The sequence below is a fragment of the Nocardia sp. NPDC057227 genome (assembly GCF_042669725.1).
Taxonomy (GTDB): domain Bacteria; phylum Actinomycetota; class Actinomycetes; order Mycobacteriales; family Mycobacteriaceae; genus Nocardia; species Nocardia asteroides_A.
Genome location: NZ_JBHUXA010000004.1, coordinates 1 through 112412, shown reverse-complemented (window position 1 = coordinate 112412; position 112412 = coordinate 1). Strand labels below are relative to the sequence as shown.

General features: G+C 70.7%; 110 protein-coding genes, 3 pseudogenes and 2 riboswitches (1 of these 115 running past the window's edge). Of the genes and pseudogenes, 56 read left to right on the top strand and 57 right to left on the bottom strand.

The genetic code is table 11. The features are described from left to right. A protein-coding gene (locus ACFUJ1_RS08385; protein WP_378643954.1) for a permease crosses the window boundary here: on the top strand, positions 1-400 show its 3' portion. The gene continues 578 nt to the left of window position 1, outside the view; the window shows 400 of its 978 coding nt (coding positions 579-978); the start codon falls outside the window, past its left edge; the stop codon is at positions 398-400. Further along, positions 397-1107, top strand: coding sequence for a TIGR03943 family putative permease subunit (locus ACFUJ1_RS08380; RefSeq protein ID WP_378643952.1), 711 nt, complete (start codon positions 397-399; stop codon positions 1105-1107). Before ACFUJ1_RS08385 ends, ACFUJ1_RS08380 begins: the two co-directional genes overlap by 4 nt. A gap of 31 nt (positions 1108-1138) precedes the next feature. Here the strand turns inward: ACFUJ1_RS08380 and ACFUJ1_RS08375 are convergent, their stop codons facing one another. The 9 genes from ACFUJ1_RS08375 to ACFUJ1_RS08335 all read right to left on the bottom strand — a co-directional run bounded on the left by ACFUJ1_RS08375 (position 1139) and on the right by ACFUJ1_RS08335 (position 10766). Further along, positions 1139-3031, bottom strand: coding sequence for an alkyl/aryl-sulfatase (locus ACFUJ1_RS08375; protein WP_378643951.1), 1893 nt, complete (start codon positions 3029-3031; stop codon positions 1139-1141). Between the two features lie 156 nt (positions 3032-3187). Next, a complete protein-coding gene (locus ACFUJ1_RS08370) occupies positions 3188-3493 on the bottom strand; it encodes a hypothetical protein (RefSeq protein WP_378643949.1) in 306 nt (101 codons plus the stop codon). Between the two features lie 163 nt (positions 3494-3656). Beyond that, positions 3657-4304: a TetR/AcrR family transcriptional regulator gene (locus ACFUJ1_RS08365; RefSeq protein WP_378643947.1), complete on the bottom strand. Its 648-nt coding sequence runs from the start codon at positions 4302-4304 to the stop codon at positions 3657-3659. A gap of 82 nt (positions 4305-4386) precedes the next feature. Beyond that, complete coding sequence (locus tag ACFUJ1_RS08360; protein WP_378643946.1) at positions 4387-5109, bottom strand: ABC transporter ATP-binding protein; 723 nt, start codon at positions 5107-5109, stop codon at positions 4387-4389. Continuing rightward, on the bottom strand, positions 5106-5903 hold the full coding sequence (locus ACFUJ1_RS08355; protein WP_378643944.1) for an ABC transporter ATP-binding protein: 798 nt from the start codon (positions 5901-5903) through the stop codon (positions 5106-5108). Before ACFUJ1_RS08355 ends, ACFUJ1_RS08360 begins: the two co-directional genes overlap by 4 nt. Next, positions 5896-7893, bottom strand: coding sequence for an ABC transporter permease (locus tag ACFUJ1_RS08350; RefSeq protein ID WP_378643942.1), 1998 nt, complete (start codon positions 7891-7893; stop codon positions 5896-5898). Before ACFUJ1_RS08350 ends, ACFUJ1_RS08355 begins: the two co-directional genes overlap by 8 nt. Before the next feature lie 88 nt (positions 7894-7981). Beyond that, entirely contained in the window at positions 7982-9238 is a 1257-nt protein-coding gene (locus ACFUJ1_RS08345; protein ID WP_378643941.1) for an ABC transporter substrate-binding protein, read from the bottom strand. A gap of 136 nt (positions 9239-9374) precedes the next feature. Continuing rightward, positions 9375-10067, bottom strand: coding sequence for a class I SAM-dependent methyltransferase (locus tag ACFUJ1_RS08340; RefSeq protein WP_378643940.1), 693 nt, complete (start codon positions 10065-10067; stop codon positions 9375-9377). A gap of 60 nt (positions 10068-10127) precedes the next feature. Then, positions 10128-10766: a maleylpyruvate isomerase family mycothiol-dependent enzyme gene (locus ACFUJ1_RS08335; RefSeq protein ID WP_378643939.1), complete on the bottom strand. Its 639-nt coding sequence runs from the start codon at positions 10764-10766 to the stop codon at positions 10128-10130. A 145-nt stretch (positions 10767-10911) separates the two neighbouring features. On the opposite strand from ACFUJ1_RS08335, the gene rnhA reads away from it, so the two are divergent. The 7 genes from rnhA (at position 10912) to ACFUJ1_RS08300 (ending at position 16093) form a co-directional block, all read left to right on the top strand. Next, positions 10912-11370, top strand: a complete 459-nt coding sequence (gene rnhA / locus ACFUJ1_RS08330; RefSeq protein WP_378643938.1) for a ribonuclease HI — start codon at positions 10912-10914, stop codon at positions 11368-11370. 130 nt (positions 11371-11500) lie between these two features. Next, positions 11501-11920 (top strand): hypothetical protein, encoded by a 420-nt coding sequence (locus ACFUJ1_RS08325; RefSeq protein ID WP_378643937.1) that lies wholly within the window; start codon positions 11501-11503, stop codon positions 11918-11920. A 73-nt stretch (positions 11921-11993) separates the two neighbouring features. Then, a riboswitch (TPP riboswitch) is annotated at positions 11994-12089 on the top strand. Beyond that, positions 12082-12786, top strand: a complete 705-nt coding sequence (locus tag ACFUJ1_RS08320) for a TenA family protein (RefSeq protein WP_378643936.1) — start codon at positions 12082-12084, stop codon at positions 12784-12786. (Overlaps the previous riboswitch by 8 nt.) Then, positions 12783-13802 (top strand): ABC transporter substrate-binding protein, encoded by a 1020-nt coding sequence (locus tag ACFUJ1_RS08315; protein WP_378643935.1) that lies wholly within the window; start codon positions 12783-12785, stop codon positions 13800-13802. Before ACFUJ1_RS08320 ends, ACFUJ1_RS08315 begins: the two co-directional genes overlap by 4 nt. Beyond that, positions 13780-14607, top strand: a complete 828-nt coding sequence (locus ACFUJ1_RS08310; protein ID WP_378643933.1) for an ABC transporter permease — start codon at positions 13780-13782, stop codon at positions 14605-14607. The genes ACFUJ1_RS08315 and ACFUJ1_RS08310 overlap by 23 nt, the downstream gene beginning before the upstream one ends. Then, positions 14600-15373 (top strand): ABC transporter ATP-binding protein, encoded by a 774-nt coding sequence (locus ACFUJ1_RS08305; protein WP_378643932.1) that lies wholly within the window; start codon positions 14600-14602, stop codon positions 15371-15373. Before ACFUJ1_RS08310 ends, ACFUJ1_RS08305 begins: the two co-directional genes overlap by 8 nt. Before the next feature lie 114 nt (positions 15374-15487). Further along, the gene (locus tag ACFUJ1_RS08300) at positions 15488-16093 is read left to right on the top strand and encodes a DUF6069 family protein (RefSeq protein WP_233018649.1); all 606 of its coding nucleotides are present in this window, start codon (positions 15488-15490) and stop codon (positions 16091-16093) included. Between the two features lie 13 nt (positions 16094-16106). Here the strand turns inward: ACFUJ1_RS08300 and ACFUJ1_RS08295 are convergent, their stop codons facing one another. The 9 genes from ACFUJ1_RS08295 to ACFUJ1_RS08255 all read right to left on the bottom strand — a co-directional run bounded on the left by ACFUJ1_RS08295 (position 16107) and on the right by ACFUJ1_RS08255 (position 21951). Next, on the bottom strand, positions 16107-16505 hold the full coding sequence (locus ACFUJ1_RS08295; RefSeq protein WP_378615814.1) for a hypothetical protein: 399 nt from the start codon (positions 16503-16505) through the stop codon (positions 16107-16109). A gap of 14 nt (positions 16506-16519) precedes the next feature. Continuing rightward, a complete protein-coding gene (locus ACFUJ1_RS08290) occupies positions 16520-17227 on the bottom strand; it encodes a hypothetical protein (RefSeq protein WP_378615816.1) in 708 nt (235 codons plus the stop codon). Between the two features lie 118 nt (positions 17228-17345). Continuing rightward, positions 17346-18149, bottom strand: coding sequence for a CbbQ/NirQ/NorQ/GpvN family protein (locus ACFUJ1_RS08285; RefSeq protein ID WP_378643930.1), 804 nt, complete (start codon positions 18147-18149; stop codon positions 17346-17348). Positions 18150-18175: 26 nt separating this feature from the next. Continuing rightward, a complete protein-coding gene (locus ACFUJ1_RS08280; RefSeq protein WP_378643928.1) occupies positions 18176-19684 on the bottom strand; it encodes a nitric oxide reductase activation protein NorD in 1509 nt (502 codons plus the stop codon). A gap of 154 nt (positions 19685-19838) precedes the next feature. Continuing rightward, positions 19839-20441, bottom strand: coding sequence for a TetR family transcriptional regulator (locus ACFUJ1_RS08275; protein ID WP_378643927.1), 603 nt, complete (start codon positions 20439-20441; stop codon positions 19839-19841). A gap of 176 nt (positions 20442-20617) precedes the next feature. Continuing rightward, positions 20618-20998 (bottom strand): hypothetical protein, encoded by a 381-nt coding sequence (locus ACFUJ1_RS08270; protein WP_378643925.1) that lies wholly within the window; start codon positions 20996-20998, stop codon positions 20618-20620. 93 nt (positions 20999-21091) lie between these two features. Beyond that, positions 21092-21496, bottom strand: a complete 405-nt coding sequence (locus ACFUJ1_RS08265; protein ID WP_378643924.1) for an ATP-binding protein — start codon at positions 21494-21496, stop codon at positions 21092-21094. 90 nt (positions 21497-21586) lie between these two features. Beyond that, positions 21587-21772 carry a hypothetical protein gene (locus tag ACFUJ1_RS08260; RefSeq protein ID WP_378643922.1) on the bottom strand — a complete coding sequence of 62 codons (186 nt, stop codon included), beginning with the start codon at positions 21770-21772 and terminating at the stop codon, positions 21587-21589. A 2-nt stretch (positions 21773-21774) separates the two neighbouring features. Beyond that, positions 21775-21951, bottom strand: a complete 177-nt coding sequence (locus tag ACFUJ1_RS08255) for a hypothetical protein (protein ID WP_378643921.1) — start codon at positions 21949-21951, stop codon at positions 21775-21777. A 218-nt stretch (positions 21952-22169) separates the two neighbouring features. On the opposite strand from ACFUJ1_RS08255, the gene ACFUJ1_RS08250 reads away from it, so the two are divergent. The 5 genes and pseudogenes from ACFUJ1_RS08250 (at position 22170) to ACFUJ1_RS08230 (ending at position 26577) form a co-directional block, all read left to right on the top strand. Further along, positions 22170-23051: a helix-turn-helix domain-containing protein gene (locus tag ACFUJ1_RS08250; RefSeq protein WP_378643920.1), complete on the top strand. Its 882-nt coding sequence runs from the start codon at positions 22170-22172 to the stop codon at positions 23049-23051. Continuing rightward, a complete protein-coding gene (locus tag ACFUJ1_RS08245) occupies positions 23048-23254 on the top strand; it encodes a DUF397 domain-containing protein (RefSeq protein ID WP_378643918.1) in 207 nt (68 codons plus the stop codon). The genes ACFUJ1_RS08250 and ACFUJ1_RS08245 overlap by 4 nt, the downstream gene beginning before the upstream one ends. 568 nt (positions 23255-23822) lie before the next feature. Continuing rightward, positions 23823-24035, top strand: a pseudogene (locus ACFUJ1_RS08240) (hypothetical protein); the annotation flags it as partial. A gap of 789 nt (positions 24036-24824) precedes the next feature. Beyond that, positions 24825-25340, top strand: coding sequence for a hypothetical protein (locus ACFUJ1_RS08235; RefSeq protein ID WP_378643916.1), 516 nt, complete (start codon positions 24825-24827; stop codon positions 25338-25340). Positions 25341-25620: 280 nt separating this feature from the next. After that, entirely contained in the window at positions 25621-26577 is a 957-nt protein-coding gene (locus tag ACFUJ1_RS08230; RefSeq protein WP_378643914.1) for a DUF808 domain-containing protein, read from the top strand. A gap of 123 nt (positions 26578-26700) precedes the next feature. On the opposite strand, the gene uca is transcribed toward ACFUJ1_RS08230, so the two are convergent. From uca to ACFUJ1_RS08215, 3 genes are all read right to left on the bottom strand, one after another. Next, positions 26701-30303, bottom strand: a complete 3603-nt coding sequence (uca, locus tag ACFUJ1_RS08225; protein ID WP_378643912.1) for an urea carboxylase — start codon at positions 30301-30303, stop codon at positions 26701-26703. A 3-nt stretch (positions 30304-30306) separates the two neighbouring features. Continuing rightward, positions 30307-31020 (bottom strand): GntR family transcriptional regulator, encoded by a 714-nt coding sequence (locus tag ACFUJ1_RS08220; RefSeq protein WP_378643911.1) that lies wholly within the window; start codon positions 31018-31020, stop codon positions 30307-30309. Between the two features lie 162 nt (positions 31021-31182). Next, positions 31183-31584, bottom strand: a complete 402-nt coding sequence (locus ACFUJ1_RS08215; protein ID WP_378643909.1) for a hypothetical protein — start codon at positions 31582-31584, stop codon at positions 31183-31185. A 185-nt stretch (positions 31585-31769) separates the two neighbouring features. Further along, a riboswitch (cobalamin riboswitch) is annotated at positions 31770-31933 on the top strand. 156 nt (positions 31934-32089) lie between these two features. Between ACFUJ1_RS08215 and metE the strand changes: the two genes are divergently transcribed. Continuing rightward, positions 32090-34348, top strand: a complete 2259-nt coding sequence (gene metE, locus ACFUJ1_RS08210) for a 5-methyltetrahydropteroyltriglutamate--homocysteine S-methyltransferase (protein WP_378643908.1) — start codon at positions 32090-32092, stop codon at positions 34346-34348. A gap of 85 nt (positions 34349-34433) precedes the next feature. After that, the gene (locus ACFUJ1_RS08205; RefSeq protein ID WP_378643906.1) at positions 34434-35378 is read left to right on the top strand and encodes a methylenetetrahydrofolate reductase; all 945 of its coding nucleotides are present in this window, start codon (positions 34434-34436) and stop codon (positions 35376-35378) included. 104 nt (positions 35379-35482) lie between these two features. On the opposite strand, the gene ACFUJ1_RS08200 is transcribed toward ACFUJ1_RS08205, so the two are convergent. Continuing rightward, on the bottom strand, positions 35483-36154 hold the full coding sequence (locus ACFUJ1_RS08200) for a winged helix-turn-helix transcriptional regulator (protein ID WP_378643904.1): 672 nt from the start codon (positions 36152-36154) through the stop codon (positions 35483-35485). 91 nt (positions 36155-36245) lie between these two features. Between ACFUJ1_RS08200 and ACFUJ1_RS08195 the strand changes: the two genes are divergently transcribed. Further along, positions 36246-36614, top strand: coding sequence for a hypothetical protein (locus ACFUJ1_RS08195; protein WP_378643903.1), 369 nt, complete (start codon positions 36246-36248; stop codon positions 36612-36614). On the opposite strand, the gene ACFUJ1_RS08190 is transcribed toward ACFUJ1_RS08195, so the two are convergent. After that, positions 36615-37691, bottom strand: coding sequence for a hypothetical protein (locus ACFUJ1_RS08190; protein WP_378643901.1), 1077 nt, complete (start codon positions 37689-37691; stop codon positions 36615-36617). It lies immediately after the preceding gene. 84 nt (positions 37692-37775) lie between these two features. Further along, positions 37776-38075, bottom strand: a complete 300-nt coding sequence (locus ACFUJ1_RS08185) for a hypothetical protein (RefSeq protein WP_378643900.1) — start codon at positions 38073-38075, stop codon at positions 37776-37778. Positions 38076-38149: 74 nt separating this feature from the next. On the opposite strand from ACFUJ1_RS08185, the gene ACFUJ1_RS08180 reads away from it, so the two are divergent. Then, positions 38150-38362, top strand: a complete 213-nt coding sequence (locus ACFUJ1_RS08180; protein WP_378643898.1) for a hypothetical protein — start codon at positions 38150-38152, stop codon at positions 38360-38362. Here the strand turns inward: ACFUJ1_RS08180 and ACFUJ1_RS08175 are convergent. From ACFUJ1_RS08175 to ACFUJ1_RS08165, 3 genes are read right to left on the bottom strand one after another with little or no spacing between them, the layout of a single operon-like run. Then, positions 38340-39119 carry an ABC transporter ATP-binding protein gene (locus ACFUJ1_RS08175; RefSeq protein ID WP_378643897.1) on the bottom strand — a complete coding sequence of 260 codons (780 nt, stop codon included), beginning with the start codon at positions 39117-39119 and terminating at the stop codon, positions 38340-38342. The two genes, ACFUJ1_RS08180 and ACFUJ1_RS08175, sit on opposite strands and share 23 nt — an antisense overlap. Before the next feature lie 10 nt (positions 39120-39129). After that, positions 39130-40002, bottom strand: coding sequence for an ABC transporter permease (locus ACFUJ1_RS08170; RefSeq protein WP_378643895.1), 873 nt, complete (start codon positions 40000-40002; stop codon positions 39130-39132). Then, entirely contained in the window at positions 39999-41027 is a 1029-nt protein-coding gene (locus ACFUJ1_RS08165) for an ABC transporter substrate-binding protein (RefSeq protein WP_378643893.1), read from the bottom strand. The genes ACFUJ1_RS08170 and ACFUJ1_RS08165 overlap by 4 nt, the downstream gene beginning before the upstream one ends. 59 nt (positions 41028-41086) lie before the next feature. Here ACFUJ1_RS08165 and glsA point away from each other — a divergent pair, with 59 nt between their 5' ends. Continuing rightward, positions 41087-42205: a glutaminase A gene (glsA, locus tag ACFUJ1_RS08160; protein ID WP_378643892.1), complete on the top strand. Its 1119-nt coding sequence runs from the start codon at positions 41087-41089 to the stop codon at positions 42203-42205. Positions 42206-42332: 127 nt separating this feature from the next. Here glsA and ACFUJ1_RS08155 read toward each other — a convergent pair whose 3' ends face one another. The 4 genes from ACFUJ1_RS08155 to ACFUJ1_RS08140 form a co-directional block, all read right to left on the bottom strand. After that, on the bottom strand, positions 42333-43826 hold the full coding sequence (locus ACFUJ1_RS08155) for a PP2C family protein-serine/threonine phosphatase (protein ID WP_378643890.1): 1494 nt from the start codon (positions 43824-43826) through the stop codon (positions 42333-42335). Then, on the bottom strand, positions 43823-44566 hold the full coding sequence (locus ACFUJ1_RS08150; protein ID WP_378643888.1) for a GAF and ANTAR domain-containing protein: 744 nt from the start codon (positions 44564-44566) through the stop codon (positions 43823-43825). Before ACFUJ1_RS08150 ends, ACFUJ1_RS08155 begins: the two co-directional genes overlap by 4 nt. Positions 44567-44772: 206 nt before the next feature. Continuing rightward, positions 44773-45594 carry a siderophore-interacting protein gene (locus tag ACFUJ1_RS08145; protein WP_378643887.1) on the bottom strand — a complete coding sequence of 274 codons (822 nt, stop codon included), beginning with the start codon at positions 45592-45594 and terminating at the stop codon, positions 44773-44775. Positions 45595-45620: 26 nt separating this feature from the next. Then, positions 45621-46256 carry a GNAT family N-acetyltransferase gene (locus tag ACFUJ1_RS08140; RefSeq protein WP_378643885.1) on the bottom strand — a complete coding sequence of 212 codons (636 nt, stop codon included), beginning with the start codon at positions 46254-46256 and terminating at the stop codon, positions 45621-45623. A gap of 84 nt (positions 46257-46340) precedes the next feature. Between ACFUJ1_RS08140 and ACFUJ1_RS08135 the strand changes: the two genes are divergently transcribed. After that, a complete protein-coding gene (locus ACFUJ1_RS08135; protein WP_378643884.1) occupies positions 46341-47096 on the top strand; it encodes a TetR/AcrR family transcriptional regulator C-terminal domain-containing protein in 756 nt (251 codons plus the stop codon). Here the strand turns inward: ACFUJ1_RS08135 and ACFUJ1_RS08130 are convergent. Beyond that, entirely contained in the window at positions 47071-47700 is a 630-nt protein-coding gene (locus tag ACFUJ1_RS08130; RefSeq protein ID WP_378643882.1) for an HAD family hydrolase, read from the bottom strand. The two genes, ACFUJ1_RS08135 and ACFUJ1_RS08130, sit on opposite strands and share 26 nt — an antisense overlap. An 87-nt stretch (positions 47701-47787) precedes the next feature. Between ACFUJ1_RS08130 and ACFUJ1_RS08125 the strand changes: the two genes are divergently transcribed. Next, positions 47788-49290: an amidase gene (locus ACFUJ1_RS08125; RefSeq protein ID WP_378643881.1), complete on the top strand. Its 1503-nt coding sequence runs from the start codon at positions 47788-47790 to the stop codon at positions 49288-49290. 6 nt (positions 49291-49296) lie between these two features. Here the strand turns inward: ACFUJ1_RS08125 and ACFUJ1_RS08120 are convergent, their stop codons facing one another. From ACFUJ1_RS08120 to ACFUJ1_RS08105, 4 genes are all read right to left on the bottom strand, one after another. After that, positions 49297-49608, bottom strand: a complete 312-nt coding sequence (locus tag ACFUJ1_RS08120; RefSeq protein WP_378644314.1) for a barstar family protein — start codon at positions 49606-49608, stop codon at positions 49297-49299. 446 nt (positions 49609-50054) lie between these two features. Next, a complete protein-coding gene (locus ACFUJ1_RS08115) occupies positions 50055-56198 on the bottom strand; it encodes a putative T7SS-secreted protein (RefSeq protein ID WP_378643879.1) in 6144 nt (2047 codons plus the stop codon). Positions 56199-56204: 6 nt separating this feature from the next. Beyond that, on the bottom strand, positions 56205-56834 hold the full coding sequence (locus tag ACFUJ1_RS08110) for a hypothetical protein (RefSeq protein WP_378643878.1): 630 nt from the start codon (positions 56832-56834) through the stop codon (positions 56205-56207). Further along, positions 56831-57220, bottom strand: a complete 390-nt coding sequence (locus ACFUJ1_RS08105) for a hypothetical protein (RefSeq protein ID WP_378643876.1) — start codon at positions 57218-57220, stop codon at positions 56831-56833. The genes ACFUJ1_RS08110 and ACFUJ1_RS08105 overlap by 4 nt, the downstream gene beginning before the upstream one ends. Positions 57221-57768: 548 nt before the next feature. On the opposite strand from ACFUJ1_RS08105, the gene ACFUJ1_RS08100 reads away from it, so the two are divergent. The 5 genes from ACFUJ1_RS08100 (at position 57769) to ACFUJ1_RS08080 (ending at position 62337) form a co-directional block, all read left to right on the top strand. Then, positions 57769-57900, top strand: a complete 132-nt coding sequence (locus tag ACFUJ1_RS08100) for a hypothetical protein (protein WP_378643875.1) — start codon at positions 57769-57771, stop codon at positions 57898-57900. Between the two features lie 406 nt (positions 57901-58306). Next, positions 58307-58978: an IclR family transcriptional regulator gene (locus ACFUJ1_RS08095; protein WP_378643873.1), complete on the top strand. Its 672-nt coding sequence runs from the start codon at positions 58307-58309 to the stop codon at positions 58976-58978. 124 nt (positions 58979-59102) lie between these two features. Next, a complete protein-coding gene (locus ACFUJ1_RS08090) occupies positions 59103-61343 on the top strand; it encodes a nitrate- and nitrite sensing domain-containing protein (RefSeq protein ID WP_378643872.1) in 2241 nt (746 codons plus the stop codon). Next, positions 61340-61753 (top strand): roadblock/LC7 domain-containing protein, encoded by a 414-nt coding sequence (locus ACFUJ1_RS08085; RefSeq protein ID WP_378643870.1) that lies wholly within the window; start codon positions 61340-61342, stop codon positions 61751-61753. Before ACFUJ1_RS08090 ends, ACFUJ1_RS08085 begins: the two co-directional genes overlap by 4 nt. Beyond that, positions 61750-62337, top strand: coding sequence for an ATP/GTP-binding protein (locus tag ACFUJ1_RS08080; protein WP_378643868.1), 588 nt, complete (start codon positions 61750-61752; stop codon positions 62335-62337). Before ACFUJ1_RS08085 ends, ACFUJ1_RS08080 begins: the two co-directional genes overlap by 4 nt. Positions 62338-62470: 133 nt before the next feature. On the opposite strand, the gene ACFUJ1_RS08075 is transcribed toward ACFUJ1_RS08080, so the two are convergent. Next, positions 62471-63049 (bottom strand): exonuclease domain-containing protein, encoded by a 579-nt coding sequence (locus ACFUJ1_RS08075; RefSeq protein ID WP_378643867.1) that lies wholly within the window; start codon positions 63047-63049, stop codon positions 62471-62473. A gap of 68 nt (positions 63050-63117) precedes the next feature. On the opposite strand from ACFUJ1_RS08075, the gene ACFUJ1_RS08070 reads away from it, so the two are divergent. Continuing rightward, a complete protein-coding gene (locus ACFUJ1_RS08070; protein WP_378643865.1) occupies positions 63118-64344 on the top strand; it encodes a hypothetical protein in 1227 nt (408 codons plus the stop codon). 300 nt (positions 64345-64644) lie between these two features. Here the strand turns inward: ACFUJ1_RS08070 and ACFUJ1_RS08065 are convergent, their stop codons facing one another. After that, the gene (locus tag ACFUJ1_RS08065; protein ID WP_378643864.1) at positions 64645-65007 is read right to left on the bottom strand and encodes a hypothetical protein; all 363 of its coding nucleotides are present in this window, start codon (positions 65005-65007) and stop codon (positions 64645-64647) included. A 284-nt stretch (positions 65008-65291) separates the two neighbouring features. Here ACFUJ1_RS08065 and ACFUJ1_RS08060 point away from each other — a divergent pair, with 284 nt between their 5' ends. Beyond that, positions 65292-66146: a hypothetical protein gene (locus tag ACFUJ1_RS08060; protein ID WP_378643862.1), complete on the top strand. Its 855-nt coding sequence runs from the start codon at positions 65292-65294 to the stop codon at positions 66144-66146. A gap of 459 nt (positions 66147-66605) precedes the next feature. On the opposite strand, the gene ACFUJ1_RS08055 is transcribed toward ACFUJ1_RS08060, so the two are convergent. From ACFUJ1_RS08055 to ACFUJ1_RS08045, 3 genes are all read right to left on the bottom strand, one after another. Further along, a complete protein-coding gene (locus tag ACFUJ1_RS08055) occupies positions 66606-66947 on the bottom strand; it encodes an Lsr2 family protein (protein WP_378643860.1) in 342 nt (113 codons plus the stop codon). A 335-nt stretch (positions 66948-67282) separates the two neighbouring features. Then, a complete protein-coding gene (locus ACFUJ1_RS08050) occupies positions 67283-67750 on the bottom strand; it encodes an NUDIX domain-containing protein (protein ID WP_378643859.1) in 468 nt (155 codons plus the stop codon). A gap of 313 nt (positions 67751-68063) precedes the next feature. Continuing rightward, a complete protein-coding gene (locus tag ACFUJ1_RS08045; RefSeq protein ID WP_378643858.1) occupies positions 68064-68522 on the bottom strand; it encodes an NUDIX domain-containing protein in 459 nt (152 codons plus the stop codon). Between the two features lie 67 nt (positions 68523-68589). Between ACFUJ1_RS08045 and ACFUJ1_RS08040 the strand changes: the two genes are divergently transcribed. Continuing rightward, positions 68590-69201 carry a hypothetical protein gene (locus ACFUJ1_RS08040; RefSeq protein ID WP_378643856.1) on the top strand — a complete coding sequence of 204 codons (612 nt, stop codon included), beginning with the start codon at positions 68590-68592 and terminating at the stop codon, positions 69199-69201. A gap of 24 nt (positions 69202-69225) precedes the next feature. Here the strand turns inward: ACFUJ1_RS08040 and ACFUJ1_RS08035 are convergent, their stop codons facing one another. The 3 genes from ACFUJ1_RS08035 to ACFUJ1_RS08025 all read right to left on the bottom strand — a co-directional run bounded on the left by ACFUJ1_RS08035 (position 69226) and on the right by ACFUJ1_RS08025 (position 73139). Continuing rightward, positions 69226-71367 (bottom strand): B12-binding domain-containing radical SAM protein, encoded by a 2142-nt coding sequence (locus ACFUJ1_RS08035; RefSeq protein WP_378643854.1) that lies wholly within the window; start codon positions 71365-71367, stop codon positions 69226-69228. 124 nt (positions 71368-71491) lie between these two features. Continuing rightward, on the bottom strand, positions 71492-72226 hold the full coding sequence (locus ACFUJ1_RS08030) for an endonuclease/exonuclease/phosphatase family protein (RefSeq protein ID WP_378643852.1): 735 nt from the start codon (positions 72224-72226) through the stop codon (positions 71492-71494). 13 nt (positions 72227-72239) lie between these two features. Next, complete coding sequence (locus tag ACFUJ1_RS08025) at positions 72240-73139, bottom strand: phosphotransferase enzyme family protein (RefSeq protein WP_378643850.1); 900 nt, start codon at positions 73137-73139, stop codon at positions 72240-72242. 250 nt (positions 73140-73389) lie between these two features. On the opposite strand from ACFUJ1_RS08025, the gene ACFUJ1_RS08020 reads away from it, so the two are divergent. Next, positions 73390-74169 carry an aminotransferase class IV family protein gene (locus ACFUJ1_RS08020; protein WP_378643848.1) on the top strand — a complete coding sequence of 260 codons (780 nt, stop codon included), beginning with the start codon at positions 73390-73392 and terminating at the stop codon, positions 74167-74169. Positions 74170-74638: 469 nt separating this feature from the next. Here ACFUJ1_RS08020 and ACFUJ1_RS08015 read toward each other — a convergent pair whose 3' ends face one another. Continuing rightward, positions 74639-75376, bottom strand: coding sequence for an ANTAR domain-containing protein (locus ACFUJ1_RS08015; RefSeq protein WP_378643846.1), 738 nt, complete (start codon positions 75374-75376; stop codon positions 74639-74641). Between the two features lie 371 nt (positions 75377-75747). Next, positions 75748-75882: a hypothetical protein gene (locus ACFUJ1_RS08010; RefSeq protein WP_378643844.1), complete on the bottom strand. Its 135-nt coding sequence runs from the start codon at positions 75880-75882 to the stop codon at positions 75748-75750. Positions 75883-75996: 114 nt separating this feature from the next. Here ACFUJ1_RS08010 and ACFUJ1_RS08005 point away from each other — a divergent pair, with 114 nt between their 5' ends. From ACFUJ1_RS08005 to ACFUJ1_RS07960, 10 genes are all read left to right on the top strand, one after another. Continuing rightward, a complete protein-coding gene (locus ACFUJ1_RS08005) occupies positions 75997-76251 on the top strand; it encodes a hypothetical protein (protein ID WP_378643842.1) in 255 nt (84 codons plus the stop codon). Positions 76252-76836: 585 nt separating this feature from the next. Continuing rightward, positions 76837-77484, top strand: coding sequence for a hypothetical protein (locus ACFUJ1_RS08000; protein ID WP_378643840.1), 648 nt, complete (start codon positions 76837-76839; stop codon positions 77482-77484). A 589-nt stretch (positions 77485-78073) separates the two neighbouring features. After that, positions 78074-78244 (top strand): hypothetical protein, encoded by a 171-nt coding sequence (locus ACFUJ1_RS07995; RefSeq protein ID WP_378643838.1) that lies wholly within the window; start codon positions 78074-78076, stop codon positions 78242-78244. A 138-nt stretch (positions 78245-78382) separates the two neighbouring features. Then, complete coding sequence (locus ACFUJ1_RS07990; RefSeq protein WP_378643837.1) at positions 78383-78508, top strand: hypothetical protein; 126 nt, start codon at positions 78383-78385, stop codon at positions 78506-78508. Between the two features lie 61 nt (positions 78509-78569). Next, entirely contained in the window at positions 78570-79790 is a 1221-nt protein-coding gene (locus tag ACFUJ1_RS07985; RefSeq protein ID WP_378643835.1) for an acetyl-CoA C-acetyltransferase, read from the top strand. Positions 79791-80093: 303 nt separating this feature from the next. Next, complete coding sequence (locus ACFUJ1_RS07980; protein ID WP_378643833.1) at positions 80094-81278, top strand: hypothetical protein; 1185 nt, start codon at positions 80094-80096, stop codon at positions 81276-81278. A gap of 39 nt (positions 81279-81317) precedes the next feature. Next, complete coding sequence (locus ACFUJ1_RS07975) at positions 81318-82442, top strand: alpha/beta hydrolase family protein (RefSeq protein ID WP_378643832.1); 1125 nt, start codon at positions 81318-81320, stop codon at positions 82440-82442. A gap of 84 nt (positions 82443-82526) precedes the next feature. Then, on the top strand, positions 82527-82844 hold the full coding sequence (locus ACFUJ1_RS07970) for a hypothetical protein (protein WP_378643830.1): 318 nt from the start codon (positions 82527-82529) through the stop codon (positions 82842-82844). A gap of 41 nt (positions 82845-82885) precedes the next feature. Beyond that, on the top strand, positions 82886-83581 hold the full coding sequence (locus tag ACFUJ1_RS07965; protein ID WP_378643829.1) for a TetR/AcrR family transcriptional regulator: 696 nt from the start codon (positions 82886-82888) through the stop codon (positions 83579-83581). A gap of 88 nt (positions 83582-83669) precedes the next feature. Next, entirely contained in the window at positions 83670-84833 is a 1164-nt protein-coding gene (locus tag ACFUJ1_RS07960) for an acyl-CoA dehydrogenase family protein (protein ID WP_378643827.1), read from the top strand. Here ACFUJ1_RS07960 and ACFUJ1_RS07955 read toward each other — a convergent pair. Together ACFUJ1_RS07955 and ACFUJ1_RS07950 are read right to left on the bottom strand one after the other, a co-directional pair. Beyond that, on the bottom strand, positions 84787-86004 hold the full coding sequence (locus ACFUJ1_RS07955; RefSeq protein ID WP_378643826.1) for a PucR family transcriptional regulator: 1218 nt from the start codon (positions 86002-86004) through the stop codon (positions 84787-84789). The two genes, ACFUJ1_RS07960 and ACFUJ1_RS07955, sit on opposite strands and share 47 nt — an antisense overlap. A 532-nt stretch (positions 86005-86536) precedes the next feature. Then, entirely contained in the window at positions 86537-87133 is a 597-nt protein-coding gene (locus ACFUJ1_RS07950) for a TetR/AcrR family transcriptional regulator (protein ID WP_378643824.1), read from the bottom strand. A 122-nt stretch (positions 87134-87255) separates the two neighbouring features. On the opposite strand from ACFUJ1_RS07950, the gene ACFUJ1_RS07945 reads away from it, so the two are divergent. The 4 genes from ACFUJ1_RS07945 to ACFUJ1_RS07930 are packed head-to-tail and all read left to right on the top strand — an operon-like array spanning position 87256 to position 90740. Next, positions 87256-88179 carry an oxygenase MpaB family protein gene (locus tag ACFUJ1_RS07945; protein ID WP_378643823.1) on the top strand — a complete coding sequence of 308 codons (924 nt, stop codon included), beginning with the start codon at positions 87256-87258 and terminating at the stop codon, positions 88177-88179. Continuing rightward, the gene (locus ACFUJ1_RS07940; RefSeq protein WP_378643821.1) at positions 88176-89615 is read left to right on the top strand and encodes an aldehyde dehydrogenase family protein; all 1440 of its coding nucleotides are present in this window, start codon (positions 88176-88178) and stop codon (positions 89613-89615) included. Before ACFUJ1_RS07945 ends, ACFUJ1_RS07940 begins: the two co-directional genes overlap by 4 nt. A 41-nt stretch (positions 89616-89656) precedes the next feature. Continuing rightward, entirely contained in the window at positions 89657-89800 is a 144-nt protein-coding gene (locus ACFUJ1_RS07935) for a hypothetical protein (protein WP_378643820.1), read from the top strand. A gap of 4 nt (positions 89801-89804) precedes the next feature. Then, positions 89805-90740: an NAD(P)H-dependent flavin oxidoreductase gene (locus tag ACFUJ1_RS07930; protein ID WP_378643818.1), complete on the top strand. Its 936-nt coding sequence runs from the start codon at positions 89805-89807 to the stop codon at positions 90738-90740. Positions 90741-90816: 76 nt separating this feature from the next. Here ACFUJ1_RS07930 and ACFUJ1_RS07925 read toward each other — a convergent pair whose 3' ends face one another. Further along, positions 90817-92502: an acyl-CoA synthetase gene (locus ACFUJ1_RS07925; protein ID WP_378643816.1), complete on the bottom strand. Its 1686-nt coding sequence runs from the start codon at positions 92500-92502 to the stop codon at positions 90817-90819. 137 nt (positions 92503-92639) lie between these two features. Beyond that, complete coding sequence (locus ACFUJ1_RS07920) at positions 92640-93284, bottom strand: acyl-CoA thioesterase domain-containing protein (protein WP_378643815.1); 645 nt, start codon at positions 93282-93284, stop codon at positions 92640-92642. Between the two features lie 351 nt (positions 93285-93635). Between ACFUJ1_RS07920 and ACFUJ1_RS07915 the strand changes: the two genes are divergently transcribed. Both ACFUJ1_RS07915 and ACFUJ1_RS07910 read left to right on the top strand, forming a co-directional pair. Then, positions 93636-94730 (top strand): porin PorA family protein, encoded by a 1095-nt coding sequence (locus ACFUJ1_RS07915; protein ID WP_378643813.1) that lies wholly within the window; start codon positions 93636-93638, stop codon positions 94728-94730. 3 nt (positions 94731-94733) lie between these two features. Then, a complete protein-coding gene (locus ACFUJ1_RS07910) occupies positions 94734-95981 on the top strand; it encodes an AMP-binding protein (RefSeq protein ID WP_378643812.1) in 1248 nt (415 codons plus the stop codon). Between the two features lie 77 nt (positions 95982-96058). Here the strand turns inward: ACFUJ1_RS07910 and ACFUJ1_RS07905 are convergent, their stop codons facing one another. The 4 genes from ACFUJ1_RS07905 to ACFUJ1_RS07890 form a co-directional block, all read right to left on the bottom strand. After that, positions 96059-96817 (bottom strand): alpha/beta hydrolase, encoded by a 759-nt coding sequence (locus ACFUJ1_RS07905; RefSeq protein ID WP_378643810.1) that lies wholly within the window; start codon positions 96815-96817, stop codon positions 96059-96061. 220 nt (positions 96818-97037) lie between these two features. Further along, on the bottom strand, positions 97038-97454 hold the full coding sequence (locus tag ACFUJ1_RS07900; protein ID WP_378643809.1) for a PaaI family thioesterase: 417 nt from the start codon (positions 97452-97454) through the stop codon (positions 97038-97040). Continuing rightward, complete coding sequence (locus ACFUJ1_RS07895; RefSeq protein ID WP_378644313.1) at positions 97451-99028, bottom strand: class I adenylate-forming enzyme family protein; 1578 nt, start codon at positions 99026-99028, stop codon at positions 97451-97453. Before ACFUJ1_RS07895 ends, ACFUJ1_RS07900 begins: the two co-directional genes overlap by 4 nt. Before the next feature lies 1 nt (position 99029). After that, a complete protein-coding gene (locus ACFUJ1_RS07890) occupies positions 99030-100520 on the bottom strand; it encodes a class I adenylate-forming enzyme family protein (RefSeq protein WP_378643807.1) in 1491 nt (496 codons plus the stop codon). Between the two features lie 384 nt (positions 100521-100904). On the opposite strand from ACFUJ1_RS07890, the pseudogene ACFUJ1_RS07885 reads away from it, so the two are divergent. After that, positions 100905-101140: pseudogene (locus tag ACFUJ1_RS07885) on the top strand (hypothetical protein); the annotation flags it as partial. Between the two features lie 109 nt (positions 101141-101249). On the opposite strand, the gene ACFUJ1_RS07880 reads toward ACFUJ1_RS07885, so the two are convergent. The 3 genes and pseudogenes from ACFUJ1_RS07880 to ACFUJ1_RS07870 form a co-directional block, all read right to left on the bottom strand. Next, a complete protein-coding gene (locus tag ACFUJ1_RS07880; protein ID WP_378643806.1) occupies positions 101250-102053 on the bottom strand; it encodes a TetR/AcrR family transcriptional regulator in 804 nt (267 codons plus the stop codon). Positions 102054-102312: 259 nt separating this feature from the next. After that, a pseudogene (locus ACFUJ1_RS07875) lies at positions 102313-102553 on the bottom strand (CoA transferase); the annotation flags it as partial. Between the two features lie 73 nt (positions 102554-102626). Continuing rightward, positions 102627-103793: a cytochrome P450 gene (locus tag ACFUJ1_RS07870; protein ID WP_378644311.1), complete on the bottom strand. Its 1167-nt coding sequence runs from the start codon at positions 103791-103793 to the stop codon at positions 102627-102629. Between the two features lie 588 nt (positions 103794-104381). Between ACFUJ1_RS07870 and ACFUJ1_RS07865 the strand changes: the two genes are divergently transcribed. The 9 genes from ACFUJ1_RS07865 (at position 104382) to ACFUJ1_RS07825 (ending at position 112367) form a co-directional block, all read left to right on the top strand. Beyond that, positions 104382-105878, top strand: coding sequence for an acyl-CoA carboxylase subunit beta (locus ACFUJ1_RS07865; protein WP_378643804.1), 1497 nt, complete (start codon positions 104382-104384; stop codon positions 105876-105878). 205 nt (positions 105879-106083) lie between these two features. Beyond that, a complete protein-coding gene (locus tag ACFUJ1_RS07860; protein WP_378643802.1) occupies positions 106084-106251 on the top strand; it encodes a hypothetical protein in 168 nt (55 codons plus the stop codon). A 17-nt stretch (positions 106252-106268) separates the two neighbouring features. Continuing rightward, positions 106269-107894 (top strand): AMP-binding protein, encoded by a 1626-nt coding sequence (locus tag ACFUJ1_RS07855; RefSeq protein WP_378643801.1) that lies wholly within the window; start codon positions 106269-106271, stop codon positions 107892-107894. Between the two features lie 4 nt (positions 107895-107898). Next, entirely contained in the window at positions 107899-108735 is an 837-nt protein-coding gene (locus tag ACFUJ1_RS07850) for an amidohydrolase family protein (protein WP_378643799.1), read from the top strand. 17 nt (positions 108736-108752) lie between these two features. After that, positions 108753-109829, top strand: coding sequence for an acyl-CoA dehydrogenase family protein (locus tag ACFUJ1_RS07845; RefSeq protein WP_378643798.1), 1077 nt, complete (start codon positions 108753-108755; stop codon positions 109827-109829). 12 nt (positions 109830-109841) lie between these two features. Further along, entirely contained in the window at positions 109842-111041 is a 1200-nt protein-coding gene (locus ACFUJ1_RS07840) for an acyl-CoA dehydrogenase family protein (RefSeq protein ID WP_378643797.1), read from the top strand. Continuing rightward, positions 111041-111280: a hypothetical protein gene (locus ACFUJ1_RS07835; protein ID WP_378643796.1), complete on the top strand. Its 240-nt coding sequence runs from the start codon at positions 111041-111043 to the stop codon at positions 111278-111280. The genes ACFUJ1_RS07840 and ACFUJ1_RS07835 overlap by 1 nt, the downstream gene beginning before the upstream one ends. Beyond that, a complete protein-coding gene (locus ACFUJ1_RS07830; protein WP_378643794.1) occupies positions 111277-112152 on the top strand; it encodes an alpha/beta hydrolase in 876 nt (291 codons plus the stop codon). The genes ACFUJ1_RS07835 and ACFUJ1_RS07830 overlap by 4 nt, the downstream gene beginning before the upstream one ends. After that, the gene (locus ACFUJ1_RS07825) at positions 112149-112367 is read left to right on the top strand and encodes a hypothetical protein (RefSeq protein ID WP_378643793.1); all 219 of its coding nucleotides are present in this window, start codon (positions 112149-112151) and stop codon (positions 112365-112367) included. Before ACFUJ1_RS07830 ends, ACFUJ1_RS07825 begins: the two co-directional genes overlap by 4 nt. The last annotated feature ends 45 nt before the right edge of the window (positions 112368-112412 follow it).

Below are 112412 nucleotides of genomic sequence, written 5' to 3'. Positions count from 1 at the left end.
CCGGTGGGAAACCTTCACCGAGGCGGCTCGGCACGATCTGCTGCAGGCCGCCGCCTTCCTCGTGCTCGGGGCCGCCGCGGCGGCACTGCTGCACGTCGCCGTCCCGCCGGACTGGTACGAGCACCTCGCCGGGCAGGTGGCGCTCGCGGTGCTCGTGCTCGCGGTGCTGGCGGTGCTGCTGGCGCTGTGCTCGGAGGCCGATGCCTTCGTGGCGGCGAGCATGTCCGCGCTGCCGCTGCTGCCCAGGCTGGTCTTCCTGGTGGTGGGCCCCGCCGTCGACGTCAAGCTCTTCGCCATGCAGGCCGGGACCTTCGGTCGAGCCTTCGCGATCCGGTTCGCGCCGCTGACCTTCGCGGTCGCGGTGGCGTGCGGCACCGCGGCCGGGCTGGTGTTCCTGTGAGGCGGGAGACCGAGAACCTGCTGCTCCTGCTCGTCGGCGCCGCCGTCCTGGTGATCACGCTCGACGGCAGCTACCTGCGCTACGTCAAAGCCGGGCTGTACCCGTTCCTGCTGGCCGCCGGTGCCGGTTTCGTCGTGCTCGCGCTGGTCGCCATCGCCCGCGATATCCGGCGGGGCGGGCGCGACCTGCCGCACGGCCACGGCCGCGCGCCCTGGCTGCTGCTCGTCCCGGTGACCGCGCTGCTGCTCGTCGCGCCGCCCGCCCTCGGCGCCGAAGTCCTGGTGACCGGGTCCGCGGTGCGCCCCGCCGAACCCGCCGATGGTGCTGCCCAGCGCGCCCTGCCGTCGCTGCGGGCGGGGGAGGCGCCGCGGTTGCAGATCGTGGATCTCGTGCGGCGGGCGGTGTGGGACACCTCCGGGTCGCTCGACGGGCGGGAGGTGCGGATCAGCGGGTTCGTCGCCCGGCCCGGGGGTGCCGAGGCCGATCTCGTGCGGGTCGTCATCAGCTGCTGCGTCGCCGATGCCCGCTATGTGTACGTGCACCTGGCCGGGTTGCCGGAGGAGATCGAGGACGACGCCTGGATCGAGGTGCGGGGACTGGTCGAGCCAGCGAGTGCCCGGCGCGACCCCGAACTCGCCCCGACCGTGCGGGTGGTCGGGTACCACCGCATCCAGATACCCGAAATGCGCTACGAATACGCCCGCTGACGGCGCTGCCCGGCTCCGAGAACTGCGCGGGTCACGGTGTGACGATGGGGAAGGCCGGATCGAAACTGTCCAGCAGCCCGCCGAGCCGGGTCAGCGCGCCCTCGTCGCCGGTGAGCCGGAGCGCGCCCGCGGGCAGCCCGGCCACCGCGTCCGGCCGGAGCAGCGCCGCGACCAGCGCCTGCTTCGGCCCGGCCAGGGTGAGCTGCGCCTTCGGCGAGTGCCCGCGCCTGGCATTGAGCACCCCGCGCCGGATCCAGGTGTTCCACTGCTCGCCCGCGTCGGTGAAATCCAGATTCAGGTGGATGTCGGCGTCGGCGGCGCGCTCGCCGACGATGTGCACCGCGACGAAGTCGAAGAGCAGGTCGATCGGCATGGCCAGGATGCTGTCGGTGCTGGCCGTGACGTAGGGCGGCGGCTGGGTGCCCGCCCGCAGCTCCTTCGCCGCGGAGAGGAAGATCCCGCGCCACTGCGGCCCCTCGGACTGGTAGCCCATCTGCTCGTAGGCATCGGCCTGCACCTGCTTGGCCTCGGTGTTCTCCGGCTCGGCGAAGACCAGCGCGTGCAGGATCTGCACGGCCCAGCGGTAATCGCCCTCGTCGAAGGCCCGGCGGCCCTCGGCCAGGATGCGGTCCGCGCCCGCGAAGGCCACCAGCCGCCGCGCCGACTCGACCGGCGGGTGCGGGTGCAGCGAGACCGGGTCGCCGTCCCACATGCCGAGTTCCTTGGTGAAGACCGCCCGCACGTCGTGGTGCAGGGTGCCGTGGTAGCCGCGGTTGGGCCAGTCGCGGCCCAGTTCGGCGGGGAGTTCCAGGATCTCGGCGGCCTCCAGCGGGGTGTAGCCGCGGTTGGCCAGCCGCAGCGCCTGGTCGTGGATGAACTTGTAGGTGTCGCGCTGGGATTCGAGGAGGGCGGCGATGTTCTCGGTGCCCCACACCGGCCAGGTGTGCGGGCCGTAGTGCACCTGCGCGGCATCGCCCCAGCGTTCCAGGGTCTCGTCGAGATAGCGGGCGAAGTTGCGGGCGTCGCGGGTGCGGGCGCCGCGCAGGGTCTGGATGTTGTGCAGCGAGTGGTTGGCGTTCTCCGCGCAGGTGAGTGCGGCCAGTTCCGGGATCCAGATGTGCATCTCCTCCGGCGCCTCGGTGTCGGGGGCGTAGAGGAACTCGAACTCGATCCCGGCCAGCTCCCGCTGCTGCCCGGTCGCGGTGATCAGGTCGGTGGGGGAGAGGTAGGAGATGGTGACGCCCTTCGCGGTGTCGGTGCCGATCCCGCAGGTGATGTGGCCGAGCGGGTTCTTGTCCAGCAGCGCGCCGAAGGCGTAGAAGCTGCGCCGGGCCATGGCGTTTCCGGCGACCACGTTCTCGCCGATGGCGTACTTGTCGAAGGCGAGTCCCGGCGCCACGATCGGCACCCGGCCCGACGCCACGTCGTCGGCGTCCACCACGCCCTTCACACCGCCGTAGTGGTCGATGTGGGTGTGCGTGTAGATCACCGCCGCCACCGGCTTGTCGCTCACGTGCTCGCGGATCATGGCCATGGACTGCCTGGCCGCCTCCACCCCGGCCATGCAGTCGATCACGACCAGCCCGCTCTCGCCCTCGACCACGGTCAGATTGGCGATGTCGTTGTTGCGGACCTGGTAGAGCCGATCGGTCACCCGGAACAGCCCGCCGCGCGCCATCAGCCTGCTCTGCCGCCACAGGCTCGGCTCCACCGAGTCCGGCGCCTCGTCCCCGGCCTCGGCGAGGTAGGCGAAGGCGGCGGGGTCGAAGGCGACCGCACCGTCGGCGCTGGTGTAGGCGCCGGGCAGCTCGGCGATCAGGCCGCGGCTGGCGTCGTCGAAGTCGCGGCGGTCGTCCATGGCGTAGCGCTGGACCGCCGCCCGGTTCGCCGCGGCGGTGTACGAGGTCGGTTCCTTCGGGCACATGGCTTCCTCCACGGACGGCGCGGCTGGGTGTGCGTCCCAGTCTCGGCGGCGCGGCCGGTCACCGGCCTCACCCGTTCCGGGTGAACCCCGGGTCGCACCCGATTCGGGCGAGGCGCGCCGGGGCCCGGCTTGCCGGTCGGAGGGTGTGCGGCGGGATCAGCGGGTTTGGTGCTGGTAGTTGAAGTTGGGATTGGCGATCTGCTGACCGATGGCGTTGCAGTAGGCGTAGGCCTGGCCCGGGCGGTTGGCCCACGGACCCCACGGCGACCACTGGCCGTTCTTGCACAGGGCCCTGATCCGGAACTGCGCGTAGGAACCGCCGTTGCACTGGACGCCGAGCGCGTTCTGGTCCCACCAGCTGATCGCGCAACCGGGGACTGCCTGCGCGGTCTGCGGGGTCGCCGCTGCGAAGCCGACAGCGATGGCGGCGACCGCCATCGCGCTGGAGAGTATGCGTTTCATGGTGCTTCCCTTCTCGTCGGCCGTTCGGCCGCGGCGCGTTCGGCGCCCTTCGAAGGTAGCTCGGCACATTCCCGGCCGCGTGCCCGAACTTACTGTGCCCCAGACATTTACGTCCGATAGCTGAATCGTCGCGGCGGCTGACCGGTATCCCGACACGTGCGAATCAGCGTGCGCGGGGCCGGTCGGCGTCCAGGGCGCGCAGCTGAGCGGGCTCGACCGCGCGCAACACCGCCAGCGAGGCGGTGACGGCGAGCTCGCAGGCCACAGTGATGTCCGAGCCGTCGACGATGACCGCGCGGTAGGCGACGTCGAGGCTGATGCCGAGCAACAGGGCGGCGAGGGTCTCGGCGCCCCCGTCGATGGGGGTGCCGCGCTCGGCGTAGTTGGCGCGCAACCGTTCCGCGATCCGCGGTTCGAGCGTGGCGGAGAGCCGCCGCACCGGGTGGGTGTCGGCGTAGCGGTTGTCGAGCAGGACGCGGAACCCACTGGGGTGGCGGCGCGCGTAGTCGAAGAGCGATTCGATCGAGTACGCGGCGCGCGGGCCGTACTGCATCGTCTCGCCGTGGTCGTAGATCTCGAACATCCAGGTGGTGAGCTTCTCGAGTTCGCGTTCGAGCACGGCGTCGACGAGGGCGTCCCTGGAGCCGAAGTGGGCGTAGAGGGTCACCCGCGAGGTGTCGGCGCGCTGGGCGATGGTGTCCATGGTGGCCCGGTCGACGCCGACCTCGGCCATCACCGCGCAGGCCGCGTCGAGCAGTTGGGCGTCGGTGGGACGGTTGCGGGTGCTGCGCCGCCGTCCGGACTCGGCCACGGTCCCCTCCCTCGCTGCGTCGATGACGTACTCCGTTCCTGTCGTTCCGGGCGGGACCCGCCACCCGAAACGACAGGCGGTGTCAGCTCCCCGCGGCGTCCTCGAGGGTACCGAAGTACGCCGCCTCCACCCGGTCGCGGCGCCCGCGCAGTTCGGCGGCCGAGCCGGTGAGCGCGGCCCGGCCGTGATGCAGCACCAGCGCCGAATCGGCGATCGAGAGCGCCAGCTCGATGTGCTGCTCCACCAGGACGACGGCCATGTGCTGGTCGTCGGCGATCTCGCGCAGCCGCGGCAGCAGCTCCTCGACCGCGATGGGGGCGAGCCCGAGGCTGAGTTCGTCGATCAGCAGCACCTTCGGCGCGCAGAGCAGCGCCTTGGCCAGGGCCAGCATCTGCTGTTCCCCGCCGGAGAGGGTGCCGCAGCCGCGTGCGCGCAGCGTGCGCAGCTTGGGGAAGTAGTCCAGCACGTCGTCGATGGCCGGGCTGTTCCTGCGCCGCGCCAGCCGCAGATTGTCCTCGACGGAGAGCCGGTGGAAGACGCCGCGGCTGTCCGGGACGAGGATCACGCCGCGGCGGGCATTGCGCTCGACCCGCCGATCCAGCGGTGCGCCCAGCGCCGTGATGGTTCCCGCGATCAGCGGCAGCGCGCCGACGGCGGCCAGCAGCGTGGTGGTCTTGCCCGCGCCGTTCGGGCCGAGCAGCGCGAGGATCTCGCCGGGCCGCGCGCGCAGGTCCAGGTCGCGGACCGCGGGCACGCCGCCGTAGCCGACGGTGATCGCCGCCAGATCCAGTGCGGGACTGGTCATTCGCTCTCTCCTGCCGGTCGGGCGGTGGTCGCAGCGGGGTCGTCGCCGTGGCTCGTGGTGCCCAGGTAGGCGGCGATCACCTTCGGGTCCTCCCGGATCGCGGCGGGTTCGCCGCCGGCGATGACGACGCCGAAGTCGAGTACGTAGAGCCGCGCGCAGATGTCGAGCACCAGTTGCATGTCGTGGTCGATGAGCAGCACGCCGATGCCGGAGGCCGCCACCCGGCGCAGGTGCTGCCCGAACTCGACGCTCTCGTGGGTGTCGAGGCCCGCGGCGGGCTCGTCGAGCAGCACCACCCGGGAGCCGCCGACGAGGGCACGGGCGACGCCGACCAGTTTCTGCTGGCCGAGGGTCAGCTCGCCGGGGCGGCGGTCGCCGACACCGGGCACCCCGACCAGCTCCAGTGCTGCCCCGATGGTGTCGCGTGGCGGTGCGGAGCGGCCGAGGATATCGGTGAACAGCGACCGCACGCCGGTCCGCTGCAGGGCGACGGCGAGGTTCTGCTCCACGGTGAGGTCGCCGAACAGCTCGCCCGCCTGCCAGGTGCGGGCCAGTCCGGCGCGGCGGCGGCGGTGCGGGCCGAGCCGGTCGAGCCGGGTGCCCTCGAGGGTGACCGCGCCGGTGGCCTCGGTGAACCCGGTGACCGCGTCGACGAAGGTGGTCTTGCCCGCGCCGTTGGGGCCGATGAGGCCGACGATCTCGCCGGAGCCGACGGTGATGTCGATGCCGGAGTTGGCGACGACGCCGCCGTAGTGCACCGAGAGCTTTTCAGTGCGCAACAGAGTGTCAGACATGGGCCGCTGTCCTCTCTTTCGCGTCGGCGCTCGGTGCGGGTGCGGATCGGCGTGCCGTCACCGTCCGCAGGTGATCTCGCGCTTCGGCGATCGCACCGGCCACGCCGACCGGGTTGAGCACCGCCATCAGCAGCAGCACGCCCGCGGCGATGAGTTCGTAGTACTCGCCCAGCTCGAGGGTCTGGTTGAGGAAGACGTAGCCGACCCCGAGCGGCCCCGCAGTGCCCGCGATGAACGCGCCGGAGACCGAGGTGATGCCGCCGACGTAGGTCATCGCCAGCACGGTCAGCCCGATCATGACGGTGAACGAGGCCGCCGAGAGCTGGCCGCGGCTGTACCCGATGAGGCAGCCGCCGATCCCGGCGAGGAAGGCCGAGACGGCGAAGCCGAGGAGTTTCGTGGACGCCACGTCGATGCCGACCGAGGCGGCCGCGCGCTCGTTGGAGCGCACGGCGAGCAGGGCGCGCCCGGTGGCGCCGCCCATGATCCGCATGACCAGCAGCGTGCAGATCGTCACCACGACCAGGACCATCAGCGCGAACCGCAGGGTCACCAGGTCGGTGCCCTCGCGGACGCCGAGGTCGATGCCGAAGAGCGCCGGGTCGGCGATGAGGTTGCCCTGCGCCGGGGTGAGCGACGGATTGTTGAACACGAAGCTCTGGATCGCCAGGGCCGCGGCCAGCGTCACCACCGCCAGCTGCGCACCGCGGATGCGAAGGGCCGGTACGCCGACCAGGACACCGAGCGCGGTGGCGACCAGGGCCGCCGCGATCATGCCGAGCGGGAAGGGCACGCTCCAGCTGTCGGCCAGCTTGGACAGCGCGAATCCGGCCGCCCCGGCGAAAGCCATACTCGCAAGGGAGATCTGACCGAGGTAGCCGGTGAGCAGCACCAGCGACAGCGCGATCAGCGACAGGATGATCGAGGTGACCACGCCGAAACGCCACGTCCCGGTGGTGAAGACGATCGCGGCGACCGCGAGCGCCACGACCAGCACCGTCGGGAGCACCCGGATGCGCGGGATGTGCACGGCGGGCATCTTCACCGCGCCGAGCGAACCGCGGGCCGGGATGCGCCCGCCGAGCAGGAACAGCGCGACGATGACGACGACGAACGGCACCGCGTCGCCGAGCCCGGCCTGCGCCCAGTTCGGGAAGACGTCCTTGGAATCGGCCCACAGGATGACCGCCTGGAAGGAGCCGAGCAGCAGCCCGGCCGCGCAGGCGACGCCGAACGAGGCCAGCCGGCCGACCAGCGCCGCGGCCAGCGCGGGGATCACGTAGAAGGTGTAGCTGGTCTCGTTCAGGCCGATCGTGTAGGCGGCCAGCACGCCGATCAGGCCGCAGGCGGCGCCGGTCAGCACCCAGACGATGGCGGCGAGCCGATCGGGGGAGTAGCCGGTGAGGCGGGCGGCGAGCTCGTCCTCGGAGCCCGCGCGGGTCGCGATACCGGCGGTCGTGCGGCCGAAGTAGGCGTAGAGCAGGGCCGCGACGGCGATCGCGACACCGGCGAGGATCAGGTCCGAGACATTCACCGTCGCACCGGCGACCTGCACCGTGTCGTCGGGCAGGATCGGCTGGGCGAACAGGTTCTCGGTGTCGAACCGCAGCCCGACCAGGGCCTGGATGAACAGCATCAGCCCGACCGAGGCCACCACCTGGGCCAGTACCGGCGCCTGCCGCAGCGGCCGGAACACCGCCAGGTGCGCGAACAGCGCCCAGACGGCGGCCGAGCCGACGCCGAGGACGACGGCCAGCAGCATGCCCGGCGGCTGGTCCTCGCTGCCGAGCGAGACGCTGCCGACGGGCAGCACGAAGGTTCCGTCGGTGCGCAGCGCGGCCACGACGTAGACCGCCCACAGCGCGAAGGCGCCCTGCGCGAAATTGATGATCCCCGTCGCGGCGTGCACCGCGACCAGCGACGATGCCAGGACCGCGTACACCGCGCCGGTCGAAAGGCCGAGAAAGACGAACTGCAGGAACTGGGCCATGTGATGCCGATCTTCTCTGAGCTGACCGAGTCGTGCGGGGCGGGCCGCTCGTTGCCGAACGACCCGCCCCCACAGTCACCCGAAGTCGCTACGCGGCGCCCGGGATCAACGCCATGACCTGGGGATTCGGTGTGATGTAGCCGCCGCCCACCGGCGCCTGCTTCTTGTCCGCGGTCACCTCGAACAGCAGCATCTCGCTGGTGCAGGTCGGGGTGCTCGGCTTGGTGCAGTTCAGCTTCGGGCCGAGGAAGCTCTGGTAGTCGGTGAGGCCGCGGAGCGCGGTCAGGATGGCCGGGCCGGTGAACTCCGCCGGTGCCTTGGCGGTGAGCGCCTGCGCGAAGTCGACCAGGGTGGCGAAGGTGCCGTAGGCGTAGAAGCCCGCGGTGCCACCGGCGTTGTCGATGAACTTCTCCGCGGTCTTCAGGTTGGTCTTCGCGGGTTCGGGGGCGGAGTCGACGGCGGGCGGCAGCCACACCGGCGAGTACGACTGCGAACCGACGGCCTGCGCGCCGAGCAGGTCGACGTACTCCGTGCACGCCGCGAGGAAGACGGTTCCGCTGTAGTTCACCGACTTCAGCGCCTGCGCGAGCTTGTTGCAGGTGTTGTCGTTCGGGGCGGTCATCAGCCCGCCCGCGGCGGGGCTGCCGTCGGCGATGGTGGAGGCCAGCGCGGTGAAGTTCGGCGACGCGGGCGGGTAGTAGGCGCTCTTGACGTCCATGGCGAGCTGCTTGGCCAGCGGCGCGAGCAGACTGTCGAACACCTGATGTGCCTGCGGCAGATCGGCGTTCACCAGGGTCAGCGAGTTCTTGCCCGCCTGCTTCAGCGACTGCAGGAAGCCGACGAGGAAGCCGGCCGGGTGCGGCCCGAAGTACAGGCGGTTCTCGGTGGAGGCGGCGGTCGCGGTGTTGAACGGGATCTGACCGATCAGCGGGATGCCCGCCGAGGTCAGGATCGGGGTGGCGGCCAGCGATTCGGCGTTGTAGCCGTCGATCGTGGCGGCCACACCGGCCTGCACGAACTGGTTCGCGCAGGAGATCGTCGACTCCGGCGAGGTGTTGTCGACACCGCAGTCGATCACCTCGATCGGCCTGCCGTTGATGCCGCCGATCTGGTTGTTGATGTACTCGACCGCGGCGTTCTTACCGGTCGTCACGCCCGGCTGGGTGGCCGGGCCCTTCGACGGATTGAACAGGCCGATCTTGATCGGCTCCCCGCTCGCCTGATTGCCCGGCGCGATGGAGGTGCCCCCCGCGTCGGAACTGCTGTCGTCGCTACACGAGACGACGGAGAACACACACGCCACAGCCAATGCCGCGGCGGCGATTCTGCCGGTCCTGCTACCCATTCTGCGAGCCCTTCCAGGCCGGTCGGGCACGGCGAGAGAACGCCGGGCCATCCCGTCGAGCCACCGATTCGACGCCGCATCGCGCGTTCGGCGAGTCCGGCGACCCGGACCGGATTGTGATCTGGGCCACCTGAAGCTAGCCCGGCCTTACACGAGTGTCAAGCTTGATTTCCTCGGCCGGATTCGCGGTCGAACAGGGGGCTGAACGGCCGCGATCCACGTGATCGCGGCCGCCTGAGGTGTGCCCGTCACGCGGTCCGTCGGGCGACCACGGCGAAGTCGAGGGGGATGCGCGGCGCGCCGGGCGGCAGGGTCCAGCCCTGCGGGCAGGCGACGAGTTCGGGCGTAGGTCCGCGTGCCGCCGCCGGGAAGGTAGTCCCCCCGCACCGAGGATCGGGTGGTCGTCGCGGATCAGGAATACTCCGCCCGGGTTCAGCAGTGCGCGAACGGATTCCGCCCAGTTGATCGGCTCGGGCAGCCAGACGATGGTCCCGGTGCTGGTGACGACGGTGTCGAAGCGCCGCTCGATGTTGGCGGTGTGGTGCAGCGAGTTCGGCCAGAAGTCGAGGCCGTGTATGTCGACGGCGCCCGCGCGGGACCAGGAGATCGTGTCGATTCCGATGTGGCACTGCAGGTGTAGCAGTGACCGGCCACGAATGCCGGAGGGCGGCAGGTGCTCTCGGAGGACCGACAGGTCGTTGCCGACGACCGACGAGACGCGGGCTGGGTCGGCGAGGAACCCCGCCACGTCGTAGAGCGCGGATCGGGCGTGGACGTCGGCTCGGTCGTCCCAGTTCGCCCGGTTGTCGGCGATGGCGTCGTCGTGCACGGTAATTCCCCTTTTGCGCATCACCTTTTCGGAGGCGGGCAGGGCTTCCCGGCACGCCGATTACCGGCGTTCGCGTAGTTCCGCCAGCCCGGGTCCGGTGAGTTCCGCGTGGTAGGCGGTGCGGCCCGCCATCACCATGACGAGGGCGAGTGTCGGCCCGGTCAGGAGTGCGCCTTCACCCGCCGTGAACGGCCCATCCGTGGCCTCGAGCCGCAACCCCGCCACCGCGTCCTTGCTGTTCACCGCGAAATTGCGGGACGCGAAGAAACGTGCCACCTCGGTGCAGGCCTCCAGCCCGGGCCGGGCGGGCAGGCCGAGGGGCTGCCGGATGTCCTGAGCGTGCACCACGATCTCGCCGAGCCAGGCCGGGGTGTGCCCGCTGGCCGCCGTGGTGCTGTCCAATACCGCGCGGAATCGCGCCAGGGTGGCGGCGGGGTCGGCGCCCCGGTGTCGGGCGATCAGCCGGGCGTTGTGCACGGCGGGGTCGAAGCGGGCACCCGCCATGCTGCGGATCCAGCGCAGCCGCCCGGTGCTCGCGGCGGCGGTGAGGTGCGCGACCACCTCCTCGACCGTCCACTCCGCGCACAGCGAGCGCGCCGCCCACTGCTCCGCGCTCAGCTCGGCCAGGTCGTCGGCGAGCGCGCGGCGCTCGGCGTGGATCATGGCCCAGAGGACCGCTCTGTTCGCGGGGGCGGGCATGGCTGTACTCCTGTCGTCGATGTCTCGGAAGGGAGACGGTGCCCGTCGGTGAAACTCATCGGTTCACCGGGGCGCTCGAACCAGTGCTCGGCCGACTGCCGCGTGAGCGGGCCGGGCTCATCAGGTGAGCCAGTAGTCTCACCGCGTGGAAGTCGAGATCTACACCGACGGCGCGTGCGCCCCGAACCCCGGCCCCGGCGGCTGGGGCGCGGTGCTGCGCTACGGCGCGCACGAGCGCGAGCTCTACGGCAGCGATCCCGGCCCCACCACCAACAACCGGATGGAACTCATGGCCCCGATCCGCGCCCTGGAGGCGCTGACCAGGCGCTCGACCGTCCGCGTCTACACCGACAGCACCTACGTCCGCAACGGCATCCTCTCCTGGATCCCGAAGTGGAAGGCGAACGGCTGGCTCACCCAGAAGCGGGAGCCGGTCAAGAACGCCGACCTGTGGCAGCGGCTCTCCGACGCGTGCGCGGGTCACGAGGTCGCCTGGGAGTGGGTGAAGGGCCACGCCGGGCACCCGGAGAACGAGCGCGCCGACAAGCTGGCCGTGCGCGGCGCCCGCGAGGCGGGCGGCGCCGCCCGCCAGCCCGGCGGGTAGCGCGCCCGATCCGGGTCACGGCGGCACCGTAACCGATCCGCACTGTTCCGGGAGGGAACGCCGGCGGCCATCTCGAGGGACAATACGGGCGTGAGTGACATGATCAGCCCTCAGCTCGATCCCTAGCGGCATGTCGGACGACGAAGCGCCGGGCAGCGGCGGCAGACGCAGCATGCGCGACCAGCTGCGCCGCAAGCTCGACGGCATCAAACCGGCCCGCGACGACGACGGCTCATCGAACGTCGTCCGGCTTCCGCGCCGTCCGAGGCGCGTGCCCGACGAACCCGGCGGCCAGCACCCCAAGCCGTGGCGCCCGGAGAACAGCCGCGCAGGTGACCCGCCGCCCACCCGCCCGGTCACCCGCTCGGAGCTGCAGGCCGAGACCGGCGCCTGGCCGCCCGCGCCGCCAGCCCCGGAGCCGGGCGAGGGCGAGCGGGACGCGCAGATCGTCGAGTTCGGCGCCCGCCAGCGCAGGCGCCCGAACGCGCCGCGCATCGCCCGGCCGCGCCGGATCGAGAGGCGGGACGGTGACCTGCCTCCGGCGGAGTGAGCCGGTCGCCGACGAAACCGCTGGTGGCGAAGGAGCCTCCCACCGGGGGATCTTTCGCTGCTAAGGTCGGAAACCGTACGACACGGGGTGCTCCGCGCGAGCGGGGCTGAGATGAGACCCGAGAACCTGTTCAGGTAATGCTGACGAAGGGATGTCCTGGTTTGCGCACGCAACCATCCGAGACCGCACGCTTCACCGACCACCTGTGGGATCGGACGAAAGAACTGCGCGGCGCCATCGATGAGCTCGAATTCCTGCGCCGCCTCGGCGATGGCACGCTGCCGCTCGAGGTCTTCCGCACCTACGTGGAGCAGGATTCGCTGTATCTGGCCGGCTACTCGAAGACGCTGTCCCTGCTCGCGGCGAAATCGCCGGACCCGGAGACCGCGCGGTTCTGGGCGCAGTCCGCGGGGTCCGCGGTAGCGGTCGAGACCGCGCTGCACCAGGATCTGCTCACCGGTGGGCGCATCCCGGAGCGGACCGACGAGCCGGAGCACTCGACGGCCTGCCTGGCCTACGTCTCCTATCTGATCGCCACCGCCGCCACCGAGTCCTACGCGGTCGGCGCGGCGGCGGCGCTGCCGTGCTTCTGGATCTACGCCGAGGTGGGCCGCGACCTGGCCGCGACGGCGTCCGAGGTGCTCGCCGCCGACCCCGAGCACCCCTACGCGCAGTGGGTCTCCACCTACGGCGCGGCGGAGTTCCAGGAGTCCGCCGCCACGGCCAGGTCACTGGTCGACGCGGCCGCCGCGACCGCCGGCGCGAAAGACCTGTCGGCGATGGAGACGGCCTTCGTCATCGCCACCCGCTACGAACTGATGTTCTGGGACACCGCCCTGCACCCGCAGCCCTGGCCCGCCGGATGAGCGGCCGCCTGCGCCGCGCCCTCGCCTGCGCCGTCGCCGCGGTGGCCGCGCTCTCCGCGCTCACCGCCTGCTCGAGCGCCGACCAGGGGCAGACCATCCGCTTCGCCCTCGACTGGACGCCGAACACCAACCACACCGGGCTGTACGTCGCGCTGCAGCGCGGCTACTTCGCCGACGCCGGGCTCGACATCGAGGTGCTGCCGTACACCAACACCGCCGTCGGCACCGTCGTCGACGCCGGGAACGCCGAGTTCGGGATCAGCACCCAGGGGCAGTCGACCTTCGCGCGGGCCTCCGGCGCGCACACCGTCTCGGTCCTCGCGCCGCTGCGGCACTGGGCGACGGGGATCGGGGTGCGGGCCGACCGCGCCGACATCACCGGCCCGCGCGACCTGGACGGCAAGACCTACGCCGGCTTCGGCGAACCCGGCGAGGTCGAGGTCCTGCAGCAGGTGATCCGCAACGACGGCGGCACCGGCGACTTCACCGCGGTCACCCTCGGTACATCGGCCTACGAGGCGGTCTACTCCGGACAGGCCGACTTCACCGTCTCCTACCTGGCCTGGGAGGGGATCGAGGCCGAACACCACGGCACCCCGATGAAGTACCTCCGGTACACCGATTTCGGCTTCCCCGACTCCTACGCCATCCTGATCGACGGCAACGAGGACTGGCTGACGGCGAACCCGGAGCGCGCGGCGAAATTCGTGCAGGCCCTGCAGCGCGGATACCAGGCCGCCGCCGACGACCCGGACGCCGCCGCCCGCGACCTCATCGCCGCCAACCCCGGTGCCTTCAACGACGAGAGCCTGGTCTTCGAGAGCCAGCGGATGCTCGCGAGCCGGTTCATGAAGGGCGCCGACGGCCGGGTCGGCCCGCAGGCACTCGACCAGTGGGCCGCGAACTCCGGTTTCCTGTACCGGAAGGGGCTGCTGGCCGGCCCCGACGGCGCGTCGCTGACCGAGGAGCCGGACTGGTCGCGGTACTTCACCAATGACTACCTCACCCCTGCTTGACATCTCGGGGGGCGGGAAGCCGCCGGAGAGCCCCCGCGGGGTGGGAATCCGGCGGCTGCTGCCCGCGGTTGTCACGGTCGCGGTGCTGGTCGCGCTCTGGCAGACCTACGTCGAGGTCAGCGGTATCCGCCCGCAGCTGCTGCCGTCCCCGCTGCGGGTCGCGCAGCAGGGGTGGGCGCACCGCGGCGAGATCTACGCCAACGCGGCCGCCACCCTGCAGGTGACCCTGGTGGGTTTCGCGGTCTCGCTGACCCTGGCCTGGGCACTGGCCGTGCTGGTGGATTTCTCGCCGTGGCTGCGCCGCGCCTTCGTCCCGCTGTTCGTCGCCTCGCAGACCCTGCCGATCATCGCGATCGCGCCGCTGATGGTGATCTGGTTCGGCTTCGGGCTGCTGCCGAAGGTGCTCGTGGTCGCGCTGGTCACCTTCTTCCCGATGGCGATCGGGTTGATCGAGGGCTTCGCGGCGGCCGATCGGGACGCGGGCGCGCTGCTGCGCAGCATGGGGGCCTCCCGCGGTCAGGTCTTCCGCTATGTCCGGCTGCCGTCGGCGCTGCCCCGGTTCTTCACGGCGCTGCGGATCGGGGTCACCTACGCGGTCGTCGGTGCGGTCTTCGCGGAGTACGTCGGCGCGAAGGAGGGGCTCGGGATCTACATGAGCCTGCAGAAGAACTCCTTCCGCACCGATCTGGTGCTGGCCGCGGTGCTGGTCACCGCCGTGCTCAGCATCACGCTCTACCTGCTGACCTTCGCGATCGAACGGGTCGTCGCCCCGTGGGCGCGCGGCGGACAGGAGCGACATGGCTGACTCCGGCGGCGTGATCGTCGTCGATGCGCTCACCAAGTCCTTCCCGCTGCCCGGCGGCCAGCCGCCCCGGAACGTGCTGGCCGGGGTGTCGTTCACCGCGCGGCACGGCGAGTTCGTCTCCGTCATCGGGCCGAGCGGCTGCGGCAAGAGCACGGTCTTCTCGATGCTCGCCGGGCTGGACACCCCGGACTCCGGCGGTGTCCACTTCGGCAGGCACGACGGCGAACCCGCCGGTTCGCACTGCGCCTACATGCCGCAGAAGGACCTGCTCTTCCCGTGGCGCACCGTGCTCGACAACACCACGCTCGGGCTGCTGGTCCGCGGCGTGCCGCGGGCGGAGGCCAGGCGCCGGGCCCGCGAGCTGTTCCCCGTCTTCGGGCTCTCCGGCTTCGAGGACGCCCGCCCCGCCCAGCTCTCCGGCGGAATGCGGCAGCGGGCGGCGCTGCTGCGCACGGTGGTCCAGGAACGCGACCTGCTGCTGCTCGACGAACCCTTCGGCGCCCTCGATTCGCTGACCCGCACCGAGATGCAGTCCTGGCTGCAGGGGGTCTGGCAGCGATACCGGTGGACGGTGCTGATGATCACCCACGACATCCGCGAGGCGGTCTACCTCTCGGACCGCGTCGTCGTGCTCTCGCCGCGCCCGGCCACCGTGCGCCGCGAGGTCCGCGTCGACCTGCCGCGCCCGCGCGACCTGTCGATGCTGGCGGCGCCCGAGTTCGTCGCGCTCGAACAGGAACTGCTCGACGTACTGCACGATGGCTGAGCCGATGCCGTTCCCGCCCCGAGCACCGGGCGCGGGCGGACCGGATGTGCCACCCGGGTGGACATGCCCTCGATTCGGGTGGGTGGTTCCGCCCGGAGCGGGTACTTTCTGCCTATGACGGATCCGTCGTACAACTACGGTCGCCAGGACCCGCAGGGCCGCGAGTACCCGCGCACCCAGGCCTACCCCCAGCAGCAGCAGGGGTATGCCGGGCAGCCCGGGTACGAGTACCAGGCGGACGACTACCGCGAAGCCGAGCGGCCCCGGCAGCAACAGCAGCGGCGCGAGCCGAAGATCAACCTCGGCAGATTGTGGGCAGGTGCCGTCGGCACGGCCGCGGTGGTCGCGCTGGTGATCGTGGTGCTGATCATGCTGATCCGCGGCATCCTGAAGATCGCCGTGCTCTCGCCGGAGGGCGCGGGCGCCTACGGCACGGTGTCGACCACCTCGTACGCCGTGGCAGGCGCCGCCGCCGCGATCGCCGCCGCCGGTCTGCTGAACCTGCTGCTCGCGCTCATGCCGAGCCCGATGCAGTTCTTCTACTGGATCACCGGGCTGCTCACCGCACTCGCGACGCTGGTGCCGTTCACCCTGGTCGCCGGGGTGGACGCGAAGATCGCGACGGCCGCGATCAACCTGATCGCCGGGCTCTGCATCATCTCGCTGCTCGGCGGCGTCGGCGCGAGCGCGATCATCCGGCGGCCCCAGCAGCAGTACTGAGGCCGCCGGGCGATCAGCGTCCGGCTGCCTCCTCCCGCGCGATCCGGTCCTCGTGGATGCGGATCAGCTCGCGGAAGCCGATCCGCCCGTAATCCGGTTTGGGCTGCACGCCCCACTGGTCGCGGGCGGTCTGCTGCCCCGCGCCCTCGGCCTGCCCGCCCAGCGGCGGCGCGTTGAAGGGCGCGGGGTGCTCGCACTCCAGGGTGTCGTCGCTGTAGCGGACCTTCATGAGCTCGCTGCAGATCTCGGTGAGCGAGAGCGTCGGCCAGCCGTACCACACGGCCAGCGCTGGCACGGTGAAGGCGCCCTCGATGACCAGGGCGAAGAGGCAGACGAAGATGCCGCGGCGCAGCCACTTGTGCATGCCGGCGAAGGCGGGGGTGGTTCCGGGGGGAAGTTCGGTGGTCGTCATACGATGCTCCAGGCTCAGTCGGAGAAGATCTCGCGGTTCACCGTGTGCAGGTACGGGATCGCGAGGAACGGCGTGATGTAGAAGATGTCGTAGAGCCACCAGCCGATGACCGGGAGCACGGTGCCGTCGAAGCGGATGTCGGCGTAGACCGTCATGTTCACGACGTAGCCGACCCAGATCACGACCCCGAACCAGCAGGTGACGATGAGCCACTGGTGTCCCCAGCGCTTCATCTGCAGGAAGGCGATGGCGGCGGCGACCCGCATGGGGAAGACGACCAGGATGAGCGCGACCTCCCAGCCCTTCTCGCCGGGTGCGCCCGCGCCGCCGATGAAGAGCTCGTTGTAGTGCCAGAAGTAGCCGTTGTCGACGAAGTTGCCCCACGCGGTGAAGAACACCCGGGTCACCAGGGTGTGGCTGGCGAGCATGTCGAGCACCCAGCCGATGCTGTTGAGGAAGGCGTCCAGGATGACGAGGTAGCCGATCAGGGTGACGATGATCGGCCGCACCGAGAGCCCGTCGCGCTGGGCCTTCCGCTGCAGCCAGACCCCGCGCAGGAAGATCGGCAGCCCGGCGAAGCCGAAGATGAAGGTGCCCATGAGCGCGGTGCCCGCGGTGAGCCAGACGTCGGCGCGGCGCTGGGCCTGCCTGCTCTGCTCGTGGTGCTCGTCGTAGGCCGAGCCCGCCGGGGCGGCGGCGCGGCGGAAGGTGGGAAGGTTCACGGCTACCAGTCCCTGGTCGCGCACATGCTGAGCTGGATGAGGAACATGGCGAGCAGAAAGCCGTAGATGGTGAGCTGGAAGACGATGAGCGCGCGCTTTCGTCTGCGGTCCTGGTCGTTCACGGAGCCGTCCTCTCGGTAGCGGGATGGGGAAGCAGGGCGGCGGCCGCGATCTCGCGCAAGCCGTCGGAGAGGGCGCCGTCACCGGAGAGCGGCGCGAGCACCGCGGCCTGCACGGCGGCGAGCTCGCCGGCGCCCGCGGCGATCATGCGGGCCGCGGTGACCAGTACCCGGGTGGAGGGCGGCTCGAAGTGGAAGGCCTCGTCGGCCTGGCGGATCATGCCCGCGCAGCCGACCAGCCGCCCGGCGACCGCCGCGTCGACGCCGGATTCGGTGGCGATCACGGCGATCTCGTGCTCGGGCGGCAGGTAGTCCAGCCCGAGGGTGACGAAGCGCTGCCGGAACGAGGGCTTGAGCTCCTTGAGCGAGCTGCGGTAGGCGGGGTTGTAGGAGCACACCAGCTGGAATTCCGATGGCGCGGTGAGCTCTTCGCCGGAGCGGTCCAGGTAGAGGGTGCGGCGGTGGTCGGTGAGCGAGTGCAGCACGGCCAGCGAGTCGTGGCGGGCCTCGACCACCTCGTCCAGGTAGCAGATGGCACCCGTGCGCACGGCGCGGGTGAGCGGGCCGTCCTGCCAGACCACGTCGCCGCCCGCGACCAGGAACCGGCCGACCAGGTCGGCGCTGGTCAGGTCGTCGTGGCAGCTGATGGTGAGCACCGGGCGGCCGAGCAGCGCGCCCATGTGCTCGACCAGCCTGGTCTTGCCGCAGCCCGTCGGGCCGGTCAGCATGACCGGAAGTCGTTGCCGGTGCGCCTGTTCGAACAGCCGCACCTCGTCGCCGGTGGCGTGGTAGAGATCTCGCACCGGGGTGCTCCTCGCTGTGGGTGGGGTCAGGCGGCGACCAGGGTTCGGTGCACGGCACCGAGGACCCGGGGGAGCTGCTCGACCCGGTGGATCCGGCAGGACCGGCGCGGCCCGAACACCTCGGGCAGCGGATCGACGCGGACCGGGCCGACGCCGATGTAGTAGACGGTGATCCCGGCCTCGTCCGCCTCGGTGAGCGCGTGCGCCACGTCGGCCCAGGCGTAGCGGCCCTCGTAGCCCTCGTCGGACATCAGGCCGTCGCCGATCACCAGCAGCAGCCTGCGCTCGGCGGGGCGTTCGGCGAGCCGGTGCGTCAGGTGCCGCAGCGGCGCGCCGAGCCGGGTGTAGCCGCCTGCCATGAGCCCGAGTCCGCCCGGGTCGACGAAGCGCCGATCGTCGAAGTCCTTGAGGCAGCGCACCTCCACCCGGTGCCGGGTGTTGCCGGTGAAGACGAAGAGGCCGTGCCGCTCCCTTGCCAGCGCCATGGCGCGGGAGAGCGCGTCGGCGCAGGCGAGTTCGAGGCGGAAGGCGCGGCCGCCGTTGCTGCCCAGTGAGGAGCTGCCGTCGAGCAGGACCGCGGTGGTGACGTCGCGGGTCGTCGGCAGCAGGTCGCGGAAGACGCGCGGCTCCGGCACCGGGCCGCCGAGTGCGTCCAGGCGGTGCGCGACGTAGCGGTCCACGTCCAGGTCGGCGCCGTCGGGGAGCCCGCCGCGCAGGGCGCGGTGGGTGCGCTGCTCGAACCAGCGCCGCAGGTCGGCACCGACCGGTCGGGCCGGTCTGCCGCGGACGGGGTCGGTGCGTTCGAGGACCGCGACGTGGTCCGGGAGGAAACTCTCGGTCCACATGTTCCACTCCGGGTACGGGATCCCCGCGCGCCGGTCGGCGCGGATGTCGAGGTCCTCGTTGTCCGGGTGGCTCGGGGGCGGCAGGTTGCTGGTGCGGGCGCCGCCGCCACCGCCGACCGGGACCGAGAGCACGCGCTTCGCGTCGCTGCGCCTGCTGGTCCACGGCATGCGGCCGTAGGTGCGGTGCACCGCCGCGGCGAGGGCGCTGCGGCCGGGGGCGCTCAGCGGGAGGGTGCCGAGCAGCGGATGGGCGGGGAGCTGGGTGCCGGAGCGGGCGAGGCGGTCGGCGCGCTCCAGCATGGCGGGGACGTCGAGGTCGGGTTCGAAGGGGAGGTCGGGCAGGCGCAGGCGCAGCTCCGGGATCAGGCCGGGGAGCCGCTCGGCGATCCAGCCCGCCGCCACGCCGCCCTCGATCAGGGTGAGCGCGCCGCGTTCGCGGGGGGAGAGTTCGTGCAGGGCGTAGCGGGCGAGTGCGTCCTTGGACGGCGCGCACTGCAGGGCGACGCCGCAGGTCAGGGTGGTGCGGGTCCAACCGGGGGCGGGCGGGTAGGGCACCTGGACGACGGTGCCCGCCGCATTCAGCCCGAACCCGCGGTGCGCGCCGGTGAGCAGGCGGGCATTCGCGCGGCGGCGCGCGGAGAAGGCGACCGCGGTGAGCGCGCAGCCGCGCTCCAGCGCGCGGGGGTTCACGGGACGGCTCCGTCGGGCGGGCGGCCGATCAGAAAGTGCCGATGTTCTTCATGACCCAGTACCAGAAGCCGATGATGCCGCAGACCAGCACCCACGCCCCGATGATGCGCACGAGATCCAGCCACATGAGGTTCGCTCCGTTCGAGAAGGGTCATCAGCGCTCCATGCTGTGCAGCGCGGTGGTGAGGTAGCTGTCGAGCATCGCGGCCCGCATGGCCCGGTTGTCCGGGGTGGTCGCGAGCAGCGCGTACAGCCCGAGCAGGAAGAACAGCGCGGCGTGGTAGGGGTCGATGCCGTCCCTGGTCTCGCCGCGGTCGCGGGCGTTCTCGATCTCGGTGGCGACGGTGGCGATCATCGGGAAGTCCCTGGGATCGCCGTCGCCGCGGTTGGGGGAGAAGTGCACCGCGAGCAGCTCGCGGAACAGGGTGTTGCCGAGCCTGCGCTCCAGGGCGAGCACCAGCCGGACGGTCTCGGCGAGCGCGGCGCGCAGGTCGTGCTCGCCGCGCAGGAAGCGGGTGAGTTTCTGCGCGAGCAGGGTCTCCTCGCGGCGCTCCAGCTCCAGCAGGACGTGCTCCTTGGTGGGGAAGTGGAAGTAGAAGGTGCCGCGCGCGACGCCGGCGACCTCGGCGATGGCCGCGATATCGGCCTCCGCCGAGCCGGTGCGCGCGAACTCGGTGATCGCGGCGTCGAGCACGCGGTCCCGCGTGCGCAGCCGCTGGGCTTCGCGCCCCTGGGGTTTTCCGGATGCATCGGTCATGACCTCGATCCCAGCAGTACCGCTGACGTGCGTCGACGGCGGGTGGGGGTGGCGAGTGGAAGATGTTGGGCGGCAGCTTCTCCGCGCTGCCGACTGCGGATTCAGACTGACATATGTCATCGACATTCGTCAATGGGTTGTTTACCGAAAGGGTAACGGGATGTGTATCGGCCGGTTTACTGTTCGTCGAACAGGTGGTCGTACCCGATGGCGAAGCTCAGGTCCGCGGGGTCGACCAGCACCCGGCGGCGGTCGCCGATGCGCGGGTGCGGCACGCCGGTCGGTATCTCGCACGCCGCCTCGAAGGCGTCGAAGCCGGGGCCGCTGATGCGGACCCGCAGTTCGGCCACATCGGGGTTCTCGCCGCCCGCGCGGATCCGCACCGCGAGGATCTCGGCCTCGGCCGGGACGGCGGCGGTGTCGAAGCGCCGGGCGGTGCGGCGCCAGCGGTAGGTCTGGACCGCGAGGGCGAGGCCGATCGGGAAGGTGACAAGGGCCGGGCACAGCGCGTCCCACAGCGAATCGCCGATCAGTGCGATGACCGGCCCGGTGGTCATCAGCCCGGCCGCGAGTACGGCGGTGCAGGCACCCGCGACGGGGCCGATGAAGTCGACCTGACCCCCGGAACGCTGAATGACTCGGCCCCCGGCTCAGGTGGCGAGCAGGGGCGCGGCGAGTTCGACGACGGTGCCGGTGTCGCCCGAGGTGATGCGGGACTCGGGAACGAGGGCGCCGATCAGCGCCAGCCCCCGGCCCCGATGCGTGGCGCCCGTGGCCGGTGTCTTCCACGTCCCGTGATCGGTGATGGTCACCCGGACCATGTCCCGCTGCACCCGCGCCTCGAGCAGGATGGGCCGCCGATCCTCATGGTGCCCGTGCTCGACCGCATTGGTGCACGCTTCGATGGCGGCCAGCAGCAGGTCGTAGGCGTGTGCGGGGTCGGTGAGCACACCGGCCAGCCACTCGCGCAGCCTGCTGCGGACCCTGGCCAGCTCTTCGGCCGCGGCGGGGAACTCCTGCCGTAGGGCGCTGGGGGTATCGCCGGTAGCGTTCATCGCCTGACCTTCCGGACCTCACCGCGGGTGTGCGGGGGTGGTACCCGACCGTAGTCGGTCCACACCCGGCCGGGTACTGCTCCCACCACGTCAAGGCTCCCAGAGGGATGCGCAGGGGATCGCGGGCAGTGTGTGGGTCACGTGGTCGTCCACGGTGATCTCGGCATCCGGGGCCCAGTCCCGCAGCGTGCTCTCGAGGTCTTCCGCCGCGGTGTCGCTGACCCGGTAGTCGAAGGTCGGCCCGGATGCGAACGCGATCCGTATGTGCCTGTCCACGGCTACTCCCAGTCGTACCCGGCGGAGGGTTCGGACAGGAAGGCGAGTGCCGCGATTTCCGGTAGGCAGTGGTGGCCGGGGGCGTGCTGGTGCCAGCGGAGGATGAGCTCGGCGGCTCGCGGGGTCAGGTGGTCGGGGTCGAAGCCGCAATCCAGCCATCGCTCGTCCACTGTCACCATGCCGCGCCCCTGCCCATGCGTTGTCCGTGTGTCGGTTTGACGTCGAGTACACAGCGGAGAAAGCCTGCGGGACAGCTAAAGTGGGTCAACCATGAAAGTTGTTCCGAAGGCCCATATGGGTTTTCAGCTGCGGTCGGCCGGTGTCCCAGCAACCGACCAGAAACCAACCAGGCTCACTGCGTGAGCGACCCACGAATCCAGGGAAGCGTGATCCACGAATGCCCCAGAAAAAGAAGGCGCTCGGCACCATCCCCCGCCGCCAGCTCGGCCGCTACCTCCGGGACCTGCGGGCGGAGGCGGGATACTCGCTGCGCAACGCGGCCCGCCTGATCGAGCGCGGCGCGAGCACACTCCAGCGGTTGGAGAAGGGAGAGGCCGGCCGCATAAGGACATTGGACATCCGGGCGCTGTGCGAGCTGTACAACGCGATGGACAGGTTGCCGATGCTCCTGGAGCTGACGCGGGCAGCGGAGGCGAACGAGGGCGAAGGGCTGTGGTGGCACGAACACGCCGACGCCATCCGTGCCGATTTCGAGCTGTACATCAGCCTCGAGGCCAGCGCGGCCAAACTCACCGTTTTTCAGCCGGAGACCCTGGTGCGGCTGTTCCAGACGGCGGAGTACGCCACGGCGCTGGATCAGCTGTTCGATCCCGACGCCACGGCGGAACAGGTCGAGCACCGCGCGAGCGTTCGCATCAACCGGCAGCGGATCATCAGCCGTCGGCGGAGCCCGGTCCAGGTCGACCTGCTGCTCGACGAGGCGGTGACCAAGCGTGTTGTCGGTGGCCCCCGAGTGATGGCCGGCCAGCTTCGTCACCTGGCCGATTTGCCCGCGAACGTCAACGTGATGCTCTTGCCGTTTACTTCTGGCTATCCGCTCGGATTCGGTCCAGGACCCTTCACCATCGTGGAGTTCGACGAATCGGTCGGGGAGGACTCGATCGTCTTCGTGGAGGGCTTTCGTGGGAACATGTACTACAGCAACGTCGAAGCGGTGGAGCAGTACCACGAGACGTTCGCCCGTCTCCGGGCCACCGCGATGACCTCAGCAGACAGCAGGCAAGCGTTGCGGCGCGCGGCAAGGGAGTACGAGCAGTGAGCATGGATCTGTCGGGCGCCGAGTGGTTCAAGTCGAGCTACAGCGGCGGTGACAACAACTGTGTCGAGGTCGCTCATCTGGACGATGGTCAGGTCGGTGTTCGGGACTCCAAGAACATGTCAGGTCCGGCGCTGGTCCTCACCCCCGGCGAATGGGGTGCCTTCACCGCTGGCGTCCGCAGCGGGGAGTTCGACCGGTCCTGAACCGCCCGCCCGCCTGATCGGTTTGTCACGTTGTGGCGACGCACCGCATCCAGCACGAGGTCGATCGCCTGGCCGAGTTCGGCAGGGAGCGCGATCTCGAAAGCCTGCGCGGTCGGCGGCTTCGGCGACGCGGCCGAGGTGGAGGTCGGCGGGTATGCCAGTGGTTGGGGAGGGGGGTGGGGCCGTCGTAGCCCGCGTGTTCGCCCCCGGAGGTGGTGTCGAGTTGGGGGCGTTCCAACAACGTGGTGGTGCGCAGGTCGGGAACGTGCTCGCCCGCGTATGGCGACCAGGTGATGCCGGGGCCGCGAGGAAGAGCAGCAGCACCGCGATCGAGACGCCGGTGGCACCGTGCCAGTTCAGGGGTGCGGGCCCGCCCGCGTACTGAGTGGTCGACGCCGAGCCGTCGGGCGCGGCGTCCCCGCGCGCGGTCGATGCGGAATTAACCCACCACAGGAAGAGCCCGCCGAGGACGACGATCCACAGCCAGGAGGCGGCCAGTTCGCGTAGAGGTCCACAATCGTTTCATGCGCTCGATGAAAGTTTTGGACAAATGCCCGCTGGAGGGATCAGATTGCACGCAAGGGGCGTGGAGTCCAGCGAGCGCCTCGGCCGGCACCGCTGGGTGATCGAGCGAATGATCTCCTGGCTGGCGGGTTATCACCGCCTCAATCTGCGCTACGACCGCAGAGCCGCGCACCTAGGATTAGTTGGTCGCCATACTGTGTCACACTGGGTTCCATGCTTGAAGGTATGGCGTCGCATTGGGGGCACCCTTCACTAGCGCGGTACGCCACGGAATTCGATTCTCGCGCTGCAGCCTGCCGACAACCACAATGGGGTGAACCCCGCGCTCTTCGGCAACGGATCTAATCCACTGAGCGCTCACCCGTTGCGGCATCTTGGGGAGGGGTTGCTCAAAAATCCATTGAGAAGCAAGCTCATCCGCTTTGTCTTCATCGCCGAGTGTGTGATCGTCTTCATCGATCAGAGGCAGTCCATCTGGAGATACGTCGCCTCTGACTACGTGTGCGCATTCGTGTAGCAGGGTGAAGAGCACTTTGTCGAGACGTTGCCCTCGCCCCGAGAGTGCGACGACTGGGCCATGTTGATCGTGGTAGGAAGCGCCAGAGATTTTGCTGGAGGGGAAAGATTCGACGTAGACGAGGCGAACGCCTACGTCGCTAAATTGCCTCGGGAGCTCCTTGAAACCGGCTGGGTCACAGACCGATCGGCTTATCTGCTTCGCGAGCGCTTGCAGTTTCTCCCGGGAGTATGGCCGGGACGGTGAGGTGGGAGCCGCTTTACGAACGCAGGCAAACCAACCGATCTGGGGAGCAATATTCATCCAGTTGGCCGGGCACGACTCGCTGATCCCCAAATCGGCCGCGTTCTGCTTCAGTAGCTGGCCGGGCTCTCGATCGCGAGCGACCCGCACGACATCGTCGCAGAACTCCCGGAGATAGGGGGGTGCCCATCCTTCCAGCAGTGCCCCACGACACCACAGATCAGATGTCATCAACTCACACAGCGACCCATCACCGAACGGTCCCCCGCAGTAGGCTGAACCATCGTGAACTACCTCGGATCGATCCGAAATCCCCTGCATGACGGGCTTTTCCTGGTGCTGTGTGATGCGGGGGCGCGGTTCGGTGGCTGGGATGTCCACGGCGACGAACTCGCCGCCGAGGGCAGCGCGCAACTGGTGCTCGACGGGTTGCGTGTCTACGTCGAGGAAGCTCACGGTGACGGCCGGCACGAGGTGCGTCGCAGCGATGACGGAACCCTCTGGATCTCACCACCGGTCGAGCCGGGTGTCTGCCCGATTCCGGAGGACGGCCTCGAACACGAGCCACGGACCGAAACCCTTCCGATGGGGCTCGTCGATGTGCCGAGCGGAACGCTGGTCCTCGCCCTCGCCTACCCCCCGCTCAACATGACGACCGACGGCGACCACGCGGGCGTTACGCATGGAGAAGGCGAACGCCTCGACGTCGTGGTCGGGCCCGGCGTCGTGGTGATCACACGCGAACGCACCGCCGCGGGCCAGACGGTAGCCTTGCGTTTCCTGCCGCCGCACGGTGCGTGAACGCTGTCCCGTGAGTCCTGCGAGGCTGTGAAGGACCGCAGTGGATTGAAGTGTCCTGGCTGATGTCGACGTACTTGAGCTCCGGGTTCCCGTGCGGCAGGTAGGTCGGGAAGAACGGGTCCCGGTTGATCCGCGCGATGATCGCGCCCGCGGCGTCGGCCCGCTTCAGCTCGCCGCGATCAACGTGGACCCAGAACGGCGAACCGACCCACAACGGGGCCGGCACCGCTCGATACGCGTACTGTTCGATCTGCTCGGTCCGTTCGAAGTGGAGGTTTCCGTGGCCGGTGGTCTCGTCGCCCTGCTGGACGACGTCGCGGCGATCGCGAAGGTAGCCGCGGCGTCGATCGACGACATCGGCGCCGCGGCGGGCAGGGCCGGTATCAAGGCCGCGGGCGTGGTAGTCGACGACACCGCGGTCACCCCCCGCTACGTGCACGGGTTCTCCCCCAAACGCGAACTCCCGATCATCCGCAAGATCGCGATCGGGTCGATCCGCAACAAGCTCCTCGTCATCCTGCCGGTGGCGATGGTGTTGAGCGAGTTCCTGCCGCAGGCGCTGCCCTACCTGCTCATCGCAGGCGGCCTGTTCCTGTGCTACGAGGGCGCGGAGAAGGTGTACGAGGCGCTCACCGGCGGTCACCACGCCGCCGGCGACGCACCCGCGGCGTCGAGCGGACCCGAACACGAGAAGGCCATGGTGAGCGGTGCGATCCGCACCGACCTCATCCTCTCCGCCGAGATCATGGTGATCGCCCTCTCCTCGGTCGAGACCGAACCTTTCGTCACCCGGCTGCTGGTGCTGATCGCCGTCGCGTTCCTCATCACCGCCCTGGTCTACGGCGTCGTCGCGGCGATCGTGAAGATGGACGACGTCGGACTCGCCCTCGCCGAGCGCAAGTCGTCGTTCAGTCAGCGGTTGGGTCGCGGACTCGTCACCGCGATGCCGAAGGTGATGTCCGTTCTCACCGTCGTCGGGATCGCCGCGATGCTGTGGGTCGGCGGCCACATCCTCCTCGTCAACGTCGGCGAAGCCGGATTCCACTGGCCCGCCGACCGCCTCCACGACCTCGAACACTGGGCCGGAGAACTCATTCACGGCGGGTTCGGAGGTGTCCTGTCCTGGACCGCGGGGACGGTCGCCTCCGCACTCGCCGGGCTCGTCGTCGGAGCTCTGGTCGTGCTCATCATGCACGTCGTTCCGAAGCGAAAAGCGAAGGAAGATACTGCGCACTGACCCGCGCAAGGTGCCGCCGCCGCGGCCGTTGCCGGCGTAGCACGGAGCCCCGGATCGGGGCGCTGGGCCGTATGTGTGGTCTGACCGGTTCGACGTGATCACGAGGCCCGGTGGCCGGGTAGCTCATCGTGCCCCGAGCACTGCGATCGGGGTTCCGGCGCGCACGGCGCTCCCGGGTGCGGCCAACACCCGAAGCACCGTGCCGTCGGCCGGACTGGGCACGGGAAGCTCGAGCTTCATCGCCTCGAGCACGGCCACCGTCTCGCCCTCGCGCAGGACAGTGCCGGGACTGATATCGATCCGCCACACATTGCCCGCCATCGGCGCGGTGACGACGGTGGCATCCGACGGCAGACCCGTAAGCAGATCGTCGGACTCCTCGACCGGCGGCGCGGCGGCGACGGTACGGTCGAACTCGCCCGCGGCGTGCCAAGCGCGCTTCTCCGCCTCGAAGGCCGCGTTCTGCCTGGTCTCGAAGTCGGCAATCGCGCCCGCATTGTCGCGCAGCATCTTCCGATGCTCGGCCAGCGCGAACGTCCCATCGGCTATCTCGGCGTCGAACCGCCCGGCCCTGGCCGCCGCCCGGTGCTCGAGCAACTGCTCGGGGCTGACCGGCTCCCAGACGATCCGGTCGAAGAACCGGAACAACCACGGCGTGCCCGACTCGAAGGGCGGGTGCTGGCGGTACCCGGACCAGATCGGGACGGTGCGCCCGATCAGTTGGTACCCGCCGGGGGAGGCCATGCCGTAGACACACAGGTACTTGCCGCCGATCCCGACGGCGTCGGCGGGGGTCCAGGTGCGGGCCGGGTTGTACTTCGTCGTGACCAGCCGGTGCCGCGGGTCCAGCGGAACAGCCAGTGGCGCACCGAGGTAGACGTCGCCGAGCCCGAGTACCAGGTACTCGGCGTCGAAGACCGCGCCGCGCACCTGCTCGACACTGTCCAGGCCGTTGATCCGGCGGATGAACTCGACATTCGACGGCAGCCACGGCGCGGTGTCGCGGACCCCGCTGCGGTAGCGGTCGATCGCCTCGGCGATGGACGGGTCGTCGAAGGAGAGCGGCAGCCGGATGGTGCGGCTCGGCACGACCAGGTCGCCGGTGGCGGGGAGTTGCTGTTCGAGGTCGGTGAGCAGGCCGAGCAGCCGGTGCTGGGCGAGTACGTCGGGGTCGAAGTGCAGGTGCAGGGAGCGGACGCCGGGGGTCACGTCGACGAGCCCGGCCGGGGCCGCTTCGGCGAGCGCCTGCGCCAGGGCGTGCACGCGCATGCGCAGCCCCAGGTCGAGCACCATGTCGCCGTACTCGACGAGGATATTGTCGTCGCCGCCACGTAGATACACCACCGCGGGCCGATCGCCCTCCGCCTCCAGCGCGGCGAGAACCCCTCGATCGCTCGGTGCCGCAATGACATCGACGCTGCCCGCCCGTGCCGCGGGCGAGGTGCGCAGCGCGGCTGCGGTGCCGTCGGCTACCGGGACGAACCGGAGCGTATCGCCGGGCCGCAGCTGCCCCAGCTTCCACCGCTGGGCCGAGATCACGGTGAGCGGGCAGGCGAAGCCGCCGAGGCTGGGGCCGTCGGGGCCGAGCAGGATCGGGGTGTCGCCGGAGACATTGAGCGCGCCGACGCTGTAGGGGGTGTCGTGCAGGTTGGACGGGTGCAGCCCGGCGTCGCCGCCGTCGGCGCGCGACCACTCGGGCTTCGGCCCCTCGAGGCGGATACCGGTGCGGTTGGCGTGCGCGCCGACCCGCCAGGGGTGCCGGTAGAACTGCGCCATGTCGGCGTCGGTGAAGTAGGCGGGCGCGGTGTGCGGGCCCTCGCCGACCGCCAGCCGCCACTCGTGGGTGAACGCCGGCCGGTCACCGATCGGTACCGCCGTGGGCGGCCCGGCCGGTGACGCACCCGCGAGGGTGAGAACGTCGCCGTCGGCGACCGCCCGGCCGGTGACGCCGCCGAACCCGCCCAGGGTGAAGGTCGCGGCGCTGCCGTGATACTCCGGGGCGTCGATGCCGCCGCGGATCGCCAGGTAGGTGCGCAGCCCGGCGTCGGCGGGCGCGCCGATATCGAGCACCGCGCCCGCGGCCAGGGTGACCGGCTCCCACAACGGCGCGGGCTCGCCGTCGACGGTCACCGGGGCCGGAGCACCGGTGACGCAGACGACCGCCGGGGCGGAGAAGCGGAGGCGCGGACCCTGCAGGGTGCACTCCAGCCCCGGCGCCCCCGGCGCGTTGCCGACCGCGGTGTTGGCCAGGGTGAACGACAGGTCGTCCATCGGCCCGGACGGCGGAATACCCACCTCCCACAGCCCGATTCGGCCCGGGTGGTCCTGCACGGTGGTCATCGTCCCAGCCCGCAGGACATCCAGGCGCGGCTCGGCGGCGGCGAGCGTGGCCATGGTCGCGGTGACATGCGCACCGTCCCGTACCACCGGTGCCGCCGCGGCGGCCCGCAGCTGCGCCAGATTGGTCCGCACGCCGTGGATGCGCGTGCTCGTCAGTGCGGTCTCCAGTGCGTCGAACGCCTCGGCGCGGGTCGGGGCGTGGGTGATCAGCTTGGCCAGCATGGGGTCGTAGTGCGGGCTGACCTCGGTGCCGGTCTCGACCCAGGTGTCGACCCGGATATCGGCGGGAAAGCGCGCCTCGGTAATCAGCCCGGCGCTCGGCCGGTAGTCGTGCGCCGGATCCTCGGCGTAGACGCGCGCCTCGACCGCCCAGCCGCGCAGCGGCGGGCCCGCGTCCGGCACGGCGTCGAGCACGGTCGCGTCGCCACCGGCCAGCCGCAGCATCCAGGCGACCAGGTCGACACCGGTGACGGCCTCGGTGACCGGATGCTCCACCTGCAGCCTGGTATTCATCTCCAGGAACGACGCCGCGCCGCGCTCGGTGTCGTAGACGAATTCGACGGTGCCGGCCGAGCGGTAGCCGACCGAGCCCGCCAGGGCGCGTGAGGTCGCAAGCAGCTCCTCGGTGAGCGTCGCGGGCAGGCCGGGGGCGGGTGCCTCCTCGATCACCTTCTGGTTGCGCCGCTGCAGCGAGCAGTCGCGGGTGCCGAGGCTGACCACCCGGCCCTGCCCGTCCCCGAAGACCTGCACCTCGATATGGCGCGCCCGGGCGACGAACCGCTCCAGGAACACCCCCGCCGAGGAAAAGTTCGCCACCGCCAGCCGCTGCACCCGGTCGAACGCGGCGTGCACCGCGTCGGCGTCGAAGCACGCCTGCATGCCGATGCCGCCACCGCCACCGACCGCCTTGACCATCACCGGGTAGCCGATCCGGTCGGCCTCGGCGACCGCGTGCGCGGCCGACTCCAGGATGCCGCTGCCCGCCACCAGCGGGACGCCGACGGCGCGCGCGGCCTCGCGGGCGGTGTGCTTGTCGCCGAAGACCCGCAGCTGCTCCGGCGACGGCCCGACGAAGACCAGCCCCGCCGCGGCTACGGCGGTCGCGAAATCCGCGCTCTCGGAGAGGAATCCGTACCCGGGGTGGATCGCGCCCGCGCCGGTGGCGAGCGCGGCCTCGATCACCGCGTCGGCGCGCAGATACGACTCCGCGGCAGGGCCGGGGCCGAGCCGGACCGCGGCATCGGCCATCCGCACGTGCGCGGCCCCGAGGTCGGCGTCGGAATGGACCGCCACCGACTTCAGTCCGAGGTCGCGGGCGCTGCGGATGATCCGCACCGCGATCTCGCCGCGATTGGCGATCAGTACGGTGTCGAAACTCGAGGTCACCGGTTACTCCTGTTCGCTTGCCATGGACATGGCGACGACGGCGCGGGTGACGCGGTCGAGGACGACATCGAGCGACTCGCCGATGTGCCGGTGCAGCAGCCCGTGCGCCTGCGCGAGCTCACCGGCGAGCACGGCGTCGAGGATCGCCAGGTGCTCGGCGATGGTCACCTCGATCCGGTTGTTGACCATGAAGTCGAACATCCGGACGTGCCGGATCCGCGCGTTCACCGCGGTCAGCGCGCGCACCAGCTCACCGTTGCCCGCCGCGGCGAGCAAGGCGACGTGGAACTCCTCGTCGACCACGACGAAACCGGGCTGCTGCTCGGGCGGCTCGGCCCGCAGCACCCGCCAGTGCTCCCGCTCCGCCAGCAGGGCGTCGCGGTCGTGCACCACGGCGGGGTTGGTGATGGCGCGCTGGATGCCGGACAGCTCCAGCGTGAGCCGCAGCTCGTAGAGGTCGCGGACCACCGGGATGCTCGGCCGCACCGGCGCGAAGCCGACCTCCTCGCGGCGCAGCAGCCCGTCGGCGCAGAGCATGGCCAGCGCCTCCCTGGCCGGGGTGCGCGAGATGCCGAAGCGCGCGGAGACCTTCGGCTCGGTCAGTCGCTGCTCGAAGCCGATGCGGCCGTTCATGAGGTCGTCGCGCAGCGCCGCGTAGACGGTGTCGCGCAGGGAGCCGGGCGGGGTGGTCGTGCGGATCCGCACCGGTGTCGCCATGGCTGTATACGCTAGGAATCCGCGGTTTCCGCGAGATCACCGCGCGTAACCGCCGGGTAAGCGAATTCCGGACCCCGGCGACCCGGGTGCGGGGCGCAGAGTCCGACCTGTGCAGCTGGTTCGTCTCGCGCCGCTGCACCCGGCCGGGTGCGGTCCGGTCGGTCAGCTGATCTGGGTCCCGGACCAGCCGAAGCTGAAGCTGTGGCCCTTGGCGGTGCAGAACAGCGCGCCCCTGCCGCCGCCGGTGCAGCTGGCGCCGCCGTTGCTCAGGGTGCCGTCGATGGGTGTGCTGCCCGCGCGTCCGTGCGGGCCGACGAGCCCGAAGGTCGGGTGTGCGGGCAGGAAGGGAAGGTCGATGGCGAGGTCGTAGACGGTGAAGCCGAAGAGGTTCGTGCCGCCGGGGATATCGCAGCCGACATCCCCGTTGGCTCGGATCGCGCAGTTGGAGCCGCCGTAGCTGAAATACACGGTGCTGTCGCCAGGTTGCGCGGCGGCACCCTGCATTCCCGGCACGGCGAGGGCGGCGGCGAGGACGGGTGCGGCGAGAAGCGTTCGAATTCTCATGGAACGACCATAACTGCTGCGAACACCGATGTTCGCTGATCTGTGGACCGCGAGTGTCGTGCGCGGGCACCCGCCCCCCGGTGATCCGCTATATTCGTCGGTGCAGCTGGTTCGCCGGCGGCGGAGTCGAAGGAGCCCCTGACCCGCCCGCCTGCGTCGAAGCCCGGAGAGCAATTCGCCGGGTGAGAGGGAACCCGGTGGAAATCCGGGACTGTCCCGCAGCGGTGAGTGGGAACGACAGCCGTCACCCGCACTGGGCACCCGCCTGGGAAGCGACGGTCGGTAGGACCAGCCCCGGGCCCCCGGGGCCGACCCGATCTCGGGTCGATGCCCACGAGTCCGAAGGCCTGCCCGTTGTACCGGGGACGCCGTCCCCGGTGGTCGTCGCCTCGTGGATCGGGCGCTACGCCGAGTGGACCCGGGCACGGGAACGATGCTTCACGGGCTCCATCCGCGTGCGCTCCGAATGGGCGGCGGTCTTGGCTGCTGCTGATGGAGCTCATCGATGTCGAACACCACCTTTACCGCGACCGTGCTGGGGTTCCCGCGCGTCGGCCCCAACCGGGAGCTCAAGCGCGCCACGGAGTCCTACTGGGCGGGCCGCACGAACGCCGAGGCCCTGCACGCCGTCGCGAAGGAGCTGCGCACCGCGCAGCTGACGGCGGCCATGGACGCCGGGCTCGATTCGGTGCCGGTGGGCACCTTCTCCTACTACGACCAGGTGCTCGATACCGCCGTGCTGCTCGGCGCGCTGCCGCAGCGGGTCTCCGGGATCGCCGACGAACTGGACCGGTACTTCGCCGCCGCCCGCGGCAATGCCGAGGTCGCCCCGCTCGAGATGACCAAGTGGTTCGACACGAACTACCACTACCTGGTGCCCGAGCTCGCCGCGGACACCGCCTTCGCGCTGCACCCGGAGAAGCCGCTGGCCGAGTTGACGGAGGCGCTGGCGCTCGGCGTGCCCGCGCGGCCGGTGGTCGTCGGGCCGATCACCTTCCTGAAGCTGGCCAAGTCGGTGGACGGAAGCGACCTGCTCGACCGGCTGCCCGACCTGATCCCGCTGTACGAGCGGCTGCTCGGGCTGCTCGCCGAGGCCGGGGCGGAATGGGTTCAGCTGGACGAGCCGTCGCTGGTCACCGATCTCACCGAGGCCGAGCTGGCGGCGGTGCGCAGCACCTACCGGCGGCTCTCGGAGGTCACGGCGCGTCCGGCGATCCTGGTGGCCGCCTACTTCGGCCGTCTCGGCGTGGCGCTGCCCGCGCTGGCCGAGACCGGGATCGATGGCATCGCCGTCGACCTGGTCGCGGGCGGGGACGCGGATGTCGCCGCGGCCCGGTCGATCTCCGGCAAGCTGATCGTCGCCGGCGTGGTCGACGGCCACAACATCTGGCGGGCCGACCCCGACCATGTGCTGCCGCGGCTGACCGAGCTGCGCGACGCCGGGGTGGCCGTTGCCGTCTCCAGCTCGTGCTCGCTGCTGCACGTCCCCTACAGCCTGGCGCCGGAGACCGACCTGGACCAGCGGCTGCGCGGCTGGCTCGCCTTCGGCGACGAGAAGATCGCCGAGATCCGGGTGCTCGCCACCGCGCTCACCGAGGGCGAGAGCGCGGTCGCCGACCAGCTCGAGGTCGCGCGCACCGCGGTCGCCGACCGCAGGGCCGACCCGCGCCTGCGCGTGGAGTCGGTGCGCGAGCGCCTCGACGACCTGGACGCGGCCGCGACCCGTCGCGCCCCCGCCGACGAGCGCCGCGTCCTGCAGCAGGAGCGGCTGAACCTGCCGCTGCTGCCGACCACCACCATCGGCTCCTACCCGCAGACCGGCCGGATCCGGGTGGCCCGCGCCGAATTCCGCCGCGGCGAGATCGACCGGGCCGAGTACGACACCCGCATGCGCGCCGAGATCGCCGAGGTCATCGCGCTGCAGGAGGAGATCGGGCTGGACGTGCTCGTGCACGGCGAGCCGGAGCGCAACGACATGGTGCAGTACTTCGCCGAGCAGCTCGACGGCTTCGCCGCCACGGTCAACGGCTGGGTGCAGTCCTACGGCACCCGCTGCGTGCGCCCGCCGATCGTCTACGGCGACGTGGCACGCCCGGCGGTGATGACCGTCGAGTGGATCACCTACGCCCAGTCGCTGACGAGCAAGCCGGTCAAGGGCATGCTGACCGGCCCGGTCACCATCCTGGCCTGGTCGTTCATCCGCGACGACCAGCCGCTCGCCGACACCGCGCGACAGATCGCGCTGGCCATCCGGGACGAGACGGTGGACCTGGAGGCGGCGGGCATCGGCGTCGTCCAGGTGGACGAGCCCGCGCTGCGCGAACTGCTGCCGCTGCGCCGGGCCGACCAGGCCGCCTACCTGGACTGGGCGGTCGAGGCGTTCCGGCTCGCCACCGCAGGCGTCGCCGACGCCACCCAGATCCACACCCACCTCTGCTACTCGGAGTTCGGCGAGGTCATCGGGGCGATCCACGGCCTGGACGCCGACGTCACCTCGATCGAGGCGGCGCGCTCGCACATGGAGGTGCTCGACGACCTCAATGCGATCGGCTTCGACCTCGGCGTCGGCCCTGGTGTCTACGACATCCACTCGCCGCGCGTTCCCGGCGCGGAGGAAGTACGGAAGTCGCTGGCGCTGGCACTCAAAGCCGTTCCGGCCGAACGGCTGTGGGTCAACCCGGACTGCGGGCTCAAGACCCGCAGCACCGCCGAGGTGACCGCCTCGCTGCGCAACCTCGTCGCGGCGGCGCAGGCGCTGCGCTGACCCGGCCCCGGGGCGGTCCCTTGCCGCCCCGGGGTGTCCCTTCCAGCCCCGAGGCCCCTATGCGTAACCTCCCGCGGGCGGCACGATGACCGTCCGAACCACGCCCGCCCCCCGCTCGGTCGTGGCGAACCTGCGTACCGACGCCACCGCCCCCGTCCCGTTCTCCGTGGAGTTCAACCCGCCGCGCGATGCCGACGGTGAGGCCCGGCTGTGGCGCGCCGTCCGGCAATTCGAGCGCCTGCACCCGGCTTTCGTCTCGATGACCTACGGCGCGGGCGGCTCCACCAAGGACCGCACCGCCCGCATCACCGGGCAGCTGGCCCAGCAGACCACGCTGCTCCCGGTGGCGCACCTGACCGCCGTCGGGCACAGCCGCGCCGAGCTGCGCGCGCTGGTCGGCACCTACGCCGACAGCGGCATCCGCGACATCCTCGTCCTGCGCGGCGACCCGCCGGGCGACCCGCTCGGCGACTGGCACCGGCACCCCGCCGGCGTCACCTACGCCGAGGAGCTGGTCCGCATGGTCCGCGACCTCGGCGATTTCGACGTCGGGGTGGCCTCCTTCCCGCAGGGCCACCACCGCTCACCGGACCTGGAGACCGACACGGCGTATCTGGCCGCGAAACTCAGGGCCGGAGCGGAGTACTCGATCACCCAGATGTTCTTCGGCGTCGAGCACTACCTGCGGCTGCGCGACCGGCTCGCCGCGCACGACCCGGTCGAGGGCGCGAAACCGATCATCCCCGAGCTCATGCCGATCACCTCGCTGCGCACCGTGCGCCGCGCGGTGGAGCTGTGCGGGCGTGACCTGCCCGCGCCGGTCCTGGACCGGCTGCACCGGGCCGCGGGCGACGGCCCGGAGGAGAACCGCGCCGCCGTGCGCGCGGCAGGCATCGAGATCGCCACCGAGCTGGCCCAGCGGCTCATCGACGAGGGCGCGCCGTGCCTGCACTTCGTCACCCTCAACTTCGCCAAGGCGACGACCGAGGTGCTCACCAACCTCGGCTACCGGGCGACCGCCGTGCCGTAGCCGGGGCGTGGTCTGCCCGCACCCGATCGGTCCAGCCAACCGACCCGGAGATCACCGGCACTCCGCGGAGTGCGCCGTACCGCCGATCTGCGCAGCCGGTTCGACTACGAGCTCTGAGCTCGGGGGATTCGGTCTGCGACGAGGCCGAAGGCGGCGGCGAGCGGGACCGCGGCGGCGAGGTCGCCGGTGATGCTGAGCGCGCCCGTCTCGATGGCGGTACCGAGTGCGAGCGTGCCGTTGGCGAGCTCGGTGAGGACGGCGATGTCGGCGGCGAGCACCGCGCGCGGCGATTCGGCGGGCAGTGCGCGGAACTCGATCCGCTCCGGGGTGATCGTGAAGCGGAAAGCCGCTCCGCCCGTGCGGAGTTCGTAGACGCCGTCGGCCCCCGGCGCCGATCGGAACCTGGCCTCCATGGCAAGGGCGACCAGCTCGGGATCGAGGTGCTGCGTCGGCTCGGGGGCGCCCAGCCTGGGCAGGCCCCAGCGGGAGAGCGAGTGGAAGACCGGGCGCAGCGCCTCGCCGTCGGGGGTCAGCTGGTACACGGTCGACGCAGCCGGGGGCGGCAGGGTGGTCCTGGTGATGACGCCCGCGGCGTCGAGTTCCTTCAGCCGCTGGCTGAGCAGGCCGGTTCCGATGCCGGGGAGGCCGTCGATCAGGTCGGTGTAGCGCTTGGGGCCGAGCAGCAGGTTGCGCAGGATGAGCAGCGACCAGCGCTCGCCGAGCAGGTCGAGAGCGTGGGCGATGCCGCAGTACTGGTTGTAGGAGCGCTTGGCCATGATCCCGGAAGCTTAACCTTCCGAACCCTGTACTTCAGAAATCGTAAGTGCTAACTTCTCATTTCAGAACAATCGAGAGGGAGTTTCGCTCATGGTGTCGAATGAGGGCGGGACCGTTCCGGTCGCGCTGGCGGTGGGCCGGGTACTGCTCGGGGCCGCCTCGCTGGGTGCGCCGCACGCACTGAACCGCGCCTTCGGGGCGCGCAGTACGCCGGAGTCGCTGTATCTGATGCGCGTGTACGGGATCCGGGCGCTGGCCATGGGTTTCGGCTATCTCACCGCCGGTCCGCAGGAGCGGGCGCGGTGGCTGCGGCTCGGGTTGCTGATCGACGTCAGCGACACCGTGGCCGGTCTCGGGAACGTTCGGCGGGGGGATGTCTCGTCGCGGACGGCGTGGCCCCTGGTCGCCTTGACCGGCACCTACGCCGTAGCCGAGGCGATTCGGCTGAGCGTGCGATAGCTATCCGGCGTCGCTGTGCCTGGCGTACGCCGCTTCGCGGACGGTGTCGTCGTCCTCCAGCCCCGCCCCGAGCGCGCCGCCCACCGTGGCCAGCGAACACGTCAGCCAGGCCAGCTCCAGGTAGTCCCCGATCCCGACCGGATGCCCCAGCGCCTCGGCGAACCCGGCGGGCACCACCAGGAACGCCGCCGCAAGCAGCGCCAACCCGAACAGTGCCAGGTAGAAGGCGCCGACCCCGATCAGCACGGTGGCGATGGTCGCGATATTGAACATCGCCACCTGCTCCCGCATCCGCCGCCCCGGCGCCCGCTCCCACAGTTCGGCCCCGATCACCAGGGTGGCCGCGATGGCCGCGATCGACCCGACCGTCGCCAGGGACGACCGCACCGCGCCGAAGGTGTCGGCCATCCGCCAGATATCCGACGTGATCAGCGCGAACACCCCCGCCGCCGCGGCCGCCGCCAGCGCCCGCGAGAGCCGCAGGGTGAGCCGCCACGGCTGGTTGGCCCGCACCATGCCGGTGATCAGCCGCAGATTGCCGGTCAGGACGCGGGCGGTGAAGGCCGAGGCGCCCGGCTCGGTGTCGGTGCCGAGTTCGCGCACCCGGTGGGTCAGTTCGGTGGGATCGTCCGGATCGCCGCCGAGCAGGCGCGCCACGAGTTCGGCCGCGATCTCGTTCAGGCGCCTGCCCCGGCCGCGTGGGCCGAGCGCGGGGATCGAGATCACCGCGACGCCGTGCAGCGGGCTGGCGTGGGCCAGCACCGGGCGGCGGCGTTCGTGCAGCGGGAGGTCGGTGACGCCGAGGACCACGTCCCAGCCGCGGGACAGCATCATTTCTCGCGCGGCCGCCACGATCTCGCCGTCGCCGGCCGGGGGCGTGACCAGGCGATCCTCGACCAGGTCGACCTCCCACTCGGCCCCGGACAGGCGGGTGCCGAGTCCGGCGGCGAAGGTGGGGTCGCCCAGGTGCCTGCGGGCCAGTTCGAATGCCGGGCCCGGTGCCGCCACCACACCGAGAACGACCCGCGGCTCGCCGTGCTCCTCTTCGACGCCGCGCGGCGCTTCGTCTGTGGTCACGTCGGGACATTCAAGACGTGCTGTCGGGTCCGAACCAAACCGGGACGTCGTAGGGACGGCTTCCGGACCTCGAGGAGAACACACTCAGCGGTAGAAGTCGACGATCATCACGTCGCGGGAACCGCGGACCTGGTTGGTGATGACCTCGTCGTCCCGGTACAACGAGGTGCGGCCGCCGCGGTAGCGGTCGGTGTTCCAGGCGCTGGGCTCTGCCAGTGCCGTGATCGGCTGGTAGTGCCGATCGATCCCGCCTGCGTAGGAGTTGGTCTCCGGTGTCTGGAAATAGGCCGCGCTGTGCCGTGCGGTACCGGAGAACACCGACATCGTCGCCCCACCCTCTGCCAGCGAATCCCCGAGCGGGTCGTCCGCGGTCGACGGCAGCACGGCGCGGTAGCCCTCGATGAGGAGCTTCGTCCGGCGAACAGATCTCCGCGTGTGATGGTACCGGGCCGGGAACCATGATCGCCGCGCAACCGATCCAGGCGGGTCTGCAGCCGATCGGTGAACTCGTGGTCGGTGAACCGGGAGATCTCGGCTTCCTGCTGCCGCTCGCCGCGGAAGTCGTCGGCATCCTCGGACTCCGCGGTGAAGTCGGCGTGCCGGACCCGGAACTCCGGCACGGGGAGCGCTGCGCCCCTGCGGAATCGATCAGTGCTCGATCAGCGCGCTGATCCGCCGCCGATGATCGGTGAACGCCGCATCGTTCACATCCCGCGGCCGATCCAGCTCCACCGGAACGACCGCCTTCACGTGCCCCGGCGTCCCGTGCGAGATCCCACCGCTCATCACCACCACCCGATCCGCCAGGTACACCGCCTCCTCCACGCTGTGCGTGACGAACAACGTGGTGGTCCCGGTCTCGCGATGGATCCGCTCGAGCTCGCGCTGCAGCGAACCGCGGGTGAGGGCGTCGAGCGCGCCGAACGGCTCGTCCATGAGCAGCACCGCCGGTTCGTTGCAGAGCACGCGGGCGATGGCGACGCGCTGCTGCATTCCGCCGGAGAGCTGCTGCGGGAAGCGTTTCGCGACCCTGGTGAGGCCGACGAGCTCGATGTAGCGGGCGGCCCGCGCGGCGGCGTCGCGGCGGGAGGCGCCGGTCTGCCTCGGCCCGTAGGCGACGTTCTCCTGGACGGTCAGCCAGGGGAACAGGCCGTAGTCCTGGAACACGACGCCGCGGTCCGGGCCGGGACCGCGCACGGGCGCGCCCGCGACCTCGAGCCGCCCCGAGGTCGGGGTCTCGAAGCCGGCGAGCATGCGCAGCACGGTCGACTTGCCGCAGCCGCTGGCGCCGACCACGGCGATGAACTCGCCCGCCGCGATGTCGAGGTCCAGGTCGGCGACGGCGGTCACCGGGCCCTGTTCGGAGGGGAACTGCTTGCCGAGCGCGGCGATGGTGATCGGGGCGCCGAGGCGGACGGTGCTGGTCACGGGTACTCCTTCAGACGAGCCCGGGGCGGTTGCGGGTTGCCGCGCGCAGGGTGAGGGTGAGCAGGCGGTCCGAGGCGAGCCCGGCCAGGCCGATGACGATCATTCCGGCTACGATGGTGTCGGTCCGGCTCATGTCCCTGGCCTGGGTGATGAGCGCGCCCAGCCCGGTGCGGATGCCGACGGTCTCGCCGACCACGAGCACCACCCACGCCAGCCCGAGCCCGACCCGCAGCCCCGCGGTGATCGAGCGCATGGAGCTGGGCAGCACCACGGTGAAGAAGGTCTTCCAGGCGGGGGTGCCGAGCATGGCGGCGGCCTCCAGCAGCCGCGGCGAGACCGCGGAGGCGCCCGCGATGGTGTTGACCAGGATCGGGAAGAACGCGGCGAGCACGATCAGGAAGATGGTGGAGCGGTCGCCGAAGCCGATCAGCAGCAGCGCCAGCGGCGCCCACGCGGTCACCGGGATGGGGCGCAGCAGCCCGACGGTGGAGTCGAGCAACCGCTCCACCACCCGGATGCGGCCGATGAGCAGCCCGAGCGGGATCGCCAGCGCGGCCGCGACGAGGAACCCGTTGAGCACCCGCAGCGCGCTCGCCGCGGTGTGCCGCCACAGCATTCCGCTGGTCGCCTCGCCGGAGCCGACCGCGAGGTCGGCGATCCGGGCCACGACCTCGGCCGGGGAGGGGACGAAGCGCATGTCGATGCCGAGCGGCAGCTGCCACTGCTGCCGCACCGCCAGCGCCCACAGCGCGGTCAGCACCAGCGGAAGCCCGACCGCGTAGAGCGCACTGACCAGGCGTTTACCCAGCCGAAGCCGGCGCGGCGGCGGGGGAGCGGCCGGTGTGGGCGGTGCGGTGGGCGGGGCTTCGGTGACGGTGGTCATTTCGCGCCCTCCTCGGCGACGGTGTCGGCGGTGTCGACGAAGGAAGGGTCGACGAAGACGGCCATGTCCGGGATGCGGGGCAGCTGGCCGAGCGCCGCCATCTCGCGGGCGAGCGCCGTCACCTGGGCGACGTACTGCTCGGAGAGGTCCGCGCGCGGCCAGGTGTTGGCGATGGCGGTGGTGGCGACGGCCGGGTCGAGGCCGAACTGTTCGACCACCCGTTGCCGCCACTCCTCGCGGTGGGTGTCCATGTGCCGCACGGCTTCCCGATGTGCGGCGACCACCGTGCTCACCAGTGCGGGGTCGGCGTCGATGACCCGCTGCGTGGTCGCCAGCCCGATATTGACCTTCCCCACCGGGGTGTCGTACGGGCTGACGATGTCGTGCGCGCCGCGCTGCTTGGCGACCGAGGGGCCGAGCTCGGCCGAGGAGAAGGCGTCGATCTGCCCGCCCGCGTAGGCATTCGCCATGTCGGCGAAGGTCAGGTTGACCAGGGTGAGGTCGCGGTCCGGGTCGATGCCGGCCGCGCTCAGCGTCGAGCGCAGCAGCACCTCCTGCGAGGAGCCGACCGGATACCCGACCTTCCGGCCGCGCAGCCCCCGCACATCCGTGATCGATGGCTGCCCGACGATCGCGGAGCCGCCGTCGGCCGAGGAGGCGATCAAGCGGATGTCCTGCCCGTCGGCGGCACCGGCCAGCATGGCGGGCACGCCCATGACGGCCACATCGATCCGCCCGGAGACCAGCGCGTTCTTGACGTCCGGCGAGGAGTCGAAGACCGCGACATCCACCCGCGTGTCATCGGCGAGGAAGCGGTCGTAGAAGTAGGGGGCGAACAGGTGCGGCTGGCCGCGCAGCGTGCCGACCCGGAGCACCGTGTCGCCGGCACCGCCCCCGGCGCTCGGGGTGAAGGTGGTGTCGATGCTGGAGCAGCCGGTGACCAGCAGTGCGGCGGCGAGCAGGGCGAGCAGAGCTCTCCTCGGTCGGCGGGGAACGGTCGGCGTGCCTCGCGGCGACGGCGTCATGCGGGTACCTATCGGTCGTATACGGGGCGGTCCACAACGCTGTATACGTTGCTGTACTCGTGTTCCCGCGCCGTTGTGCCGAGGTTGAGAGCGCGTTTCCTTCGTTTCGCGCACGTTTCGCTCCGTTAGGGTTGGACGGCGCGCACGAGGGAGGCCCTGTGGAACTCGAGGTCGATGGTGTCGATCAGGCGGTGTCCACCGGATCGCTGCCCGACTGGGAGCGGGTCGGTGAGCTGGTCGCCACCGCCTATCAGCGCTATGTTCCGCGAACCGCCGGTGTCGTCGCCGACTACATTCCCGCGCTCGCCGCCGCCGATCCCGATCTCTTCGGCATCGCGGTCGCCGATCTCGGCGGCGGCGCGCACACCGTCGGCGCCGCCGCCCACGAGTTCTCCATCCAGTCGATTTCGAAGGCGTTCGTCTACGCGCTGGTCTGTGACGCACTCGGGCACGGCATCGTGCGCGATCGGGTCGGTGTCGACAACACCGGGCTGCCGTTCAATTCGGTGATGGCCATCGAGCTCAACGACGGGCATCCGATGAACCCCATGGTCAACGCGGGGGCGATGGCGACGACCGCGCTGGTTCCCGGTGTCACGCCCGCCGCGCAGTGGGAGTACATCCGTACGGGGCTGTCCCGCTTCGCGGGCAGGCCGCTGCAGCTGGACGGCGAGGTCTACCGCTCGGAGACGCTGACCAACCAGCGCAACAGGGCGATCGCGGGCCTGCTGGAGAGCTATGGGCGGATCACGGCCGACCCGCTCGAGGTGGTGGATGTCTACACCAGGCAGTGCTCGCTGCGCGTGCACGCACGCGATCTCGCGATCATGGGCTCCACCCTGGCCGGTGGTGGCGTGAACCCGGTGACCGGCGAGCGGGTCGTGCAGGCCCATGTCTGCCGGGACACGCTGTCGGTGCTGGCGACCTGCGGGATGTACGAACGGTCCGGGGAATGGCTCTACGAGATCGGGTTACCTGCCAAGTCGGGGGTGTCCGGCGGGATCGTCGCGATCTCGCCGGGCAAGGGCGCCATCGGGACGTTCTCGCCGAAGCTGGATCCGGCGGGCAACAGTGTGCGCGGGCAGCGTGCCATCGCGCACCTGTCGCGGACGCTGGGGTTGAACCTCTTCGCCTCCGCGGCTGTCGTTCGTGATCAGCCGCAGCCGATCGAAGGCTGACTCGGGCCGTACCCGTACGAGTATCGAGCTCCGGCAGCGAGGCGGGGCCCGGCTCGATCATCGCGCGCTGCAGGGCAGAGGTCATCGTGGACACGGTAGTTCCCGGGGGCTCGGTCGGTTCAGCTCGTCACCGGCCGAGCGGGTCTCGCTTTTCGTCCTCCGGACGGCGCGGCGCGATCGCCGGACCCAGCTTGCGCACCAGCATGACGGTGGCGTCCTCCCGCAGCGGTGTCCGGTGGTGCTCCCGCACCGCGGTGATCACCTGCCGCACCGTCTCCGGCGGCGGATGGCCCGTCCCGGCCTCCCGGCGCAGCACCTCCGCCAGCCGCCGCAGGCCGAACTCATCGCCGCTGGGGCCACCGGTGATGCCGTCGGTGTAGAGGACCAGCCAGTCCTCGGGGTGCACCTTCTCCTCGGCGACGGGCTCGGTCGCCGCGCCGAGGCCGAGCGGTACACCCTGCCGGCCGCCGAGCGGGTCGGCGATGGTGCCGCCGCGCATGACCAGCGGCTCGGCGTGACCGGCGTTGAGATAGCACAGCCGTCCGCTGTCCAGGTCCAGCTCGGCGAGTACGGCGGTGGCCAGCGGGCCTGCCCCGAACCGGGCGACGAGCGTCTCCTCGATCGAGCGGGCCTGCCCGAGCAGCCCGGCACCGGCGTGCCTGGCGCTGCGGTAGGCGGCCAGCGCCGTCGCGGCGATCAGCTCGGCGCGGTCACCGGAGGCGTCGAGGATCAGCAGCTGCGCGGTGCTCTCGGAGAAGGCGTAGTCGAAGACGTCGCCGCGCAGGTCGTAGCGCGGCTCGACGGCGGCGCTGACCACGACGTCGCCGACTCCGGCGGTGCGCGGGGGCAGCAGTGACCAGAGGAGTTCGGCGTTCGGGGTGCGGTTCCGGGTGAGGCGGGTGCGGTCGAGTCCGTCGCCGTAGTGGGTGGTGATGGTGACGAGGTGGCCGAGCAGCCGCGCCACCCAGCGGCAGTGCGCGCGCAGGCCGGGGTCGCGCAGGTCCTCGGGCTCGGGGACGCCGATCTCGAGGACGCCGAGCCGTTCGATGCCGTCGAGCAGCGGCATCCACAGGGTCTGTGCGCGGTCGGTCGACGAGGTCTGGACCGCCAGCTCGCGGAAGGCCCGGCCCGCGGTGGTGGTGTCGAGGTCGAGCGGGGGCGCGCCGGTGCCGGTGGCGGGGTGCAGCGCGCGCTGTTCGTAGTCGACGAGGTGCACGGTGAGCTCGACGCCGAGCGCGGTGCCCGCGGCCCGCGCGATCACCGGGAGCCGGTCCGGTGCGGCGAGGTGGACGCCGTCGACCAGCTCGACCAGCGCGGAGAGCGGCGGGGTGGTCGGGCGCGGATTGCGGAAGGGGCGGCTGAAGGTGGCGCGCCTGGTCTCGGTGCGCTGGTCGAGGTATTCGTTGACGACGTGCGCGAGCATGTCGCGGTCCCTGGCGCAGAGCGTCGTCATGCCGTGCACGTAGGCGTCGACCTCGAGGAACCCGGCGTCGCCGCCGACACCGAAGTACTCGGTCCACAGCTCCTCGACGTCGAGCCCGGCCCCCTCGAACACCGCGGCGAAGCTGCGCTGCTGCTCCCCGGCGCGATCCCGGCCGGAGAATTCGCGGGAACCGGTCACCACCGCTCGTCCTCCCGCGCGGCGGTGAGCTGCTCGGCGACCCGGCGCATCGAGGTGCCCTGCTCGCGCGCGGTGTGCGCGAGGGCCAGGAATGCCGCGTGCTCGCCGACCCCGTCCCGGCCCATGAGGAAGCCGGTGGCCCGCGCGATCACCTCGCGGCCGCGCAGCTTGTCGGTGATCCGGCCGCTGACCGTCTCCGCCTCGGCGGCGCCGACCACCTGCGCCACCAGCAGCGATGCCTGCGCGGCGAACAGGGTGAGCACGTGCTCCTCGCGGGGGCCGTAGGCGCCGGTGCCGTAGACCTTCATCGCGCCGAGCCCGCGCTCACCGGCGACGAGGGGAGCGCTCAGCGTCGAGACCAACCCGAGCGCAGCGGCGCGCGGACCCCAGCGCGGCCAGCGCGGATCGGTGCCGACATCGTCGACGCGGACCACGATCCGCTCCGCCGACGCGGTGAGGCACGGGCCGTCGCCCAGCTCGTACTGCAGCGCGTCGGCGCGCTCGACCAGGTCGCTGGTCGCCGCCGCGGTTCCGCGCCCGCCCGCGCTGTCGAAGAGCGTGAGCCCCGCGCCCGCGGTGCCGGGCACGGTCTGCACCGCGAGTTCGGTGATGGTCGCCAGTGCCTCGTCCACCGTCCGGTGGGTGAGGAACATTCCCGCCATCCGCGCGAACGCGGCCACGATCTGCTCGGCCGCGGTGGTGTCACCCAGCCCGCCGCTCTTCGAATCCTCCGCCGACACCTGCCCTGCCTCCCGTCACCGCCGCTACGAGTGGTCGTTACCCCGCTCGTCACCGGATATGTACTGATGTGCCCGAGGTAAAAATCTGCAGTCCGGAGGGTAGACATTGTGCTGCGGACCCACTACTGTCTCTCCCGCCGAACCACTACATACCCGTCCCGCCGTGCTGCGGGGCCTGGTTCTCTCCCTCGGGGCCCTTCGGCTACTCAGAGCCCCAGATCGATGCGCTCGGCGAGCGCCGGATCGTGGATGTCGCCGCCCGCCCGCAGCGCTTCCCGATAGCCGAGCAGGCTGGCCGCGTCGGTGTCGGTATTGGTCAGGCCGCGCTTCCAGTAGGCGCGCGCGAGCAGGTCGGCGCGGGCGACGCCCCACGAGCCGAGCACGTGGGCGCGGACGCGCCGGACGGCGGCGGCCTCGGCGGCCACCCACACCTGGGTGCGGTGTTCGGAGCGTGCCTCGGGCGGGTGGGTTTCGAGGTCGGTGACGGAGTCGAGGAGTCGCAGCGCGAGGTTCGGGTGCGCGGGGAGCAGGGCGTGGTCGGCCGGATCGGTGAGCGCCGCGTACACCCGGATCCGATGCTCGGGTCCGAGGCTGTCGACGATTGCCGCGATCGCCGGGACGGCGGTGTCGTCGCCGACCAGGATGTGGTCGCGAAACCCTTCCGCGACAACCCATTCCGGACGCATCCCGGCGAGCGTCACCGCATCGCCCGCGCTCACAGTGGCGAGCCAGTTCACGGCGACGCCGCGCTCGTGGCGGGCGATGTCCAGCGTCAGGCGCTTGGTGTCCGCGTCGAATCGGCGGACGGTGAAGGCGCGCAGGAGCGGCCGCCCGGTGTCGTCGGTGGATAGCTCGAGTTTGAACGCGTCCGCCGGACGCGGCGCGCGGTACTGCGCGAGCGCGGCCCCTTCGAGCACGACCCGGGTGAACCCGGGCGAGAGCGGGCGCACCTCGGCGACGGTGAGCCGCAGCGACAGCGGCTCGTTGGCGCGCCCCAGCGCCGCGATGCCTGCCTTGATGGAATCCATCACCCCTCCTCGCACGTCTACTTAGGTCAGCCTAACGTGCCGGAGCCGGGATCGGCTGCAGGATGCGGGCGCCACATCGGGATCAGGGTGGGGCCGCAGGGGAGCGGCAGCGGTTGGCCGCGCCGGGCGAAGCCGAGCCGGGCGTAGAGCCGGGCCGAACGTTCCGTGCTGGCCGCGAGGAACGCGCGCTCGCCGGTCGCGGCGAAGCGATGCAGCCGGGTCGCGAGCAGGGCGGTGCCCGCGCCGGTGCCGCGGTGCTCGGGCACGGTGGCGATCGAGTGCAGATAGTGGTGCGGGTAGTCGCGGGGGTGTGCGGCAGCGACGCGGTCGACCGCGAGGGCGAGCCGCTGCCATGGGCCCGTTCGTGGGTCGTTCGCCCGCAGTTCGTCGGCCTCCGCGCGGTAGCGGCTGCCGTCGGTCATGTGCTGCCACAGGGCGACCGCGCAGATGGTGTCATCGGCGCGGGCGATCCACACCTCGTCGTCCCGCACCGCCGCCGCGATCAGGGCGGGCGTGTGCGCCCGCCGCAGCTCCGCCACCGCGGTCTCGTCCGGACCGGCCACCCATACCGCCACCGCCTCGTCGGCACCGGCTCGGAGGTAGGCCTCCGCGACCTCCGCAACCTCGTCCGGTCCGGCCCGTTCCACCACGAAATCCCGCATCCCCGTCCTCCGTTCACAGCATCGCTGCGATCGACGGTAGGAACCAACTGGGACAACAGCCACCTTTTCGTCACACTCGAGATCGTGACGAAAGACGGTTGCGCCCAGTGTGGTGCCGTGCTCGCCCACCCGGAGCGGGGACGCCGCCGCCGGTACTGCTCGCGCTCGTGCCAGGCCCGCGGCTACCGCGCCCGCCGCGATGCCCCGCCGCCGCGCCCGCCCCGGCCCGCCCGCCTGACCACCGTGCGGATCGTCCGCACCGCCGTCGCGCTCGCCGACCGCGCCGGTCCGGCGCCCATCGTCGTGCGCGAGCTGGCCGCCGAGCTCGGCATCACCGCGGCGGCCCTGCGTCGGCGGATCGGGAATCGGGACGCGCTGCTGGCCGCGATGGCGGAGCTGGTGCTGGCCGAGGCCGTCCTGCCCGCGCCCGGTGGCCGGCGGGAGCGGCTGTGGCACATCGCGCACGAGGAGTGGCGGCTCTACCGCGCGCACCCGTGGCTGCTGCCGGTGCTCGCCCAGGTCCGGCCGCCACTCGGACCCGGGCTGTTCGACCTGGTCGATCCGGCCCTCTCCGCGCTCGACGAACTCGGTGCGCAGGCGCTCGCCGCCTACCTCGCGGTGTCGGGCCTGGTGCAGGGCATGGCGCTGCTCACCATGAACCCCGCCGCCGGGGCGGGAGAGCCGCTGCACGACGCCGTCGACCCCGTCGCCCACCCGGCCGCGTACCGCCTCTTCACGGACGCCGCCGCTCCCGATCTCGACGCCGTGCTCGACACCGCCCTGAACCTGCTGCTCGACGGCATAGAGACCCGAGTCAGCCCAGCGTCCGCGCCCAGGTGAGCAGGGCGCGGTCGTCGAGTGTGGCGAGCAGCCAGTCGTGGTCGACCTCCTTGCCGGGCAGTGACGGCACGGTGATCAGGTACATGCCCGCCGCCCGCGCCGCCGCCGCGCCGGTGCCGGAGTCCTCGAACGCCACCGAGCTGCCCGGATCCGCGCCGAGCTTCGCGCACGCGGTCAGATACAGCGCGGGGTCGGGTTTGCCCCTGGTCACGTCGTCGGCGGTCACCACGACCGGCAGCAGCTCGGCCAGCCCGGCCCGCGCGAGCGCCGACACGACCAGCACCCGCGGGCTGTTGGAGGCCACCGCCACCGGCACCCGCGCCGCACATTCGGCCACGATCCGCCGTGCCCCCGGCAGCGCCTCGGCCCCGGCGTCGAGCTCGCGGCGCACCAGCGCCATCAGCTCGGCGGTGAGCTGCTCGTGCTCGCCGGGGCGCCCGAAGTAGGTGGTCAGCTCGGCCACCGCGGCGGGGACGGTCCGCCCGATCAGCATCGCCTTCTGCTCGGGGCCGAAATCGAAGCCGTGCCGGGCGAACAGCGCCGCCTCCGCCACCGACCAGCGCGCCTCGGTATCGACCAGCAGGCCGTCACAGTCGAAAACCACACAGCCCACTCGGCTCGGCGCACTCCGCATGGCACCACGGTACGAAAGGGGCCCACCGGGCGCGCCCGGCGTCCTAGGATCCGACGGGTGGAGCTCGAGGAGTACATGCAGTACGACGCGACCGGTCTGGCCGAACTCGTTGCCCGCCGGGACGTGAAACCGGCGGAGCTGCTCGCGCTGGCGCGGCAGCGGGCCGATGCGGTCGACCCCGCGCTCAACGCCATCGTGCGCACGCTCGACGAAGTCGCCGACGAGCGCGCCGGAAGCGAACTCACCGGCCCGTTCGCCGGGGTCCCGTTCCTGATCAAGGATCTACAGCAGGAGTACAGGGGGTTCCCGAGCACCGAGGGGTCCCGTTCCCTGGCCGGCGAGGTCGCGGCCGAGCACAGCCTGCTGGTGCAGCGCCTGCTCGACGCCGGGCTGGTCATCTTCGGCCAGACCAATACGCCGGAGTTCGGCAGCAAGGGGATCACGGAGTCCGAATTCTGGGGTCCGGCGCGCAATCCGTGGAATACCGCGCACACCCCGGGCGGGTCGTCGGGTGGCTCCGGCGCGGCGGTCGCCGCAGGCATCGTGCCCGCCGCGGGCGCCAACGACGGGGGCGGGTCGATCCGGATCCCGGCCGCGTGCAACGGGCTGGTCGGGCTCAAGGCCGGCCGCGGGCTGAGCCCGTACGGGCCGCGGGTCGGCGAGGTCATGTTCGGCATGGTCACCCAGGGCGTGGTGTCGCGCACCGTCCGCGACAGCGCGGCGCTCTACGACGCCGTCATCGGCGCGAACCCGCGCGCCGCCTACCGGGCCGCGCTGCCCGAGCGCCCGTTCGCCGAGCACATCCGGCAGGCGCCGGGCACCCTGCGGATCGGCTACTCCACCGCCTCCGCGATCACCGCGAACCCGCACCCGGAGGCGATCGCGGCGGTCGCAGGCGCGGTCGAACTCCTGACCGAACTCGGCCACGAGGTCGAGGAGGTCCGCCCGCCGTACGACGACCGGCGCCTGGCCGAGGACTTCCTCACGATCTGGTTCGCCAGCCTCTACCGCCAGATCGTCGCGATCAAGGAGCGCACCGGGGCACGGGACCGCGACTTCGAGGCGGACACGCTCGCCGTCGGTGAGATCGGGCGCTCCAACGGCGCAGGCAAGCTGCTGGCGGCGATCGACCACATCAACGACTACACCCGCGACCTCGCGGATTTCCACGACCGCTACGACTACTTCCTCACCCCCACCCTCGCCACCCCGCCCCTGCCCATCGGCGAACTCACCACCCCGAAGTGGCAGCAGACCGGCTCCCGCGTCCTGCACCGCCTGCGCGGCGGGCGGGTCATGAAGGCGACCGGAATCCTGGACGAACTCATCGAGCAGAACCTGGGCTGGGTGCCCTACACCCAGCTCGCCAACCTCACCGGGCGACCGGCCATCAGTGTCCCGCTGCACTGGACCGAGGCGGGGTTGCCGCTCGGCGTTCAGTTCGTCGGGCGGCTGGGGGCCGACGGGGATCTGCTTCAGCTGGCGGCGCAGCTCGAGCAGGCGCGCCCGTGGGCGCAGCGGCACCCGGCACCGGTCGTGCACCGGACCCCCGGGCCCTGACCCGGGTCAGCCGCCGAACCGCGGTCGGACCTCGACGCCACCGCTGGCGAGCACATCGAGCACCTGCGTGTGGAACTCGTGGGGCAAGTGGAGCCCGGAAAGGTCGAAACCGAGCCAGGTGAGCGCGAAGCGCGGTGTGGCGCCGAACCCGCCGCGCAGGCAGTCCGCCAGACCGTCCAGGTCCGAGCCGAAGTATCCGCCCGGCCCGTTGACGGCCTCGCCGATCGCGCAGAAGAATCCGCTCCGGTCGGTGACGAACCGGCCGTCGAGGACGAAAGGCCCGCTAGCGTCCGCACCCCGGTTCCGTTTCGACGCGATCCGGACGACGTGCAGCCATGCTTCGCGATCTGCCTCCGACAGCGGAACCCACTCGTTGGTCGTCGCCGGCCCGCCGTGCCGCCACAGGTCCCAGATCCGCGCCGCACCCGGCCGCGGTGGTGCCCACATCCCGCCCGACAGGGTCAGGGCCCACCGGTCACCGCCGCCGGCCACCTCGAGGGTTCGTGTGTTGGAGAGGAGGTAGGCGCCGATCGGAACATCGTCGACATTCAGGATCCGGATGTCGACATTGTCGGCAGGCTCGCGCGAACCCAGCTGGATCAGCGTCTCCCAGTCGTCGGTCAGGCCCGGCCGGACCCCGCTCGCGCGCAGGGTCATCACCGACTCGGGATCGCTGTCGAACAGCCCGGTCAGCTGCTCCACAGCACAGGCCGCATCGCTGTTCCCGTCCAGGACGATGTCGTAACGCGCCACGGGTTCTCCGATCATCCACCGAGCCGTTTCGGGATCGTGCCGCCCTCCGGATACCACGGTCCAGGGAACAGGAACGGGGCCCCGTAGTCGTGTTCGAAGACGTACCCTAGCCAGCCGTCCGGCCGCTGCAGGACGCGGTGGTCGGTGCCCGGCACATCCCACTCGAGGGAGCCGGCCCACTGGCTGCGCTGCCTGGGTGACAATTCGCGCCCCTGGTACACGGTTTGCCGTCCGGTGTTCGGATCGATCCGCGGGACCCCGTTTCCCGCGCGGACGTTCTCGTAGGCTTCCCGGATCGGCCGGGGAATCGGGTTCGGGTCCGAGAGGTTCCTGCCATTGGTATTGCACTCCCTGCGGGCGAGCCCGGTGGGGTCGATCCAGACCAGCGGGTTGTGCGGGTAGGTGTCGGGGTTCGGCGCGGGGTCGAGTCCGAGGGGGTCGCTGCTCAGGTAGCGGCCGGTCTCGGGGTCGTAGTAGCGGTGGTGGTTGTAGTGCAGCCCGGTCTCCGGGTCGTGCAGCTGGCCGGGAAAGCGCAGGGGGGTACCGGCCGTGCCGGTCCAGCGGGTGCGGCCCCAGAGGTCGGATTCGGCGGTGGCGACGGTTCGGGCGTCGGCGGGGTCGATCAGCTCGACGGGGGTGCCGACGAGGTCGCTGACGACGGCGTGGAAGCGCCGGCCGTTCTCACCGCGATCGGTGGTCTGGGCGAGCAGGGTGTAGGTGCCCGGCTGGTAGTGCCAGCGCGTGATGCTGTCCGCGCCGGCTTGCGCGAGGAGCCGGTCGCCGTCCCAGTGGTAGTCGGTGCGTTCCAGCACGGTGCCGTCGGTGGCGAGGTGCTGTTTGGTGGTGCGGCGGCCGAGGGCGTCGTAGGTGTAGCGCCACCACTGCCTTGTGGGGGTCCAGACGTCGGTGAGCTGGTCGAAGCCGTCGTAGCGGTAGAACCAGACGTCGGGTTTGCGGGAGGGGCGTGCGGTGATCTTGCGGGTCAGCCTGCCCGCTTCGTCGTAGTGGTAGCGGGTGCGGCCCGCGCGCACCAGGCGGGTGCCTCGGTATCGCCTGCGCTGCGTCCGGCGGGTGGTCCGGGCGGCGGTGATGTTGGAGAGTGCGTCGTAGGTGTAGTTCTCGGCGGGAACCGTGCCGTCGCCGACGGTGGTGACGCGGCCCATCGGGTCGAGGGTGAGCTCGTGGCGGATGTTCCGGCCCTGCCCGGCGGTGGCCCGGGCCAGGGGGTAGTCGTCGGGCCGCCAGGTGTAGGTGTCGGTGCGCAGTTCGGCGGGGGTGTGGCGGGGTTCGCCCAGCGCGAGCAGGTTCGGCGGGTGTGCGGTCACCGTCTGCGCGGTGAGCCGCCCGACCCGGTCCAGGTCGCGGGTGACGGCGATCTCGCCGACGGCCCAGGCGGTGAGCTGCCCGGCGGCGTCGTGGTCGAAGCGGAGGAGGTGGCCGTCGGCGCCGAGCGTGGCGGGCCTGCCGGCGGGGTCGTAGCTCCATCGGGTCTGCGTGCCTGCGTGGTCGGTGCGGCGGGTGCGGCGGCCGAGCGGATCGTATTCGTGCCGGAGGGTGTGCTCGCCGTCGCGGGTCTCGGTCTCGACAGCACCGGTGGCGGTGTGGGTGAACTCGAGGGTGTGGCCGGTGTCGTCGCCGTGGCCGGAGATCGCGGAGCGCACGCGGCCCGCGCCGTCGTAGGTGAAGCGGCGCCACGCTCCGGAGGAGGCCGTGACGCTGGTGAGGCGGCCGAGGGTGTCGTAGGTGTGCGTGCGGGTGTCGCCGGTCGCGGGGGTGACGGTGGCGATCAGGCCCGACTCGGTGCGGGTGTACCGGCTCTGCGCGCCGCTGTAGTCGGTCTCGGCGGCGAGTTGTCCGGCCGGGTCGTAGGCGTAGTGCCAGACCTGGCCGAGGGGATTCACGACGGCGGTGAGGCGGCGCTCGGCGTCGTAGCGGTAGCGGGTCACGGCGCCGTCCGGGTCGGTGCGGGCGGTGCGCAGATCCCAGCTGCCATTGGCGAATTCGGTGACCCCGCCTGCCCGATTCACGTGCCGAACCGGTGAACCCTCTTCGTCGTGCGCCCAGGTCTCGCCGTGCCCGTCGGGGTCGGTCCGGGACAGCAGGGTGCCCTCCGGCGACCACCGGTAGCGGGTGACCCGGCCGAGCGGGTCGGTGATCTCGGCTGGTCGGCCGAACCGGTCGCGGTGGATGTGGGTGACGCCGTCGAGTGGATCGACGACGGTGACCGGCAGCCCGGCCGCGTCGGTCTCGATCCGGGTGCCGGTGCCATCGGCGCGGGTGATCGTGGCCTGGGCGCCGCAGGCGTGGTAGGTGAACTCCGTGCGTGCCCCGGCCGGATCGGTGAACGCGCTCAGGGTGCCGTCGCCGTGCCATTCCTGGTGGGTTGTGGCGCCGTCGGGCCCGGTGATGCGCGACGGCCTGCCCGGTTCGGCGTAGCGCAGATCCGTGGAGGTGCCGTCGGGTCGCTCGATCCGGGCCGGGTCGCCGTCGGGGGTGTAGAGGTAGCGGGTGACGGCGCCGTCGGGGCCGGTGACGGTGAGCGGCTTACGGTCGCTGTTGTAGTCGATGCGGGTGTGCGCGCCGGTCGGGGTGCGGAGGTCGCGCAGCCGCAGGTCGCTGTCGAAGCCGTAGACGGTTGTCGCGCCGAGCGAGTCGGCGTGCCTGGTGCTGCTGCCGGTGGGGTGGTCGCGGTACTCGAAGGTCGCGGAGAGGATGCCGTGGGTGCCGTGCTGGGCCACGACCCGGCCGCGGTGGTCGTAGGTGTTCGACATCGAGGTGCCGCGGGAATCGATCCAGGACAGCATGCGACCGTCGGCATCGTAGGTGTATCGCGATGTGGCGCCTGTCGCGTCGGTGACAGCGGCGAGTTCGCCTGTTTCGTAGGCGAAGCGGCGGACGACGAGTTCTTCGGGATCCTCGCCGTGCAGTGCCAGTGCGGTGATGCGGCCCCGTTGCGGGTCGGTGTGGACGCGTATCCGGTAGCCGCCGGAGTGGGTGATCGCGGTGGGTGCGCCGTCGGTGTCGTAGTGGAAGCGGATGCGGTTGTGGTGCCGGTCGGTGATGGCGGAGATCGCGTAGTTGCCGTGGCGGTCGTCGGCGCCGCGCAGGGTGGGTTCGGGGGCGAAGTGCCAGGTGATCTCGCGTTCCGGGTCGTGCACCCGGTAGGAGCCGGTTTCGGTTCGGGTGCAGGTCGAGCGCGAGCCGCCGGACAGTGGGCGTACCGGTGTGTCCGGTTGTGGGTGGGGGTAGGCGAGCAGGATGCCGTCCTCGCTGGCGAAGACGATGCCGTCGCGGTCGATGATCAGCCGGATGTCGAGCGTGGTCGACCAGGAGGGGCCGAACCAGCGGCCCCGGCGGTAGTTCGAGCGGTGCCTGCGATTGAGGGTCAGCGGGAGCACGCCGGGGAGGTCGAGGTCGACGGTGGGGAGGAGGAATTCGCCGGTCGCGACGTCGACCGGGTCGCCGCACTCGGTGGTCTGGGACGGGTCGCGGTCGTTGGCCGGGTCGCCGGAGCGGGCTTCGTCGCCGATGCCGGTATCGGAGTCGGCGCGCTGTTCCAGCGGGCCGCTGTCGCGGGGCGGGGCCGGTTCCGGGCTGCGGGTGGTGGGTGAGTCCGGTGTCGCCGGGCGGGCGTCGACGGGCGGGCGGTTGGTGTCCGCGGTGATCTCGGGGCGCCGCGGGGTGGCGGGGTCGAGGCCCGCGCGGGGTGGGGGCCGGTCCGGGTCCGGGCGGAGAGCGGTCGGGTCGGGGCGGCGGGGTGGGTCCGGGAGGTCGGAGGCGGGTCGGGGAGCCGGGGCGTCGGGGCGGGCCGGGGACGGTGCGGTCGGGCTCTGGCTGTGGCCGGGACTGTGCGGGTGGGTGCCCGGGGAGTGCGGCGCCACGGGACCTTGATCCGGGGAGTCGGTTCGAGAGGTTTCCGGCGGGTCGGTGTCCGTGCGCGGTCCGGCGGCTTCGGGGTCGTGATCGGCTCGCGTGGTGGGGGTTTCGCTGTCGCTCCGATCACCCCGGCCGTCCGCGTCGGGGCGATCGGCCGGGTCGGAGCCGGAGTGCGAGGTATCGGTGCCGGTTCGATCGTGGGGGAGGTCGCCGTCTGTTCGGTCGCGAGGGAGATCGGTGTCGGTTCGGTCGCGGGGGAGGTCCCCGTCGGCTCGGTCATCGGGAAGATCGGTGTCGGATCGGTCCCGGGGGAGGTCCGCGTCGGTTTGGTCGCGCGGATGGACGGCGTCGGGCGTTTCGGCGTCCGCCCGGCCCGGTGGTGGGTCGGCGTCGACGCGGGGTTCCGGACCGGGCCGGGGCGCCGGTCCGTCGCCGTCGCCCCGGGTAGGCGAGGTATCGGGGCTCGGACGGGTCGGCGTATCGGCATCGGCGGGCCGGACGTCGGACGGATCGGGATCCGGACGTGTCGCGGGCGCATCGGGATCCGGGCGGGGGGCCGGGGGATCGGCGGTGTCGGGGCGAGCGTCGGTGTCGGGCCGGTCCGGCGGGGTGTAGGTGTCGGGTCGCGGGTCGGGCGGGTCGTTGCCCGGCCCGCCGGTACCGGGTCCGTCGGTGTCGCCGGTGCCGGGCCGATCGGGCACCGGGTCCGGCACGGACTCCTCCGGCCGGGCACCGGGCCCGTCCCCGCCGGTGTCGGGCGCGCGCTCCACCGGCGGCGCGGTGTCGGCGGCCCCCGCCCCGACGTCACCGGGCTGCTCCTGCGGCTCGGGATCGGACCGAGCCGGAGGCCGATCGGCCGGACCCGCGTCGATCGAGGGCTCCGGCCCTGCCGAATCCGGCGCGCCCGGCCGATCCGCCTGCGGCCCAGCGGAATCAGCGCCCCCGGCGCCCGGTGCGGGATTGTCGGCATCCGGCGCGGGCGCGCGGGTGTCAACGGCAGGATCGGGTCCCCCCGGCCGGTCACCGAGACCGGCGCGAGCCGGTGGACCATCCGGCGGCCCGGCCCCTGGCCTCCCCGCCGGGTTCGGCAGATCGACATCCGGCAGACCACGGCCGGGCGCCCCGCGGCCGGGCAGTGCGTGCCGCACCCGGTTGACCAGTGACAGCGGCGTCCGCGCCGCACCGGCACCGCCGGTCGCCACGGTGAGCAGTACCTCGCTGGTGAGCATCCCGGTGAACTCGAACGGGCTGGTCCGCGCCTGATTCAGCACGGCGTCGACCGCCGCCGCGGGATCCGACGCCAGCACCACGACCCCGGTACCAAGGGTGGAGAGATTGGCCAGGTAGTCGGCGGGGTGGGTGAGGTTGTAGGGATCGGTCGGGTTGACCTGCCGCACGAACTGCACGATCCCGCTCAACCCGGTCAGCAGCCCGTCGGCGAAGCTGAGCCCCGCATACTGCGAGATCTCGATGCCGTCCTCGATGTTCGCGCCCATGCGGGAGGTGAACGGCGGCTCCGTCGGCGCCGTCTCCGTCGCGGCCTCGATGGCGGTCCCGGCCTGTTCGGCGGCGGTATTGCGGTTCGCGCGTGCCCGCTCGAGCAGGTCGAGCGCGGCGCGGTACCGGCTCGACCAGGTGTCGACCAGCGGCGTCTCGGCCCGCGTCTCCGCGGGCAGCGAGTTCCACCAGTTCTTCTGCCGGTTCTCCTCGGCGATCGCGGCGTTCCACTCGGCGATGGCGTCGGCGGCGCCGCGCTGCGCGGACTCCACCGCATAGCCCCACTCGACGAGGGTGTTCGCGGCGTCGGTGAAGGCGTCGGCGGCATCGAACCACAGCTGGGCCTGCGGATCGTAGGCGGCGTCGAAGCCCGCCCTGCCCTCGCCGGTCCAGTCCCCGCCGTCGATCGAGCGCAGCCCCTGGCCGGTGAGCTCGACGGCCGCGGCCATCTCGGCGAGCGTGCCCGCGGACTCGCCGATGGCCTCCGGTTCGCCCCGGACCAGCTCCTTCGGGTCCTGGGTCTCGCCGAGCTGCCGCTCCTCGATCTCGCCGCCGAGTGCGGAGGAGATCTGGTCGCCGAAGTCGTCCAACGCCTCGGCGGCCCCGTCCAGCCCGACCAGCTCGGCGCCATCGGCGAGCAGGTCGAGGCCGTCGTCGGCGAGTTCACCGAGCGTCTCGACCCCGCTCTCCCATGCGGGTTCGACGACCGCGGCGACATCGTCGATGGCATCACCGGCCGCGTCGGCGAGATCCGCCAGCGGGTCGAGCGGATTCCAGCCCATCCGAGTTCACTCCGCCGGGGCCAGGATCTCCGCGGCCCGCTCGGCGCCGTCGGTGTCCCAGCCCGGGGTCTCGCCGGTGGCCTGCGCGACCTGGTCGGCCAGCAGCGGATTCGTCAGCACGGAGACATTGGCGAGCGCCTGCGGGCCGACCTCCTGCACCACCTGCCAATTCTGCTCGATGGTCGCGCTCGCCTCCGCGAAGGACTCCCGGCTGTAGTCGGGGTTGGTGATGTGGTTGAGCGGATTGTCGGCCAGCGTCTCCGACCAGGAGCGCTGCGCGATCTCCTCCCTGGACAGGTGCGGATTGCCCATGGTGTTGGTCCACAGCGTCTGCAGTACCGCTGTCGTCTGGGTGTCCATCATGTGGTAGCGGCCCGCGGCGAGGCTCAGGGCCTCGGCGATCTCGTTGCCCGACTGCACCATCGACCGCACACCCCACGACCAGCGCTCGCAGTAGGTTTCGAACCCCTCCTGCACCCGCGGGTGCCCCGCCTCCAGCGGCGAGAGCGTGAGCAGTGCGAACCCGCGCCCCGACGCCGCGGTCTCCTTGATCCCGAGCTCGGTGAGCACCCCGATCATCCCGGTGATGCCCTGCGCCGTCTGCTGCAGCGCGATCGGATCGACGTTCACGGTCACAGTTCGTCCTCCCCTTCCGCGATCTCCGGCGGGAACGCCATCGGCGCCGCCCCCGCGATATCGACCAGCACCCCGGTGGGTGCACCGGCGCGCCGCTCCGCCCAATCCGCCAGGTCCGCACCGAATACGGTGTGATACCTGTGGTTCCCGTCCACCCCGAGACCGCGCGCGAGGACGTACCGGGCGAAGTCGTGTTCGCCGGTGAACCCGCACACCCACTCCACCCCGCCGTACCGGGTGGTCGACAGCCGGCCGTCGGCGGTGATCGGCACCAGCAGCGCCGCTGATCGGAATGCGGCCAGCAGCGCCCCCGGCTGGCCGAAACCCCGGTAGAACGCGGCGATCTCGTCCCGCAGCGCGGATCTGCCGTCCCCGGATTCGGTCACCGCTCACCACCCCCGCGTCGAGCACGCTGCCGTCAGTTTACCCGGCGATCAGGTCCCGTTGGGATGGGTGATTGCCCCCATTTACCCGGGAAGAATACGCAGTGCGAGAATCACTTTCGATTTCTCCCACCCGGCAACGATCCTCGAGAGGTGAACCGAGCAATCCGGCTGCTCACCCCTTTGTCGACACCGGTCGAGATCTGGGCGCCGATGGGGAGACCGAACGGCAGCCGGCGACGGCCGAGGAGGGGGTCATGGTTCCGGCTGGATGAGCGCGCCCGGCAATGGGTACGCGAGAAATCGGGACGGTTTCAGCCCCGGAGAGCCGATCGGCTCACTGCGGTCGTCGCTGATGGCGGGGAGTCCCTCGGCCGGAGCCGCGGGGTAGCCGAGACGTCTCGGCACTGCACCGTCCCGGCGCGCGAGGATGGTCGCCGGCTCGGGACGCCGTCCGCCGGGGCGACGGCCGCGGTGCGGCGCGCCCGCGGCGCACGGCTGCCGAGCACGGCGCGACCCCGGCTGGAGCTGATCCGCGCACACGGCACCCCGTGTTGGTCGCCTCGGGTGGCCCCGCTCCGGCCCTGGAGCGGGTCTGTGACGCGCAGCGGGTAGCGGGCCATTTCGTCGCGGCGGCACCGGGCTTCGCCGAGCGGCTCGAGCGATTCCTGCTCGCGGTGTGACGATCGCCCGCTACCGCTTGGCGAGCCGCTCGCGGGCGTCCGCCCAGGACAGCGGAGTCTGCCCGGAGCTCGCCGTGGACGCCACGAACCCCCGCGCACCCACCCGTCCTGCCATATCGGCCAGCCTGAGCACGTGAACGCCTCCATAGCCGCCTCGTCCCTTGCTTCCATAGTGGAATATGGCTCTGCCAGCGTATGTGCGCGGACGTAAACATTTGAGTCGACCGGTTCCTGCATCCGTGCAGCAAAGTTCGGCGGGCACCCGCATCGGTTATGCGCGTAAACGGCCTGGGACATGCGCATTCGCTGCTAGCCTCGGCAGGAATTTGCTCTCTGATGTGTTCGTGGAGGCGGAATGTCATCGCCTGGTAGTGACCGCAGGGCATCGGCGACGATGGTCGACAAAGTGGTCGCTGTGCTGGAGGTCTTCGACTCGGAGTACTCGACGCCCTCGCTCGAACAGGTCTGCCGCCGGACCGGGCTACCGCGCTCCACGGCGCACCGAATCCTGGACCAGCTCATTGCCCGCAACTGGGTAACGCGCGCCGCCACCGGCTACCGGCTCGGCGCCGGGCCGCTCTACCTCGCGGGCGCGCGGGCGATCCGGAGCGTCCTCTGCGCCACCGCCGCCCCGATCCTGGAGGGGCTGGCCCGAACCTCGGGGCGCGGGGTGCAGCTCGCGCTGATGGACGGTGCCGACATTCGCTATCTGGACCAATTCGGCGCGGGCTCGGGTGCGCTGGTGGGGCAGCGCGCCCCGGCCCATCGCACCGCGCTCGGGAAGGCCATGCTGGCGCGGATGTGCCCGGACGACGTCGATCAGCTCTACTGCGCCGCACGCGGCGTCCCGCCCCGGCGGGAGCTGCACGCCGAGCTCTTCCAGGTGCGCTCGCGCCGCGGCGTTGCCATCGAGCGCGGGGAGTACGTCGCCGGGCTCGCGTGTGTGAGCGCCGCGCTGCAGGTGCCAGCGGGCCCGGTCGCCGCCATCTCCGCGGTGGGCGATCCGGGCACCCGGATCGAGCGGTTGATCCCGGCCGTGGTGGCCGCCGCGCGCGGGATCGAGAAGGCGCTGCGGTGAGCTGAAGCCGTTCTCCGCCAATCGGTCTCGTCGGTAACCGGGTCCCACCTCGGCAAATGCGACTTCGTTCCCGTTCAGCGGGAGTGAAGAAGACTGCGGGTTTGTTTATGGATATTTTGTGCCGATGCTGAGGGTGCGACCTGGGGTCCGGACGAGGGTGCTGGCGATCGCGCTGGTGCCGAGCCTGTCCCTGCTGGTGGTCGGCGTCGGCGCCACCTCGTACCTGGTCTCGGAGAGCAATCGCACGCGGGAATGGGCGGTCGAGATCCGCGAGGCCACGCCGAGCACCCGGGCCATGGTCGAGTCGGTGCAGGCCGAGCGGCTGGCGACGATCGCCCAGCTCACGGGCGATTCGGCCAATGCGACCGGGCTCCGCGCGGCCAGGGCCGAGCTCGACGTGGCGCTGCGCGGCCTCGACGAGGCCCGGTCGAGCATCGGCGCCGTCGACCCGGCGCTGGCGGACGATGTGGGCGGCATCGATGTCCTGGTCGGCTACCTCACGGCCGTGCGGACCGCGACCGATGCGGGGCAGTTGCCGCTCGCGGATGCCTACAACTTCTTCGGCCAGATCCTCGACGCGGTGGTAGTGGGTTCCCAGCTGTCGCAGCGGCTGGCGCCCGACGCCGAGATCGGCGTGGAGCTGGCCGAGGGCATGCAGCTGCTGAAGACGACCGAGGCCATGGCGCGGAGCAATGCCTTCGCGATCGCGCTGGAGTCCGGGCAGGACACGCTGACCGTGCCGGTGCAGGAGTTCGCCCGCCAGGTCGGCTACTACCGGACCGAGACGGCGGCGCTGGTCCGCGATATCGATCCCGAGCAGAGCGCGGCAGCGAGGGCGATCACCGGCAGCGCGGCCTGGCAGACGCTCGACGCCGTCGAGAAGGTCATCGGCATGCGGGCGCTGGCCCGGATCACCCAGGGCACGGAGTCCGGTGCGCGCGGCACGCTGCCGCCGCTCCCGGTCCCGGTCGCCGAGTGGCAGGCGGCCGCGGCGCAGGTGAACCGGCAGCTGATCGACCTGTGGATCGCGCAGAGCACCGAGTCGCAGCTGCTGGCGGAGTCGAAGGCCGAATCCGATTCGCGCAGCGCGCTGCTCGCCGGTATCGGCGTCGGCGCCATCAGCCTGCTCGCCACCGCGACCTCGGTGGTGCTGGCGGACCGGATAATCCGGCGGCTGCGCCGGCTGCGCTCGGCGACCCTGGAGCTGGCCGACTCCCGGCTGCCCGAGATGATGCGCAAACTGGAGGACGGCAGGCCGGTGGACCCGGCCGCCGAGAGCCCGCGGCTGGATTTCGGCTCCGACGAGATCGGCCAGGTCGCCCAGGCATTCGGCCACGCGGCCGGGGCCGCGGTGCACGCCGCCGTGGCCGAGGCCCGCACCCGCGAGGGCGTGAAGTCGGTCTTCCTGAACATCGCGCACCGCAGTCAGGCCGTCGTGCATCGGCAGCTCGAGATCCTGGACGAAGCCGAGCGCGGCCAGGAGAACCCGGCGCTGCTGGAGACGCTGTTCCGGCTGGATCACCTGGCGACGCGCGAGCGGCGCAATGCCGAGAACCTGATCATTCTCGGCGGCGGGCAGGTCGGGCGGCAGTGGCGGCATCCGGTGGCGATGATCGACGTGGTGCGGTCGGCGGTGGGCGAGACGCTGGATTACTCGCGGGTGCGGGTGGCGCGGATGCCGCGGGTGCACGTGCTCGGTGACTCGGTGGCCGACCTGGTGCACCTGCTGGCCGAGCTGGTGGACAATGCTACGGCGTTCTCCCCGCCGCAGTCCCGGGTCGAGGTGACCGGCGAGGTCGTGGGGCGCGGCGTCGTCGTCGAGATCGAGGATCAGGGTATGGGGATGCCGACCGGCGAGATCGTGCGGACCAACACGATGCTCGCCGACCCGCCGGATTTCGGCGTCGCCGCGCTCTCCGGGGACTCCCGGCTCGGGCTCTTCGTGGTGGCGCGGCTGGCGGTGCGGCACGATATCGCGGTGAAGCTGGCCGAGTCGGTGTACGGCGGGATCCGCGCCGTCGTCCTCATTCCGGCGGGGCTGCTGGCCGCAGCCGTGGCCGAGCAGCTGCCCACCGCCTACGTGCGGGAATCGATGGCCGAGCGGAACGCGGTGGAGGAGACGACGACCTTCCGGCTCCTGCCCGACCCGGAACCGAGGGAATACGAGCGCGTGCCGCCGGACGACCGCCCGCGGCTGCCCGAGCGGCACCCGCGGGAACACAGGAACCCCGACCTCGAGGTGCCGGCGGGCGGGGCCGAACACCCGCACCTCACCCCCGCACAGGCACGGGGCATGATCTCGGCCATCGAGAACGGCACCCGGCGGGGGCGCACATCCGACACCTACACAGAAGGGCCCAGGTGAACTCCACCGATCCCAGCAATCTCAATTGGCTGCTCGACGACCTCGTCGAGCGGCTCGCCGGTGTGCAGCACGTGGTCGTGCTCTCGACCGACGGGCTGCTGCTCGGCCACTCGAACTCCCTGCGCAGGGAGGACGCCGAGCACTTCGCGGCCATGTCGTCGACGCTCTACGGCCTGGCCCGCAGCGCGGGCGCCCGGTTCGAGGGCGGCGGCGTCCGGCAGGCCATGATCGAGTTCGATCACGCGGTCCAGTTCGTCACCGCGGCGGGCAGCAATGCCTGCCTTGCGCTGCAGGCCGGGGAGTCCGCGAACCTGGGCATGGTCGCCTACGAGATGAACCTGGTCGTGCAGCGGATCGGTGCCTCCCTGTCCACCGCGCCGCGACACGGCCTGCCCGTACCGCCGCGGTGACCGGGGCGGGACGCGCGCCCGAGCTGGCGGCCTCGGTCAAGATCCTGATCGCCGGTGGCTTCGGTGTCGGGAAGACGACCATGGTCGCGGCGGTCAGCGAGGTCGCGCCGCTGCGCACCGAGGAGCTCATCACCGAGGTCAGCAGCGGCGTCGACGACCTGTCGGGGGTGGAGGGGAAGCGCACGACGACGGTCGCGCTCGACTTCGGCCGCATCTCCATCGACCCCGGCCTGGTCCTCTACCTCTTCGGTACGCCGGGGCAGGACCGGTTCTGGTTTCTCTGGGACGAGCTGGCCCGCGGCGCGCTCGGCGCCGTCGTCCTGGCCGATACCCGCCGCCTCGGTGACTCCTTCGCCGCCGTCGACTACTTCGAGCGCCGCGGGCTGAGCTTCGTGGTCGGGGTGAACTGTTTCGACGGCGCGCCCACCTACAGCGGTGCCGAGATCCGCGAGGCGCTGGACCTCGATGCGGGCACCCCGGTGCTGCTCTGCGACGCCCGCAGCCGGCAGTCCTGCAAGACGGTGCTGATCGACCTGGTCGAGCACCTCATCGCCCGCGCCGATCCGGCGCGGGCGACGAGATGACAAGCGCCGCCGGCGGGTCGCGCCTTCGTTGTGGCCGTGCGGCGCCCGAATTGCCGGGCGCCAGCCGCGCCGCGAGCTGGAAGCCGATGGGGGTGAGCCGGGGCAGCCACCAGGGCTGGGAACGGGCTCGGCGTCAGACGGACTCGCGCGGCGGGCCGGGCGAGGTCATTCGCCACGGGTGCCTGCCCGCGATATCCAGCACCAGCGCCGCTATGTTCCAGGCATCGTCGGCGCCGCTGTGGTGCCGCCCCTCGAGGGGGAGGCCCGCGATCCGGAGCGCCTGCGCCATCCCGTGCCTGCGCCGAGATCCGTTCGCCTCGGAGAAGAGCAGCTTCGCATTGGTGTGCCGGTCACCGAAGGGGTAGCGCACCCCTGCGTCCGCACACTGGCGCTCGAACTGTCGGCGATCGTAGTCACCCCAGCTCGCCCACGGCCGGTTCGCCGAGTCGTGCTCCGCGGTCAGTGTCAGGCACGCCTCAGCGAAGCTCACGCCGGTGTCGACCTCGGACTGGGTGAGGCCGGTGAGTTCGGTGCAGAACTCGCTGACGGTGGAGTGCTCCGGACGAACCAGGATCCGGTGCTTGGCGACTCGCGTCCTCGCGGTGAGATCGACGACGGTCAGCCCGATCTCGATGATCTCGCTCAGCGCACCGACCGGCGGCTCGCCCGGCCAGCAGGTCGCCTCGACGTCGACCACATTCAACAGCTCCACTCGAACTCCGGCTCCACCACAAAGGTACTATTGGTATTCAATCAGTACCTACTATATCGTGCCGGGGCATGTGGAAGAAGGTCCTGACGGCGGCGACGGCGCTGCTGCTGTCCAACGCCGCCCCCCTGTCGCACGCCGAACCCGCGCCACCGCATTCCCGCCTGGTCTTCGCCGCGGCCGAGGAGGTCTCGACCCTGCACGGCTTCACCACCGGCCGGGCACCCGACCCGGAGAGCTACTGGACCGTGCCGCGCGACCTGAGCGCCTACACCCCGGAGCTGTGGCAGCTCCTCGGCGCGCGGCACGCCCGGATCTCGATCAATATGCGGTGGCAGCGCGATTTCGGGCCGGTCCCGGCGGGCAAGCCGCACTTCGACGAGCTACCCGCCCTGCTGGCGACGGCGGCGCGCAACAACGTCGGCGTCAACGCGTGGCTGACCATCCCCTACGGCGACGGCTACTGGGCGACCGAGGACAACCTCGCCCAGCACGAACAGATGGTCCGCGACTTCGACGCCTGGGCCCGCGATATCGGCTTCCGGCCGCAGCAGGTGCTGCTCGACCTCGAGGCACCCCTCGCCGATACCGCCACGACCGGCAACCTCGTCCGGCAACCGGTTCCGGTCGTCCGGATGCTCGCGGGCAATATCGATCCCGCGGGCCAGTGCGCGGCCATGTACGGCTACGAACGGGTCGTCGCGTGGCTCGAGGATCACGGATACCCCACGACGGCGGCCGCCTACGCGTTCCTGTTCGACGACATCGCCGACGGCGACACCGCACTCTCCGACGGGCTGGACATGCCCCTGCCCCGGCCCGGAACCTTCCGCGAGGTGGCGTTCATGGCCATGCGGTCGGTCTACGCCGGGCTGCTCGGCATCGACCCCGGCTCCTCGATCCATGCCGCCTACATCCAGGACATGCGCCGCTGGTACGGCGATGCCGCCACCTTCAGCCTCGGCGAGGCGGGGGAGGGCCCGTACCGGGACAACCTGGGCGAGCTGGTCACCGACACCCGGCTTGCCGCCGCCCTCACCACCGGCGACGTCGGGATCTACTCGCTCGACAAAGCCATCGCCGACTACGGGATCGACGGGCTCACCGAGCTCTTCGACGCCGTCGACGAGCCGCTGACCGGCGCCGAACTCGAGCGGGCGAGCCTCCCCTCGCCCGGGACGATCGCGGCGCGTGCGCTGATCGGACTGGAGAACACCCTGGCCGGGGCGGCGGTTCCGGTGGTCACCGCCGGGCGCGGGAATCCGCAGCAGCCTAATGGATGGCCGCCGATCTGCTGAGCACCGGAGCGCCCCAGCGCCTGATCCGCGCGCACATGCTCGGGTGACCCGCGGGCGCGGGTTCTCGGTGACCAGCGGCTGCCCGAAAGCCGCGGCCGGGCGCCGCGAGATGGCGGTTGCCGGGCCGCCAGGACAGTACGCGAAAGAGGGTCCGTGCGCCGATGTGGCCTTCGCCGTCGACCGAGCTGATAGAGAGCTGACGTGATCGATCGGGGTGCCGAATGGGGCCGAGGGCAGTGCGGGGACGAAAGGGCGAGCACGACCCCGCTCGCGGAGGCTCGATCGGAACAACCCGGTCAGCTACGAGGTCGCCGTCCGATTGGTCGGGTCCGATACGGGTTGTGAGCGTGTATCGCGCCCAGTGAGCGGGAGATGTGGGCGGGTTCGGGCGTGGGGAAGGGCGGCACGCAGGTAGTCCTCGGTGTCGGCGTGTACGTCGGCGGGGCTGGTGTAGCCGCGGATCTCGCGTGCGGTGTAGTTGGCGTGAATGATGGTGACGATTGCCCAGAAGGCGTCACGTTCGGCGCGGTGACGGGCGATCCGTCGCCTTCGTCGCTCGTCCGATTCGGTGGTGACGTAGGCGATTCGGCGTGGAGTGCGGCCGGTGCGGGCTATCCAGCCGTGGCCGTGATCGATGAGCCCACTTCCGGTGAGTCGGCGCATCGACCGGTGCACGGTACTGAGGCTGACGCGCGCGGCCGCGGCGAGGTGGGTGGGAGCGATGCGCTGTCCGGGCGCGGGTTCGATGGCGTGGAGGGTTTCGTAGCACCACCAAGCGCCGAGCCCAAGGGTGCTCCATACGGGGTCGATGGGTTCGGGCCGGCGGCGTAGGCCTCCCATTCGGTGGCGATGACGTCGCGGCCTTCGAGCTGTGGCGTGGTGAGCCGGTAGCGGTCACCGCAGCGGTCGCGGGTATTCCAGGCAGCGACGAACCGGACCGGACTGCCGTGCGTTTCGAGTTCGCGGAAGCGGTGCAACACAACACGGACGGCTTCTTCACCGACCAGCCCCGCGGCCACCGACAGCCACCGCGCCCCGTGCGCGACGGTCCCGGTGCCGGACTGCGCGATCCCGTAGGCAACTGCTGTGACCACAGCGAGGGCGGTCCACTGCTGTGTGCCGGTGAAGTGTCCGCTGTCGAGGATCCAACGGCGCGCGGCGGCGAGTTTCCAGCGGATGCCCCGCATCCCACTTCCCGATCAGATCCGGAATCCGCGGGCGAGGACGTGCGGGTATTCCGCGACCTCGACACCGAGCTCGCCCACACCGATCCCGGCTACAGATTCGATGCCGGCGCGGGGCTGGCCCGGCTGGAACATGCGCTCACCGAGCAGGTTTCAGCCCGGTTCAGGTGCCTGCGGTCGCCCTCGCGACCGGCGGGACACGAGCCGTCGAGCCCTGCAGCTGCCCGGCGCGCCAGCCCAGCTCGCCTGATCGCTGACAGCCGCCGCAGCCAGCTGGTGATCACCTCGTTGGCGATCGCCTCCCGGCTCAGCCCCGAGGTCGCCCGGCCCTTGGCTGTGGGCCTGCACGGAGAACGGTGGACGGTCAGCTGGCTGCCCGACCTGGTCTGTACCCGCGAGCAGGCCCTGGTGGCGATGGTGCTCGACGAAATCCTGATCGAGCCCGAGGACCTCGACTCCGCAACGATCATGCAGATCGTGCGTGAACTCGCGCGCGAACTCGACCTGTCGACGCAGGAGGCCCTCGCGCGGCTCTCTGCGATCAAGAACCGCCCCGGATACCCGCTGCACCGCTGGTCCAGACACCGCACCGACCTACCCGGCGCCGCCTCCGGCTGACACCCCGATACCGGTGTGGAGCACCCAAGGAGCCCGCCCAACTTCTCTCACAGCCGACCAGCGCAGACTCGAACGTCGAGCGCGAGAGCCCGATCATCGATTCCTGGGAAGGTCGCGTGCGACCGATCACCGGCAGAGGTCCCCGGCTCGTCCTGTGGCATCACGCCGGCTCGTCAGCGGTCTCATCGGCTATACATCGCTCGGCAAGGTCGATGATGCGGGCCATCCCGTCGGGTGTGGCGTGCGCGGCGAGGGCTGCAGCGGCGGGCCCGCCGAGGGAGCTGCGCCCCAGGGCCCAGCGCATCATGGCGATGGGAGCATCACCGGAGCTGTGGTTGATCGTCGCAGCGTGGGGCCAGGCGTCCGGGGTCGTGCCCGCGCCGTGGCGAACTCGCACGCGCCCTGGGTCCGGGTCACCGCTCAGCGTTGGCTCGGATGGGATATGGGCCCGGGGTGCGCTCAGCTCGGGGTAGCCGCCGCACGGCAGGCGGTGACCACGTCAACGGGGATCCGGCCGCGGTCGGACAGCTGGTAGCCGTTGTTTCTGGCCCATGACCGGATCGCAGCCATCTCCGCGCGGTTGCTCTTGGTCGGCGAGCCGCCGGTCTTGGCGCGGGCCGCGCGGCCGGTGCGGCGCGCGTGGGGGATCCATCGCCCGTACAGCTCGCGCAGGGTGGCGGCGTTGGCGGTGGACAGGTCGATCTCGTAGGCGATGCCGTCGATCCCGAACGTCACGGTCTCATGCGCGGGGGAGCTGCCGTCGTAGTCGTCGACGACGGTCACCACGACTTTGCGTGCCACCGGCCGAACCCCTTCGTCGTCGTTCCTGATCAAGATCAGGCGAGTGTAGTAGGTGCCTCGGCCGCCGAGGGCGGTGGTGGCCTGGCGGGGGAGCGGGGATCCCGATTCCCGCGATCGCGATCGCGGTCGCCAGCGGCGGCGGCGTGGCGAGCATCCGGACCGGCGTCGAGAGCTGAATCACGGGCTGCCGCTGGTTCGACAGCAGGTCGGGCGGCACGCAGAGTGCCGTGCTCCCTCCGATCTCAGGACCATCCGCCACCGCCCCGGGCAGTCTCGTCGCTCTCCTGACTACCGCCCCTTCGCTTTCCGAGTCGCTGCGACCGCGAGGCACACCGTCACCATGTTGGGGCTGCGGTGAGGGTGCGCAGCAGCGCTGCAGGCCCGCGGTCGGCGTCAGTGAGCAGCTGGGCGACGACCGGGAAGAGGTGGCGGGCGAGCAGCTCTGTGTCCTCCACGACCGCCAGCTGGCCGAGTTGTTCGGCGGCCACCCAGCGGAAGGGGTGTGCCGGCTCGGTGTCGGCGTCGACGCTCGCGGCCACCGCCATGAACTGGTGGTCGATGTGCACGTGGGGCCGGTCGGTGTGGTTATCGCGCCCGACGGTGAGCTCGGTGATCCACCACGGCGCAGGCACCGCCGGATAGGGATAACCGGCGGGCAGTGCCGGGGCGGGCCACCCCAGCAGCCGGGCCCGACGCCCGGACTCCTCCCAGGTCTCCCGCAGCGCCGCCTCGGCCGGGGACTCGTCGTCCTCGACGTGCCCGCCCGGCAGCATCCACAACCCCAGCCGCGGGTGCTCGATCAACCCCAGATGCCACCGGCCATCGACCTCGCACCAGAGGAAAACGCTGGCAGTGGCCTCTTTACGGACTGGAGCATCAACGCTCACAGGGCTGACTCCCCGGGGGATGGTTCGATCGGATGCCCGGCACCCTGCCACAGCCCGCGCCACTGCGTCGACTCGTCGCGGCGGGTCATCTTCACGACGCGCAGGCTTGTCCTGGACCGCCGACTCCCGCGACATCACCGCCGACCAATCCCGCGACCTACCCGGGCCGCTCGCCGCCTGAATCCGCGCGCTCATGCGGACAGCTCTGGAGTCCGTGCGCAGCCGGTGGTCACCGGTGTGCCGGTGCGGTGCTGTCTGTCGAGGTGAGTAGCCCGAATGCTTCTCCGCGTGACCATTGTCGGATTCCGGCGCGGCTGTAGGCGACGAGTTCTTCGGGCAGGTCGGTAGTAGGGAACCAGTCGATCTCCGAGCATTTGTGAGGTTCGGCGTTGCGTGGTTCGCCGCTCCAGGTCCGTGGATGGAAGAAGAAACCGATTCTCGCGGCGGTGCCGGGGAGCAGGTTGTGGACCGTGGTGGCCATCGTCAGGGTCGATGGGTCGAGGACGAGGGCGAGTTCCTCGCGTGATTCCCGGATGAGCGCGGCTTGCAGGTCCTCGCCTTCGTCGAGTTTGCCCGAGGGCAAATTCCACATCCCGTCGGCGTAGCCGGTGCCGGCGCGGCGGGCCAGCAGGATTCGGTCCGCGCGGGTGAGGAGCAGGTGGACATCGACGGGGCTGCGGTACTGCACGGCTGTCCTTCGGTCGGTGTTCGGGCCATCGTAGGGGCGGCGGGCGGGTCGGGGGTAGGGTGGCGCGATGACCGAGACCTCCGTGTTCGATCTGGATGCTGTCGTGGCGTCGGGCTGGGCAGACCCGCAGGTGTTCCCGGCGTCGGAATGGGCTGCGGCCGAAGCGTTCTGGAATGCCAGGCGTGTGCACGACGCTCGGCTGTTGGCGACCCGGGAGAAGGCATCGGCGTTGGTCCGGGAGTGGTCGGGGCGAGAGCCGTGTGATGTCGGTTCGTTCGGGCTGCGCTGCAATCTGGAGACCAGCGACCTGGATCTGGCGATCGGCTGCCCGCTCGATCGCCGCGCCGAGGTGGCCGAGCGGTTGGCCGACCACGCCCGGTTCAAGGGCGAGCGGTTCACGAGCAGCCGGAGCACGCGGCTGGTGTTCGTGTTCGAGGTGGACGAGGTCGAGGTGGACCTGAGCGTGCAAACCGAGCAGGACTTCGCCATCGCGGGGCGGATGCTCGATGACATCGCCCGGCATATGAGCGAGCGGGAGCGTATCGCGCACACCTGGGTCAAGCACCGGTTGCGGGCGGCGGAGCGTCTGGAGGACTACGCGGCGTGGAAGCTGGTCACCTACGCCCGGTTCTGTCCGGAGTTCGACTGGGTGCCGATCCCGGAACCGGCCTCCCTCTGATTCGCCCGCGGCGCGGACCGGCGCTCAGGTTCCGCACGGGTCGGCGGCGTTGATCGGCGTCCAGGCTCGTTCGGTGTTCCAGCGGCGGTGTTCGGTGCGTAGCAGTTCGGCGTCGGAGGCGGTGAGTGCTGGAGTCAGCGAGCAGACGGCGGCGGCGAGGGTCTCGCGCAGTGCTTCCCGTCTGGTGTGCATCGCCGCGATCAGGGCGGTGCCCATCGCGGCGCTTTCACGATGGTCGCTGTCGTATCGGTCGATGAGTTCGATCATGTCGTCGAGCAGCGTGAACGCGGCATCCTTGAGGACGGTGCGGGCGGCGCGGAGGTGGTGCCGGGTCGCGCCGTCGAGTACTTTCTCCAGCGATTTGAGGGTGTAGTCGAGGGCGAAGTTGTGGTCGACCCACAGTTGGGCGTGGTGTGAGCAGACGCCGATGCGCCAGTCGGCGAACTCGGCGTCGAGCCGTCCCATCGAGGGCCGGACCTCGCCGGCCCGCCCGGCGGCGTGGACCTGTTTGGTGTAGGCGGCGCCGATGAGGCATTCCATGGACACCAGCATGTAGGACACGGCGGTGTAGAACGGGGCTCCGGTGGCGTGGCGGGCGAGGAATCGTTGGTCGTGGACGCCGTCGACGATGTCCTCGACAGCAAGGTCGGGATCAGGTGCGAGCAGCAGGTCGGTGCGGGCGAGGAAGTCCCGGGTGGCTCGTAGTTCCTCGGCGGTCATGAGGTGGTCGAAGGTGATGTAGGTGAACCGCGTCGCGATCCCGAGCGCCGACAGGGTCCGGATGGCGAGCGCGTTCTGCTCGGCCACGGTCTGCTTGTTGAACCGGGCCAGGATCGAGGTGACCCCGGACTCGATGCCGAACAGGCAGCGGCGCAGGCCCCGCGCGCGCAGCGCACGCCACATCCGGGCGCGGTCGAGGTGCCAGGCACGGTCGCGGGCCGGGTCGGTGACCTGGTCGACCCGGCAGGAGGTCTCCCACCGCAACCTGGCGGTGTGCAGGACCTCGGCGACCGCGACCGCTCGGGTCGCGGCGTCTGGGCCTCTGCCGATGAATTCCTCGTCGACCAGGTACAGGGTGCGTGAGACCTGGGGGTGCCGGTCGAAGACCTCGCCGATGGCCGCGACGATCTCGGGCAGTTCGGTGGCGGCGATGCCCGACCATTGTCCTTTGTGGCCGCGTGGGCAGAACGAGCAGAAGTTGGTGCAGCCGCGTGAGGATTCCAGTTGAGCGACGCCGCGGTGGGTGAAGGTGGCATCGAGCAGGTCGAGTTCGGGGAAGTAGTCGGTCTGGGCGCGGTTGGCGACGGTGGCGGTGCGGCGGAATCGGCCGATCGTGTGCGTGGCTTCGCCGCGCGCGGCGCCGGTGTAGCCGATGCCGCGGATCTGGTCGCGGTCCAGGTCGCCGTGCCAGTGCGCGACCAGATCGGCGAGGGTGGGTTCGCCCGCGCCCCGGGCGATGAGCAGCCACGGGTAGTCGCGCAACAGCAGCTGTTCGTTGCGTGCGACGAGGCTTCCGCCGGCCACCACCATGGGCCGGTGGTGCGCGGCGGCGACCGTGTCGAGCAGGGTGGTCAGCAGGTCGTGCTGGCCGAAGGTGGCCGAGACGCCGAGGATGTCGGGCCGTTCGGCTTCGACGGTGTCGAGGATGTCGTCGAGGCGGGTTCCCAGCTGCATGTCCATCAGGGTGACGGTGCCGCTCAGATTCGAGCGGACCGCGCGGGCGAGGTCGCTGATGGCCAGGGGGAACCGCGGCAGTGGGAAGTGGTCGGGGTGATACAGCGCGGCCAGCAGCACGTTCGGGCTGGTGAGCCGGTGCAGGGCTGCGGCGTCGATCCGGGCGTGACTGCACCAGGCGCTCGGGTCGGTGAAGCCGATCGATCCCCGCGCCCACGCGGGCCAGTCACGCTGGCGCAGTGCGGCGCCGGATAATTCGGCCGCCAGCCACCGCTCGGATGCGGGGCGGTCGGGGTCTTCGGCGGGGAGAAGCCGATGTTGCAGCGTGCCGGTGAGCACCACAGCGCCGGGGAACACCGTGCTCAGCGCTCGGGTCAACGGGCCGGGTTGTTCGGGCGGGTGGGCGGCCAGGACCCGGGCCAGGGCGGTGTGGTCGATGTCGAGGCGGTGGGCCAGTTCGAGGATTCGTGTGTGGTGGGGGTGCTCGAGCATCACTGGGGCCGTTCGTTCAGGGATCGGGATCGCGGCAGCGCGGACCCGCGGCGCGTGCCGACCAGGGATGTCGGGCGCTCGGGGCGGTGCCGGGGAAGGGACTCAGTCGGTCACGGACACTGAGTCATACGCGCAACTCCAGCCACAGGGCCGAGTGGTCGCTCAAGCTCGTCAGCCGTGGTGCGTGGTCGTAGTGACATCCGGTCACGTCGTCGCGGTGGGCGCGGTCGATGAAGGCGTGGTCGAAGCGGTAGCCGTTGCGGTGGCCATCGGAGCGGGCACGACCGAACCAGGAGTGCTCGACGGCGCCGGGGTGGCGCAGCCGGAAGGCGTCGAGGTGATCGTTGCGGTCGAAGGCGCGGTAGAAGTCGTACTCCCAGCCGCCGTACACCGCGTAGTGCGGGACGTGGCCGGGCTCGACGACGTTGAGATCGCCCAGCACGACCGCGGGGGTCTCGGGTGGCCTGGCCGCGTTCCAGTGCGGCAGGGCGGCGGTGACCGCGTCCTGGAAGGCGCGCTTGGCGATGTTGCGTTCGGTTTTCGGGCCGCGCGAGGGCACATACAGTCCCAGGACCGATGCCTGCCCGGCGGGCAGTTTCACTGTCGCCGCGACGCCTCGGTGCGCGGCGACGCCCGCGAACTCGACCGGGTCGATCGTCGCCGAGCGGGCACCCAGCAGTACCCGATACCGGTCGGGGGCCGGGGGCAGGTGCACGGTGTACCCCGCGACCGACAGGGCGTGCGCGGCGGCCTCGCCGCCGGGTCCGGCCGAGACCTCGGTCAGGACCACCACGTCGGGGCCGGCGTCGATGACCCAGCGCATCTGCCGCGCGGCGCGGGCGGCGCTGGCGTGCTGCACATTATCGCGACAATCAGTTGTAGGGCTGCCAGACGATGCTGTCGTGGGTGCGGAGGGCGCGCAGACGCCGGGCATGCTCGGTGGCGACGCCGGGTCGGCTGGTGAGGTCGGGGATGACGCTGGTGACCAGGATCAGCTCGCGGATGCGGCGCAGTACCGGCCATGCGGGGCTGGTGGTGATGTCCTGGCCGTAGGCGTGGGCGAGGCGCGTGTGGTCGTCGGGGCGGCCGAAGCGCCGCGCGTCGACGGCGTTGGTGGCCAGATCCCAGGCCAGAGGGCCGTGTCCGGCGCTGTCGAGGTCGCACAGCACCACGCGGCCATCGTGGTCTCGCAGCAGATTCCCGGTGTGCGCGTCGCCATGGACGACGCCGCGGGGCAGCGCCGGGAGGCGGCGGTAGCGGGCTTCGACGGTGGCCCATTGTTCACGGAGCCAGTCGAGGTCGTCTGCCGGGAGCGCGGGGTCGGCGTCGCCGAGTCGTCGGGCCGCTGCGTCGAAGGGGTTCCATCGCGGGAGCTGATCGGGTGCGGTGCCGGCGTCGAGGGCGTGGAGCGTGCGTAGCGGCTCGGCGAGATCTGTTGGTTCCCAGGCACGTTCGGGCCTGGCGAGGGTCTGCCAGATCGTCGCCGCGGTGTCGGCGGTGAGGATCGGCTGGTCGATGCCCGGCACGAGGTGCGGGATCGGTGCGTCGTGGTCGGTGAGCCAGCGGGCGATAGCGGTGACGCGAGGGGCGCGGAAGCGCCCCACTGCGCCCATTCCGATGCGCACGACCATGGGTGCGGTGGCGAGTTGCCAAACAGCGTTGTTGGTGTATTTGATCAGGATCGCGCCGCGGGGATCGAGATCGACGACCGCGCAGATCGCGGCGAGATCGGCGCGCAGGTCGTCGATGGCAGTGTGCGGGGCGTGCGCCACGGCGTGCTCCCTGGACATGGAACTCACGGGTGAGCGGCCTGCTTGCGCTGCTCGACGTAGCAACGCCTCGCTGAGGTAAGACGTGCGCCGGTTGGTTGACGATGAACTCGACCAGCCGCGCCACGTCGTTTGCCTCCAGCACAGGACCGACTTCGTCAGCGTAGTTCACGAACCATTCGGAGTCGTCGCCCACCGACATTGCGCACCGGGCCCCACCGTCGATCGATGCTGAGGGTGCGAAACTGGCCGGGTGGAACTCAACGGGGACCCGATCACTCAGTACCAGCTCGCGGCACTGGGTTTGGTCGGCTACGGCCACTTCACCTCCATGCGCGTCGAACACGGCGCGGTGCGGGGGCTCAGCCAGCACCTGGACCGCCTCACCCGGGACTGCCGGACCGTCTTCGGCACCGACCTCGATACCGGCCACCTGCGCGCGCTGATCCGCCGCGTCCTGCCCGAGAACGGCGCCCCCGTCATAGTCCGCGTCACCCTCTTCGATCCGGACCTGCCCCTGGGCCGGCCCGGAGACACCGCCGCCCCTCAACCTCTGATCAGCTGGCGGGCCGCGCCCGAGCTGCCCTCCAGGCCGCTGTCGCTGCGGTCCGCGGTCTACAGCCGCGACCTGCCCCACACCAAGCACATCGGCCTGTTCGGTGCCCTGCACCAACGCCGCCTCGCTCAGCAGGACGGCGCCGACGACGTGCTGTTCACCAACCCCGACGGCACCATCACCAAGATCGCGACCTCCAACATCGGCGTCATCACCGGCGGCCGGCTGATCTGGCCACAGGCCGAGGTGTTGGCCGGGATCACCATGCGGCTGCTCAGCCAGACCCTCGGCGACGACGTCATCACCAAACCGATCACCCTGGCCGAACTGCCCGCCATCGACGCCGCGGTCGCCACCAACGCCGCGGTCGGCGTCCGTGCGATCAGCCGCATCGACGACGTCGAACTCCCCGACCATCACCCGCTGATCGACCAGCTCCGCACCGAGTACGAAGCGATTCCTGCACAACGCATTTGACCACCCACACGGCCGCCGTCGACACTGAGCCCAAGATCCGGAGCACGCGAAAAGGGGGACGCGCCCGCGATGACCATCGTGGTCCGGGAATGGACCGGCACCGAAGCGCGCGCACTGCGCAGCGCGCGCCGGATGAGCCTGATCGACTTCGCCGCCCACCTCGGCGTCAACCCCCGCCTCGCGCAGCGCATCGAGTTGCGGCGTCCGCGCGGTGCCGTCGGGTCCTGGTACGGGGTCGCCGGCGAACCGCGCGGTGTCGAACATGTGTTCGACAATACGGGCGGGGCGGCAATCTACATCAGGGCACCGACACATTCCGGCGGCGGACAGCCGATGCCCCTGACCTACCGCTCCTGCCGGAAGACGCCGGCCCGACGCGCCACCTGGGTTCCGCTGGAGGTGGGGCTTGTCTACGGATACGAGGCGGTTCCGCCTCGCGATTCGATTCGTCAGTGCTCGCGCGGAAGGTTCAGCCCGCGTCGATGCGGTCGTGTGCGCGCAGCAGCAGATCGTCGACCCGGGATCGGACCGGCGTTGGTGCCGCGAGTCCGTCGCCTGTGACCGCGGCGCACAGCCGCGCGGCGAAGTCGGACACCGGCACGCCGGTCTCCTCGGCCCGCCAAGCGAGGATCTCGCGGGCCTTGGCCGCCGGGATGGCGTAGACCAGCCGCAGCATTCCCACGGCCTGCTCGACCGCCGCCCCGGCCGCGACCATCCGCGGCAGTGCCTCATCGACCAGCGCCTTGGTTCGGGCGTGCAGAGTAGGGGTGAGATCGAGGTAGATCCCCTCGATCTCGGTGTCGGGTCTGTCGCTGTCGTCGTTGGTTGGGTCGGCGAGCAGGATCAGGGTCCGTTCGGTTCCGGCGCCGTCGGGCAGGCGCACCCGCAGGCAGAACCCGCCCCCACCGGCCAGCGCCTCGGCCAGCGGTCCCCGATCACACGGGCGGGTCCGGGCCAGCAGCGAGGCCACACTCATCTGCCCATCGGCGGGGTCCACCGGCGCGTGCACTCCGTGCAACGCGGTGGACTGCCTCGACCACCACATCGTCTGGGAGCCGGGGCGGTATCCGAAGCGGCCGACACACACCGGCGCCGCCGCGTTCGCGGCAGTGTTCTCGTGCTGATGATGCACCTGCCTCGTCATGTCCTTCCCTGTGTCGACTCGGGATTGTTTCACTTCAGAAATCGGTGACCGGCCGCCGGTCATTTCCGGTTTCTGCCGTGAGGAGTATCGCCAGCCGATGAGGTTTGACGAGCGGGTCCACCGACGGTGGGCAGCGGTGGGGGAGCGGGCCACACCTCGCCCCGCCCCGCCAGTGGCGGAGAGGGCGAGGAGGCGGGGGCATCGGGATGACACCGCGCTGTCCTCCACCCGCTATTGCAGCGCTATCGCCGTATGGTTCGCAGCGGCACGGCCGAGTCGGGAAGCCGGCCGCGTCGATCGCGGTACCGGGTGAGGCCGGCGCGGTGAGCCGTATCGCTCACGCGATCGTTCCTCGCCGCGACGGCCCCACCCCTTACCGGCGCCGAGAACCCGCGGCCGTACGGTCTCGCTGGCCAGCCTGCGCGCGGCGTAGGTCAGCGTGCAGCGAAGATGTCGCCGTATACGCCGCGGTTGACAGCCAGCACCAGGTCCACCACGGCCTCGGCGCCGTCGGTGTCACAGCGGCCGAGCATCGGCAGGAGCGGGGTGAGCACCGGTTGATCGATCACTAACCCCTAGCCCCGGCCCACGTCGGCGGTCACAGCCAGGGGTCTGGCCTGTCCCACCCACCGCGGGGTGGCCGGGGTCCGCGGCACCGGCGCCGCGGTCCCGTCCCGGACGGTGTGGACTCCGCGCGCGCCCAGCCCGGCCACGACGGCGTCGAGCACGGCGAGGACCTCGCGCGGGGTCCGGGGCCCGTCGCGCAGGGCCTGTTCTCCAGCGCACCGCACAGCCGACAGGGCGAGGTCGGCGCGACCGTGCTCACCACCAGGACCGGCGCGCACTCGCCCGAGCCGGCCCTCGGCGGTGCGGGGATGGACGATCTCAGTTCGCATATCGCGGGTGAGGCGCCGGCGGGAGAAACATGGGGCGGCTGAATCTCATCGAGTCCGGGTGTGGCCTGTCGCTGCGGTGGACGCGAGCGGTGGTGGGGTGGCTGACCCATTCACACACCCAGATCAAGCCGACCCGTTGCACGATGGGAGCTTCGTTGAGACCGTCCACGGTCACGGTGATCTCGGTTGCGGGATCGGCGTTGCCGTAGAGAACCCACCAGGTGGGATGGTCCACATCACCGGGATTGACTTGTTGGACGGCTTGGGTCGCGCCGAGCGGGAGGGGGTCGTGCCAGGGCGAGAGCTCCGGTGGCCGGTTCAGCAGCGCGGGTACCTCGTCTTATGGCGGAAATGCGACAGGTCGCGATCCACGGAACCCGTGGCATCCGGGAGTTCGGTCGCCGCGGGCACCGCGGTGACATCGCCCTGTCCACCTGCCCGGGCGGGCGCGCCGCGGCGGCAGCGTCGGCTCCGGCACGGAGCGAGCGACGGGAAGCAACTCGCACCGGGCCGATCGGATACGCAGCGGTGCCGCCGTGGCGACATCCTGCCCCGGACGCTCACCGGGACGGCAATGTCCTCCTCACCGTTGCGGCGGCGCCGCTGCCGGTCCGTAGCGTTGGAAGCATGGACCAAACCTGGCAGTCGTGCCCTCGCTGCGGTGACCACGTCCCGCTCGTGCGGCGCGGGCGGCCGCGGCGCTGGTGCTCGGACCGGTGCCGCCGCCGCGCCTCCGATGAGCGCCAGGCCGCCGCGCACCGCGACACCGCGGTTCGCGTACACGAGATCCGGCGCACGGTCGTCACCGAGCGGGTACGCCCGATGACCCCGGACGAGATCGTGGCCGCGACGCTGCGCACCCCGCACCTGCTCGACGCGATCGTCACCGCGGCGGTGCGCGGGCTGCAGAACGGTACCTTCAGACGCACCGACCGCGCCGGAACCCGGCTGCGTCGCCACATCGCCTACGAGATCACCCAGCTTGCCCACCTTTACGCCGACCTCGCCCACGGCGAGCTCGGCGAGACCCTCGCCGAGCGGGCCGCCCGCGCCGATCCCGAGGCCGAGCCGACCCTGCCGATCGAGCTGACCCGCGTCGCCGCGGTGCACCAGGTGCTCGCCGACCCCCGCGCGACCCAAGAGGTCTTGCGCGCCCTGCGCGACCGTGCCCGCGCCGGGCAGCTGGTGCGCGGCGACAACGAAAGCACTGCCACCATCCGCGCCGCCCGCCAGCTCTACGACGAACTGCGCCGCGCCGGCCAGATCTCGAACTGACCCTCGGGCCCCGCACCAACCGCTGCCCTGCGCGGACCTCCGAGCGCTCTCCGGCACTGCTGACCCACCCCCCTTCGCCCCCTGGTGGTGTGCGTCACATCGACCGGTCACACCTAGTGCATCCGGATGTCCCGGGACGGTCACGGTGGTGATTGTCGTCCGGGCGACAGCGATCGGACCGCCCTGCCGCGCCGTCTTCGGCTCCACGACACGCACGCCGCCGCGGCGCGAGTTCGCACTGTTCCGCACGCACCAGCCGAGCTCGTGGGTGCGAGGGCCCGGCCGCCCCCGGCTCGTAAAAGTGGCCAGTTTTACGACATCTTGCTCACCGAAAAGCAGCGGGTTCGCTGTCGGTGACGGATGGTCAGCGGGAATCCCCCGGGGTGGTCGGTCCGCTCAACAGGGGCCGTAGAAAGAATGCATGACCGTGTAGAGGAGACCCTGCACAGCTTGCTGAGGGCTCCGAGGACATCGACCCGTCACACCCGCAGGGCGGGAAGGACAGGGGACGCGACGGCCTGTGCAGGAAGGACGGCAAGTCCTGGATCTATGCGGTGTACTTCCCGCGCGGGCAGAACCGTTCAGCGCGATGGGGGAGAAGTTCCGCGACGATCTCGAGGCGGCGGCCGAGCATCCCGTCGCCGTCGTGCCGAATATCTGCGCCGACACGGCGCTCGTCGGCAAGGCCGAGGAGGACGGGGCCCTGGTCGACGTGCGGACGATCGAGACCAGCACGATCTTCACTATGCCCGGACGCTGACCCCGGCACCGGCAGACGCTATTACTGTATAGTCGACAGTATGGAGCGGGTCGTGCCGTCGGGGTACGCGCCGGGGGAGTCTCGGCGCGGTGCGCGAGGTCCCGGCCGGTACCTCGGGCACCTGGTCTCGGTCACCTCGTGACCTATTCCACGCTGCAGACGGAACGAATCCTGTTCCACACCTGCGGGTTGCCGTGCGGCTGGACCATGTCGGCCAGCGTGGTGTCCGAGACCGAGCCGCCCGACCGGATTCCGCGGCGGTGATTGTTGTCCGAAGAACCGCAACCGAACGCCGGGGCCGGGGCCGGTGTCGAGAGGAGTCCTCATGCCAGAGGCCGTCATCGTTTCGACCGCGCGCTCCCCGATCGGCCGGGCCCGCAAGGGCTCGCTGGCGGAGCTGCGGCCGGACGATCTCACGACCCAGGTCGTGCGCGCCGCGCTCGACAAGGTGCCCGCCCTCGACCCGGCCACGATCGACGACCTGATCGTCGGCTGCGGCTCCCCCGGCGGCGAGCAGGGCTTCAATATCGGCCGCGTGGTCGCGGTCCAGCTGGGCTACGACACCCTGCCCGGCACCACCGTGCACCGCTACTGCGCCTCCTCGCTGCAGTCCACCCGGATGGCGTTCCACGCCATCAAGGCAGGCGAGGGCGATGTGTTCATCTCCGCGGGCGTGGAGACCGTCTCCCGGTACGTGAACGGCTCCGCCGATTCCTGGCCCAACACCCAGAACGGGGTCTTCGCCGAGGCCCAGGCCCGCACCGCCAAGACCGCCGAGGGCGGCTCCGGGATCTGGCACGACCCGCGCCAGGACGGGCTGATCCCCGACGTCTACATCGCCATGGGCCAGACCGCGGAGAACGTCGCCACCTCCACCGGGATCACTCGCGAGGAGCAGGACCGCTGGGGCGTGCGCTCGCAGAACCGCGCCGAGGCCGCCATCGCCGCGGGCTTCTTCGAGCGCGAGATCACCCCGGTCACCCTGCCCGACGGCACCGTGGTGACCAAGGACGACGGCCCGCGCGCCGGCGTCACCTACGAGGCGGTCTCCGGCCTCAAGCCGGTCTTCCGTCCCGACGGCACCGTCACCGCGGGCAACTGCTGCCCGCTCAACGACGGCGCCGCGGCCCTGGTGATCATGAGCGACACCAAGGCCAAGGAGCTGGGGCTCACCCCGCTGGCCCGGATCGTCTCCACCGGCGTCTCCGGGCTCTCGCCCGAGATCATGGGCCTGGGCCCGATCGAGGCGGTCAAGCGGGCGCTGGCGCTGGCGGGCAAGACCATCGACGACATCGACCTGGTCGAGATCAACGAGGCCTTCGCCGTCCAGGTCCTCGGCTCCGCGCGCGAGCTGAAGATCGACGAGGACCGGCTGAACGTCTCCGGCGGCGCCATCGCGCTCGGCCACCCGTTCGGCTCGACCGGCGCCCGGATCGCCACCACGCTGATCAACAACCTGCAGACCCACGACAAGCAGTTCGGTCTGGAGACCATGTGCGTCGGCGGCGGCCAGGGCATGGCGCTCATCATCGAACGGCTCAGCTGAGGCCGCGCTGCGGGCGACCGAGATCGCACCGGCTCTGCTCGCCATTGTGATCGGCAGCCTCTCGCCCGGCAGCGAGCCCGGGCCCGCCGCCATGGCGAGCATGCGCGCGGTCACCGGCCGCGACCACATCGGGCGGACCCTACGCGCCAACCCACTGTCGATAGAGGCCGCTGTCTGCCGAGGTCACTGGTGGTTCAGGTCGTCGGCGTGGGTAGGCGGCACGACGCGGAGTTATTGTGGTCAGCATTACCGTATGGTCAACTGTATGACATGCGACACAGGCGGCGACCGAAGGTGCTCGCGATGGACGGAGCGGGGACGGAGGCGACCGGCGTACGGCTCGCGCTCCTCGTCGCGGGGCTGATGAGCGTTGTCCTGCTCACCAGCACGGCGATCTGTAGCCCCGGCGTAGCGAATTCCGTTCCTCCGGGGCACAACGTTTCCGGGGTGCGGCTGACCGCATTCCCCTTCCCCGAGGAACTCGGCACGCGGTATGGCGCGACATTCGATCAGGCTCTTCTCGACCTTTTCGCCCGTGAGTATGCACGCACGAGCGGAGCCGAAGCCGATGTCGAGGATTTCCTGCTGTGGTGGCTTCCCTCCCGCTTGACAGGGATCGCCTACGGATCGTCGCCGGGCCCGGCGGGGCTGCGACTCGACCCCGCGGACCCGGGAGATTTCGGGAAGATGGTGGGGCTAGCCCATCTGTGCGGCTTCTTTCTGGGTGATTGGATATTCGCCGAAACGCAAGCGTTCGGTGACCCGGAGAATCCCGCGACCGGGCTCCCGATTCCAGGGCTGCTGTTGCCCGATCGGCTCGTCAGCGCACACTACGACGATGCCGGTGCCTCGATTCGCACGGCAACGATCGGGACGCCGGACGAGGTCATGGAGCGGACCCGGTACTCGATGCGCGGCGACGGCCGGCTGTTCTTCGACAACAACTTCGGCATGCTCGGCTACGACGCGGGCTATCTCGACCTGATCATGCGGACCAATAGACCCGATGGGGTGGACCCGGGTGTCGAATTCGACTACGACCCCGCTGTCCTTCTCGGCATCCGGTACGGGGCCGACGCGGAGAGCTATGTCGAGCTGGCGCGCGCGGAGTTCGAGCGGGCCACTGTGCCGGGCAGCGTTCCGGCGGCCCGCGCCCGGGCGGAATACGAGGCCGAGCCCGGCCTGCTTCGAGTCCAGCGGGAACTGTCCGATCTCAGCCGCGGACTCTGGTCCCTGCCACTCCTGAGTGTGCGCCGCTGGGATGCCGATTCGTACCGGAAGCTCGTGCGAAACGGCTACTACGCCGTGCAGCAGAACGAAGCCAACGCGCGGGCCTCCGTTGCGGCGTACGCCCTCGAGGACATCGACCTCGGCCGGCGGCATCTGCGGGCAACGGCACTGTGGCGGGTCTACATCGGGCAGTACCTCACCGGATTGGCCGATCATTCCGGAGCCGGTCGGCTTGCCGGTTTCCTTTTCGATTCCTGACATTCGCCTGTATTCGAGGCTCGATAGTGGAGGTCGGTCATGCCGATAACGCGACGGCGGTCCCGCTGGTTGTACGCGGTGGTGGGCATCGTGCTGATGCTGGGAACCCAGGCGCAGGCGCACGCCGATCCGGCGTCCCCCGCCGCCCCGGCATCGCCTCCCGCCCGGGATCGAATGCAGGTGGCGGACGAGCCGTGCGCGGTGGCGGTTCGGCAGCTGCCGAACCCGGAGATGCCCGCGCAACCGATCTTCGTCTACGAACCGACCGGCGCCGCCGAGGCGCCGTTGACCGGAGGCCGATGTGAGAGCGCGGCACGTCCGGCCGTCGTGATCGCGCACGGCTTCTCCGCCAGCGACCCAGGGGCCTACCTCGGACTGATCCAGCACCTGGTGCGCGCCGGAAATGTGGTGCTGTACCCGACCTATCCGCTGGGTACCACCGTCCAGCAGTTCGAGGACAGCTATCGGCGCTTCGACGCGGGTGTGGTCGCCGCGCTGGCGACGACCAGGGCCGACACGTCGCGAATCGGCTTCTGGGGGCACTCCTTCGGTGGCGGGATGGTCCCGTACCTGGCCCAGCAGGCCGGTGCCCGCGGCTGGGGAAGCCGTGGATTGTGGATCTCGATGGTGGCGCAGGCCTACTCCCAGCTGGTCGGAACCGGCCAGGTCGAGGTACCGGCGAACACCAGGGCGATGACCATCGCCTTCGACCAGGACAATGCCGCCGATGCCCGGCTCGGCATCGATATCTTCCGATCGCTCACGGTCCCGGCCGATCAGAAGTGGCACATCACCGTGCGGGCGGACGCGCACGGGCAACCGGCGCTGGCTTCCGACCACACCACACCGGCCTCCTTCGGCCCGGCCGGGGAAGACACCTACGACTTCCTGCTGTACCGGTACGCCGATCAGCTCGAAGGCTGTGCCATCGGCCGCATCGGCTGCGATCTCGACCTCTCGACGGTGGGTGACTGGTCCGACGGCACACCGATCGCTCCCGCCCTGGTCGGCGCCGATCCCGTCGATGTCGGTCCGGCGCCGGCGCTGGTCGCGGACTGCGACGGCGGGATCGCCGGAGGGCCGCCGATCGCCACCGTCGGTGAGCAGCCGCTCCTCGGTGGAATCAATCCCCGCTGGCAGAACTGCGGCCCCACGCACCGGTAACAGCGACGTTCCCGCCATAACTTCTCGAATCCGGCCGAACAATTCCAGCAGCGCACCGGCAATCCTTACTGTAATGTCGACAGTATGAAACTGGCACTACGGGCCGGGGGAGTGAACCCGCCGGAAAGCGACGACGTTCCAAGCCGAGGCGCGCCGAAGTCGAGGCCGCGGGCGGTTGCCGATCCCTCCGACTACGGCGACCTGATCGGTACCAGCACCCGGGACGTGCTGGAACACTTCGCGAAATGCCCGCGGTGCGGTTATGCGGTGCAGGCGTCGGAGACCGTCAGGATCTATTCGAGGAGCTACACGGAGCGAATCCTGTTCCGAACCTGCGGACTGCCGTGCGGTTGGCAGGAATTCCTGAGTTCGGTATCGGACACGTCGCCCGCACCGCGCTGATTATCGGGGCGGCACGCTCCGGAGCGCTACTCTGTCGCGGTATGAACGTTCGTGATCGGGTTCTGCACGCCGCCCTGGAGTGCTTCGCCGAAGACGGGTACGAGCGGACTTCGATCGCCCGGATCCGGGAACGCAGCGGAGTGTCGAACGGTGCGCTGTTCCACCACTTCGGCAGCAAGGAGGCGATCGCGGGCGCGCTGTACGTGGACTCGATGAGCGCGGTGCACGCCGAGTATCGGAGCGTGCTGTCGGCGCGACCGGCGACGGTGGCAGCTGGAGTTGCCGGGGTGATCTCGCGGCAGCTGGGCTGGGTCGAGTCCGATCCTGCCCGGGCTCGATTCGTGTATGCGCAGGGCCGATTGGACTGGGCCTCCGAGCCGGGTGCGCGGCTGCGGGCGATGAACCAGGAGATCGCGGCGGCCTACCGCGCGTGGCTGGCGCCGTTCGTGTCGCGTGGTGCGGTGCGCGATCTGCCGATGGCCGTGATCGTAGCGATCGTGACCGGGCCCGCCCACGCACTCGCTCAGCAGTGGCTGGCGGGGCAGCTGCCCGGCTCCGTGCTGACACACCTCGACGACCTTGTGGACGCCGCGGTCGCGGGGCTGTCCGGAAGCCCGGCGCCGCCACGGCCCGCCGCCGCGGCTGTCCGCGGCCGGGTCCGGATTCAGCTGCTCGACGAGGGTGGCGGGGTGATCGCCGAGGGCGAAACCGAGGCCGCGCTGCCAGATCCGCGCTAGCCGCGGACTCGGCGGACCTGGACAGAGTGATACTCCGGAGTGTTACTCTGTTCGGGTTGTCGCGCCGTCGCACCCATCAGGAGCAGTCATGACGTCTTCCACCGTCGAGGCCCCGCCGATCGAGCTCGGCCCGCGGTACCGGGCCGTCCGGGCCCGGGCGGCCGAGGCGGCGGCGCGGTTCGCGGCGGACGCCGTCGCGATCCGCGGGTATACCGTCGAGCACGGCGCCGTTCGCCCCGACGTGTGGCGGGCCTTCTGCGAAACCGGCTGCCTGGATGCCGCGTTCGACGGGCAGCGCGAGGCGGGGTTGCTCGGCACCGCGCTCGTGCTCGAGGCTTTCGCCGAGCAGGGGATCGTGCTGTGGATGCCGGTGCTGTCGATCGCCATCGCCCGCGCGATCGACCAGGCGGGGCCGGAGGCCGCGCGCGCGGCCTGGTTACCCGGTGTCGCCTCCGGGGCGGTGCACCTCGCCATGGCGGCGACCGAGCCGGAGTCCGGGCACAACCTGTTCGGTGTGCGGACCGAAATCCGGGCGCAGGGCGATGTCTTCACCGTATCGGGCCGCAAACGGATCAGCTCCGGCGTCGATCTCGCCGAGCGAGTGCTCGTCCTCGGCCGGACCGGCGGTGGCCACACCGCCGTGCTGGTCGATCCGCGGTCGACCGGGGTGACCGTCACCGAGGTCCCGATGCGGTTCCGGGAGGGGGTGCGCCAGTACCAGCTCGACTTCGAGGACGTGGTGGTTCCGGCCGAGGCGGTCGTCGGGGTGCCGGGGCAGGGGATGCGGGTGCTGTGGAGCTTCGCCGCCGTCGAGCGCATCCTGACCGCCGCGCTCTGTGCGGGTTCGGCGTCCTACGCACTCGAACGCGCTGTCGCGCACGCGAAATCGCGGGTCGTCACCGGGAGTATCCCGATCGGCGCGCATCAGTCGATCGCGCATCCGCTGGCTCGCCTGCACGCTCGCGCGACTGCCGTACGTCTGCTGGTGTGGCAGGCCGCGGCCCGGTGCGACACCGCTGCGGGCAACGACGTCGCCGCCGAGGCCAACGCCGCGAAGGTCCTGGCCTCGGAGCTCGCTTTCGACTGCGCCGATCATGCCGTGCAGGTGCTCGGTGCCGAGGCGTGGAACGAGCGCAACGGTTGGCTCGACCACTACCTCGACGCCCGGTTGTCCCGGTCCGGGCCGGTCAGCACCGAGTTCGCGCTCAATTACCTCGCCGAACACGTGCTCGGCCTTCCCATGCACCGATAGCGCCCGCAGTGGCCGGGCGGCGGCCTTCGCTGTACTCACGGGCCAGGAACGCCGAGCGGTACCGCCACACTCCGGCCACGCTCGACGGGTCGACTCCGGTCAGGCGAGTGATGCGTTTGATCCGGTGGTCGACGGTGTTGGGGTGCACGAACAACTCGCGAGCGGTCTGCTTGCGGTTGCCATCGTTGGCGAAGTGGACCCGCAGGGTCTCCACCAGCTCCGGGTACGGATCGATCGGCTCGAGCAGCGCGGCGAGGGTATCCCGTGCGGGCCCCGGCCGGGTGAGCTGATATTCGAGGCTCATCTCCTCGAAACGATAGAGCCGTCTCGGGTAGCCGAGGACCGTGATCGTATCGAGAAGCTGATGAACCTGTTCGGTGGCGACGGCGACCATGTGGCACTCGGCCTGCAGGGCAACCGCCGCGACCGGGCCCCGGACGGTCGCGGCCAGCTCCGCCGCGAGTTCGTCGAGGTCGTCGAATCCGTCGACGAAGTCTGTGGGTAGCAGGACGGTGCCGCCGTGTGCGCTGAGCCAGGACAGTGCGTCGGCGCCGTAGCGGGACGCGAGCCGGGCTCGGATTCGCCGGAGCGCGGGCCGAGCGGACGTCGCCGGTAGTGTCGCGGAACCGCGGTGGCGGCCCGCCAGCGAGAATTCGACCGCGATGACCATGTAGCTCTCGGCGATCTCGATCCCGCATTCCCTGGCCATCGCCGAGGTGAGGGTTCCGCTGACCAGGGCCGAAGTGGCGGTGCGAATCGCGACCTGGTGCTCATCGATGGCGTCGCAGAACTCCCGGAGATAGTCGGTGGTGATGTCGGTCGTCACCGTCGACAAGATGTCCACGGCACGGTTGACCCCATCGACGAAATCTCGGAAGTCATCGAGTTGCACTGTCTGCGAACCCGATTGGACGGCCCGGCGCAGGCGGGGGGCGGCGAGCTGCTCGAGGCCACGAGCGAGACCGTCCCGTACGGCGTAGTGGATCTTGCTGATCGGCACCCCGCTCTGGACATCGGCCGCCGCTGCCGCTCCGAGGTGGGCGACCTGGCGTGCCACGTCGTCACCATCGACGGCACACGTCACCAGCTCGCAGCATTTACGAGCGATGAATGCGACATCGTCGGGGGCGTCCTCGAGTATGTTCTCTTCGTTCGATGAGATGGTCGGCAACTCTGGAACTTCCTTCCCGGATGCGAACTGGCTCGGGCGCGGTGCGCGATCCACAGAAATAGAACAGCGTGCTACCGCGGTTACAGTATGAACAACTGCATTGGTTTCCGGTAGGCCCCGGCCAGTCCCGCGTCGCAGGGCGCTGTGCCGATGTCGGCCTCGTAATGGCGGTGTGTGCGGTGGCCGCCTCCTGACCTCGACCGCCGCTCCGGACGCGTGTCCCGTCGACAACTGGAATCCATGACGCTCGCAGGAGCCGTGCCCGAGGTACAGCCGCCCCGCGGTCGAACGGATCACCCTGTCGCGCACCGGGACCCTGGTCGCGCCGGCCGATGCCGGGCTGGAGTGGAAGGACCTGCGGTTCGCGCCCGGCGGCAGCTGGCAGGTCGCGAAGCCGGACGCCATCCGGGCGCCACCGAGATCACGGGCTCGCTGCCGGTGAACACCGGCGGCGGGGTTCGCGCTGCTCTACGGCGCGCTGGGCATCGCGGGCGCCACGATCGTCACCACCTGATCGCCCGGGGCGGTCCGCTCATTGCGGCCCGGTTGTTTCGGTACCGAGCAGCAGCTGGAGGAACGCCCGGATCTGGGTGACGACATCGATCTCCGGCCGGAAGAACGACTGCAGCTCCAGCCCGTCGATCAGCGCGACAACCATGGTGGCGATAGTCGCCGGATCGGCATCCTGCGGGATCCGGCCCGTATCGCGCAGCTCGGTGAAGACGCGCGTTCCGACCGCCTCCAGCTGCCGGAATCGGTCGGCGAAGAACTCGTGCGCGGTGTGCTCGGGTGTGGTGGCCTCGGCGGACAGCCGGATGTAGAGTTCGCGCAAGCCGGAGACGCGCCGGTTCTCCTCCAGGCCGGTCAGCATCGTGCGCAGTCCCTCGTCGGGGTCCCGGCCGTCCCAGTCGCGGTCGTGCGGGCGGTCCCGACGGCGCAGCAGCTCGATCAGCAGCTCGTCCTTGCTGCCGATGTGGTGGGTCACGGTGGTGGTGCCGAGCCCCACCTTCGCCGCGAGTTCGCGGATGGTGACCGCGTTCCAGCCGCGCTGGTCGACGAGTTCACGAGCGGCGTCGATGATCGCCTCTCGTTTGGCCTCGCCCTTCGGGTACTTCCGGGCCGGGTGCATGCGCACACTCTATGCGGCCGGGACCTGCCCTTGTCGAGAGAAATAGAACGTTGTACTATTTCTCCTACCGGGGTCACGCCGACCGGCCGGTTCTCTCTTCCCCCATGGTCGAAAGGGCAACGATGTCCAAGCGCAAGAGCCACGAGCAGGATCGGTACCAGCGGGTGCGGGAGATCGAATCGCTCGATCCCGCCACCGACGCGCAGCGAATCGTCGACCTCTTCACCCTGGACTACGGCAACATGCTGATGATCCAGATGATCACCGGGAACATGATCACGTTTGCCGCTCCGACGATGTCGAAGGTGCACGAGGTCTCCCGCCAGGTCGAGAAGGACACCGAGAAGCGCAGCATCGACACCGCGTTGTTCCATCACGTGGTGGGCGAGCACGGCTTCGGGCCGGGCCCCGGCCGGGAGGCGGCCAAGAAGGTCAACAACATGCACCGCCACTACGACATAGTCCAGGAGGATTACCTGGCTGTCGCCGCGGACAATACGCTCACCCCGGTCCGGCTGGCCGACAAGTTCGGCTGGCGGCGGGTCACCGACAACGAGCGTGAGGCGATCCGGATCGTGCGAAGTCAGGAGGCCCGGATGTTCGGCTCGCACAAGCCGCTGCCGGACTCGCTGGCCGAGATCGAGGAATTCTACGAGAAGTACCTCGACGAGAAGGTCTCCTACTACCCGTACAACGAGCAGGTCGCCAAGGCGTTCCTGGCCTGGATGCCCGGAATCTTCCCCGCGGGGCTCGGCCGGGTGATGGTGTGGTTGCTGGTTGCCCAGGTCGATGTGCGGCAGCTCGACGCCTGCGGGCTGAAGCGGCCGGGCCGGTTGCGCAAGGCGCTGTCCGACGTGCTCATGCGCAAGCTCGGGTCCACACCGGCGGCCGACCAGGAGGAGGGCGCCACCGCGGGGATCGAGATCCTCGCCAAGCGCGTGTACCCGCACGGCTGGAACCTCGACAGTCTCGGTCCCGCGAAGTACAACCTGCCCGCGGGGCATCCCCCGGTGCAGGCCCGGCCGGAGCCCGTGGAAGCATCATGACCCCCGTGGTGGAGGCGCCCGCGGCCCGCGTGGCCGGGGTCGTGGAGACGGTCGAGCGCGCGCGAGCGTACTTCGCCACCGGCGCTACCCGCGGCATCGATTGGCGGCTGGCCCAGCTCGCCGCGATGGCCGCGATGCTGGGGGAGAACCGCGCGCGCTTCGAGGAGGCGCTGCGGCGGGATCTGCACAAGGGAGCCACCGAAGCGAGGTTCACCGAGCTGGGTTCGGTACTCGGCGAGATCGCGCACACCCGGCGGCACCTGCGGCGTTGGCTGCGGCCGCGCCGGGTCTCGGTACCGATCGGAATCGCACCCGCCCGGGCTCGGCTGGTCGCCGAGCCGCTCGGCGTCGTGCTGGTGATCGCGCCGTGGAACTATCCGCTGCAGCTGACGCTCGCGCCGCTGATCGGTGCCATCGGGGCAGGCAACACCGCGGTGGTGAAACCGAGTGAGCTCGCGCCGCACGTCTCCGCCGTGCTGGCCGAGCTGCTGCCCCGGTATCTCGATCCGCGGGCGGTGTACGTGATCGAGGGCGGCGTCGCCGAGACCACCGAACTGCTGCGGCAGCGGTTCGACCACATCTTCTACACCGGCAGTGGCCGGGTCGGCCGGATCGTGGCGCGCGCGGCGGCCGAGCACCTGACGCCGGTGACCTTGGAACTGGGCGGCAAGAGCCCGGTCTGGTTCGACGACGATGCCCACCTGGCGGGCGCGGCCCGGCGCATCGCCTGGGCGAAGTTCACCAACGCGGGGCAGACCTGCATCGCCCCCGACTATGTGCTCACCACCCCGGATCGGGTGGCCGCGCTCACCGCCGCCATCGGTGCCGAAGTGACCCGGATGTGGGGCGAGGAACCGGCGCGAAGCCCCGACTACGGCCGGATCGTGAACGACCACCACCACGCGCGGCTGCTCGGCTATCTGGCGGAGGGCGAGATCGCCTTCGGGGGACAACACGATGTCGCGACCCGATATCTCGCCCCGACGATCCTGCACGTCGGGCAGGCACCGGATGCACGATCGGACGAGGACGGCCGCGCGGTGCTGACCGAGGAGATCTTCGGCCCGATTCTGCCCATCGTGGTGGTCGATTCGGCGCAGGCCGCGGTGGACCACATCAACGCCGGGGAGAAGCCGCTGGCGATGTACGTCTTCGCTGGTTCCGCGGCCACCCACGAGCTCTTCGTCGCCGCCACCTCAGCGGGTGGCGTCGGGCAGGATGTGGCGTTCCTGCAGGCCGGAGTGCCGGGGCTACCCTTCGGCGGGGTGGGGGAGAGCGGGATGGGCGCCTATCACGGCGAGTACTCCGTACGCACCTTCAGCCACCTCAAGCCGGTGCTGCGCAAGCCCTATGCCCTCGACGCGCTCGGGGTCACCATGCCGCCGTTCACGCCGTGGAAGCGCCGGATCGCCGATCGGTTCAGCCGATCGGCGTGACGAGTTGTGCTCGCCATTACTGTAAATGTTACCGTACTGGCGTGCAGAATGCCGTGAACGGCATCTTCCTCGACCGGCGGGGCGCGCTGACGCAACGGCTGCTCGGCGAGGGGGCCTGCCACGGCATGCGCGCAACGCTCGCTGGTGCGGCCGCGGCCGATGCCGCGCCCGACGATGGAAGGTGACAGGATGCGACCCTCGACAACCGAGTTCGCGGCCGGATTCCGGATTCCGCTGATCGCTGCCCCGATGACCGGGGTCTCCGGGCCCGAGCTGGCGGCCGCTGCCGCGGCCGGCGGGGTCGGCGGCTCGTTCCCGGTCCACAACGCGAGCACGAGTGCTGAGCTCGACGAATGGCTGAAACGGCTGGTGGACGGGCCGGGCCCGATTCTGCCGAACCTGGTGGTGCACCGCAGCAACGCACGGTTGTCCGCGGACCTCGCGGTCGTGACCGCGCATCCCGTGCCCGCCGTGATCACCAGCGTCGGCTCGCCCGCGCACGTGGTCGGACCGCTGCACGACGCCGGCATCCTCGTCTTCTCCGACGTCGCTTCGCTGCGCCATGCCGAACGCGCGATCGCTGCCGGGGTCGACGGTCTCGTCTTGCTGACCGCGGGCGCAGGCGGGCAGACGGGCTGGGCGAATCCGTTCGTCTTCATCCGTGCGGTCCGGCGGTTCTGGGACGGCCCGCTCGTGCTGGCCGGCGGGATCACCGACGGCACCGCGATGGCGGCGGCACTGCTGGCCGGCTGCGACTTCGTCTACATGGGGACCCCGTTCATCGCGACCGAGGAGAGCCGGGCCGACCCGTCCTACAAGCGCGCGATCGTGGCCTCCTCGATGGACGACATCGAGTTGACCAGCGCCCTGACCGGGCTGCCCACCAGCATGATCCGTGCCGGGGTCGGCGGTGGGAACGGTGATTCCGCGCGCGCGGCCGGAGACTTCGACGCGGGCGGGCTCGGCGGCGGCGACCAGCAGCAGCTCTCGGTCGAGGCACAGATGTTCAGCGCCGGGCACGGGGTGTCGGGGGTGGACGAGGTCGTCACCGTCGCCGCACTCGTGGATCGGGTGGAGCGGGAGTTCCGCGCCGCGGGCGACCGCCGCCTTGCCGGGCACCCCTAGCGCGGACGGTCCCGGCTCGCCGTCGCGGGCCGGGTGCCGGAAACGTGGGCCCGGTTCCGCACCGGGCCCACGCTGGTCAGCTCTCGGCGGATGCCGCTTCGGCTTCGGCCCGCGCCCATCGGTAGTCGGCCTTCCCGACCGCACTGCGGCGGATCTCCGCGCGGAACAGGACGAGCTTGGGCAACTTGTACCTGGCGATGGAGCGGCCCGCGTGCTCGATCAACGCCGCCGCGTCGGGCTCGGCGTCACCGGCGGGCACCACGATCGCCACCACCTCCTGGCCCCAGCGTTCGCTGGTCCGCCCGACGACGAGGACGTCCTCGACCGCCGGATGCGAGCACAGCGCGAGCTCGACCTCCTCCGCGAACACCTTCTCGCCGCCGGAGTTGATCGTGACGGCGTCACGGCCGAGCAGCTCGACGGTGCCGTCGGCCAGATGCCGGGCACGGTCGCCCGGCAGCGCGTACCGCACACCGTCGATGACGGGGAAGGTGCGCGCGGTCTTCGCCGCGTCGCCCAGGTAGCCGAGCGGAGTGTGCCGCTGCTGGGCCAGCCAGCCGATGTCCTCGGCGCCGGGGTCGAGGACCGCGCTGAAATCCTCGGCGACCACGCGGGTGGTCGCCCCGGCCGAGAACCGTCCGGTGGACACGGCGCCCTCGGTGGACATGTGGTTGAGGACCACGCCGGTCTCCGAGGAGCCGACCGCGTCGAGCACGAGCAGGCCGGGGCGGGCCGCGATCCAGCGCTCCTTGACCTGCGGGCTGAGGATCGCGCCGCCGCTGGAGAGCACCACGAGCGAGGAGATGTCCGCGCCGGTCGATTCGGCCGCGGCCAGCAGCGGGCGCGCCATCGCGTCACCGACCAGGGTCAGCACGGCGACGCGTTCGCGCTCGATGGTGCGCACGATCGCCTCGGCGTCGAAGTGCTCGACGACCGGGGAGTACACGATGGTCTGGCCGAGCGTGATCGCGGTCAGGGTGGCCCACTGGGCCGCGCCGTGGATCAGCGGGGGCAGCACCATGATCTTCATGGCCGGGTTGGCGGCCGCCCTGGCGCCGATCTCGTCGATCGAGTTCACCAGGATCTCGCCGCTGATGACGTCACGGCCGCCGCACGCGGCCAGGAAGAGGTCGTGCTGGCGCCAGAGGACGCCCTTCGGCATGCCGGTGGTGCCGCCGGTGTAGACCACGAGCAGGTCGTCCGGCGAGGGCTCCGGCGCGGCCGGGTCGGGCGCGCTCCCGGCCACGGCGGTCTCGTAGTCGACCGCTCCGTCGAGCAGGGCGTTGCCCGAGTCGTCGGCGATCTGCAGCAGTACCCGCACCCCGGGCAGCTCCGGGAGGATCTCCGCGACCGCGGGGGCGAAGGTGGCGTGGTAGATCAGGGCGTTCGCGCCCGCGTCGGTCAGCAGGTAGCGCAGTTCGTCCCGGACGTAGCGGTAGTTGACGTTGAAGGGCGCGACGCGGGCGCCGAGCGCGCCCAGGATCGCTTCGACGTACTCGGGACCGTTGTAGGCGTACACCCCGATCATGTCCTGGCCCACCTCGTGCCCGGCGAGCTCGGAGCGCTCGGTGTGGCAGCCGAGACCGCGCGAGCGCAGGTAGGCCGCGAGCCGGGCCGAGCGGTCGGCGATCTCGCCGTAGGTGGTCCGGCGTTCGCCCTGGATGATCAGCTCGCGATCCGGCACCGCCGCTGCTGCGGCGGATGCCGCCGCGGCGATCGTGAACTGCGGGGCCGAGGATGATCCGGTCGCGGTTCCAAACAAAGTGGCTCCTTGGTTCTGGTGGGCACCATCACTCCCGACAATAGACAACTGTAAGCGTTACCGTTTTGTTTTCCATAACTTGCCGTGTGGGCCGCACGGCATATTTCGGCTGCGTCCTGCCAGGATATAGCTGCAGGTCAAGACCCCGTCGGAAGCAGCGCCTCCCGGACGAAGGTGGCCAGCGTGCTGTCTGTGCTGGTCCGCACCTCGCCGCTGGTGACGATGCGGCCGTTGTCGGTGCTCGTGCCGAGGGGGCGGGGTAGCGGCGTTTCGCCCGGCGGTAGCGGTCGATGGAACCAGAGCGAGCAGTTCACCGCAGGCGCCGTATCGTCGCCGCCGAACTCCGTGCAGCACGCGTAGGCAATCAGGGCGGCGGCCGCGCCGTCCATCCGGACGCCCGTGTCCATCGAGATCACCGCCTCGGCGACCTCGCCACCGCGCTGGCGGGCGGTAATCGTCACCGTGGCGGTGTGCGAGGTCTCGTGCCTGCGCTGGGTCACGTGATGCACCGGGTGCCCGGACCTGGCCGGGCCGGTGCGGATCACATGGATCGATCGCACGGACTTTCCGGAGCACGCGGTGTGCGCCGCCAGCACCATCTGGCCGAGCAGTTGACCCAGGTGTGGTTCGCTCCCGGGGGAGAACTCACCCTCGTACACGGCGAGGGTGCTGCCGCGCCGGGCGGGCTCGCCGGGCGAGGTGGAGAGTGCTCGAACCGCGAGGTGCCGTGCGGTGGGTGCCTGCCGTTCGGCACGGGAGGAATGCAGACGATTCGCCGCCATGGGTTGCCGTCGTTTCCGGAGCCTCGGGCTCCCTGTCGGGTGAAGTCGGAGCCCTCGTCGACGTCGCGCTTCGCGCCGATCGTGGACGAGTCGCGTAAGTTCGCTCGGCTCCGATCTCTGTAGTGAAGCCTACAGTAAGCCATTCGGGAAACAGTGCGGGAAACAATGTCGAACATGCTTACTGGGTGACAAACTGTTGTGACTACAGTTACAGTGATGCCGCAGGCGCGCTCGCTGTGTTCTTCCGCACGGGCACCACGAGCCTGCGAGAGCGGGCATTCGCCTCCCACTACGGCCGACCGGCCAGGCATCGGCGGCCTCGTACCCGAAAACCGAAGGAGTGTCTCGACCGTGACCCTCGCACGCAGAATTCTGATCTCGGCGATTGCCGTCGCCGGGATCGTGCTCCTCGCCTTCGCCGCGCTGGCGCCTACCGTGCTCCGCGACTTCGCTGTGCGCATGCCGACCGATATCGACAAGCAGAACTCGCTGGCAGGCACCGGTGATCTGCTGGACCGGACCAGTATCTACGACAGCGGGCCGATCCGGATCGATACCGCGCTGCCGCTGCGGATCACGGCCGGTACCGTGTCGGAGCCGGGGCCGTCCGGGGATGAGATCGTCATCCGGAACAAGTCACTCGGCACCAAGCCGGGCCCGGACGGTTCCGCGGTCGAGTTCTCGAGCGGAACCGAATCGGTGACGGTCGACCGCGCCGACCGGGTGGTTGTCAGCACCCCGGAGCCGATGCTCCAGTCACCGGCGACGGCGCAGGCGAAACCCGCGCCGACGCGGGTGGGGACCTATTTCACCTTTCCCGCGAACACTCCGCGCGCGGACGTGCCGTACTTCGACACAGCCACCCAAACGCCGGTGACCGCCCGATATGTGCCGGACGAGCGGACCATCGACGGCCTGGAGACCGTGCACTTCCACTTCGAGGTCATCGGACACGACATGGCCGAGTCGCCCGCGGTCGGCCAGCCCACCCGGCTCACCCTGCCTGCCTCCAAGTGGGGCCTGGCGGACGACGACGAGCCGGTGACGCTGAAGCTGTACTACACGATGGTGCAGGACATCTGGGTCGAGCCGGTCACCGGTTCCGTTCTGGACACCGTGCTCCGGCCGCGGTCCTACTTCGCCGGTTCGCCCGACGATCCGCAGGCGGTGGTCGTCTACACCGGCGAACTGCGCTTCACACCGGAAACGGTCGCCTCGCTGGCGCAGACCGCCGGAGACGGCCGCGACATGATCCGGCTGATCTTCGTCCAATTGCCGATTGCCGCAGGCATATCGGGAGTACTGCTGATCGCGCTCGCCGTGCTGCTGGCCGTCCGCGGCCGACGCCGTGCGGCCGGTCCGGCGAGCCGGGCGGAGGTCCCGGTGGGTCCGGTCCTCGGCGATGGGCGGGACGGACGGGCCGAACCGGTGGTGTCGGGAGCCTGACCCATGGTGGCCTCCGTGTGGGATCGGATACTCGACCGCGCCGCCCGGGCCGGTTCGGCCACCGTGGTGATCGGCGACAGCGGTGAGCGGGTGGACGCCGCCGCGGTCGTCGCGCGCGCCGAAGCGCTGGCCTCCGGCCTGCACGGCCACGGCATCGGGCCGGGGACCGTGGTGATGTGGCAGGTGCCGGTCGGCGTCGATGCCGTGCTCGTGATGCTCGCGCTCGCGCGGCTGGGTGCCACGCAGGTCCCGCTCGCGGAGGACGCCGGCGGGCGGGAAGCGCGTGCCCTCGCCCGCACGACCGGGGCCGAGCTGGTGCTGACGGCCGCGGCCGACACCGGCCCCGGCCGGACCCTATGGATCGAGACGATGCACGCCGCGCCGCGGGTACTTCGGCTGGAAGACGAGATCACCGCTGACCGGGCAGCGGCGTGCCCGCCCGGCCCCGTCGCGGCGGGGCGCTGGATCTTTCCCGGCACGGGGACCGCGGGGGCTCGGTACGGAGTCCGGCACACGGATGCGACTCTGCTCGCGGCCGCCAACGGGCTCGCTCGATGTGGGCTACGCCCGGCACCGGGCGGCGTCCTCGCCTCGACGCACTCGCCGGGCACCGTGGCGGGGGTGGTCTACCAGCTGTCGGCGATCGTGGCCGGAGTGCCACTGCTGCCGATCCGGGAAGCGAACCCCGCCCACGTGGTCGGGGTCCTCAGGCACTTCGGCGTGACGATCGCGGCCGTATCCCCTGAGCTGCGCGCGGAGCTGGTGCGTATGCAGCGAGCGCTGCCGCGGACGAGCGTTCTGCTGCCCGAGCTCCGGATGCTCCGATGCTGGGGCGAGCCGCACTCGCCGCGTCTGCATCGGGCGGCCGAGGAGGAACTCGGGACGGTCGTCGCCCGCGACTACGGGACGCCCGAGTTTCCTCTCGTCACCGTCTCGGTACCGGCTGATTCCTCCGGCACCCCCTCGGCGCACGGGGCCGATCGGCCGATTCCGGGCCTGCGGGTACGAATCGCCACCGGTGACCACGAGGTGCGCGCCGGCGTCCCGGGTGAGATCCAGGTTTTCGGACGTGACCTGTCCGGTGGCCACGCCGATCCGGCGCACCGTGAGCGCGTGTTCACCGCCGACGGCTGGTTCCGCACCGGGGATCGTGGGCGGCTCGACGTGTCCGGGGCGCTGACGGTGCTGGGGAAGCAGGGCGGGCGGCTCGGATCGCTGCGGGCGAGAGCGGTCTCCCGGCCCTCCACCTAGCCGGTCGGGGTGCCGGGTTCCCGGCCTCGAGCGGAGCCTGCGCTCGTACCGAAACACTCTTTCCCTCAGCGCGAGCGTCACGCGGGCCGATCGCGCTCCTGGTCGGCGACGAGGCCGGAGAGGAACGCGAGACGCCGCGAAAGGAAATCCCGGGCGATCGGCGTCCGGCTCTCGAGGGAATCGAAGCTGTGGTAGCCGCCGGGCACGACGTGCAGCTCGCACGGCACTCCCGCAGCCCGCAGCCGTTGCGCGTAGTCCGCGTTCTCGTCGTGGAACAGATCGCGGGTCCCGACTCCGATCCATGCCGGTGGAAGCTCGGACAGATCCTCGGCGCGGGCAGGTGCCGCCAGCGCCGGGATCTCGGAGCCGGCGTGCCGGAGGTAGGAGCGCCAGCCGAACCTGTTGCTCGCCGGGCTCCACATCCGGAGCCTTCGGGCATCGAAGTCGGTACGAGCGGTGGTCCGGTCGTCGAGCATGGGGTAGGACAGCACCTGGAGGGCGGGAACGATCTCGCCGCGGTCGCGCGCCATCAGGGTCAGGGCGGCGGCCAAGCCGCCACCCGCGCTCTCACCGGCGATCGCGATACGGGCCGGATCCACCCCGGGTTGCCCGGCGAGCCACCGCAGTCCGGCGTAGCAATCCTGCAGGGGCACCGGATAGGGATGTTCCGGCGCGAGGCGGTACTCCACCGACGCCGTGAGGAAGCCGAGTTCACCGGCGACAAGACGGCAGAAGCGGTCACCGAGCGCGGCCGAGCCCATGACGAGACCGCCACCGTGCAGATAGAGCATCGCAGGCGCGGGTTCCGCGGCCGGTGCCGGGCGGAAGACCCGCACCGAAATATCCGCGTCGACCTGCTCGATCGTGGCTTCTGCGGAGACGAGCCGCCCGGCGAGCCGGGTGAGTGCCCGCGACAGCGGGACGGTCCGGGGGCCGATGACCGTCCGCGGGACGAATCGGGCGGCGCGCAGATCGGGATGGAACGTGTCGGCGGGCATGTTCTGCTTGCTCCTCGGTGTCGGTTCGCGGGGTCGCGCTGAAGGTGCGGCTGGACGGTCAGTCCGCCGTGGGCGGCTCGCCCATGCCGGGGAACCCGACGTGGGCGAAGTTCGCAGTCGCGATGACGGCCACCACACCGTCGGGCTCGGAGCGAACCTCCACCTCGACCACGGTGGAGCGTGCGCCCGAGTGCACGATCCTGGCCTGTGCCCTGGCCACACCGCTGGTGATCGCGCGCAGATAGCGGATGTTCAGGTCGGAGGTGACCACGCCGGTGCCCGGTGGGCGGCTCTCGATCGCGGCGGAGCCTGCGGCGATGTCGATCAGAGTGGCTGTCAGCCCGCCCTGGAGGCCACCGGAGATGTTCACGACGTGCGGTGCCACCGGCAGCTCCCAGACGGTGGCACCGTCGATGCTGTCGCGGCGGAATCCGATCCGGTTCATCAGATCGCCGATCGCTTCGAGAGATGTCATGGTGTTGTCCTCGTTGTGGTAGCGGTGGTGCCCCGATCGGCCAGCAGGGCGCGCAGGGCGGGGAGATCGACCTTGCCGGTGCCGCCGCGCGGTACCGCCTCGTCGGTGTCGAGCAGCAGCCAGACGGCGGGCACCTTGAAGGCGCTGAGCAGACCGCGCGCGGCGGTACGCAGGGATTCGGCTGTGGTACCCGCTGCGCACACCACGGCCGCGGCGATCCGCGGGCCGGTGTCGCCGGGCAGATCGGTGACGTGGACGCCCCCGACCTCGGGGAGCAGGCGCAACGCCCGCTCCACCTCGCTGGGGTAGACGGTGGCGCCGCTGACCTTCACCATGTCGTCGGTACGGCCGTGATGGAAGAGGAATCCGTCGTCGTCGAGCCGGCCGAGATCGCCGGTGCGGTAGAAGCCGTCGGCGGTGAACAGCTCCTCGCGAGTTCGCCCGCACATGTCGCGCAGGACGTGCGCGCCACGGATCAGGATCTCGCCGATCTCGCCGGCGGGCAGGGATTCTCCCTCCGGGTCCGCGATCCGGATCTCCGTTCCGGCGAAGGGACGTCCGCAGCTACCCCACGCCGATTCCGGCATGTCCGTATCGGCGGGGTAACCGCAGTAGGGGCCGAAGGATTCGGTCATGCCGAAGAGATCGGCCCGCGCACCGGGCCGGGCCCGCAGCCGCGGCGGCAGCAGCGCCGCCAGACTGCCCGGCCGCAACGACGACAGGTCGGCCCCGCAGGCCGCAGCTTCGCGCGCCAGCGTCTCGGCCTGATCGGGCCAGCCTCGGAACAGGGTGACCCGCTCACGTTCCAGCAGGCGCAGGGTGTGCTGCGGCCGCGGGATCTCCTCGGTCACCAGTGTCGCGCCCGCCAGGAGCGCGGACAGGATTCCACCGCCGAGCCCGCCGACCCAGAAGAACGGCATCGGCAGGTAGAGGCGGGTGTCCGCGGTGATGCAGCGGTCGGCCAGTCCGGCCCGCACGGCACCGAGCGCACTGCCGTGCGTGTGCACAACACCCTTGGGGGCGCCTCGGCTACCGGAGGTGAACAGAATGGTCAGCGGATCTGCCGGGGTGACGGCGCCGGCCAGCGCGGTGGCCACCGCGACGTCGTCAGCGTCCGCAGGCAGTTCCGCCGCCTCGGTGATCGTCAGCACGGTGCGCAGCGACGGCACGGCCGGATGCCGGAGCGGCACCTCGAGATTCGCACCGAGCGCCGTTCGCAGATCGTCGAGATAGCGGTGCCCGCGGAACTCCTCGGCGGCGATCAGCACCTGCACCGCGGCGACTCGGAGCTGGGTCAGCAACTCCGGCGGAGTGAGCAGCGTGGAGAGCGGCACCAGCACCGCGCCCATGCGGGTCAGGGCCAGTGCGGTGCGCACCCACTCGGTGTTGTTGGCTGCCAGCAGCCCCACCCGGGTGCCCGCGCCGATTCCGGCGGCGAGCAGCCCGGCGGTGAGCTCCCTGCTGTCGGCGTCGAGCTCGGCGTAGGTCCGGCGTTCGAGCGGGTCGATGACCGCGAGCCGATCCGGGTGCGCGGTGGCCGCGGCGGTGAGCAACGCCTCGACGGTGTCCGGCACGTCAGCGGGCATGGTCACCGCCCGCGGATCTGACCTCGGTGAAGTGCAGGCGCACCGCGGTCAGATCCGGCTTGCCGGAGGGGGTGCGCGGGATCTCCGCGACCACCGCGATCTCGGCGGGCACCTCGTATCCGGCGAGCCGATCGCGCAGGAACTCGGTGAGTTCGTCGGCGTCGGCGTGCGTGCCGGAGCGCAGCTCGACCATTGCCACCGGGGTTTCGCCGAGGCGGGGGTCGGGGCGGGCGACCACGGCGGCGCCGCGGACGGCGGGGTGCGTTTCCAGTGCGCCGCGTACATCGTCGGGGAGTACTTTGAAGCCGCCGCGGATGATGGCTTGGTCGGCGCGGCCGAGGATCCAGAGGAAGCCGTCGTCGTCGAGCCGGGCGAGGTCGGTGGTGCGGATCCAGTCCGCGTCCGGGCCGAGCTGTCCTGGTGCGACTTCGAGCAGCCCCGGCTCGCCCGGCGGCAGCGCGGCGCCGTCGTCGGCGACCACCCGCAGTTTCGCGCCGCCTTGGGCGCGGCCGACGCTGCCGCGCTTGGTGGCCCAGAATTGGCGGTGGTCGGCGAGGCTCCAGCCCGCTACTCCGCCGCCGAATTCGGTGGCGGCGTAGGAGGTGAGTACCGGGATGCCGAACCGCTCGTGGAAGGCGTCGGCGTCGGCGGCGGCGAGCGGGGCGGTGCCGGAGGTGACGACCGCGATGCTGGCGAGGTCGTCACGGGTCAGTTCGGAGTGCAGGACCATGCGTAGTGCGGCGGGTACCAGTGAGACCGCGCGCGGCCGGTGGGTGCGTACCGCGCGGGCCCATGATTCCAGTTCGAAGCGGGGCAGTAGTACGAACGGGCGTGCTTCGGCGATGCATTGCAGCACGCGGTAGACGCCGCCGATGTGTACCAGGGGGGCGTTAACGATCGCGACCCCGGCGCGCGGTTCGATCGGGGCGGTCGCCGCGCGGAAGTCCGGGCCGATGACGCTGTGGGCGAGCATGTCGTAGCCGAGGTCGATCCGCTTCGGCGGGCCGGTGGTCCCGCTGGTGAGCATCCGGACGGCCACCTCGCAGCCGAGCGGTTCGGCACCGGGGACGGGCAGCGGACCGGTGAACAGTCCGGCCAGCGAGACCCCGGGTGTCCCATCCGGTACGAGCGAGGCCAGGTCCCCGGGTAGCCCGAGTACCAGCGGCAGGTCCAGCTCGGCGAGGTCGGCCCTGGTGCGCTCCTCCCCGCGGGACGGGTTGACCGCGACGACGGTGCCGCCCGCCAGCAGAACCCCGAGAAAGGCCGTCACGTGGACCGGCGCGTTGCGCAGCAGGATGCCGACCTGAGCCTGCCCATCCACAGCGTGTGCCCTGGTGAGCGCGGCGATCCGGCTCGCGGGGCCTGCCAGCTCGCCCCAGGTGTGCCAGTGCCCGTCGAACTCGACGGCGGGCGCGTCGGGGCGCAGGGTGAGCACCTCGGCCAGCCGACGAACGAGAGGATGGGTGGCGGTGGTGGTCATCAGCGGATCCTCGGTCGGGTGCGGGCGGGCCGGGCGTGCGCGGCGGGTGATTCGGCGGCGATCGTCATGGCCTGCGGAGAGATGGCGTGCAGGTGCTGCGCCAGTGCCCGCGTGGCCGATCCGCACGCCACCGTCGGTGCGGTGGCCGGCCGGGTCCGGCGAGTTGCGCCTCCCCGCCCCGTTCCGCCCGGATGCTCCCCTCGTCGTCCCCATCGGTCACCGTCACTGCTCACCTTCCGGCCGGTCGCTACTGATATATATACAGTAGACAATACCGTTGGGTGCCCGCCAAGGTGATGTTTGCACCAGTGAGAAATGAGGTCCTGTGCCGATCCGTTTCTGTGAGCGGTCACACGATCGGACGGCCGAGGATTCGGCGACCGGGGGCCGCCCGGTCTGGTGCACGGCGGATTCCTCGGGGTCTTCGACTGCGTCGTCCAGCATCACAGTTTCGCCGTGGGGATCACCGGGAAGAATCGCTCACTCGCCGTGAGCTACCGGCGGCCGACTCCGAGCGGGGAGTCGAATCGAAGGCTCTGCTGCGCGGAGGTCGCGACCGTGGCGCCGCACCGGATCGGATCGTCGGAACCCGCGACGGCGAGCGCCGGGTGCCCGCCTGACCGCCGTCGCCTGCCGCGGATGGAAAGATCAGGTACGAGGTCGACGAGTAGGCGTTCCGCCTGCGGGACGGACACTTCCACGTTCCGGAGCCGGGACAGTGTGCCGGGATCAGGAAGCGGCTGCGACGCGGTGGGTGGCGGGAGTTCTGGCGGTGGCCGTCCGGGTGACCCCTGTCTTGGCGGGGGTCCTTCTCGCCCTGGTCTGCGCGGCAGGGGTAGCGGTGATCACACGCCCGGCGTGATCGAGGATGCACTCCAGCCCGTACTCGAAGTTGCGGTCGTCGGGCGCGCCGCTGCGCAGGCCCTTGGCCATCGCTTCGGCGAGTAACGGCGTGGTGTCGGGTGCGATGGCGAGGTCGTCGTAGTAGGCGGTGGCCTCGCTGTCGAGTTCCTTGTTCTTGTCATTGAGCCGCTGCAGCACGACGGATCCCCGTACGTGCAGATTGATCGTGGAATACAGGTCGAACGCATCGTCGACCGAGAACCCCGCCTTCACCAGTGAGGCGATGGCACGCTCGATTCCCTGGGCGCCGAGCCGCGCGGCATCCCGGCTCAGCGCCGAGCGGATCAGAATGAGATCGCACAGAATCGGATTGCCGAGAAACGTCGCGCGCATTGTCCGCGCGTGGTTGCGCAGGGTCTCGCGCCAGTCGTCGGCCTCGACGAAGGCCGCGGCGAAGGCGTACTGGCTCAGCGCCCGGTCGGTCATCGCGTTGAGCAGGTCGTCCTTCTTGCGGAAGTACCAGTAGATGCTGGTGACGCCGACATCGAGGTGCCTGCTGATCAGCGGCATGCTCAAGCCGTCGATGGAGACCTCTTCGGCGAGCTCGAACGCCCCCCGGATGATGTCCTCGGGATTGAGGGAGCCGCGCTCGCGGCGCTGCCGCTTCACGGTCGTTACGCGCTTCGCCATCTCTCAGCTCACTTCCTGTGCGGTGCCGAAGGTTTTCGGTGGAACGGGTACCGAAACGCTAAGAGCAGATGGCCGAAATCCACACAGTAGACGATACCACGGTGTTTACCGTCGTCCATTCGATACACTTCTGGCCGATTCGGTGAATGCCGTGGCCCCCTTCGGAATTGTCGTCTGTATCACAGTGTCCGGCTGGTGGAGCCGGGGCCGGTTCACGAGCCGGGGCAGGATCCAGGAACCACCACGGTCCGGTGTGCTTGCCTAGGCCGGTCAGCGCGCCCGGCGCGACGTCGGCGACGGAAGCTTCGGCGGTCCCGAGGAGCCGATGCAGCGCGGGATCCCCTCCGGAGCTCTGAGGTCGAGCGTCACCGACTCCTTGCCACGGTTGGCCCGGACGAAGTGTGCGGCCGGTCCGTGCACCACGTTGTCGTACTGCCGAAGTCACCGCCACGCGGATTCTCGACCTCGATCACGCGAGCGCCAAGGGTGCGCGTGCACATCGGGGCCGAGACCGCCTGTTCCACGACCCCGATGCCGACGCGGTGACCAGTGCCGAGAACGGATCGCGGCCGCTCACGCGCGCGCTTCGAAGGTCACCGGAAGCGCGGTGGGCGAGCGGAACGGCTGGCCGAAGATGTGCGGGTCGGTCTCGGTCTGCAGTTCGATGTCGGTGACCCTGTCCAGCAGGCATTCCAGTGCGACCCGGGTCTCCATCCGGGCGAGGTGCAGGCCGAGGCAGGTGTGTGGACCAGCGGTGAAGCTGAGGTGGGGGATACGCTTGCGCGAGATGTCGAACTCCTCGGAACGTTCCCACCGGTTCTCGTCCCGATTGGCCGAGCCGAGGCAGATGTCGAGGGTGGCGCCGGCCGGGATCGCCACGCCTTCCAGTTCGGTATCCGCGGTGACGGTGCGCTGGACGAGGGTCAGCGGGGTCTCGTAGCGCAGCCCCTCCTCGATGGCGGGGCCGATGAGCCTGCGATCGCGCTGTACCGCATCGAACTGTCCGGGGTGGGTCAGCAGCAGGTGGAGCAGGTTGCCCGACGAGCGGTAGGTGGTCTCCAGCCCCGCGGGCAGCAACAGCCGAAGGAAGGAGTAGATCGCTTCGTCGCTGAGCTTCTCGCCCTCGATCTCCGCGGTGACCAGATCGCCGATGATGTCCGGGGTCGGGGCGGAGCGCCGTGCGTCGATGTGGCGCTGGAAGTACTCCTGCAGCGCCGCGGATGCATCGAAAGCGCGCTGATGGTCGCCGGCGTAGCTGATGATCTGCACCGCCGTCTTGCGGAAGAACGGCAGATCGTCCTCGGGCAGGCCGAGCAGCCGGGCGATCACCCGCGTCGGGAACTCGAAGGTGAACTCGCGCACCAGATCCGCGGTGCCGCGCGCGGCGAACTCGTCGATCAGGGCGTCGCAGATCGGGCGCACGATGTCGGGCTCCCAGACCTGCAGCGACTGCGATTTGAAGGCGGCCGTGACCAGGTTGCGGTGGGCGCGGTGCTTGCTCCCGTGCATGGCCAGGATCGTCGGCCCCATGAACACGCCGATCGTCTGGTCGTAGAAGTCGGAGCTGAAGGTGGTGTTGTCGCGCAGCGCGGCGTTGGCGGCCGCGTAGGACAGCGCCGACCAGGAATCCCTCGGCCGGAATTGCTCCGGTGTTCGCGAGTAGTCCATGACGGTGCCGTGGTGGACCCCGGTCCGGTGCCGGTGGGCGGCGAAGTAGGGATAGGGGTCACGGAGGTCCATGGCCGAATCGGCGGTGGCCGAGTCGTCTCGCACAGAGCTGTTCACAGTTCACCTTTCGGGTGGTCGTCGGCGCGCGGCGCGATCACAGGGAGATCGGGGCGTCGGCCGTCATCGGCGTCGCGAAGTCGCCGGAGATCGGAGTTCCGGTCGGTCCGAGGTGGACGGCACCGCCGATGGCGGATCGCACCAGCGGTGTGTGGCAGTTGGGACGTCGGTGTCCCGCCGATCGCCGATATCGCCCCCGCGACCACGACTCGCTGCTGTCCCGGTCCCATGGATGATCACCGCCCGACGAGGCTCGAAGCTATTACAGAAAGCTTGACAGTAAGCACAACTATAAATCACGCTGACAGTCGAGACAACGAGCGCGGAGCGCCGTGCGCCGTGGCGCGGCCCGCTGCTCGGGAAGGGGAGTCGCGTCATGAGCGCGCCGGCAACATCCCTCGCCCGAGCACGCCCGCACACCGCAGTGGTGGAGCTGCGCTCCCAGCCCCTTCTTCGCCGCATCGATCCCGCGCGGCTGACCTCGGTGACAATCGCCGGGGAGCCGGAACCGACCGCCAGCCCCGAGTAAGGAACACACGCCCCATGACATATACGCAGAGCTGGAAGGAAACGCTCGAGGATCTCGAGTGCCGCCGGGAGAAGGTGGCGGCGATGGGCGGACCCGAGCGGGTGGCCAAGCATCACGCCAAGGGCAAGATGGACGCCAGGGCGCGGATCGAGTACCTGCTCGATCCGGGCACGTTCCAGGAACTGGGCACCCTGGTGGGCGGCGAGATCGCCGCGGACGCCATCGTCACCGGATCGGGCCTGATCTCGGGGGTGCCGGTGATGGTCGGCGCGGAGGATTTCACCACGCTGGCAGGCACCATCGCGCCGGGCAGCAATGCGAAGCGCTACCGGGTGGCCGAGCTCGCCGAGCGCGGCAAGGTGCCGCTGATCATGTTGCTGGAAGGCGCGGGTTTCCGGCCGACCGGCGATCACTACGGCCGCACCCCGACCGACCTGCTCGCCCAGGCGCGGTGCTCGGGCAAGGTGCCCATGGTCACCGCGGTACTCGGCGCCTCGGCCGGGCACGGTGCGCTGGTCGCGCCGGTCGCGGACTTCGCGATCATGAGCGGGCACGGCGCGATCTTCACCGCCGGACCTCCGGTGGTCAGGGCCTCGACCGGCGAGGTGATCACCAAGGAGGATCTCGGTGGTCCGCGCGTGGCGGTGCCGAGCGGGCTGATCCACAACGTCACCGAGACCGACGAGGAGGCGCTCGACGAGATCCGCCGCTACCTCGGGTACTTCCCGTCCAGCTCGTGGAGCTATCCACCCGCCCTGCTCTCCGATGACTCCACCGAGCCGCGACCGACACCGGAACTGCTCGACATCATCTCGCGGGACAACCGGCTCAGCTACGACGTGCGGTCGGTTCTCGACGTGGTGTTCGATTCCCCGGATTGGTTCGAGGTCCAGCCCGGATACGGCACCGCGATCGTCTGCGCGCTGGCTCACCTCGGCGGTCATCCGGTGGCGGTGGTGGCGAATCAGCCCGATGTGCTGTCCGGATCCATCGACACCGCCGCCGCGGAGAAGGCCGCGCACTTCATCTCGGTGGCCGATTCGTTCCATCTGCCCCTGGTCTTCCTCGCCGACAATCCGGGAATGCTGCCCGGCGGTGAGTCCGAGCGGTCGGGCGTGCTGCGTGCCGGGGCGCGGATGTTCGTCGCCCAGACCACCGCGACGACCATCAAGCTGCACGTCACCCTGCGCAAGGCGTACGGCTTCGGGTCGATGGTCATGTCGCTCATCGGTTTCGACAATCAGACGGCGGCGTTCGCCTATCCGGGCGCGACCATGGGCGCGATGAGCGCAGAAGCGCTCGGGCTCGCCTCGGGCGCGGCCGACGATGTCGCCGAGAAGCTGAGGGAGCTGGAGCTGCAGGCGTCCTACCACTCCGCCGAGCACATGGGCTTCGACGAACTCATCCGCCCCGAGGAGACCAGGACCGCGCTGCTGGCCGCGCTGCGTCGCGGCATCTTCGCCCGGCAGGAAGCGGCGGTTCCGGTCGCGCGGACGGCCATCGTGCCCTGATCCGTTCGCACCGGGCCCGGCGTCACCTCTTCGCAGGTGGCGCCGTGTTTCCGTGCAGTGGTCGGCAGCAGCGGCAAGATCGACGGTTCGAGCTCGATCGGCGTTGCCGGCCACCCTTGTGCGATTCAATACCGATAGGTATACAGTAGACATATCTGTTCGGATTGCGGCAGCCTGCTCGGCAGCAGCAACGAAAGGACCGCTGATGTCCGCGTTCCCCTCGTCGGCGATCGGCGCCGACGACCCTGACGAGACGCCGGGCGCGATCGCCCGCCATCTCCCGCGCGATCGCCCGCGCCTCGACTCCGTCACTTTTCGGGGCGGCCGCACGGCCGAGTTCCCCGATGCTTCCGTCCACGCTTCTGCGTCCTGACCGTCCGGAGAGCGGCTTTGACCGAATGGACCATTGGGCAGGTGCTCGACGCCGTGGCGTCGGCCGTGCCCGATCGATTGATGACCATCTGCGGTGACCGCAGAAGTACTTTCGCCGAATCCGCTCTGCGGACCCGGCGCCTGGCCAACTTCCTGGCCGACCGCGGACTCGGCGCGCAGACCCCACGCGGCGAACTGGAGCGCTGGGAGTGCGGCCAGGACCGGGTGGCGCTGCTGATGTGCAACGACCTCTACCTCGATGTGATGATCGGGTGCCTCAAGGCGAGGACGGTGCCGGTCAACATCAACCCGTTCTATACCGCTCGCGAGGTCGCCGACCTGCTCGGCTACCTGCAGCCGTCGGCCGTGGTGTATCACCGGTCCTTCGGGCCGGTCCTGGCCGAGGCGCTGCCGGATCACGACGGGCTGCTGCTGATCGAGATCGATGACGGCTCCGATGCTTCCGGCCTGCCGGGGGCGGTGCCGTTCGAGGAGGCCATCGACCGCGGCGACCCGGACCGGATCATCGAAGGCTCGCCGGACGATGTGGCGATGCTGTGCACCGGCGGCACGACCGGCCGGCCGAAGGGCGTGCTGTGGCGCCAGTCCGATCTCTACGTCTCCTCGATGAACGGCGCGGACCACGAGTCGCTCGAGGTCCTGCACGACTTCGCGAAGATGACCGGGCAGGTGTGGTTCGCGTTGTCCCCGCTCTCGCACGCCGCGGGGATCCTCACGTCCTGCGCCGGGCTGCTCGCCGGGCAGACCATCATGCTCTACGACGATCGGGAACGGTTCGACGCCGGGCGCGCGCTGGAGAGCGCCGAGCGGGAGCGGGCCGCCCTGATGACCATGGTCGGCGATGCGTACGCCGCGCCGCTGGTCGCTGCGCTGCGCGAGCGCGACTACGACCTGTCGTCGCTGTTCGTCGTCGCCAGCGGCGGCGCGGCCATCAACCCGGTCTACAAACGCGAACTGCTGGAGTTGCTTCCGCACGTGATACTCGTCGAGGGCTACGGCTCCTCGGAGACCGGCGGGATGGGGTTCGGCCGCAGCACCAAGGGATCCCAGGTCGACACGTTCGCCCCGCTGCCGGGCGGCACCGCCATCTCGGCCGATCGCAGCCGTTTCCTGGAACCGGGCGAGGACGAGATCGGCTGGGCCGTGCGCGTCGGCCGGGTCCCGCTCGGCTACTTCGACGATCGCGACGCCACGCTGCGCACGTTCCCGGAGATCGACGGCCAACGGATGGCCCTGCCCGGCGACCGGGTGACGATCGATGCCGACGGCACCATCCGGCTGCTCGGACGGGACTCGCTGGTGATCAATACCGGCGGCGAGAAGGTCTTCGTGGAGGAGGTCGAGGAGGTGCTGCGTGCCTGCTCCGGCGTCACCGATGCGCTCGTTGTCGGCAGGCCGAGCCCGCGCTGGGGGACCGAGGTCGTGGCCCTGATCTGCACGGAGGACGGTGACATCGTGCCCGGCTCGCTGCGCGAGCGCTGCCGCGAGCAACTCGCCGGCTTCAAGGTCCCCAAAGACTTCCTGCCCGTCGCCGAGATCCGGCGGCTGGGCAACGGCAAACCCGACTACCGGTGGGCGACCGCGCGGGCCACTGCCGAACTCGCACCAGAAATCGGAGCCTGACACCGTGACCCGAGTGATCGACTGCCTGGTCAATGTGCACTTCGGCGAGACCGAGAAGCAGCCCGACTGGATGCTCGCGGTTCGCGACAACTACTTCAAGGGCCCGAAGTCCATGTTCGCACAGCCGGATATGGACGAGCTGATCGACGAGATGGACGAACAGGGCGTCGAGAAGGCCGTGCTGATGTACAGCATGGTCAAACCCTCGGTGACGGCCCTGAAGTTCACCGAGGCCAGGCCGGACAGGTTCGCGCTCGCCGTCAACGGCGTCGACCCGCTGCGCCCGGTCGCGTCGCTGCGGCAGCTGGTGGAGTTGACCCGTGACCTGCCGGTCGCCTACACCGCGATCGGCGCCAGTTTCTGGGGCGACGGCCGGTATCCGCCCAGCGACGCGGTCTACTACCCGCTCTACTACAAGTGCGCCGAACTCGGCCTGCCGCTGTGCATGAACACCGGAATCCCGGGGCCGCCGATACCCGGCGAGGTGCAGAACCCCATCTACCTCGACATGGTGTGTGTGCGCTTTCCCGAGTTGAAATTGTGCATGATCCACGGCGCCGACCCGTGGTGGGACGTGGCGATCCGGATGCTCATCAAGTACCCGAACCTGCGGCTGATGACCTCGGCATGGTCGCCGAAGCGTCTGCCGGACAGCTTGATCCACTACATGCGGACGCGGGGGAGCGGGAAAGTGATCTTCGGCTCCGACTGGCCGGTGCTGCCCCAGCGGCGGGTGGTGCCCGAGGCGCTCGCCCTCGACCTGCCCGCCGAGGTGCTCGACAACTTTCTCTACGCCAACGCGCAGGAATTCTTCTTCGCTGACCGCATCGCGGCCGCCTGAACAGCCCGGAGAACACGATGGATCGCTACGCACTGCGCAGGCAGGACTACAGCCTCTCCGAGGACCAGTCGGAGCTGCAGGCCGTCTACGCCAAATTCTTCAGGACCCGCTGCCCGATCGAGACGGTGCGTGCCGCCGAGGACAGCGGTTTCGACAGGAACCTCTGGGAGCAGCTGTGCGCCACCGGGGCTACCAGCATGGCGCTGCCCGAGTCGGCGGGCGGTGACGGCGCCGGACTGGTCGAGCTCGTCCTCGTTGCCGAGGAACTGGGCCGGGTGCTCGCCCCGGTGCCGTGGATCGAACACATCGTCGCCGCCCGGCTGCTCGGCAGGCTCGACGCCCTGTCCCCGCGCACCGCCGACGACATCGTGGCGGGCAGGCGAATCGTCGCGCTGGATCCCGATCCTGTCCAGCGGCCCGGTCCCCGGTTGGTTCCGGCGGGCGCGGTCGCCGACGACGTTCTGGTGCTCGACGGTGACGACGTGGTGCTGCTGAGCTCCGGCGTCCCACCCGAGCACGTGGCCAACATCGGCAGGCTGCCGATGGCGTGGGTCGACCCGCGCACGGCCGGGGAGGCGGCTGTGGTCGCCAGCGGTGCCGCCGCGGTGGCGGAGTTCCGTCGCGCACTCGACGAGTGGCGGGTGCTGACCGCTTCCGCGCTGGTCGGACTGCTCGACGAAACTCTGCTGATCGCCGCGGAGTTCGCCAAATCGCGGTACACCCTCGGCGTGCCGATCGGGACACTGCAGGCCATCTCGCACCCGCTCGCGAATATCGCGATCGCGGTGAACGGCGGGCGCAACCTGGCCAGGCGCGCGGCCTGGTTCCTCGAGAACGAGCCGGATACGCAAGCCGAACTGCCCGCTGCCGCTTTCGTTTTCATCACCGGTGAGGCGCCGGCCGCCGCGACCATGGCAGTTCAGGTTCAGGGTGGCCTCGGCGTCTCGGCGGAATCGGCGGCCTCCGCGTACCTTGTCCGCGCCAGAGGATGGTCGCTGGCGGCGGGCGATCCGGCCGTCGCGGCGCGCGAGATCGCGGTGCTGGCCGCCGCCCGCCCTGCCTCGGCCCCCGCACCGGTCGCGATCCCGGTCTAGAAGGAGACAGACATGGATTTTTCACTCGTGGCGCTGTCCGAGGACGACGCCCGGTTCCGGGACGAGGTGCTGGCGTTCCTGGACGAGCATGTGACCGACGAGGTGCGGCGCCGTGATCGCGAGACCGGCGACAACTTCGACGAGGGCGTGCACCTGGCCATGGGCGAGGCAGGCTGGCTGGCGGCCGAGCTCGGCGTGCCCGGCGCCCGTGAGCTGGACCGGGTGCGCCGACGGCTGTGGGATCTGGAACGCCGCCGCGCCGAGGTGCCGTGGGTGACCTGGGGCACGACCGGAGTCGTGTTTCCTTCGGTGCTACGGCACGGTTCCAAGGAGCTGCAGGACGAAGTGGTCCCCGGTGTGCTGGACGGCACTATCAGGCTGTGCCTCGGTTACACCGAGCCAGACGGCGGCTCCGATGTCGCTTCCTGCAAGACCCGCGCGGTGCGCGACGGTGACCACTGGATCATCAACGGCTCCAAAATGTTCACCACCGGGGCGCACAACTCCCGCTACGTCTTCTTGATCACCAATACCGATCCCGCGGCGCGCAAGCACAAGAGTCTCACGATGTTCCTGGTGCCCTTGGACACCCCGGGCATCGAGATCCAGGGGCTGCGCACGGTGGACGGTGACCGCACCAACATCGTCTACTACAGCGATGTGCGGGTGCACGACCGCTACCGGCTCGGCGAGGTGAACGACGGCTGGGCCGTGCTGCTCGGCCCGCTCAACGAGGAACACGGCGTGGTCGACGCCGCCGGTGACGGGCTGCAGGACGTCTCGATCATGACCCATCAGGGCGTGACGATGGCCACGACGGTGGATCGAGCCGTCGAATTCGCTGCGCGGCCGGAGGCGGATGGCAGCCGCCGAGTCGACGATGCGTCGGCCGCCTATCGCCTCGGGCGCAGTATCGCCAAGTCGGAAGCGGCGCTGAGTGCGCCGCACATGTTCGGCCGGGTCGCGATAGCGCAGACCATGCGCGACATCTCGCCGGATCTGATGGATGTGCTCGGCTCGGCGTCGGTGCTCTCGGCCGGGGCCGATGGGGCGGCGGACGAGGGCGCCGCGGGCTATCTGTACCGGTGGGCGCCGCTGTGCGGGATCTACGGCGGCACGCTGGAGGTGTTCCGCAATATGATCGCCCAGCACGTGCTCGGCCTGGGCAGGCCCGCCTACGCGCCGCCGAAGACGCCCGTGGCCGCGGGCTGATGCCGGAGAACGAGTTCGTCCGGACATCGGGGGCGGGCGGGCGGCACGCCGTGGCCGACCCGCTGGTGCGCACTCCGCACGAGTGCCGGGAGGCAGTCGCCGATGCCGGGCTGCTGCTCGAGCCGCTCGTGCGGCTGCGCGGCAGCGGCGCCAGGCAGGCCGCCGAAGCCTCGGTCGCGGTCCTCTTCACCGGCAGCCTCACCCCCGGCGGGGTGCTGCGCCCGCGGGCCTGCCGATGAGGGCGCGCACCGTCGAGGTCGACGGGATCTCGATGTCGGCGCTGTGCGCGGAGGTCGACGAGCCACGCGCGGTGCTGGTCGCCGTGCACGGCGGCGCGGCGAACTCCCGGTACTACGACTTGCCGGGTCACCCCAGAGCGTCGCTGCTGCGGGTTGGTGCCGCACTGGGATACACGGTGCTGGCCCTCGATCGCCCCGGCTACGGCGCATCGGCGCCGTTCGGCGCCGAATTCGTTGCACCCCGGCGGCGAGTGGACGCCACCTACCGGGCGATCGAGACCTTGCTCGAATCCCGCTCGCGCGGGGCGGGCGTATTTCTTGTCGGGCACTCGGCCGGGTGCGATCTCGCGGTCCGGATGGCCGCCGACGAGCGCGGTGCCGCGCTGCTCGGGCTCGAACTCGCCGGAACCGGGCTGCTGCGCCAGGAACTCGCGATCCAGCGGATCGCGGCTCTGGTGCGCGACGGCGACCGCGCGGGCATCCGCGACCTCCTGTGGCAGCCCGCGCGGGTCTACCCGCCGGACGTGTTCGGCGGTAGGGCGATCTCGGCTCCGGCGCCGCCGTACGAGGCCGATGTCGCGGTGGACTGGCCCGATGACTTCCGGGCGCTGGCGCCTGATATCCGGGTTCCGGTGCGCTTCACCTGCGCCGAGCACGAGTCGGTGTGGCGGTGTGACCCGGTCGCGCTCACGGAGGTGACCGAGATCTTCTGCCGGGTAGCGAGTTTCGAGATCAATCGGCAGGCCGACGGCGGGCACAATTTGAGCGCGGGGTACGGCGCTGCCGCCTATCACCTCGGTGTGCTCGCCTTCGCGGAGGAGTGCGTTGTCGCGGCCGAGGCCGCGCCGGAGCAGCGGGAGCGTGGCGCGTGAGATACGTGCTGGAGTACCCGAACGAACGGCCGATCGCCCCGGTCGACTTCCCGCGCCCTGAGCTGATTCGCGAGGCCGCGGTGCGCGCCGAGGCCGTCGGCTTCGACGCGGTCGCGCTGAGTGAGCGCCCGGCCCCTCGGCCGAGTGGCGGGGCCACCGCGACCCTCCTCGACCGCTTCGGCGAAACATTCCACGACGACTGGAGAACATCGTGAAGGTTCCGTTCACCTGGAAGGTCACCGGCTGGTTCATGATCGGCT

Excerpts from the sequence above, each read along its gene's own strand:
- ACFUJ1_RS07835 (WP_378643796.1), top strand. The coding sequence starts at position 111,041 with ATGCCGGAGAACGAGTTCGTCCGGACATCGGGGGCGGGCGGGCGGCAC.
- ACFUJ1_RS08000 (WP_378643840.1), top strand. The coding sequence starts at position 76,837 with ATGGACCAAACCTGGCAGTCGTGCCCTCGCTGCGGTGACCACGTCCCG.
- ACFUJ1_RS08350 (WP_378643942.1), bottom strand. The coding sequence starts at position 7,893 with ATGGCCCAGTTCCTGCAGTTCGTCTTTCTCGGCCTTTCGACCGGCGCG.
- ACFUJ1_RS08035 (WP_378643854.1), bottom strand. The coding sequence starts at position 71,367 with ATGCTCGAGCACCCCCACCACACACGAATCCTCGAACTGGCCCACCGC.
- ACFUJ1_RS08310 (WP_378643933.1), top strand. The coding sequence starts at position 13,780 with ATGACTACCTCACCCCTGCTTGACATCTCGGGGGGCGGGAAGCCGCCG.
- ACFUJ1_RS07960 (WP_378643827.1), top strand. The coding sequence starts at position 83,670 with ATGACGTCTTCCACCGTCGAGGCCCCGCCGATCGAGCTCGGCCCGCGG.
- ACFUJ1_RS07950 (WP_378643824.1), bottom strand. The coding sequence starts at position 87,133 with ATGCACCCGGCCCGGAAGTACCCGAAGGGCGAGGCCAAACGAGAGGCG.
- ACFUJ1_RS08090 (WP_378643872.1), top strand. The coding sequence starts at position 59,103 with ATGCTGAGGGTGCGACCTGGGGTCCGGACGAGGGTGCTGGCGATCGCG.
- ACFUJ1_RS08180 (WP_378643898.1), top strand. The coding sequence starts at position 38,150 with ATGATCGCCGCGCAACCGATCCAGGCGGGTCTGCAGCCGATCGGTGAA.
- ACFUJ1_RS08370 (WP_378643949.1), bottom strand. The coding sequence starts at position 3,493 with ATGAAACGCATACTCTCCAGCGCGATGGCGGTCGCCGCCATCGCTGTC.
- ACFUJ1_RS07985 (WP_378643835.1), top strand. The coding sequence starts at position 78,570 with ATGCCAGAGGCCGTCATCGTTTCGACCGCGCGCTCCCCGATCGGCCGG.
- ACFUJ1_RS07945 (WP_378643823.1), top strand. The coding sequence starts at position 87,256 with ATGTCCAAGCGCAAGAGCCACGAGCAGGATCGGTACCAGCGGGTGCGG.
- ACFUJ1_RS07900 (WP_378643809.1), bottom strand. The coding sequence starts at position 97,454 with ATGACATCTCTCGAAGCGATCGGCGATCTGATGAACCGGATCGGATTC.
- ACFUJ1_RS07830 (WP_378643794.1), top strand. The coding sequence starts at position 111,277 with ATGAGGGCGCGCACCGTCGAGGTCGACGGGATCTCGATGTCGGCGCTG.
- ACFUJ1_RS07965 (WP_378643829.1), top strand. The coding sequence starts at position 82,886 with ATGAACGTTCGTGATCGGGTTCTGCACGCCGCCCTGGAGTGCTTCGCC.
- ACFUJ1_RS08265 (WP_378643924.1), bottom strand. The coding sequence starts at position 21,496 with ATGAACGCTACCGGCGATACCCCCAGCGCCCTACGGCAGGAGTTCCCC.
- ACFUJ1_RS08250 (WP_378643920.1), top strand. The coding sequence starts at position 22,170 with ATGCCCCAGAAAAAGAAGGCGCTCGGCACCATCCCCCGCCGCCAGCTC.
- ACFUJ1_RS08325 (WP_378643937.1), top strand. The coding sequence starts at position 11,501 with ATGTCGGACGACGAAGCGCCGGGCAGCGGCGGCAGACGCAGCATGCGC.
- ACFUJ1_RS08360 (WP_378643946.1), bottom strand. The coding sequence starts at position 5,109 with ATGACCAGTCCCGCACTGGATCTGGCGGCGATCACCGTCGGCTACGGC.
- ACFUJ1_RS08070 (WP_378643865.1), top strand. The coding sequence starts at position 63,118 with ATGTGGAAGAAGGTCCTGACGGCGGCGACGGCGCTGCTGCTGTCCAAC.
- ACFUJ1_RS08335 (WP_378643939.1), bottom strand. The coding sequence starts at position 10,766 with ATGCCCGCCCCCGCGAACAGAGCGGTCCTCTGGGCCATGATCCACGCC.
- ACFUJ1_RS07920 (WP_378643815.1), bottom strand. The coding sequence starts at position 93,284 with ATGGCGGCGAATCGTCTGCATTCCTCCCGTGCCGAACGGCAGGCACCC.
- ACFUJ1_RS08375 (WP_378643951.1), bottom strand. The coding sequence starts at position 3,031 with ATGTGCCCGAAGGAACCGACCTCGTACACCGCCGCGGCGAACCGGGCG.
- ACFUJ1_RS08170 (WP_378643895.1), bottom strand. The coding sequence starts at position 40,002 with ATGACCACCGTCACCGAAGCCCCGCCCACCGCACCGCCCACACCGGCC.
- ACFUJ1_RS07890 (WP_378643807.1), bottom strand. The coding sequence starts at position 100,520 with ATGACCACCACCGCCACCCATCCTCTCGTTCGTCGGCTGGCCGAGGTG.
- ACFUJ1_RS08195 (WP_378643903.1), top strand. The coding sequence starts at position 36,246 with ATGGTGTCGAATGAGGGCGGGACCGTTCCGGTCGCGCTGGCGGTGGGC.
- ACFUJ1_RS08315 (WP_378643935.1), top strand. The coding sequence starts at position 12,783 with ATGAGCGGCCGCCTGCGCCGCGCCCTCGCCTGCGCCGTCGCCGCGGTG.
- ACFUJ1_RS08275 (WP_378643927.1), bottom strand. The coding sequence starts at position 20,441 with ATGACCGATGCATCCGGAAAACCCCAGGGGCGCGAAGCCCAGCGGCTG.
- ACFUJ1_RS07845 (WP_378643798.1), top strand. The coding sequence starts at position 108,753 with ATGGATCGCTACGCACTGCGCAGGCAGGACTACAGCCTCTCCGAGGAC.
- ACFUJ1_RS07930 (WP_378643818.1), top strand. The coding sequence starts at position 89,805 with ATGCGACCCTCGACAACCGAGTTCGCGGCCGGATTCCGGATTCCGCTG.
- ACFUJ1_RS08295 (WP_378615814.1), bottom strand. The coding sequence starts at position 16,505 with ATGACGACCACCGAACTTCCCCCCGGAACCACCCCCGCCTTCGCCGGC.
- ACFUJ1_RS08140 (WP_378643885.1), bottom strand. The coding sequence starts at position 46,256 with ATGCGGGATTTCGTGGTGGAACGGGCCGGACCGGACGAGGTTGCGGAG.
- metE (WP_378643908.1), top strand. The coding sequence starts at position 32,090 with ATGTCGAACACCACCTTTACCGCGACCGTGCTGGGGTTCCCGCGCGTC.
- ACFUJ1_RS07910 (WP_378643812.1), top strand. The coding sequence starts at position 94,734 with ATGGTGGCCTCCGTGTGGGATCGGATACTCGACCGCGCCGCCCGGGCC.
- ACFUJ1_RS08215 (WP_378643909.1), bottom strand. The coding sequence starts at position 31,584 with ATGAGAATTCGAACGCTTCTCGCCGCACCCGTCCTCGCCGCCGCCCTC.
- ACFUJ1_RS07980 (WP_378643833.1), top strand. The coding sequence starts at position 80,094 with ATGGACGGAGCGGGGACGGAGGCGACCGGCGTACGGCTCGCGCTCCTC.
- ACFUJ1_RS08270 (WP_378643925.1), bottom strand. The coding sequence starts at position 20,998 with ATGACCACCGGGCCGGTCATCGCACTGATCGGCGATTCGCTGTGGGAC.
- ACFUJ1_RS08015 (WP_378643846.1), bottom strand. The coding sequence starts at position 75,376 with ATGACCGGCGGCCGGTCACCGATTTCTGAAGTGAAACAATCCCGAGTC.
- ACFUJ1_RS08205 (WP_378643906.1), top strand. The coding sequence starts at position 34,434 with ATGACCGTCCGAACCACGCCCGCCCCCCGCTCGGTCGTGGCGAACCTG.
- ACFUJ1_RS08165 (WP_378643893.1), bottom strand. The coding sequence starts at position 41,027 with ATGACGCCGTCGCCGCGAGGCACGCCGACCGTTCCCCGCCGACCGAGG.
- ACFUJ1_RS07880 (WP_378643806.1), bottom strand. The coding sequence starts at position 102,053 with ATGGCGAAGCGCGTAACGACCGTGAAGCGGCAGCGCCGCGAGCGCGGC.
- ACFUJ1_RS08305 (WP_378643932.1), top strand. The coding sequence starts at position 14,600 with ATGGCTGACTCCGGCGGCGTGATCGTCGTCGATGCGCTCACCAAGTCC.
- ACFUJ1_RS08040 (WP_378643856.1), top strand. The coding sequence starts at position 68,590 with ATGACCGAGACCTCCGTGTTCGATCTGGATGCTGTCGTGGCGTCGGGC.
- ACFUJ1_RS07860 (WP_378643802.1), top strand. The coding sequence starts at position 106,084 with ATGTCCGCGTTCCCCTCGTCGGCGATCGGCGCCGACGACCCTGACGAG.
- ACFUJ1_RS08355 (WP_378643944.1), bottom strand. The coding sequence starts at position 5,903 with ATGTCTGACACTCTGTTGCGCACTGAAAAGCTCTCGGTGCACTACGGC.
- ACFUJ1_RS08255 (WP_378643921.1), bottom strand. The coding sequence starts at position 21,951 with ATGGTGACAGTGGACGAGCGATGGCTGGATTGCGGCTTCGACCCCGAC.
- ACFUJ1_RS07865 (WP_378643804.1), top strand. The coding sequence starts at position 104,382 with ATGACATATACGCAGAGCTGGAAGGAAACGCTCGAGGATCTCGAGTGC.
- ACFUJ1_RS07870 (WP_378644311.1), bottom strand. The coding sequence starts at position 103,793 with ATGGACCTCCGTGACCCCTATCCCTACTTCGCCGCCCACCGGCACCGG.
- ACFUJ1_RS07970 (WP_378643830.1), top strand. The coding sequence starts at position 82,527 with ATGAAACTGGCACTACGGGCCGGGGGAGTGAACCCGCCGGAAAGCGAC.
- ACFUJ1_RS08065 (WP_378643864.1), bottom strand. The coding sequence starts at position 65,007 with ATGCGCCGACTCACCGGAAGTGGGCTCATCGATCACGGCCACGGCTGG.
- ACFUJ1_RS08200 (WP_378643904.1), bottom strand. The coding sequence starts at position 36,154 with ATGGCCAAGCGCTCCTACAACCAGTACTGCGGCATCGCCCACGCTCTC.
- ACFUJ1_RS08115 (WP_378643879.1), bottom strand. The coding sequence starts at position 56,198 with ATGGGCTGGAATCCGCTCGACCCGCTGGCGGATCTCGCCGACGCGGCC.
- ACFUJ1_RS08220 (WP_378643911.1), bottom strand. The coding sequence starts at position 31,020 with ATGGCGACACCGGTGCGGATCCGCACGACCACCCCGCCCGGCTCCCTG.
- ACFUJ1_RS08345 (WP_378643941.1), bottom strand. The coding sequence starts at position 9,238 with ATGGGTAGCAGGACCGGCAGAATCGCCGCCGCGGCATTGGCTGTGGCG.
- ACFUJ1_RS07940 (WP_378643821.1), top strand. The coding sequence starts at position 88,176 with ATGACCCCCGTGGTGGAGGCGCCCGCGGCCCGCGTGGCCGGGGTCGTG.
- ACFUJ1_RS08145 (WP_378643887.1), bottom strand. The coding sequence starts at position 45,594 with ATGGATTCCATCAAGGCAGGCATCGCGGCGCTGGGGCGCGCCAACGAG.
- ACFUJ1_RS07975 (WP_378643832.1), top strand. The coding sequence starts at position 81,318 with ATGCCGATAACGCGACGGCGGTCCCGCTGGTTGTACGCGGTGGTGGGC.
- ACFUJ1_RS07995 (WP_378643838.1), top strand. The coding sequence starts at position 78,074 with ATGGGGGAGAAGTTCCGCGACGATCTCGAGGCGGCGGCCGAGCATCCC.
- ACFUJ1_RS07840 (WP_378643797.1), top strand. The coding sequence starts at position 109,842 with ATGGATTTTTCACTCGTGGCGCTGTCCGAGGACGACGCCCGGTTCCGG.
- ACFUJ1_RS08300 (WP_233018649.1), top strand. The coding sequence starts at position 15,488 with ATGACGGATCCGTCGTACAACTACGGTCGCCAGGACCCGCAGGGCCGC.